The 115,041-nt window shown below is 70.3% G+C and carries 95 protein-coding genes, 2 rRNA genes and 5 pseudogenes (1 of these 102 cut by a window edge); 58 read left to right on the forward strand and 44 right to left on the reverse strand.

Features of this window, described 5'->3' with window-relative positions; genetic code table 11:
• The 10 genes and pseudogenes from MMA15_RS16195 to MMA15_RS16235 form a co-directional block, all read left to right on the forward strand.
• Positions 1–1,015: ribosomal RNA gene (locus MMA15_RS16195) — 23S ribosomal RNA — on the forward strand (it extends 2,117 nt beyond the left edge of the window).
• A gap of 144 nt (positions 1,016–1,159) precedes the next feature.
• A 5S ribosomal RNA gene (gene rrf / locus MMA15_RS16200) occupies positions 1,160–1,276 on the forward strand.
• 80 nt (positions 1,277–1,356) lie between these two features.
• Positions 1,357–2,004: an HAD family hydrolase gene (locus MMA15_RS16205; protein ID WP_241060544.1), complete on the forward strand. Its 648-nt coding sequence runs from the start codon at positions 1,357–1,359 to the stop codon at positions 2,002–2,004.
• 53 nt (positions 2,005–2,057) lie between these two features.
• A complete protein-coding gene (locus tag MMA15_RS16210; RefSeq protein WP_241060546.1) occupies positions 2,058–3,236 on the forward strand; it encodes an acetoin utilization protein AcuC in 1,179 nt (392 codons plus the stop codon).
• A 271-nt stretch (positions 3,237–3,507) separates the two neighbouring features.
• Positions 3,508–3,714 (forward strand): annotated as a pseudogene (locus tag MMA15_RS28695) (phosphatase); the annotation flags it as partial.
• On the forward strand, positions 3,693–3,974 hold the full coding sequence (locus MMA15_RS16215; protein WP_241063228.1) for a phosphatase: 282 nt from the start codon (positions 3,693–3,695) through the stop codon (positions 3,972–3,974). The pseudogene MMA15_RS28695 and the gene MMA15_RS16215, both read left to right, overlap by 22 nt.
• Positions 3,975–4,173: 199 nt before the next feature.
• On the forward strand, positions 4,174–4,383 hold the full coding sequence (locus MMA15_RS16220; protein WP_158677109.1) for a helix-turn-helix domain-containing protein: 210 nt from the start codon (positions 4,174–4,176) through the stop codon (positions 4,381–4,383).
• Positions 4,384–4,532: 149 nt separating this feature from the next.
• Entirely contained in the window at positions 4,533–4,631 is a 99-nt protein-coding gene (locus MMA15_RS16225) for a 30S ribosomal protein bS22 (RefSeq protein ID WP_003948845.1), read from the forward strand.
• 209 nt (positions 4,632–4,840) lie between these two features.
• Positions 4,841–5,935, forward strand: coding sequence for an NAD-dependent epimerase/dehydratase family protein (locus MMA15_RS16230; RefSeq protein WP_241060548.1), 1,095 nt, complete (start codon positions 4,841–4,843; stop codon positions 5,933–5,935).
• Positions 5,928–7,031: a lysophospholipid acyltransferase family protein gene (locus tag MMA15_RS16235; protein WP_241060550.1), complete on the forward strand. Its 1,104-nt coding sequence runs from the start codon at positions 5,928–5,930 to the stop codon at positions 7,029–7,031. Before MMA15_RS16230 ends, MMA15_RS16235 begins: the two co-directional genes overlap by 8 nt.
• Before the next feature lie 198 nt (positions 7,032–7,229).
• Here the strand turns inward: MMA15_RS16235 and MMA15_RS16240 are convergent, their stop codons facing one another.
• The 3 genes from MMA15_RS16240 to MMA15_RS16250 form a co-directional block, all read right to left on the reverse strand.
• Entirely contained in the window at positions 7,230–8,600 is a 1,371-nt protein-coding gene (locus tag MMA15_RS16240) for a DUF5667 domain-containing protein (RefSeq protein WP_241060551.1), read from the reverse strand.
• Between the two features lie 485 nt (positions 8,601–9,085).
• Positions 9,086–10,135: an ECF subfamily RNA polymerase sigma factor, BldN family gene (locus MMA15_RS16245; RefSeq protein WP_241060553.1), complete on the reverse strand. Its 1,050-nt coding sequence runs from the start codon at positions 10,133–10,135 to the stop codon at positions 9,086–9,088.
• A 377-nt stretch (positions 10,136–10,512) separates the two neighbouring features.
• Positions 10,513–11,523 carry an HAD family hydrolase gene (locus MMA15_RS16250; protein ID WP_241060556.1) on the reverse strand — a complete coding sequence of 337 codons (1,011 nt, stop codon included), beginning with the start codon at positions 11,521–11,523 and terminating at the stop codon, positions 10,513–10,515.
• Between the two features lie 271 nt (positions 11,524–11,794).
• Between MMA15_RS16250 and MMA15_RS16255 the strand changes: the two genes are divergently transcribed.
• The 7 genes from MMA15_RS16255 (at position 11,795) to MMA15_RS16285 (ending at position 18,953) form a co-directional block, all read left to right on the forward strand.
• Positions 11,795–12,031, forward strand: coding sequence for a glutaredoxin family protein (locus MMA15_RS16255; RefSeq protein WP_241060558.1), 237 nt, complete (start codon positions 11,795–11,797; stop codon positions 12,029–12,031).
• 353 nt (positions 12,032–12,384) lie between these two features.
• On the forward strand, positions 12,385–13,164 hold the full coding sequence (locus tag MMA15_RS16260; protein WP_241060560.1) for a redox-sensing transcriptional repressor Rex: 780 nt from the start codon (positions 12,385–12,387) through the stop codon (positions 13,162–13,164).
• The gene (locus MMA15_RS16265; protein WP_241060562.1) at positions 13,161–14,666 is read left to right on the forward strand and encodes a glutamyl-tRNA reductase; all 1,506 of its coding nucleotides are present in this window, start codon (positions 13,161–13,163) and stop codon (positions 14,664–14,666) included. The genes MMA15_RS16260 and MMA15_RS16265 overlap by 4 nt, the downstream gene beginning before the upstream one ends.
• Positions 14,663–15,661, forward strand: coding sequence for a hydroxymethylbilane synthase (hemC, locus tag MMA15_RS16270; RefSeq protein ID WP_241060564.1), 999 nt, complete (start codon positions 14,663–14,665; stop codon positions 15,659–15,661). The genes MMA15_RS16265 and hemC overlap by 4 nt, the downstream gene beginning before the upstream one ends.
• A complete protein-coding gene (locus tag MMA15_RS16275; RefSeq protein WP_241060566.1) occupies positions 15,658–17,340 on the forward strand; it encodes a bifunctional uroporphyrinogen-III C-methyltransferase/uroporphyrinogen-III synthase in 1,683 nt (560 codons plus the stop codon). Before hemC ends, MMA15_RS16275 begins: the two co-directional genes overlap by 4 nt.
• On the forward strand, positions 17,337–18,359 hold the full coding sequence (hemB, locus tag MMA15_RS16280; RefSeq protein ID WP_372498251.1) for a porphobilinogen synthase: 1,023 nt from the start codon (positions 17,337–17,339) through the stop codon (positions 18,357–18,359). Before MMA15_RS16275 ends, hemB begins: the two co-directional genes overlap by 4 nt.
• Before the next feature lie 186 nt (positions 18,360–18,545).
• A complete protein-coding gene (locus tag MMA15_RS16285; RefSeq protein ID WP_241060568.1) occupies positions 18,546–18,953 on the forward strand; it encodes a Uma2 family endonuclease in 408 nt (135 codons plus the stop codon).
• A 42-nt stretch (positions 18,954–18,995) separates the two neighbouring features.
• On the opposite strand, the gene MMA15_RS16290 is transcribed toward MMA15_RS16285, so the two are convergent.
• Positions 18,996–19,802: an SAM-dependent methyltransferase gene (locus tag MMA15_RS16290; protein ID WP_241060570.1), complete on the reverse strand. Its 807-nt coding sequence runs from the start codon at positions 19,800–19,802 to the stop codon at positions 18,996–18,998.
• Positions 19,803–20,158: 356 nt separating this feature from the next.
• On the opposite strand from MMA15_RS16290, the gene MMA15_RS16295 reads away from it, so the two are divergent.
• On the forward strand, positions 20,159–21,034 hold the full coding sequence (locus tag MMA15_RS16295) for a helix-turn-helix domain-containing protein (RefSeq protein WP_241060572.1): 876 nt from the start codon (positions 20,159–20,161) through the stop codon (positions 21,032–21,034).
• Complete coding sequence (locus MMA15_RS16300) at positions 21,031–21,234, forward strand: DUF397 domain-containing protein (protein WP_241060574.1); 204 nt, start codon at positions 21,031–21,033, stop codon at positions 21,232–21,234. Before MMA15_RS16295 ends, MMA15_RS16300 begins: the two co-directional genes overlap by 4 nt.
• 62 nt (positions 21,235–21,296) lie before the next feature.
• On the opposite strand, the gene MMA15_RS16305 is transcribed toward MMA15_RS16300, so the two are convergent.
• On the reverse strand, positions 21,297–22,790 hold the full coding sequence (locus tag MMA15_RS16305) for an FAD-binding protein (RefSeq protein ID WP_241060576.1): 1,494 nt from the start codon (positions 22,788–22,790) through the stop codon (positions 21,297–21,299).
• Between the two features lie 306 nt (positions 22,791–23,096).
• On the opposite strand from MMA15_RS16305, the gene MMA15_RS16310 reads away from it, so the two are divergent.
• Positions 23,097–24,281, forward strand: a complete 1,185-nt coding sequence (locus MMA15_RS16310; protein ID WP_241060578.1) for a methyltransferase domain-containing protein — start codon at positions 23,097–23,099, stop codon at positions 24,279–24,281.
• A gap of 68 nt (positions 24,282–24,349) precedes the next feature.
• Here MMA15_RS16310 and argS read toward each other — a convergent pair whose 3' ends face one another.
• Positions 24,350–26,125 carry an arginine--tRNA ligase gene (argS, locus tag MMA15_RS16315; protein ID WP_241060581.1) on the reverse strand — a complete coding sequence of 592 codons (1,776 nt, stop codon included), beginning with the start codon at positions 26,123–26,125 and terminating at the stop codon, positions 24,350–24,352.
• A 141-nt stretch (positions 26,126–26,266) separates the two neighbouring features.
• On the opposite strand from argS, the gene lysS reads away from it, so the two are divergent.
• Entirely contained in the window at positions 26,267–28,030 is a 1,764-nt protein-coding gene (lysS, locus tag MMA15_RS16320) for a lysine--tRNA ligase (protein ID WP_241060583.1), read from the forward strand.
• Positions 28,031–28,117: 87 nt separating this feature from the next.
• Here the strand turns inward: lysS and MMA15_RS16325 are convergent, their stop codons facing one another.
• The 3 genes from MMA15_RS16325 to MMA15_RS16335 form a co-directional block, all read right to left on the reverse strand.
• Complete coding sequence (locus MMA15_RS16325) at positions 28,118–29,767, reverse strand: DUF2637 domain-containing protein (protein WP_443732551.1); 1,650 nt, start codon at positions 29,765–29,767, stop codon at positions 28,118–28,120.
• Positions 29,768–30,067: 300 nt separating this feature from the next.
• A complete protein-coding gene (locus MMA15_RS16330; RefSeq protein ID WP_241060585.1) occupies positions 30,068–30,781 on the reverse strand; it encodes a DUF3558 family protein in 714 nt (237 codons plus the stop codon).
• A 27-nt stretch (positions 30,782–30,808) separates the two neighbouring features.
• Positions 30,809–31,813: a hypothetical protein gene (locus tag MMA15_RS16335; RefSeq protein WP_241060587.1), complete on the reverse strand. Its 1,005-nt coding sequence runs from the start codon at positions 31,811–31,813 to the stop codon at positions 30,809–30,811.
• Between the two features lie 200 nt (positions 31,814–32,013).
• Here MMA15_RS16335 and MMA15_RS16340 point away from each other — a divergent pair, with 200 nt between their 5' ends.
• Complete coding sequence (locus tag MMA15_RS16340; RefSeq protein WP_241060589.1) at positions 32,014–33,207, forward strand: RtcB family protein; 1,194 nt, start codon at positions 32,014–32,016, stop codon at positions 33,205–33,207.
• Positions 33,208–33,325: 118 nt separating this feature from the next.
• On the opposite strand, the gene MMA15_RS16345 is transcribed toward MMA15_RS16340, so the two are convergent.
• Positions 33,326–34,087 carry an SDR family NAD(P)-dependent oxidoreductase gene (locus MMA15_RS16345; RefSeq protein WP_241060591.1) on the reverse strand — a complete coding sequence of 254 codons (762 nt, stop codon included), beginning with the start codon at positions 34,085–34,087 and terminating at the stop codon, positions 33,326–33,328.
• Between the two features lie 140 nt (positions 34,088–34,227).
• Positions 34,228–34,589 (reverse strand): annotated as a pseudogene (locus MMA15_RS16350) (YnfA family protein).
• Here MMA15_RS16350 and MMA15_RS16355 point away from each other — a divergent pair.
• The gene (locus MMA15_RS16355; RefSeq protein ID WP_241060592.1) at positions 34,497–34,784 is read left to right on the forward strand and encodes a hypothetical protein; all 288 of its coding nucleotides are present in this window, start codon (positions 34,497–34,499) and stop codon (positions 34,782–34,784) included. The pseudogene MMA15_RS16350 and the gene MMA15_RS16355 overlap by 93 nt on opposite strands.
• A 44-nt stretch (positions 34,785–34,828) precedes the next feature.
• Here the strand turns inward: MMA15_RS16355 and MMA15_RS16360 are convergent, their stop codons facing one another.
• The 3 genes from MMA15_RS16360 to MMA15_RS16370 all read right to left on the reverse strand — a co-directional run bounded on the left by MMA15_RS16360 (position 34,829) and on the right by MMA15_RS16370 (position 39,316).
• Entirely contained in the window at positions 34,829–36,463 is a 1,635-nt protein-coding gene (locus tag MMA15_RS16360) for an FAD-dependent oxidoreductase (RefSeq protein ID WP_241060593.1), read from the reverse strand.
• A 337-nt stretch (positions 36,464–36,800) separates the two neighbouring features.
• The gene (locus tag MMA15_RS16365; protein WP_241060595.1) at positions 36,801–37,496 is read right to left on the reverse strand and encodes a helix-turn-helix domain-containing protein; all 696 of its coding nucleotides are present in this window, start codon (positions 37,494–37,496) and stop codon (positions 36,801–36,803) included.
• A gap of 98 nt (positions 37,497–37,594) precedes the next feature.
• Positions 37,595–39,316: an L-lactate permease gene (locus MMA15_RS16370; RefSeq protein WP_372498252.1), complete on the reverse strand. Its 1,722-nt coding sequence runs from the start codon at positions 39,314–39,316 to the stop codon at positions 37,595–37,597.
• A gap of 196 nt (positions 39,317–39,512) precedes the next feature.
• On the opposite strand from MMA15_RS16370, the gene MMA15_RS16375 reads away from it, so the two are divergent.
• Positions 39,513–40,256: a FadR/GntR family transcriptional regulator gene (locus MMA15_RS16375; protein WP_241060599.1), complete on the forward strand. Its 744-nt coding sequence runs from the start codon at positions 39,513–39,515 to the stop codon at positions 40,254–40,256.
• 177 nt (positions 40,257–40,433) lie between these two features.
• Positions 40,434–41,123, forward strand: a complete 690-nt coding sequence (locus MMA15_RS16380; protein ID WP_241060600.1) for a TetR/AcrR family transcriptional regulator — start codon at positions 40,434–40,436, stop codon at positions 41,121–41,123.
• 129 nt (positions 41,124–41,252) lie between these two features.
• Here the strand turns inward: MMA15_RS16380 and MMA15_RS16385 are convergent, their stop codons facing one another.
• Positions 41,253–41,807, reverse strand: coding sequence for a hypothetical protein (locus MMA15_RS16385; protein ID WP_241063231.1), 555 nt, complete (start codon positions 41,805–41,807; stop codon positions 41,253–41,255).
• Between the two features lie 207 nt (positions 41,808–42,014).
• Here MMA15_RS16385 and hemL point away from each other — a divergent pair, with 207 nt between their 5' ends.
• The 6 genes from hemL to ccsB all read left to right on the forward strand — a co-directional run bounded on the left by hemL (position 42,015) and on the right by ccsB (position 48,992).
• Positions 42,015–43,322, forward strand: coding sequence for a glutamate-1-semialdehyde 2,1-aminomutase (gene hemL / locus MMA15_RS16390; protein ID WP_241060602.1), 1,308 nt, complete (start codon positions 42,015–42,017; stop codon positions 43,320–43,322).
• 161 nt (positions 43,323–43,483) lie between these two features.
• Positions 43,484–44,128: a histidine phosphatase family protein gene (locus MMA15_RS16395; protein WP_241063232.1), complete on the forward strand. Its 645-nt coding sequence runs from the start codon at positions 43,484–43,486 to the stop codon at positions 44,126–44,128.
• Positions 44,129–44,400: 272 nt separating this feature from the next.
• Positions 44,401–45,006 carry a TlpA family protein disulfide reductase gene (locus tag MMA15_RS16400; protein WP_241060604.1) on the forward strand — a complete coding sequence of 202 codons (606 nt, stop codon included), beginning with the start codon at positions 44,401–44,403 and terminating at the stop codon, positions 45,004–45,006.
• Positions 45,007–45,013: 7 nt separating this feature from the next.
• Positions 45,014–45,853, forward strand: coding sequence for a cytochrome c biogenesis CcdA family protein (locus MMA15_RS16405; protein ID WP_241060606.1), 840 nt, complete (start codon positions 45,014–45,016; stop codon positions 45,851–45,853).
• Entirely contained in the window at positions 45,853–47,820 is a 1,968-nt protein-coding gene (gene resB / locus MMA15_RS16410) for a cytochrome c biogenesis protein ResB (protein WP_241060607.1), read from the forward strand. The genes MMA15_RS16405 and resB overlap by 1 nt, the downstream gene beginning before the upstream one ends.
• Positions 47,817–48,992 carry a c-type cytochrome biogenesis protein CcsB gene (ccsB, locus tag MMA15_RS16415; protein ID WP_241060609.1) on the forward strand — a complete coding sequence of 392 codons (1,176 nt, stop codon included), beginning with the start codon at positions 47,817–47,819 and terminating at the stop codon, positions 48,990–48,992. Before resB ends, ccsB begins: the two co-directional genes overlap by 4 nt.
• A gap of 100 nt (positions 48,993–49,092) precedes the next feature.
• On the opposite strand, the gene MMA15_RS28495 is transcribed toward ccsB, so the two are convergent.
• Positions 49,093–49,626 carry a PLD nuclease N-terminal domain-containing protein gene (locus MMA15_RS28495; RefSeq protein ID WP_372498253.1) on the reverse strand — a complete coding sequence of 178 codons (534 nt, stop codon included), beginning with the start codon at positions 49,624–49,626 and terminating at the stop codon, positions 49,093–49,095.
• Between the two features lie 242 nt (positions 49,627–49,868).
• On the opposite strand from MMA15_RS28495, the gene MMA15_RS16425 reads away from it, so the two are divergent.
• Complete coding sequence (locus tag MMA15_RS16425) at positions 49,869–51,320, forward strand: menaquinone biosynthesis decarboxylase (RefSeq protein ID WP_241060611.1); 1,452 nt, start codon at positions 49,869–49,871, stop codon at positions 51,318–51,320.
• Complete coding sequence (mqnP, locus tag MMA15_RS16430; RefSeq protein ID WP_241060613.1) at positions 51,317–52,243, forward strand: menaquinone biosynthesis prenyltransferase MqnP; 927 nt, start codon at positions 51,317–51,319, stop codon at positions 52,241–52,243. The genes MMA15_RS16425 and mqnP overlap by 4 nt, the downstream gene beginning before the upstream one ends.
• Before the next feature lie 86 nt (positions 52,244–52,329).
• Here mqnP and MMA15_RS16435 read toward each other — a convergent pair whose 3' ends face one another.
• From MMA15_RS16435 to MMA15_RS16445, 3 genes are all read right to left on the reverse strand, one after another.
• Positions 52,330–52,962, reverse strand: coding sequence for a rhomboid family intramembrane serine protease (locus tag MMA15_RS16435; protein WP_241060615.1), 633 nt, complete (start codon positions 52,960–52,962; stop codon positions 52,330–52,332).
• A 169-nt stretch (positions 52,963–53,131) separates the two neighbouring features.
• Positions 53,132–54,406, reverse strand: a complete 1,275-nt coding sequence (locus MMA15_RS16440; RefSeq protein WP_241060617.1) for a hypothetical protein — start codon at positions 54,404–54,406, stop codon at positions 53,132–53,134.
• A 256-nt stretch (positions 54,407–54,662) separates the two neighbouring features.
• Positions 54,663–55,358 carry a UbiX family flavin prenyltransferase gene (locus tag MMA15_RS16445; RefSeq protein ID WP_241060619.1) on the reverse strand — a complete coding sequence of 232 codons (696 nt, stop codon included), beginning with the start codon at positions 55,356–55,358 and terminating at the stop codon, positions 54,663–54,665.
• 278 nt (positions 55,359–55,636) lie between these two features.
• On the opposite strand from MMA15_RS16445, the gene MMA15_RS16450 reads away from it, so the two are divergent.
• The 3 genes from MMA15_RS16450 to MMA15_RS16460 all read left to right on the forward strand — a co-directional run bounded on the left by MMA15_RS16450 (position 55,637) and on the right by MMA15_RS16460 (position 58,148).
• Positions 55,637–56,092, forward strand: coding sequence for an Lrp/AsnC family transcriptional regulator (locus MMA15_RS16450; protein ID WP_241060621.1), 456 nt, complete (start codon positions 55,637–55,639; stop codon positions 56,090–56,092).
• 81 nt (positions 56,093–56,173) lie between these two features.
• Positions 56,174–57,340 (forward strand): aminofutalosine synthase MqnE, encoded by a 1,167-nt coding sequence (mqnE, locus tag MMA15_RS16455; RefSeq protein WP_241060623.1) that lies wholly within the window; start codon positions 56,174–56,176, stop codon positions 57,338–57,340.
• 103 nt (positions 57,341–57,443) lie between these two features.
• Entirely contained in the window at positions 57,444–58,148 is a 705-nt protein-coding gene (locus MMA15_RS16460) for a UdgX family uracil-DNA binding protein (RefSeq protein WP_241060625.1), read from the forward strand.
• 203 nt (positions 58,149–58,351) lie between these two features.
• On the opposite strand, the gene MMA15_RS16465 is transcribed toward MMA15_RS16460, so the two are convergent.
• On the reverse strand, positions 58,352–59,650 hold the full coding sequence (locus tag MMA15_RS16465; RefSeq protein ID WP_241060627.1) for an NAD(P)-binding domain-containing protein: 1,299 nt from the start codon (positions 59,648–59,650) through the stop codon (positions 58,352–58,354).
• A complete protein-coding gene (locus MMA15_RS16470; protein WP_241060629.1) occupies positions 59,635–61,101 on the reverse strand; it encodes a carboxylate--amine ligase in 1,467 nt (488 codons plus the stop codon). Before MMA15_RS16470 ends, MMA15_RS16465 begins: the two co-directional genes overlap by 16 nt.
• Positions 61,102–61,536: 435 nt before the next feature.
• Here MMA15_RS16470 and MMA15_RS16475 point away from each other — a divergent pair, with 435 nt between their 5' ends.
• On the forward strand, positions 61,537–62,583 hold the full coding sequence (locus MMA15_RS16475) for a glycoside hydrolase family 26 protein (RefSeq protein ID WP_372498254.1): 1,047 nt from the start codon (positions 61,537–61,539) through the stop codon (positions 62,581–62,583).
• A gap of 107 nt (positions 62,584–62,690) precedes the next feature.
• Here MMA15_RS16475 and MMA15_RS16480 read toward each other — a convergent pair whose 3' ends face one another.
• From MMA15_RS16480 to MMA15_RS16520, 9 genes and pseudogenes are all read right to left on the reverse strand, one after another.
• Entirely contained in the window at positions 62,691–63,926 is a 1,236-nt protein-coding gene (locus MMA15_RS16480) for a GNAT family N-acetyltransferase (protein WP_241060633.1), read from the reverse strand.
• A complete protein-coding gene (locus tag MMA15_RS16485) occupies positions 63,923–65,368 on the reverse strand; it encodes a hypothetical protein (RefSeq protein WP_241060635.1) in 1,446 nt (481 codons plus the stop codon). The genes MMA15_RS16480 and MMA15_RS16485 overlap by 4 nt, the downstream gene beginning before the upstream one ends.
• 8 nt (positions 65,369–65,376) lie before the next feature.
• The gene (locus MMA15_RS16490; RefSeq protein ID WP_241060637.1) at positions 65,377–66,570 is read right to left on the reverse strand and encodes a glycosyltransferase; all 1,194 of its coding nucleotides are present in this window, start codon (positions 66,568–66,570) and stop codon (positions 65,377–65,379) included.
• 176 nt (positions 66,571–66,746) lie between these two features.
• Positions 66,747–67,427 (reverse strand): annotated as a pseudogene (locus MMA15_RS16495) (polysaccharide deacetylase family protein); the annotation flags it as partial.
• Positions 67,428–67,638: 211 nt separating this feature from the next.
• Positions 67,639–69,612: a lipid II flippase MurJ gene (locus tag MMA15_RS16500; RefSeq protein WP_241060639.1), complete on the reverse strand. Its 1,974-nt coding sequence runs from the start codon at positions 69,610–69,612 to the stop codon at positions 67,639–67,641.
• Positions 69,609–71,009 (reverse strand): O-antigen ligase family protein, encoded by a 1,401-nt coding sequence (locus MMA15_RS16505; protein ID WP_241063233.1) that lies wholly within the window; start codon positions 71,007–71,009, stop codon positions 69,609–69,611. The genes MMA15_RS16500 and MMA15_RS16505 overlap by 4 nt, the downstream gene beginning before the upstream one ends.
• A 186-nt stretch (positions 71,010–71,195) precedes the next feature.
• Positions 71,196–72,809 (reverse strand): exopolysaccharide biosynthesis polyprenyl glycosylphosphotransferase, encoded by a 1,614-nt coding sequence (locus tag MMA15_RS16510; RefSeq protein WP_241060642.1) that lies wholly within the window; start codon positions 72,807–72,809, stop codon positions 71,196–71,198.
• Positions 72,806–73,972, reverse strand: coding sequence for a glycosyltransferase family 4 protein (locus MMA15_RS16515; RefSeq protein WP_241060644.1), 1,167 nt, complete (start codon positions 73,970–73,972; stop codon positions 72,806–72,808). Before MMA15_RS16515 ends, MMA15_RS16510 begins: the two co-directional genes overlap by 4 nt.
• An 87-nt stretch (positions 73,973–74,059) precedes the next feature.
• Positions 74,060–75,109, reverse strand: coding sequence for a DUF3344 domain-containing protein (locus tag MMA15_RS16520; RefSeq protein ID WP_241060646.1), 1,050 nt, complete (start codon positions 75,107–75,109; stop codon positions 74,060–74,062).
• 243 nt (positions 75,110–75,352) lie between these two features.
• Here MMA15_RS16520 and MMA15_RS16525 point away from each other — a divergent pair.
• The 4 genes and pseudogenes from MMA15_RS16525 to MMA15_RS16540 all read left to right on the forward strand — a co-directional run.
• A pseudogene (locus tag MMA15_RS16525) lies at positions 75,353–75,878 on the forward strand (GNAT family N-acetyltransferase).
• 254 nt (positions 75,879–76,132) lie between these two features.
• A complete protein-coding gene (locus MMA15_RS16530) occupies positions 76,133–76,423 on the forward strand; it encodes a DUF4229 domain-containing protein (protein WP_308290549.1) in 291 nt (96 codons plus the stop codon).
• A gap of 406 nt (positions 76,424–76,829) precedes the next feature.
• The gene (locus MMA15_RS16535; protein WP_241063235.1) at positions 76,830–78,107 is read left to right on the forward strand and encodes a dicarboxylate/amino acid:cation symporter; all 1,278 of its coding nucleotides are present in this window, start codon (positions 76,830–76,832) and stop codon (positions 78,105–78,107) included.
• A 7-nt stretch (positions 78,108–78,114) separates the two neighbouring features.
• Positions 78,115–78,282 (forward strand): annotated as a pseudogene (locus tag MMA15_RS16540) (IS5/IS1182 family transposase); the annotation flags it as partial.
• Between the two features lie 3 nt (positions 78,283–78,285).
• On the opposite strand, the gene MMA15_RS16545 reads toward MMA15_RS16540, so the two are convergent.
• Positions 78,286–78,969: a GntR family transcriptional regulator gene (locus MMA15_RS16545; RefSeq protein ID WP_241060648.1), complete on the reverse strand. Its 684-nt coding sequence runs from the start codon at positions 78,967–78,969 to the stop codon at positions 78,286–78,288.
• Between the two features lie 101 nt (positions 78,970–79,070).
• Here MMA15_RS16545 and MMA15_RS16550 point away from each other — a divergent pair, with 101 nt between their 5' ends.
• The 4 genes from MMA15_RS16550 to MMA15_RS16565 all read left to right on the forward strand — a co-directional run bounded on the left by MMA15_RS16550 (position 79,071) and on the right by MMA15_RS16565 (position 84,483).
• Positions 79,071–80,243, forward strand: coding sequence for a mandelate racemase/muconate lactonizing enzyme family protein (locus MMA15_RS16550; RefSeq protein WP_241060650.1), 1,173 nt, complete (start codon positions 79,071–79,073; stop codon positions 80,241–80,243).
• A gap of 160 nt (positions 80,244–80,403) precedes the next feature.
• Entirely contained in the window at positions 80,404–81,744 is a 1,341-nt protein-coding gene (locus MMA15_RS16555; protein ID WP_241060652.1) for a cation:dicarboxylate symporter family transporter, read from the forward strand.
• A 172-nt stretch (positions 81,745–81,916) separates the two neighbouring features.
• Positions 81,917–82,537, forward strand: a complete 621-nt coding sequence (locus MMA15_RS16560) for a TetR/AcrR family transcriptional regulator (protein WP_241060654.1) — start codon at positions 81,917–81,919, stop codon at positions 82,535–82,537.
• A gap of 446 nt (positions 82,538–82,983) precedes the next feature.
• The gene (locus MMA15_RS16565; protein WP_241060656.1) at positions 82,984–84,483 is read left to right on the forward strand and encodes an MFS transporter; all 1,500 of its coding nucleotides are present in this window, start codon (positions 82,984–82,986) and stop codon (positions 84,481–84,483) included.
• Positions 84,484–84,849: 366 nt separating this feature from the next.
• On the opposite strand, the gene MMA15_RS16570 is transcribed toward MMA15_RS16565, so the two are convergent.
• Both MMA15_RS16570 and MMA15_RS16575 read right to left on the reverse strand, forming a co-directional pair.
• Positions 84,850–85,683 carry an MIP/aquaporin family protein gene (locus MMA15_RS16570; protein ID WP_372498347.1) on the reverse strand — a complete coding sequence of 278 codons (834 nt, stop codon included), beginning with the start codon at positions 85,681–85,683 and terminating at the stop codon, positions 84,850–84,852.
• A 157-nt stretch (positions 85,684–85,840) separates the two neighbouring features.
• Positions 85,841–86,485, reverse strand: a complete 645-nt coding sequence (locus tag MMA15_RS16575; RefSeq protein ID WP_241060660.1) for a TMEM175 family protein — start codon at positions 86,483–86,485, stop codon at positions 85,841–85,843.
• Between the two features lie 241 nt (positions 86,486–86,726).
• Here MMA15_RS16575 and MMA15_RS16580 point away from each other — a divergent pair, with 241 nt between their 5' ends.
• The gene (locus tag MMA15_RS16580; protein ID WP_241060662.1) at positions 86,727–87,359 is read left to right on the forward strand and encodes a TetR/AcrR family transcriptional regulator; all 633 of its coding nucleotides are present in this window, start codon (positions 86,727–86,729) and stop codon (positions 87,357–87,359) included.
• Here the strand turns inward: MMA15_RS16580 and MMA15_RS16585 are convergent.
• Together MMA15_RS16585 and MMA15_RS16590 are read right to left on the reverse strand one after the other, a co-directional pair.
• Positions 87,328–88,140 carry a MaoC family dehydratase gene (locus tag MMA15_RS16585; protein WP_241060663.1) on the reverse strand — a complete coding sequence of 271 codons (813 nt, stop codon included), beginning with the start codon at positions 88,138–88,140 and terminating at the stop codon, positions 87,328–87,330. The genes MMA15_RS16580 and MMA15_RS16585 overlap by 32 nt on opposite strands.
• A 300-nt stretch (positions 88,141–88,440) precedes the next feature.
• On the reverse strand, positions 88,441–89,856 hold the full coding sequence (locus MMA15_RS16590) for a 3-oxoacyl-ACP reductase (protein WP_241060665.1): 1,416 nt from the start codon (positions 89,854–89,856) through the stop codon (positions 88,441–88,443).
• Between the two features lie 72 nt (positions 89,857–89,928).
• On the opposite strand from MMA15_RS16590, the gene MMA15_RS16595 reads away from it, so the two are divergent.
• The 4 genes from MMA15_RS16595 to MMA15_RS16610 all read left to right on the forward strand — a co-directional run bounded on the left by MMA15_RS16595 (position 89,929) and on the right by MMA15_RS16610 (position 96,032).
• Positions 89,929–91,236: an acetyl-CoA C-acetyltransferase gene (locus MMA15_RS16595; protein WP_241060667.1), complete on the forward strand. Its 1,308-nt coding sequence runs from the start codon at positions 89,929–89,931 to the stop codon at positions 91,234–91,236.
• Between the two features lie 222 nt (positions 91,237–91,458).
• Positions 91,459–93,387, forward strand: coding sequence for an AMP-dependent synthetase/ligase (locus tag MMA15_RS16600; RefSeq protein WP_372498255.1), 1,929 nt, complete (start codon positions 91,459–91,461; stop codon positions 93,385–93,387).
• A gap of 292 nt (positions 93,388–93,679) precedes the next feature.
• Positions 93,680–95,035, forward strand: coding sequence for a radical SAM protein (locus MMA15_RS16605; RefSeq protein ID WP_241060669.1), 1,356 nt, complete (start codon positions 93,680–93,682; stop codon positions 95,033–95,035).
• Entirely contained in the window at positions 95,028–96,032 is a 1,005-nt protein-coding gene (locus tag MMA15_RS16610; RefSeq protein WP_241060671.1) for a hypothetical protein, read from the forward strand. The genes MMA15_RS16605 and MMA15_RS16610 overlap by 8 nt, the downstream gene beginning before the upstream one ends.
• A gap of 347 nt (positions 96,033–96,379) precedes the next feature.
• On the opposite strand, the gene MMA15_RS16615 is transcribed toward MMA15_RS16610, so the two are convergent.
• From MMA15_RS16615 to MMA15_RS16640, 6 genes are all read right to left on the reverse strand, one after another.
• On the reverse strand, positions 96,380–97,591 hold the full coding sequence (locus MMA15_RS16615) for a lipase family protein (RefSeq protein ID WP_443732552.1): 1,212 nt from the start codon (positions 97,589–97,591) through the stop codon (positions 96,380–96,382).
• A gap of 270 nt (positions 97,592–97,861) precedes the next feature.
• A complete protein-coding gene (locus MMA15_RS16620; protein ID WP_241060675.1) occupies positions 97,862–98,800 on the reverse strand; it encodes a TauD/TfdA dioxygenase family protein in 939 nt (312 codons plus the stop codon).
• Between the two features lie 439 nt (positions 98,801–99,239).
• Positions 99,240–99,716 (reverse strand): thioesterase family protein, encoded by a 477-nt coding sequence (locus MMA15_RS16625; RefSeq protein WP_241063237.1) that lies wholly within the window; start codon positions 99,714–99,716, stop codon positions 99,240–99,242.
• Positions 99,717–99,787: 71 nt separating this feature from the next.
• On the reverse strand, positions 99,788–100,816 hold the full coding sequence (locus tag MMA15_RS16630) for a 3-hydroxyacyl-CoA dehydrogenase NAD-binding domain-containing protein (protein WP_241060677.1): 1,029 nt from the start codon (positions 100,814–100,816) through the stop codon (positions 99,788–99,790).
• A gap of 96 nt (positions 100,817–100,912) precedes the next feature.
• Positions 100,913–101,800: a beta-keto acid cleavage family enzyme gene (locus tag MMA15_RS16635; RefSeq protein ID WP_241063238.1), complete on the reverse strand. Its 888-nt coding sequence runs from the start codon at positions 101,798–101,800 to the stop codon at positions 100,913–100,915.
• 176 nt (positions 101,801–101,976) lie between these two features.
• The gene (locus MMA15_RS16640; RefSeq protein ID WP_241060679.1) at positions 101,977–102,975 is read right to left on the reverse strand and encodes a TetR/AcrR family transcriptional regulator; all 999 of its coding nucleotides are present in this window, start codon (positions 102,973–102,975) and stop codon (positions 101,977–101,979) included.
• A 316-nt stretch (positions 102,976–103,291) separates the two neighbouring features.
• On the opposite strand from MMA15_RS16640, the gene MMA15_RS16645 reads away from it, so the two are divergent.
• Positions 103,292–103,774 (forward strand): spore-associated protein A, encoded by a 483-nt coding sequence (locus MMA15_RS16645; RefSeq protein WP_241060681.1) that lies wholly within the window; start codon positions 103,292–103,294, stop codon positions 103,772–103,774.
• Between the two features lie 171 nt (positions 103,775–103,945).
• Here the strand turns inward: MMA15_RS16645 and MMA15_RS16650 are convergent, their stop codons facing one another.
• Positions 103,946–104,830 (reverse strand): serine/threonine kinase C-terminal domain-containing protein, encoded by an 885-nt coding sequence (locus MMA15_RS16650; RefSeq protein WP_241060683.1) that lies wholly within the window; start codon positions 104,828–104,830, stop codon positions 103,946–103,948.
• A 611-nt stretch (positions 104,831–105,441) separates the two neighbouring features.
• Complete coding sequence (locus MMA15_RS16655; RefSeq protein ID WP_241060685.1) at positions 105,442–105,645, reverse strand: cold-shock protein; 204 nt, start codon at positions 105,643–105,645, stop codon at positions 105,442–105,444.
• Between the two features lie 345 nt (positions 105,646–105,990).
• Between MMA15_RS16655 and MMA15_RS16660 the strand changes: the two genes are divergently transcribed.
• The 5 genes from MMA15_RS16660 (at position 105,991) to MMA15_RS16680 (ending at position 111,835) form a co-directional block, all read left to right on the forward strand.
• Positions 105,991–106,962 (forward strand): menaquinone biosynthetic enzyme MqnA/MqnD family protein, encoded by a 972-nt coding sequence (locus tag MMA15_RS16660; protein WP_372498256.1) that lies wholly within the window; start codon positions 105,991–105,993, stop codon positions 106,960–106,962.
• A gap of 164 nt (positions 106,963–107,126) precedes the next feature.
• The gene (mqnC, locus tag MMA15_RS16665) at positions 107,127–108,323 is read left to right on the forward strand and encodes a cyclic dehypoxanthinyl futalosine synthase (protein WP_241060689.1); all 1,197 of its coding nucleotides are present in this window, start codon (positions 107,127–107,129) and stop codon (positions 108,321–108,323) included.
• Between the two features lie 161 nt (positions 108,324–108,484).
• On the forward strand, positions 108,485–109,585 hold the full coding sequence (locus MMA15_RS16670; protein ID WP_241060691.1) for a hypothetical protein: 1,101 nt from the start codon (positions 108,485–108,487) through the stop codon (positions 109,583–109,585).
• Positions 109,586–109,691: 106 nt separating this feature from the next.
• Complete coding sequence (locus MMA15_RS16675; RefSeq protein WP_241060693.1) at positions 109,692–110,384, forward strand: demethylmenaquinone methyltransferase; 693 nt, start codon at positions 109,692–109,694, stop codon at positions 110,382–110,384.
• A gap of 167 nt (positions 110,385–110,551) precedes the next feature.
• A complete protein-coding gene (locus tag MMA15_RS16680; RefSeq protein WP_241060695.1) occupies positions 110,552–111,835 on the forward strand; it encodes a geranylgeranyl reductase family protein in 1,284 nt (427 codons plus the stop codon).
• Positions 111,836–111,985: 150 nt separating this feature from the next.
• On the opposite strand, the gene MMA15_RS16685 is transcribed toward MMA15_RS16680, so the two are convergent.
• A complete protein-coding gene (locus MMA15_RS16685) occupies positions 111,986–112,993 on the reverse strand; it encodes an ArsR/SmtB family transcription factor (protein WP_241060697.1) in 1,008 nt (335 codons plus the stop codon).
• Positions 112,994–113,272: 279 nt separating this feature from the next.
• Between MMA15_RS16685 and MMA15_RS16690 the strand changes: the two genes are divergently transcribed.
• Both MMA15_RS16690 and MMA15_RS16695 read left to right on the forward strand, forming a co-directional pair.
• The gene (locus MMA15_RS16690; protein ID WP_241060699.1) at positions 113,273–114,115 is read left to right on the forward strand and encodes a peptidoglycan recognition protein family protein; all 843 of its coding nucleotides are present in this window, start codon (positions 113,273–113,275) and stop codon (positions 114,113–114,115) included.
• Positions 114,116–114,147: 32 nt separating this feature from the next.
• Complete coding sequence (locus MMA15_RS16695) at positions 114,148–114,993, forward strand: hypothetical protein (RefSeq protein WP_241060701.1); 846 nt, start codon at positions 114,148–114,150, stop codon at positions 114,991–114,993.
• The last annotated feature ends 48 nt before the right edge of the window (positions 114,994–115,041 follow it).

Below are 115,041 nucleotides of genomic sequence, written 5' to 3' on the forward strand. Positions count from 1 at the left end.
CTTAAGCGCCAGTAAACGGCGGTGGTAACTATAACCATCCTAAGGTAGCGAAATTCCTTGTCGGGTAAGTTCCGACCTGCACGAATGGCGTAACGACTTCTTGACTGTCTCAACCATAGGCCCGGTGAAATTGCAGTACGAGTAAAGATGCTCGTTTCGCGCAGCAGGACGGAAAGACCCCGGGACCTTTACTATAGCTTGATATTGGTGTTCGGTTCGGTTTGTGTAGGATAGGTGGGAGACTGTGAAGCATTCGCGCCAGCGGGTGTGGAGTCGTTGTTGAAATACCACTCTGATCGTGCTGGATGTCTAACCCGGGTCCGTGATCCGGATCGGGGACAGTGTCTGGTGGGTAGTTTAACTGGGGCGGTTGCCTCCTAAAGGGTAACGGAGGCGCCCAAAGGTTCCCTCAGCCTGGTTGGTCATCAGGTGGTGAGTGTAAGTGCACAAGGGAGCTTGACTGTGAGACTGACGGGTCGAGCAGGGACGAAAGTCGGGACTAGTGATCCGGCGGTGGCTTGTGGAAGCGCCGTCGCTCAACGGATAAAAGGTACCCCGGGGATAACAGGCTGATCTTCCCCAAGAGTCCATATCGACGGGATGGTTTGGCACCTCGATGTCGGCTCGTCGCATCCTGGGGCTGGAGTCGGTCCCAAGGGTTGGGCTGTTCGCCCATTAAAGCGGTACGCGAGCTGGGTTTAGAACGTCGTGAGACAGTTCGGTCCCTATCCGCTGCGCGCGTAGGAGTCTTGAGAAGGGCTGTCCCTAGTACGAGAGGACCGGGACGGACGGACCTCTGGTGTGCCAGTTGTCCTGCCAAGGGCATGGCTGGTTGGCTACGTTCGGGAGGGATAACCGCTGAAAGCATCTAAGCGGGAAGCCTGCTTCGAGATGAGGACTCCCACCCCCGTTGTGGGGTTAAGGCTCCCGGGAGATGACCGGGTTGATAGGCCAGATATGGAAGACCCGTGAGGGTTGGAGTTGACTGGTACTAATAAGCCGAGGGCTTGACCATAGCTGCTACGCGTCCACTGTCCGGTATCTGAAACAACAACCCCGGCAAACCGTGCTGGCTGGTTGGTTGATATGTGAAGAGTGCGCTGAACACACACGACACAAGGTTTCCCCCTTGTTGCGTTGAGCAATGTGGGGGTTGTGTTTCGGTGGTCATAGCGTGAGGGAAACGCCCGGTGACATTCCGAACCCGGAAGCTAAGCCTTACTGCGCCGATGGTACTGCATGCGGGAGCGTGTGGGAGAGTAGGACACCGCCGAACTCCACGTGAAACAGGCCCCGTTGGACTGGAAACAACCCAGACCAACGGGGCCTTTTTCGTGTTCTCGTAGAGTAGGGCGTATGGGCAGTTACGACGTGGTCGTCTTCGACAATGACGGTGTGCTGGTGGACAGCGAGCCCATCTCGAATCGTGTACTGGCCGCGTATCTCACCGAGTTGGGGCATCCGACCACGTATGAGGAGTCGATCCGCGACTACATGGGCGCGGCAGTGCATCGCGTACACGATCTGGTGCTGGAGAGGTCGGGGCGGCGGCTCCCGGAGGGTTTTGACGAGACGTTCCATGAGCGGGTGTTCGCCGCGTTCCGCAGCGAGTTGAGGGCCGTCGAGGGTGTGCGCGATGTGCTGGCGAGGCTGGACGCGGACGGGGTGCCGTACTGTGTCGCGTCCTCGGGGAGTCATGAGCGAATCCGGGTCGCGCTGCGTAAGACAGGGCTGTACGAACACTTCGGTGAGGAACGGATCTTCAGCGCGCAGGACGTCGGCAGGGGGAAGCCGGCACCGGATCTCTTTCTGCTGGCGGCGGAGAAGATGGGTGCTCGGCCGGGGCGGTGCGCCGTCGTGGAGGACAGTCCGTTGGGTGTGGAGGCCGCCGTCGCCGCCGGGATGGACGTGTATGCGTTTGCGGCCATGACGCCCCGTGAGCGGCTTGCCGGGGCCACCGCCTGTTTCTCGCGTATCGAGGAGCTGCACGCGCTGCTCTCGTAGTGCAGGAGCAGCCGCGGTGATCGGGCCTGGGGGCGGGCCGGTACGGTGGCGGGATGAGTGGCGGCGCACAGTTGATGTGGGACGAGGCAGTCACCGGATATGACTTCGGGCCGGGGCATCCGATGGATCCGGTTCGGCTGGCGTTGACGATGCGGCTGGTCGAGGCGCTGGGGCTGGACGGCCAGGACGGTCTGAAGGTGACCGCGGCGAAGGCCGCCGGGGACTCGACATTGCGGCTCGTGCACCGTCAGGACTACATCGAGGCCGTACGGCGGATCTCGGCGGACCCCGGGTCGGCGACCGGCGAATATGGGCTCGGTACGCCGGACGATCCCGCGTTCGCCGGGATGCATGAGGCGTCCGCGCTGATCGCGGGACAGTCGGTGGCCGCGGCGGACGCGGTGTGGCGCGGGGATGTGAAGCACGGGGTCAACTTCGCGGGCGGGCTGCACCATGCGATGCATGCGTCCGCGTCCGGTTTCTGCATCTACAACGACGCGGCCCTGGCCGTGGCCCGGCTGCTGGAGCAGGGGGCGGAGCGCGTCGCGTACGTCGACGTGGACGTGCACCACGGGGACGGCGTGCAGGACGCGTTCTGGAACGACCCGCGTGTGCTGACGATCTCGCTTCATGAGCATCCGCACATGCTGTTCCCCGGCACCGGCTGGGCCGAGGAGAACGGCGGCCCCGAGGCCGAGGGCAGCGCGGCGAACGTAGCCCTTCCCGCCGGCACCGGCGACGAGGGCTGGCTCCGCGCGCTTCATGCGATCGTGCCCGAACTCCTCGCCGAATTCCGGCCACAAGCGCTTGTCACACAGCACGGCGCCGACACGCACTTCGAGGACCCGCTGGCGCACCTGGCCGTGAGCGTGGACGCGCAGCGCGCGGCGGCGGAGGCCCTGCACGGCTGGGCGCACGAGTACGCCGACGGGCGCTGGGTGGCGCTCGGCGGCGGTGGATACGCCGTCTTCGACGTCGTACCGAGGACGTGGACGCATCTGGTCGGGATCGCCGCCGGTGCGCCCGTGCCGCCGGACACGGAAGTCCCGGACTCCTGGCGGGAGTTGGTGTACGCGCGCACGGGGAGTCCGGTGGCGCCGCAGCGGATGACCGACGGGCGTGAGCCGGTGTGCCGCATGTGGTCGGACGGATACGACCCGGCCGATCCGCTGGACAGGGCGGTGCAGGCCACCAGGAAGGCGGTCTTCCCCGCACACGGGTTGCTGCCGTAGCTGCGGGCGCCGCCGCTCGTCTCGTCGCACCCGTACCGGCTCCTGGGCCGTGAGGTCTCCGTGCCCAGGCCGGGTCGCCAACGTCAGTGCCCCGTAGCGAAGTTGATGGCACTTTTGGCCGAAACCTGCGGGGTGCGGGGTGGTCCGGCTACTGTCTCGTGACGCGGCACCGGCCCTTACGAGCCACCGCCGTCGTATCGGTGCGAGGGCCGGGGCGTGGCCTCGGTACCGGTCTCGGTACCGGTCCGGCGCCGGTGAGCGGCGGGTTCGAGTGCCGGCCAGGGGCGTCCGCCGGATGACTTCCGGGGCCTCGTCGCCGACGCGGCTTCCGGGTGTCTACGCAACATGGGCCTCAGCTCTATCGTCAGGGGGATGTCCTCTCCTCACATCACCGGAGGGGAGACCTGTCGACATAACGACCCGGTTCGCCGTACGTACGCCAAACCCCCGCCGCGTATGGGGAGTTGCACTGAAACACGGACCGGCGTGCGCTTCGGATTCCATGCGCCCGCAGTGCACACGGTGTCGCCCCCGTTGCTTCGAGCCGTGCGGGCAGACGTCACGGTGGGCCGCGTACCGCAGCCGGGTCCCGGGGGTCCCTGTGTCATCGGGAGGCACGAACGGGTCTGCACAGCAGGTCAGTTGGGTAGTGAGGCCATCGGGCCGGCGGATGCGGACGATCCGGTGCCGTTCGTGTGCGAGGCCGAGTGGAGGGTTTCGGCAGGCCGTCGGCGATGACGCTGTGCGCTCCTGCGGCTACCGTCCGCTGGCGAACTATGTACTCAATCGAGGGTGTCTGTCACAGTAGGAGACCGATCGCTACTCCTCTTCCCCACTTGCATCACCCGCCCCTAATCTGGGGAGGAGCGCGCATGCGAGCGGGAGTCGCCGGAAGGGGAAGCCGGTGACCGACATGTGCGGAAGGTTCAGGTGTGACATGGCTGCTGGCAAGGGACCTCTCAACGAGGTCAACTTTCTGACCGTGGCGGAAGTCGCCTCGGTGATGCGAGTGTCCAAGATGACCGTGTACCGGCTGGTGCACAGCGGGCATCTGCCGGCGATCCGGGTGGGCAGGTCCTTCCGGGTCCCAGAGCAAGCCGTCCATGAATACCTCCAGGAATCCTATGTGGGGGTGGAAACGGCCTGACGGCGCTGCGCGGCGACCCTCGGATTACGAGCCGGGCCCGGCGACGGGTAGGCTGAACCTCATGTAGGTCGTGTGGGCTCGGACGCCCCGCGCCGAGTGAAGACAGTTCTCTCCGCATCGGCGGAGATGATTTGTGAGCGAGGGTTGTCGTGGGCTCAGTAATCAAGAAGCGGCGTAAGCGGATGGCCAAGAAGAAGCACCGCAAGCTCCTCAAGCGCACGCGGGTTCAGCGTCGCAACAAGAAGTGAGCGAGCGCCGGGTTCGTCCTTGACCGCCGTTCTGCTGCCCGCACCAGGTGTGCGGTGCGGTGGGGCGGCGGTTTTCGTTACCTGCGTACGCGTTTCGGGGGCGAGCGTGCGGACAGGCGAGAACCGGAATCCGCAGAGACGGACCTGCGGAGCCCGTGGAAGCTCGCATTCTGCGGCACAGGCCGCAAATCGGCGCCTGGGGAGGGAACTTGGGCAGGGTCGTGCTCGTCACCGGGGTCGCCAGGCCGCTGGCCGGGCGCTTCGTGCGCCGTGTCCAGCGTGAGTCCGACGTGGACCGGGTGATCGGAGTCGACACCGCCGAGCCTGCGCATCGTCTCGGCGGCGCCGCCGAGTTCGTACCGGCCGACATCCGGCAGCCGGACATCACGGGTGTGCTGGCCCGGTACGGCGTGGACACCGTCGTACACATGGATGTGAACGCCTCGCCGCCCCCGGTGCCCGGAAGCGGCGGCCGTGGTTCCGTCAAGGAAGTCAACGTCATAGGCACGATGCAGCTTCTCGGCGCCTGCCAGAAGGCCCCGGGGGTGCGGCGGCTGGTCGTGAAGTCGACGACGAGCGTCTATGGAGGCACGTCGCGCGACCCGGCCGTCTTCGACGAGTCGACATCCGCGAAGTCGCTGCCCGGCGGCGGCTTCGCGAAGGACGCGGTGGAGGTCGAGGGCTATGTGCGGGGCTTCGCCCGGCGCCGTCCCGACGTCTCCGTCACGGTGCTCCGGTTCGCGCATGTGCTGGGGGCGTCGATGGACTCGCCGCTCGCGTCGTATTTCGCGCTGCCCGTACTGCCCACGGTGCTCGGCTACGATCCGCGGCTTCAGTTCGTGCACGAGGACGACGCCGTGGAGGTCCTGCGCCTGGCGGCGCACGAGCCGCGGCGCGGGACGCTCAGCGCGGGCACGTTCAACATCGCGGGCGACGGCACCCTGCTGCTCTCCCAGTGCGCGCGGAGGCTCGGCCGGCCGACGGTGCCGATGCCGCTGCCCGCGATCCGATGGGGCAGGTCGCTGCTTCAGTCGGTGGGGGTCGCGGACTTCTCGCCGGAGCAGGTGCGGCTGCTGACACACGGACGAGTGGTGCGTACGACTCAGATGCGTGAAGTCCTCGGATTCGAGCCGCGGTTCACGACCGGAGGGGCGCTGGCGGCCTTCGCTCGCGGCCGGGGGCCGGGGCTGCTGCCGCCGGAGAAGCTCGCTCATGCGGTGGACAGAGTGGCCGCGGTGGTGGGTCCGCCCGGAGAGGCTCCGGGGCGAGGACCGCGGGACGAGGAGGCCGGTCGGCATGGGTGATGCGAAGGTCATACCGTTCGGGTCTCCCGATGACGGGCATGAGCGGCGCGGGGCGTACGCGCGAAGCGAGAGCAACGAGCGCAATGACCGCAACGGGCAGCCGGGGCAGCGGGGTTACGGACCGCGACCGCGGGGGCAGCGGCGCCACGGAGAGGACGGCCCCGGAGAGCAGGGCCACGGAGAGGCCCCGAGGCCCGGAGAGCAGGGCTACGGAGAGCAGGTCCGCGAGGGCGTACCCGGAGACGCCGGCCCCGGTACCGGCTGGGAGCGCAGGGCCGCCAAGGCGCTGGCATTTCTGCGCAGGCGGGTCACGGGCGAGTACGAGGTCGACGACTTCGGCTACGACGCCGAGTTGACCGACGAGGTGCTGATGTCGCTGCTGCGCCCCCTGTACGAGAAGTACTTCCGGGTCGAGGTGCGCGGCGTCGAGAACATACCGGCGGACGGCTCGGCCCTCGTCGTCGCCAACCACTCCGGCACCCTGCCGCTCGACGGCCTGATGATGCAGGTGGCCGTGCACGACAACCATCCGGCGGGGCGCCATCTGCGGCTGCTCGCGGCCGATCTGGTGTTCATGCTGCCGGTGGTCAACGCACTCGCGCGCAAGGCCGGGCACACGCTTGCCTGTTCGGAGGACGCTTCGGCGCTGCTGGCCGCGGGCGAGGTCGTCGGTGTGATGCCCGAGGGGTTCAAGGGCCTGGGCAAGCCCTTCTCGGAGCGCTACAAGCTTCAGCGGTTCGGGCGCGGTGGTTTCGTGTCGACGGCGCTGCGGGCCGGGGCGCCGATCGTGCCGTGCTCGATAGTCGGCGCCGAGGAGATCTACCCGATGGTGGGGAACGCCAAGACGCTCGCGCGGCTGCTGGGTTTCCCCTACTTCCCGGTGACGCCCACGTTCCCCCTGCTGGGGCCGCTCGGTGCCGTACCGCTGCCGACGAAGTGGACGATCCAGTTCGGGGAGCCGATACCGACGGACGGTTATCCGGCCGGGTCGGCCGACGATCCGATGCTGATGTTCGACCTCACCGACCAGATCCGGGAGACCATCCAGCACACCCTCTACAAGCTGCTTGTGCGGCGGCGGTCGGTCTTCTTCTGACTCCCGGTGGTCCCGCGTCGGGCCTTGCCATACGGGCCCGGCGACTCACCCGCAGCCCGTAGGCGCATGCCCCCGTGCCCGTAGGCCCATACGCGCAGGCCGTCAGCGCAGGCTCTTACGACCGCCGACGCCCTCCCGGCGGCGGTGCCGGGAGGGCGTCGCGTAAGGCGCGGCCAGGACGGGCGCCAGGGGGGCGGGCTACTCGTAGTCCTCCGAGAGCCTCTTCAGCCCCGGCAGGGTGTCCGGGACGATGGGCGGAAGCGTGACCTCCGTCTTGCCTCCCGTATCGCCGCTCCGGTCCGAGCCTGGACGGGACCGATCGCCCTGCGGGCCTCCCGGCGTGCCCAACAGGCCCTCGCCGCCGATGAGTCCACCGGCACGCGCGTCCGTACCGGACGGCGAGGGCTCGTCGCTCGTGCCCGCCGAGCCGTCGCGGGGGTCGCTGGAATCGGACGGGGACGAGGGGCGGGGCGCCTCGCCCCGGTGCTCGTGACCGCTCGCGCCGCCGTGGCCCTGCCCTTGAGGGTGTGTGTCGTCGTGTTCGGAGATCAGGCCGGCGATCGGGGTGATGTCGCTGTCCATCTCGTCGAACACGGAGCTGACTTCGTCCCGTACGTCGTAGAGCTGCTCGGGAAGGTGCTCCCGCAGCTTCGTCCAGTTCTCGCGCTGCCCCGAGTTGAAGGTGGACAGCGTGCGCATCGGGGCGATGCTGCCGTCCCGCTCGTAGGCGGCGCTGAGCAGATGGTGGCCCTCGGTGGCGTCGTAGCGCACCCCGGCGAGTGCCCTGCGGACCTCGGCCAGCGACTCGTCGTCCAACTCGGCGCCGCCACGGGCCCGTTCCATGAGGCGGCGGGCCTCGCGCAGCCTCGTCGCCGCGCGGTCCAGATGCAGCCGGCCGCGGGCCCTGTCGTCGTCCGCGAAGTCGAGGCGCAGATCCTCCATGCCCCGCTTGACGCCGTACAGCGAGTCTCCGGGGAGCGCTTCGCTGCTCGCCGCTGCCACGCCCCCGAGCGCGGAGGCGGCCACGCCGACGCCCAGTCCTCCGGCCGCGAGCCCTTTGCCCAGGCGGGAGTTGGGACGGAGTCTGCTCAACGGGCCGAGGGCGGGAGCACGATGGGCTCCTCTCCTCGTACCTCTGCCGTCACGCTGGGCGGGAACCTGACGTGCGCGGACCTCCGGCGAGGCGAACTCCGCTTCCATGGCGGCCACGAGCTGTGCCCGCTGAACGATCTTGACATCCGGTGGCACCGCCGGCCTGGGGACGGAGCGCAGCCTCCTCGCCACGCCGAGCAGCAGCTCGGGATCGGAGTCACCGGCGCAGTCCCCGGCGTCGCAGGCGTCACCGGGCGGGTGCTCCGCGGCGTCGGCGTCAGCGGGTGCCGCCGGCGCGAGGGCGTCACCGGACGATTCGCTCGGCGCGGAACGTACGGGGGCGGGGGAAGGCAGGGAGACGTCTGGGCGCTGGTCTTCCGCCGTCCGGTCGGCCGCCCTGGCCTCGTCGAGCTCGTGCTCGTCCAGGGCTCGGGCGAAGGCGGCAGCCCGCTTGCTCGCGGCTACGGACCCGATCACGGGCGGCACCTCCTCTCGTCAGCACGGTCCACTCCCCGTCGCGTACGGAAGGTTGTGCGGCATATCGCCGACGTTCACTCGTAAGTGGGAGTGCAACCTTGCGCGTTAACGGGTGCGGGGAGACAACACCCCCACAACGAGCGGCAAGCCACTCGGGTTACGGACTCACGATGATGTGACCGCATGCATGCGAGACGTCACACTGCGGTGAAGTGATGGGCGCCGCGCGCCTCTTGGCCTCGGGGGCGCTTGGCCGTACGGACGTCTCGGTCGTACGGACGGCGTGATCGTACGGACTTCTCGGTCGCGTGACGTCTCGGTCGTACGGACGTCTCGGTCGTACGGGCCTCTTCGCCCTACGGGGTGTCGTTGCCGTACGGGTCTCTTCGTACGGACCGCTTCGCCGCACGGCCCCCGTCCTGCTGGTCAATTCGCCCCGCACGCCTGCCCGTTCAGCACGCCCCTCCCGGCGCCGACTCGCGGGTTCAGCGCGCGTCCTGGGGCAGCAGCCGGGCCAGGGTGCGCACAGCGCGGTACTGAAGGGTCTTGATCGCGCCCTCGTTCTTCCCCATGGCGCGTGCCGTCTCGGCGACGGACAGGCCATGGAGGAAGCGGAGCGTGACGCACTCCTGCTGCTGAGGGTTGAGCCTTCGTACGGCGTCGAGGAGTGCCGCGTTGGAGAGGGACTCCAGCACCGACTCCTCGGGGCTGCGCTCGACTTCGTTGGCGTCGAGCATCTCCCCGGTGGTCACCTCCAGCCGGAAACGGCTCGACTTGAAGTGGTCGGCGACCAGGTTGCGCGCGATGGTGACCAGCCATGCGCCGAAGTCGCGGCCCTGCCAGGTGAAGGTGCCGATGCGGCGCAGTGCCCGGAGGAACGTCTCGCTTGTGAGGTCCTCGGCGGTCGCCTTCCCGCCCACCCGGTAGTAGATGTAGCGGTACACCGTGTCGCTGTACTGGTCGTAGAGGCGGCCGAAGGCGTCGGCCTCGCCCGACTGGGCACGCTCCACGAGATCCATCATGCGGCGGCTGTCGGTGTCCGTGGCGACGGGACGTGCGCGCCGTGCGGTGGAGGTGCCCGAACTGCCCGACGCGGAGCTGCGGATGCGCCGCCCGATCCCGCCTGAGGACGTCGTGCTCCCGACCGCGGAAGCGGCAGCGGACGCCACGGAGGGCGACCCGGGCGCGAACGGCGAGGACGAAGAGGACGGCGAGGACGGGAGAGCCGCAGAGGGCGAGGGGGACGGCGTATACGGAGAAGAGGGGGACGTGGGGTTGGGGGACGTAGTGGGGACGGGGGCGTTGACAGGGACAGCAGGGGCAGGGACGGGCGCGGCGGGGACCGCGCGGCCCACGGCGCCGGTCGCGGCGCGGTGGGCGAGTGCGTAGCGGGCGCCGGCGGGGACGGGCACGGCTGAGGCGAGGGCGGGGGCGTACGCGTGGGGGACAACAGCGCGCAGCCGACCGAGTGCCGCAACGACCGTGCTGCGCAGCGTAGCCAGGCCCGAGGCGTCAACCCCGACGTGTGGGTACACGGGACTCCCAGAGGCAGAGCTTCCATCACGTGCAGTACGGGACCGTTCGACCCGGAAGGGACGTGTGGGTACCGATTGCGTCTGAGGAGAATAACGCTTCGTAAAGGCCGTGCTACGCGTAGTTGCTGAAATCGCCGGTTGCGTCTGATCTGTTACGGATTGCTGGCTGCTATTGCACCGACTGTGATCGGGGCAACGACCGTTTGCTGGTCACAACTTGTCGTTGGAGTTACGACTTGTGCCCAGGTGTCCGAAGCGTCACTGGCGGGAGCGAGATCGCCCGACAGGCCGGAAATCGACAGCGTTCAACTACCGCGCTGTGTGCGGTGCCACGGCGTGTCGGCGCGTATCCGCCGGGGATGGCAAGCCCTTCCGTCCTAGCGGCGGCGGCGCTGAATGGCCACCGCGGCGGCGGCTCCACCGGCCACGGCGCCCACTCCCGCCGCGGCCGGGATGCCCACCTTCGCCGCCTTCCGTCCGGTCCGGTAGTCCCGTAGCCGCCAGCCCATTTCGCGTGCGTGGCCGCGAAGCCTGCTGTCAGGATTGATCGCATACGGATATCCGACGAGCGAGAGCATCGGAATGTCGTTCGCGGAGTCGCTGTAGGCGGCGCAGCGTTCCAGCTCCAGGTCCTCCGCCGCGGCCAGCGCCCGTACGGCCTCCGCCTTGGCCGGGCCGTGCAGCGGCTCTCCCACCAACCGGCCCGTGTAGACGCCGTCGACGGACTCCGCGACGGTGCCGAGCGCGCCGGTCAGGCCGAGCCGTCTGGCGATGATCGTCGCCGTCTCCACGGGCGCGGCCGTCACCAGCCACACCTTCTGGCCCGCGTCGAGGTGGGCCTGTGCGAGTGCGCGGGTGCCGGGCCAGATCCGTCCGGCCATGTACTCGTCGTAGATCTCCTCGCCGATCGCGGTGAGTTCGGAGACCCGGTGCCCCTGGACGATGGACAGGGCGCTGGAGCGTACGTCCGCCATGTGACCGGCGTTCTCGTTGCCCGCGAGGCGGAACCAGGTCTGCTGCCAGGCGAACCGGGCCAGTTCGCGCTTGTCGAAGAAGTCCCGCTTGTACAGGCCGCGGCCGAAGTGGAAGAGCGCGGCGCCCTGCATGACGGTGTTGTCGAGGTCGAAGAAGGCCGCCGCGCGGGTGTCGCCCGCGACCGGGAACGCGGCCTCCTCGTCCGGGAGTTCCTCCACTTCCTGCGCGGCCGCGAACACGCCCTGCTGAAGCTCCTCCGCCTGCCGCAGCTGAAGTTCCCGCTTGCGCGCCGCGTCGGCCGACGCCTCGCCCGCGAGCACGCTGCGCGCGGTCGCGGAACGGCCGCGGCGCGCGATCCAGGACCACGCGTGACGGGGAGAGGTGCGGAACGACCGGGAGGACCGGGTGGACATGGCATCGAGGATAGCCACTGCGCACGGCATGCCTGTTACGTCCGGATGTCCAACTGTGGGCCGTACGGGACGGATTCGGGACGGGACCGATGCGTACGGCTGCTACGGGTACGGGCGGGCCCGGTGCGTCCGCCACGGGGCCCGCGACGCGTCCGCTACGGGTCCGCTGCCGGTCCCGGTGCCGGGTCCGCGGGAAGCGGCGCCGCTCATCCCGGATGTGAAGCGTCGCGGAGGTGACGTGTGGTGCCGGAGAAGCGTGACAATGGCCGGCATGAGGACTGTCACCCTGATCGGGAAGCCCGGATGCCATCTCTGTGACGTCGCCCGCGATGTGATCGTGCGGGTCTGCGCCGAGACGGGAGCCTCCTGGGAGGAGAAATGCATCGAGGACGACCAGGAGTTGTACCGCAAGTACTGGGAGCAGATCCCGGTCGTCCTGGTCGACGGTGCGCAGCACGACTTCTGGCGGGTGGACCCCCAGCGGCTGCGCAGAGCACTGGAGAGCTAGGGCGCTGAGGAGCCAGGCCTCCTGCCGGGCACGCCCGCCGTCGGTCGCGTACGACGCCGTGTGCGGGGCCGCGTACGGGCCGGGAACGGGCTGCGTACGGGGTGTGCGGGCGCCGTTCGCCGTGTCCCGTACGGCAGTTGGGGCGAGGGGGGAAGAGCCGCCGCCGTCGGGCGGTATGTGAGGAGTGACGTGTGTCGCGTCTGTCGCATGTGGCACCGGTCACGTTGACCGGGCAAATCGGACTCCATCTTTGTGCACGCGTTCACAAAGGCATAGCCTTGTCGCGATGGAGCGTTCGGGACGCGCGGTTCGCGCGGGAGCGCTCACCGCTTCGCGCAACCGGCAGGAGCACCGTGGCAACTGGCCGAAACCACCGACCGGCGACGACCCGGAGCCGAGGGATCCCCGAGGCCACCGTCGCCCGGCTACCGCTGTATCTGCGGGCCCTGACCGCGCTCTCCGAGCGCTCGGTGCCCACGGTCTCCTCGGAGGAACTGGCCGCGGCGGCGGGGGTGAACTCGGCCAAGCTGCGCAAGGACTTCTCCTACCTCGGCTCCTACGGCACCCGCGGCGTCGGCTACGACGTCGAATACCTCGTCTACCAGATCTCGCGTGAGCTGGGCCTCACACAGGACTGGCCAGTCGTGATCGTCGGTATCGGAAACCTCGGTGCCGCCCTCGCCAACTACGGGGGCTTCGCCTCACGCGGGTTCCGGGTGGCCGCCCTCATCGACGCCGACCCCTCGCTCACCGGAAGGCTCGTGGCGGGCATCGAGGTCCAGCACACGGACGGGCTGGAGCAGATCATCGACGAGAGCGGCGTCTCCATCGGCGTCATCGCCACCCCCGCGGGCTCCGCGCAGCAGGTGTGCGACAGGCTCGTCGCCGCCGGAATCACCTCCATCCTCAACTTCGCGCCGACCGTGCTGTCCGTGCCCGACGGCGTGGACGTGAGGAAGGTCGACCTCTCCATCGAGTTGCAGATCCTCGCCTTCCACGAGCAGCGCAAGGCCGGCGAGGAGGCCCCCGAGGAGGAGGAGACCGCGCCTCCCGCGGCGCCTCCCGCGGCCGCGGTCAGCAAGCGTCCCGAGCCGGGATCTGACGGGGACCGCCCCGCCGTGATGCCCGCATGAGCCTGCTGGTCGTCGGTCTGAGCCACCGCAGCGCGCCCGTGAGCGTGCTGGAGCGTGCGGTGCTCGCACCCCGCGTACGCGAGAAGCTGCTTCAGGACGCCGTGAGCGCCGAGCCCGCGGCGGAGGCCGCCGTGCTCTCCACCTGCAACCGCATCGAGCTGTACGCCGACGTCGACAAGTTCCACGCCGGTGTCGGCGAGTTGTCGACGCTGCTCGCCAGGCACAGCGGCGTCGGCCTCGACGAACTCACGCCGCATCTGTACGTCCACTACGAGGACCGGGCGGTGCACCACCTGTTCTCGGTGGCCTGCGGCCTGGACTCGATGGTCGTCGGCGAGGGCCAGATCCTCGGACAGATCAAGGACGCGCTCGCCGCCGCCCAGGACCAGCACACCGCCGGGCGGCTGCTGAACGACCTCTTCCAGCAGGCGCTGCGCACCGGCAAGCGCGCGCACAGCGAGACCGGCATCGACAAGGCCGGGCAGTCGCTGGTGACGTTCGGGCTTCAGCAGCTCGCCCGGCCCGAGCCGGTCGAAGAGTGGGTGCGCGGCAAGCGTGCGCTGGTCATCGGCGCGGGTTCGATGTCGTCGCTGGCCGCTACGACTCTCGCGCGGGCCGGTGTGGCCGAACTGGTGATCGCCAACAGGACCCTGGACCGCGCCGAGCGGCTGGCCTCCGGGCTGGCCCCCGGGCTCGCCGCGGGCGCCGCACCCGCCGCGGCGCTGACCGCCGGGCACGGCCCCCGTGCGCACGCCCTCCCGATCGACGGGCTCGCCGCCGAGCTGCCCCGCGCCGACATCGTCGTCTCCTGCACCGGCGCGACGGGTCTCGTACTCACCGAGGAGGCCGTGCGGGAGGCGCTGAAGGACCGGTCGGCCTCGGGAGGCGGCGAGACGGCGCTGCTCGACCTGGCCATGCCCCGCGACATCGACGCGGCCGTCCACGGCACCGAGGGCGCACGCCTCGTCGACATCGAACTGCTCGCGGAGGTCTCCGCGGACGCGCCGCTGGCTGCGGACGTCGACGCCGTGCGGACCATCGTGCGCGAGGAGGTCGCCGCGTTCGGCGCCGCGCAGCGGGCCGCGACGATCACACCGACCGTCGTCGCCCTGCGCACCATGGCCGCCGACGTCGTCGCGTCCGAGATGGCACGCCTGGAAGGCCGCCTCCAGGACCTCGACGACAAGCAACGCGCGGAGATCACCCAGACCGTGCGACGCGTCGTGGACAAGCTGCTCCACGCGCCGACCGTACGGGCCAAGCAGCTCGCAGGTGAGCCCGGCGGCGCCGGATACGCCGACGCCCTGCGCGAGTTGTTCGACCTCGACCCGCAGACGGTCGCCGCCGTCAGCAGCCCCGTGTCGCCCGGCGTACCGGAGCCCACTCAGTCCCCGGAACGCCGCGGCGACGGCCCCCAGGGCGAGCAGAACGAGAAAGCAGGCGCCCCCGAGCCGCAAGCCCACGAGCGGTACGCGGCCGGGCGCGACGAGGTGAGCACATGAGCAACATCCCAGCGAACGCCCTCCGGTTGGGCACCCGGCGCAGCAAGCTCGCCATGGCCCAGTCGGGCCTCGTGGCGGAGCAGGCGCGCCGGGTCACCGGCCGGCCCGTGGAGCTGGTCGAGATCACGACGTACGGCGACACCAGCAGGGAACACCTCGCGCAGATCGGCGGCACCGGCGTCTTCGTCACGGCGCTGCGCGACGCGCTGCTCGGCGGCCGTATCGACTTCGCGGTGCACTCGCTGAAGGACCTCCCCACCGCGCAGCCCCCGGAGCTGACACTGGCCGCGGTGCCCCGCCGGGCCGACCCGCGGGACGTGCTGATCGCCCGCGACGGGCTCCGCTTCGAGGAGCTCGCCGCGAGCGTGCGCACCACCGGCAGGCCCGCCCGTATCGGCACGGGCTCGCCCCGGCGCATGTCGCAGCTCGCCGCCTGGGCCCGCAGCCTCTCCGTGAAGGTCGACACGGTGCCGATCCGCGGGAATATCGACACGCGCATCGGGTATGTGCGCTCAGGCGAACTCGACGCCGTGGTGCTCGCAGCAGCCGGGATGGAACGCACCGGACGCCTCGACGAGGTCACCGAACTGCTCAGCCCCGACGCCCTGCTGCCGGCCCCCGGCCAGGGGGCACTCGCCGTCGAGTGCGCATCGGCCGACGTACATCTGGCCACCCAGCTCGCCGAGCTCGACGACCCGCACACGCGGGCCGCCGTGACCGCCGAGCGAACCCTGCTCGCCGCCTTGGAAGCCGGTTGCAGCGCCCCCGTGGGCGCGCTCGCCGACCTGCTTGGCGACGGGCAGGCTGTCACCGAAATGCGCCTGCGCGGCGTCGTCGGAACCATCGACGGCGAGACGCTGGTGCAGCTGTCCACCACCGGTCCCGTACCGGCGTCCGCGGAGGGCGCAGCGACCCCGGAGAAGATGGGGCGCGAGCTCGCCGACGAGATGCTCGCCAAAGGCGCGGCCGGTCTGATGGGGGAGCGAGCACTTTGAGCCCCACCACTGCCCACAACTCGACAACTCAGCACCTCTACGGCGCACATGGACACGTCACCTTCCTCGGCGCCGGTCCCGGCGACCCGGGTCTGCTGACGCTGCGCGCCGTCGAGGCGCTGGCACAGGCAGACGTGCTTGTCGCCGACCCGCAGGTGTACGACGTCGTCCGCAGCCATGCGCGGGCAGGGGTGGACACTCCGCTCCGGTTGGAAGACGGGGCGAAGCAGGACCCGAAAGCCGACGGGACGCCGGCGGGCACCGCGAACGGTGCAGCAGATCTTGCCATGGCCGCCGCACGGTCCGGCAAGCGGGTCGTGAGGGCGGTCACGGGCGATCCCGGCCTGGACGCCGACGCGGCACGCGAGATGCTGGCGTGCGCCGGAGAGGGCATCCCGTTCGAGGTGGTGCCCGGCATCGCGACGGCGGTGGGCGTGCCCGCGTACGCGGGCATCCCGCTGCGCGACGGCCACGGCACCGACGTCCGCTTCATCGACGCCGCCACGGCCGACGACAGATGCTGGACGGAGGTCGGCGCGAGCGACGCGACCGTCGTCGTCTCCACGACGCTGGACTCCGTCGTCTCCGTCGCCGGTGAACTCGTCGCGGGGGGCCGCAAGCCCGAGACGCCGCTCACCGTCACCGTCGCCGGCACCACCACCCGGCAGCGCACCTGGAGCGCCACGCTCGGCACCATGGGCCAGGTCCTGAAGTCCGCGAAGGTGCTGCCGTCCTCGGACGGCGGGCAGCCCGTGATAGCCGTGGTCGGGGAGCGCGGTGCGGCGGCGGAGCGTCAGCGCCTGGCGTGGTTCGAGTCCAAGCCGCTGTTCGGCTGGCAGGTGCTGGTGCCGCGTACGAAGGAGCAGGCGGAGTCGCTCTCCGACCAGTTGCGCAGCTACGGCGCGGTGCCCGCGGAGGTCCCGACCATCGCCGTCGAACCGCCGCGTACGCCGCAGCAGATGGAGCGAGCGGTCAAGGGCCTTGTCACGGGCCGGTACGAGTGGATCGCCTTCACGTCGGTCAACGCGGTCAAGGCGGTGCGGGAGAAGTTCGAGGAGTACGGGCTGGACGCTCGCGCCTTCGCGGGGATCAAGGTCGCCGCGGTCGGCGAGCAGACGGCGAAGGCCCTCGTGGAGTTCGGTGTGAAGCCGGATCTGGTGCCCAGCGGCGAGCAGTCCGCGGCGGGCCTGCTGGAGGACTGGCCGCCCTACGACCCGGTGTTCGACCCCATCGACCGCGTCTTCCTGCCGCGTGCCGACATCGCCACCGAGACCCTGGTGGCCGGGCTGATCGAGCTGGGCTGGGAGGTCGACGACGTCACCGCGTACCGGACGGTGCGGGCCTCGCCGCCCCCGGCCGAGACGCGGGAGGCCATCAAGGGCGGCGGCTTCGACGCGGTGCTGTTCACCTCGTCGTCCACGGTGCGCAATCTCGTCGGCATCGCGGGCAAGCCGCACAACGTGACCGTCATCGCCTGCATCGGGCTTACCACCGCGAAGACCGCGGAGGAGCACGGGCTGCGTGTGGACGTGATGTCGCCGGAGCCTTCGGTGCACAAACTGGCCGAGGCGCTCGCGGACTTCGGAGCGGAGCGCCGGGCGGAGGCCCTGGCGGCAGGCGATGTGGTGAAGCGGCCGAGCGAGAAGCGCCCGGCCAGGAGGAGGGCACGTTCGTCGTGACTACGCAGTTCCCCGGAGGTCCCGCTTACGCGACGGGCGTGGGCGGCTTTCCCGCCGCGCGGCCGCGCCGCCTCCGTACGACGCCGGCGATGCGCCGCATGGTCGCCGAACACCGGCTGCACCCGGCGCAGTTGATCCTTCCCGTCTTCGTCCGTGACGGCATCGGCGAGCCGGTGCCCGTCTCGTCCATGCCGGGCGTCGTGCAGCACACCAGGGAGACGCTGAAGAAGGCGGCGCACGAGGCGGTACGCGCGGGCGTCGGCGGATTCATGATCTACGGCGTCCCGAAGGAGGAGGACAAGGACGCGGTCGGCAGCGCGGGCACCGACCCCGACGGCATCCTCCAGGTCGCGCTGCGGGACGTGAGGGCCGAGGTCGGCGACGACATCGTGATCATGTCGGATCTGTGCCTGGACGAGACGACGGACCACGGCCACTGCGGAGTGCTGGACGCCGAGGGCCGCGTCGACAACGACGCGACGCTGGAGCGCTACGCCGAGATGGCGTGCGTACAGGCCGAGGCGGGCGCCCATGTGCTGGGCCCCAGCGGCATGATGGACGGCCAGATCGGCTTCGTGCGCCGCGCGCTCGACGAGGCGGGCCACCGGGACGTGTCCTTGTTCGCCTACACCGCGAAGTACGCCTCCGCCTTCTACGGTCCGTTCCGCGAGGCCGTGGGCTCCTCGCTCAAGGGCGACCGCAAGACCTATCAGCAGGACCCGGCCAACGCCCGCGAGGCGCTGCGCGAGCTGTCCCTGGACGCCGCCGAGGGCGCCGACATGGTGATGGTCAAGCCGGGCCTGCCGTATCTGGACGTGCTGCGCGACTTCGCCGAGCGTGCCGAAGTCCCCGTCGGCGTCTATCAGATCTCCGGTGAGTACGCGATGGTCGAGGCCGCCGCGCAGAACGGCTGGATCGACCGCGACCGCGCGATCATGGAGACCCTTACGAGCTTCAAGCGCGCGGGCGCGAACCTGATCCTCACCTACTGGGCGACGGAGGCCGCGGGGCGGCTGTAGGGCGGCGCCTGCTCTTCATGGCTTCTACCGCTCGCAACCACGGCATCAGCCCCATGCGGCAGGCCGCTGAGGCGGCCGAGGAGGCCACCGGGCTGCGCGCAGAGATCATCTGGGGAGTGCTGATGATGTCGCGCGCCCCCGCGCTTCAAACATGCGCGGGTCATCAACGTGGTCAACGAGCAGTTGATGTCCGCCCTGCCGGAGGGGCTTGAGGCGTTCCAAGTCGCTTCTGTCGCCCTCCCGAACGACCCGGACGACTACGCGACCCCGGACCTCCTCGTCGGTGATGCCGCTCTCGGGGAGTCGGACGACTGGCTCGCGGAGCCGGGCAGCGTCGCCTTCGTCCTCGAAGTCGTCTCCAAGAGCAACAGCACGAAGGACACCCGGGAGATGGTCCGCTGGTACGCCGAGGCAGGCATCCCGTCGTACCTGGTGATCGATCCCCGTGACGGCACCTGGACGCTGTACACCGAGCCCCGCCAGGGCGAATACCAAGGGTCGCTGCACAAGCGTTACGGGGACGACGTCGTGTTGAGCGACCTCGGGGTCAAGCTGTCGACTGACTCTCTTCCCAGGTACGCCGAAGACTCCTGACGGCCCGCGACTTGGCGACCGCCGAGCGGAACGGGCCGCCGGTCAGGGCTTGCGGCCGATGCCCGCGTAGAAGAAGGCGTCCTCGTCGGTGATGCCGGAGGGGCCGTCGGGGCGCCAGCGGTGGGTCGTAGTGAGGCCCGGCTCGATCAGTTCCGTGCCCTCGAAGAAGCGGAGCACCTCCGACTTGGTGCGTATCTGGGCCGGGGTGCCGCTCTGCCGGTAGACGTCGACGGCCTTCTGGGCGGCGGGGTTGAAGTCGGGGGTGGCGTGGGAGAGGACCAGGAAGCTGCCCGGGGCGAGGCGTTCGACCATGCGGTGCACGATCTCCACGGGCTTGTGCTCGTCGGGGAGGAAGTGCGTGACGGCGAGCATCGACAGCGCCAACGGACGCTCCAGGTCGATGACTTCGCGAAGGCCCGGGGAGTCGAGGATGTCGTCGTGCCGCAGATCGGCGTGGACGTAGGCGGTGCGGCCCTCGGGGCTGCTGAGCGTGAGCGCGTCGGTGTACTCCAGCACCGTCGGGTCGTTGTCCGCGTAGACGACGTGTGACTCCGGAGCGACCTCCTGGGCCACCTGGTGCAGATTGGGCTCGGTCGGGATGCCCGTGCCCACGTCGACGAACTGCCGTATGCCGTACTCGCTCGCGAGCGTGCGGGTGGCGCGGTGCATGAAGTCCCGGTTGGCTCGGGCCCCGAGGACGATGAACGGGAAGACCTTCTTGACCTTCTCGGCAGCCTCCTGGTCGACCGGATACCAGTCCTTGCCGCCCAGGTAGTAGTCGTACATACGGGCCGAGTGGGCCTTGCTGGTGTCTATGGGGGCGGGCGGCTCTGCGCCGGGACCGGTCATCGTCGTGCTTCCTCTTCTGCCGCTGCGTGTGCGTATGCGGATACGTATGCGGATGCGCGGGCCGGTCGTACGGTCGCGCTCTCGCCGCGTCCGGCCGTCAACAGCCCTCCTGTGCAGGGAAGTTGAAGTTATCAGAGCGTTGGTTGCGTATTGAAGGTCCTGAGCTGCGCCGATCCCGTGCAGGTCTCCTGCCGTATTTGCTCACCCTGTGTTTCCGCGTACGCATAGCGTGATGTGTAACGGGACCAGTACGCGGCGTCATTGTCCGGAACGGCCCCGCGTACTGTCCGGGCTGCGACGCGTGACGCCGTACATGGAGCCGGAGTTGGATGAGAGGCACGCACCGGAGGTGGGGAATGGACGAAGCGGAGCGCTCGCCGGAGGGCGCGGAACAGGCCGAGTGGGACGGCGAAGAGCCGGAGTGGGACGAGGACGAGAGTGCGGCCGTGGTGCGGACGGTGGGCAAACTCATCAAACTCTGGCGCAAGCGCGCGGACTTGACTCAGTTGCAGCTCGGCTCCGCGATCGGTTACAGCGTCGAACAGGTCTCGTCGGTGGAGCGCGGACGGCGCGTTCCGCAGCCGGAGTTCCTTGTGAACTCGGACGAGGTGCTGGGCGCGGACGGAATCATCGCGGCGATGCAGCAGGACGTGGCCGAGGCGCGGTGTCCCAAGAAGGTTCGGGATCTGGCCAAGTTGGAGGCGCAGGCCGTTGAGTTGGGCGCGTACAGCAACCATGTCCTTCACGGACTGCTTCAGACCGAGGAGTACGCACGTGCGCTGTACCGCATGCGAAGGCCCGCCTTCTCCGAGGATCGAATCGACCGATACGTGGCAGGTCGAATGTCGCGGCAGCAGATCCTCGAACACGGGCGGGCTTCCGCCATCACCTTCGTACTGGAGGAGGTGACGCTGCACCGGCCCATCGGAGGCCGGGAAGTGCTCCGACGCCAGCTCGAACGTCTGCTGGAAATCGGCAAGTTGCGCCATGTCGAGATTCAGGTCATGCCGACCGACCGCGAGGAGCACGCGGGGATGGGCGGTGGAATCCGACTGCTCAAGCTCAAGGACGGGACGACGCTGGGGTACACGGAGGACCAGGTCGACAGCCGGGTGTTTTCCGACGCCCGAGAGGTGCATAGCATGGAGATGCGTTACGGAATCATCCGTTCGCAGGCCCTCACTCCGCGGGAGTCGCTGGCCCTCATCGACAAGGTTCTGGGAGAGACATGACGATCAGGCCCATAGCCGGGGACGATTCGACGCTGGAGTGGTTCAAGAGCAGCTACAGCAGCAATGAAGGCCCGGACTGTGTCGAGGTGGCCGTCTCCACCGGCGCTGTTCATGTGCGGGACTCGAAGGACATAACCGGCCCCAACCTCTCGTTCAACGCGGCAAGTTGGGCCGCATTCGCGGCGTTCGCCGCCGAGTAGACGGCCGGTGGCGCCAGATCCGCTGATCCGGCGCCACCTCCCTTGGGTTCACGGAACCCTCGTCAGAAGATCCCCTGGCCCGGCGTGAGGATGCCGTCCGGGTCGTAGCGGTGGCGGGCGGCCTCCAGCGCCGCCCACGCGTCCCCGAAGTGGTCCCGCCAGTCCGGGCGTTGGAACGGGACGGACCCCACCGGGTACTGCTTGCCGCCCGTGTCGCGCACCTTCTCGTAGGCCGTGCGGTTGGCCGCGAGCAGGCGGTCGACGGTGGCCTGGTCGTCCGGCGGGCCGGTGCGCAGGACCGCCAGCAGATACGGCACCGGGTCGTCCGGCATCCGCAGCAGGGGCGCGTGCAGCGCCTCGCGGGTCAGCGGATAGAGCAGCACGACTCCGCTCGTACCGACGTCCTCGGGCCGCAGCGCGTCGAGGATGCCGGAGGCCGACTCCTCGGCGGAGCGCGACGGGAGGAGCAGGTTGAGCCAGGGGTGCGGGTCGTCCCACAGGCCCTGTTCCTTCTGCTCGGCGACGGAGGGCGCGAGCCGGTCGAGGAACGTGTAGTAGTCCAGGGTCTCCGCCGTCGTGCCCTCGCTCTCGTGGCGCAGACCGGCAAGCAGCTTCCCGTCGTCGGGCTCGGGCCCCGCCGGGGGTCCGTAGGCCACCGCCTCCAGCACATGGGTGCGGAAGGCGCCGGAGTCGTCGGGAAGGACCAGGCCCTCCACATAGTCGAAGCGGCGCTCGGCCGTCAGCCGACGCTGGTCCTCCATGAAGACGCCCAACTCCCGGTAGGGGAGCTGGAAATGGCGCACGGTCTCCGGGGCGCGTACCAGGCGGATCGTGGCGCCCACGACGACGGCGCACTGGCCGAGGCCCGCCCTTACGGCGTCGAAGAGGTCCTGGTGCCGTGTCGCGGAGCAGCGGACCGACTCGCCCGCGCCGGTGACCACGTGGAGTTCGGTGACGGTGTCGACCTGGGCGCCGTGGCGGTGCGACTGGCCGCCGAGGCCGCCCACGGAGAGCGTGCCGCCGACGGAGAGTTCGAGATAGTCGGTGAAGACGGGAGGCGTCAGCCCTTGCCGCAGCGTGGACTTGGCGACCTCGCTCCAGCGGGCGCCCGCGCCGACGGTCACCTTGCCGTCCTCGACCGGTCCGACATGGTTCAGCGGAGCGGTCTCGATCACGAGGCCGCCGTCGGTCTGCGCCTGCCCGTTCGTCGTGTGCCCCTGGCCGCGCGGCGCCACCGGGATGCGGTGCTTGCGGCAGAAGCGGACCATCACCACGACGTCGTCGACGGAACCGGGCCGCAGCACGGCCGCCGGACGCCGGTGGACGATGTGCCCGAAGTCCACGGCGGCGGCCTGGCGTGAGGCGTCGTCGGTAAGCAACTCGCCGTCCAGCGGCGGCACTTCGTCGAAGGCGCCGCCGTCCGCCTGATGTGTCGCGGCGGGGCGCTCGGTGGCCCAGGCGCGGGCCGAAGGGTCGAAACCGACCACGGCCGCGGCTGTCGCCAGGCCGTAGAGGGCCGCGGTCCGTCTGGTCGGCTCCGATCGGCGAGTGCTCATGCGTCGTCCTCCTGATGCGGCGTCAGCGGGGGTCTCCCGGCGATGGATGGTACTTGCACGGTGCAGGAGGCCGGGGGCACTGCCCTGCTGGCTCGATCCTTCGTGCCCGGATGATGGGCGTCGTACCGTCGAGGTAGGAGGCGAGCAAGAGGCACAACAGCGGAGGTATTTCGCGGTGGAGTTCGTTTTACGCAATGCCGGTGGAGACGGAGACGATGACGACAAGTTGCCCGGCCAGCCGTGGCATCCGACGGAAGAGCCGAAGCCTGACGGGGGAAGCCCCGAAGGAGACGGGAAGCACCGCAAGTGACGAGCGCACTTGAGCAGGAAGGGCGGCCCACCCGTGCGGAGTTGGGCCGCTCGCTCCTCGACATGAACGCCCTCAGCTCCGACTGGCTGCCGTCTTTCGAAGCAGTGCCTCGCTCCGCGTTCCTGCCGGACGTGATGTGGCCCTACGACATGGAAACCGGCCGAACCGTCACCGTGGACAAGGCAGTTGACCCGGACTCGTGGGAGCGCTTCGTCAACTCCAACGTGCCCGTCGTGACGCAGTGGGACGACGGCAGACACACGGGCCGCGAGCCAGGACGGAGATCGACCAGCTCGGCGAGCATGCCGAGCGTCGTGTTCTCCATGCTCCGCGACCTCGACGTCCAGCCGGGACAGCGGGTGCTGGAGATCGGCACGGGCACGGGCTACAGCGCCGCACTGCTCGCACACCGGCTCGGTGCCGGGAACGTCGTCACGATGGACGTGGACCACGCCGTGGCGAAAGCCGCCCGCGCGGCCCTGGAGCAGGCGGGGCTCCCGGTTCAGGTCGTCGCGGGGGACGGCTACGCGGGCCATCCGGAGGGCGCGCCGTACGACCGGGTCATCGCGACGTGCGGGCTCCGGCACATCCCCGCCTCATGGGCGGCGCAGACCCGGCCCGGCGGTGTGATCGTGGCTCCGTGGGGGACGCACTACACGCACGGAGACGCCGTGGCCAAGCTGACCGTTGCGGGTGACGGCACCGCGTCGGGCCACTTCACGCGAGGAGTGGAGTTCATGAAGTTGCGCGCCCAGCGGCTTCCGTTCGCCGGGCACGACGCGTACGTGCCCAAGGATGTGACGGACAACGGAGACGAATCCAAGACCACCCTCACTGAATCGTCATTCGCGGTCGAGCCGTACCACCCTGCCCCGTTCGCACTCGGGCTCCGCGTACCCGACTGCTGGCACGGGGCCGCCGAGAAGCGCGACGGGATGCGCCCCGTCTGGTTCTACGGGCTGGCCGACTCGTCCTGGGCCGTTGTGATCTTCCGCGACGGGCGCTCGGAGTCGAAGGTTTACCAGGCCGGGCCGCGTCGCCTGTGGGACGAGGTCGAGGCGGCCTACCGGTGGTGGCGGGAGCAGGGGGAGCCGGGCTACGAGCGGTTCGGGCTGACGGTGACGCAGGGCGAACAGCATGTGTGGCTGGACACGCCTGATCACGAGGTGGCCTCCGGGTAGCCGCCCGGGATCGCCAGCGCCGCCGCCGCCCGAACCGCCGGGCCCGCGCCGTGCGTTACAGCCGTGGACTACAGCCGTTCCGGCGTGCGGATGCCGAGCAGCGCCATGCCCTGCCGCAGCGTGCGGGCCGTCAGATCGCACAGGAAGAGCCGGTTCTGCACCAGCTTCGGCGTCTCCGCCTTCAGCACCGGGCAGTTCTCGTAGAACGGGCTGTAGAGCGTGGCCAGTTCATAGAGATACGCGGCCAGCTTGTGCGGCTCGTAGTTCTGCGCCACGGCGGCGAGCGTGTCGCCGAACTCGTCCAGGTGGAGCGCCAACGCCCTCTCCGCGGGCTCCAGTTGGAGCATCGGATGAACCTGCGGCCGCTCGCCTCCCGCCTTGCGGAAGATCGACTGGATGCGGGCGTAGGCGTACTGGAGGTAGACGCTGGTGTCGCCCTGGAGGGAGACCATCCGGTCCAGGTCGAAGACGTAGTCGCGGGTCATGGAGTTCGACAGGTCCGCGTACTTCACCGCGCCGATGCCGACCTGGGCCGCGCGCTCCCGGATCTCCTCCTCCGTGAGGTCCTGCGCCTTCTCCCGTACGACCTGGGCCGCGCGCTGCTTCGCCTCCTCCAGCAGGTCGACCAGCCGCACCGACTCGCCCGCCCTGGTCTTGAACGGCTTGCCGTCCTTGCCCAGGACCGTGCCGAACGCGAGCTGCCGGGCGGCGCCTTCGGGAAGCCAGCCCGCCCGCCGCGCCGTCTCGAAGACCATGCGGAAGTGCAGCGCCTGCCGGGCGTCGACCACGTAGAGGATGGTGTCGGCGTGCAGCTCGCCGATGCGGTCGCGGATGGCGGCGAGATCCGTGGCGGCGTAGCCGAAGCCGCCGTTGGACTTCTGCACGATCAGCGGCGTCGGGGTCCCGTCGGGGCCCTTGACGTCGTCGAAGAAGACGCACAGAGCGCCCTCGGAACGCACCGCGACGCCCGAGGACTCCAGGTCCCTCACCACCGCCTGAAGGCCGTCGTTGTAGGCGCTCTCGCCGACGATGTCCGCGTCGCGGATCTCGACGTCGAGCGTCTCGTACACGCCCTGGAAGTACGTCTTCGACTCGTCGACGATCTTGTGCCAGAGGGCGAGGGACTCCTTGTCGCCGCCCTGGAGCGCCACGACCCGGTCACGGGCGCGCGCCTTGAACTCCTCGTCGGAGTCGAAGAGCGAATAGGCCGACTTGTAGAGGCGGTTGAGGCGCGCCATGGCGGCCTCGCCGGCGTCCTTGGCGTCCGCGGCGTCCGACTCGTGGTCCAGCTCGTGCGGATGCTCGACCAGATACTGGATGAGCATGCCGAACTGCGTGCCCCAGTCGCCGATGTGGTGGCGCCGGATCACCTTCTCACCGCGGTGTTCGAGGATGTTCATGATCGCGTCGCCGATGACCGTCGAGCGCAGATGGCCGACGTGCATCTCCTTCGCCACGTTCGGCTGCGAGTAGTCGATCACCGTGGTGCCGGGCTGCTCCGCGTACGGCACGCCCAGCCGCTCGTCGTCGGAGCGCGCGGCGAGATTGCGCAGCACCGCGGCGTCGGAGACGTCGATGTTGAGGAAGCCGGGACCCGAGACCTCCACGGAGCCGATCTCCTCGTTCGGCGGCAGGCTCTCGACGACCTGCCCGGCCAGCTCACGAGGGTTGGCCTTGAGACGCTTGGCGATCGCCAGAACGCCGTTGGCCTGGAAGTCGGCCCGGTCGCTGCGTCGAAGCATGGGGTCCAGAAGATCCGCCGGGGTGTCCTCCGGCAGTGCGGCCGAGAGGGCTTCCGCGAGGCGCTTGTGGAGCGTAGCGGCGAGCGAGGGGACCGAGGGCATGGTGCGGCCGTTCCGTAGGTTGGAGTCGGTTCGGCCGACCAGTATCCCACGGGAAAACGGGGTGCGGCGCAGTGGGAGAATGGACCGCGGACCGACGACTCACCGAGAGACCGAGAGAGCAGAGAGAAGGAAGTGCCCGACGTGGAGCGGACCACCCCCGAGACCGACTGGGTCTCCCGTATCGCGGACGACGTCATCGCCGAGGCGGAGCGTCGCGCGCCGGGTAAACCAGTGGTCTGCGCGTCCGGGCTCTCGCCCTCCGGGCCGATCCACCTCGGCAATCTGCGCGAGGTGATGACTCCGCACCTGGTCGCCGACGAGATCAAGCGGCGCGGTGTGCCGTGCGAGCACATCATCTCCTGGGACGACTTCGACCGGTTCCGCAAGGTCCCGGCCGGGGTCGAGGGCGTCGACTCCTCCTGGGACGAGCACATCGGCAGGCCCCTGACGTCCGTGCCCGCGCCTCCCGGCAGTCCGTACGGAAGCTGGGGCGAGCACTTCAGGGCGGCGATGGAGGAGTCGCTCGCGGAGCTGGGCGTCGAGTACCGGGGCATCAGCCAGACGCAGATGTACACCTCGGGCGCCTACCGCGAGCAGATCCTTTTCGCGATGCGCGAACGCGAGCACATCGACGCCGTGCTGGAGCGGTACCGGACGCTGGACAAGGCTGCCTCCGGCGGCGGCACCGGCGGCAAGCAGCAGAAGAAGAAGCAGAAGCAGGGCGAGCCCGACGCCGCGGAGATCGAGGCCGCCGAGGGCTCCGGAGCGGCATCCGAGGACGACGGCTCGGGCGCGGGCGGCGGCGCGTACTACCCGTACAAGCCCTACTGCACTGCCTGCGGACGCGACACCACCACGGTGACGGCGTACGACGACGAGACCACCGAGCTGACCTACCGCTGCGAGAGCTGCGGCCACACCGAGAGCGTGCTGCTGCGCGAGTTCAGCAACGGCAAGCTCGTGTGGAAGGTCGACTGGCCGATGCGCTGGGCGTACGAGGGCGTGATCTTCGAGCCGAGCGGCGTCGACCACCAGTCGCCCGGGTCGTCCTTCGTCGTCGGCGGACAGCTCGTGAAGGAGATCTTCGGAGCCGAGCAGCCCATCGGGCCCATGTACGCCTTCGTCGGCATCAGCGGCATGGCGAAGATGTCGTCGTCGAAGGGCGGAGTGCCCACTCCGGCCGACGCGTTGCAGATCATGGAGGCGCCGCTGCTGCGCTGGCTCTACGCCCGCCGCCGCCCGAACCAGTCCTTCAAGGTCGCCTTCGACCAGGAGATCCAGCGCACCTACGACGAGTGGGACGCGCTGGAGCGCAAGCTCGCCGCCGGCAGTGCCCAGCCGGCGGACGCCGCCGCGCACTTGCGTGCCTCCACGACGGCGGCCGGGCCGCTTCCGGCGACGCCGCGCCCGCTGCCGTACCGCACGCTCGCTTCGGTGGCCGACGTGACCGCGGGCAACGACGAGCAGACGCTGCGGATTCTCAGCGAACTCGACCCGGAGCGCCCGGTGCGTTCCCTGGACGAGGTGCGCCCGCGACTCGACCGCGCGCAGCGCTGGATCACCACCCAGGTACCGGCGGAACAGCGCACCCGCGTACGGGACGAGCCGGACACGGCGCTGCTGGAGTCGCTGGACGACGAGCAGCGAGAGTCGCTGCGGCTGCTGCTCGAAGGGCTCGACGACCACTGGTCGCTGGAGGGGCTGACCGGGCTCGTCTACGGGGTGCCGAAGATCCAGGCGGGCATCGATCCGGACGCGAAGCCCACGCCCGAACTGAAGGTGGCGCAGCGGTCGTTCTTCGCGCTGGTCTACAAGCTGCTTGTGGGCAGCGAGACCGGGCCGAGGCTGCCGACGCTGCTGCTGGCGGTCGGGGCGGACCGGGCGCGCAAGCTGCTGGGGGCGTGAGCGCTCGCGGCGTGCGGGCCGTGCGGGGCGTCTGCGCTTCGCGGTCCGTGCGGTTCGTCCGGTCCGGCCCGCGAGGCCGTCCCGGTGTCAGCCCGCGAGGCCCATCTCCGTGTTGTAGCGCTCCTTGAACTCCCGCATGTACGTGCGCAGATACGCCTCGCTGAGCAGCGAACCGTCCGCGTTGGTCACACCGTGCCGCTCGTGCAGGGCGCGGGAGAGCTGGCGCGCGTTCGGGAAGTCGGCGTTCGAGGCGGCGAACTCGCGGTAGGCGGAGAAGTAGAACTCCTCGCGGGGGACGCCGTCGGGTATGCCCACGGGTTCCGCCTCGTCCGAAGCGGACGGCACGGGCGGAGCGTCGTCGTCCGGCAGGGCGCGCGGGGCCGGTTCGGGCTCCATGAAGAGCTGCTGTTCATGGGCGCGTTGGGGCGGCAGATAGGCGGGGCCGCTGCCGCTCCCCGGCGCGTTGGAGTTGCCGAGAGCGCGGCGCCGTCCGGGGCCCACGGGGACGGTGACCTGCGGCCCGGAAGCCGTGGTCTCGGCCGCGTAGGTGTACTCGGGGGCTTGCCCGTCCTGCGCGGTGCCCTCCGCGTCGGGCACCCGGCCCTGTGCCTGTGACTGCGGCTGTGACCGGGCCTGCGTCTGGGACTGCGCGCGGTCGCGACGGCGCGGCTCGGCGGGCGGACGGTCCTCGGGCATGGCGGGGGCGGCGCCTTCGTAAGGCTGGGTCTGCTGGTCGTAGGACTGGTCGTATAGCTGCTGCTCGTAGTGCGCCTGGGGCTGGGCCTGCTGCTCGAAACGCCGGTGGCCGTTGTGCTGCTGCCGGTGATACGCGTCGTCCGTAGGCGCGCCTGAATCGCCCGCGCCGCCCGCGTTGCCGCTGCTCGCCGCGGTGCCCAACTGCCTGTACTGCGGCTGCTGTTCGTCCCGCCCGCCGCCCAGGTCGACCGTCCCGTTCTCCTCGCCCGCCGTGAGCGCCGCGCGCTGCCTGCCGCCGGAGGCGGAGGCCGGTGACAGCTCCGTGCCCTGGCCGTCCGCGGCTCCCGGGGCGGCGCCCGTGGCCGTGCCCGTGCGTGCACGAGTCAGCGTCGCCGGTGCCTCTATGCCCGCCGCCGCCAGCCCGGACGGCCCCGTCTCCGCGAGCGGTACGCCGTAGCGCGCGAGCTTCAGCGGCATCAGCGACTCCACGGGGGCCTTGCGCCGCCAGCCCCGTCCGTAGTGGGCCTGGAGCCGCGCCTCGTAGACGAGCCGCTCCTGTTCCATGCGGATGACCTCGTCGTAGGAACGCAGTTCCCACAGCTTCATGCGGCGCCACAGCTTGAACGTGGAGGGGAAGGCGAGCAGCCAGCGCGAGACCCGTACGCCCTCCATGTGCTTGTCGGCGGTGATGTCCGCGATCCGGCCGATCGCGTGCCGCGCGGCCTCCACCGAGACGACGAAGAGGACCGGGATCACCGCGTGCATGCCGACGCCGAGCGCGTCGGGCCAGGCGGCGGCGCCGTTGAAGGCGATGGTGGCCGCCGTCAGCAGCCAGGCCGTCTGCCGCAGCAGCGGGAACGGTATGCGGATCCACGTCAGCAGCAGGTCGAGCGCCAGCAGTACGACGATGCCCGCGTCGATGCCGATGGGGAAGAAGGGCGCGAAGGCGCCGAAGCCCTTGCGTGCGGCGAGATCGCGCACGGCGGCGAAGGACCCGGCGAATCCGATCGCGGCGATCGTCACGGCACCGATGACGACCACCGCGACCAATATGCGGTGTGTACGAGTCAGTTGTACGGCCTGCACTGGAGTTGTCCCCCACCCTTGGAAACCGACGCGGCGCACCAGACTGGCACATGCGTCAAGTTCTCGCCGCACGGGTGTGCGAGTCGCCGATGCGCTACGGGCGACCGGCGGGGCGGGCCCAACGGGCGCCCGTAGCACGACGGTTCGTCACATCACGTCACGTCGGCCGTCATGTCGCCAGTCACTTCGCCAGTCACTTCGCAGCCCAAGCCGGCCCCGTGACCTGGCACTTGGAAGACCCAGGCCGCGGCCGGATCACTTCAGCGCGGCCGAGGCCTCCGAGGCGGCCCTCTCGGCGTTCTTCTTCAACTCGTCCGCGCTGGGCAGCTTTCCGCTCTCGAAACCGGCGCCGGCGTAGTCGACCGTCAGCACGACGTTGGCGCTCCGCGCGACCACGCGGTGCTCACGGAAGTCCTCGGACTTCTTGCCGTCCTTCTTCTCGACCTCGTAGGCGATGGACGTCGCGCTGTCGCCGATCCCGCCGGCCGGGGAGGACTTGACGCCCTTGTTGGCCTTGTCCTCCTTGAGCGCGGCGGCCTGCTGCGAAAGGAAGGCGCTCGCCAGCTCGTTGCCCGAACCGCGTGAGGGGTCGGACTCGAAGCGCTTGAGGGAGACGGTCAGTTGACGGTAGTCGAACTTGTCCAGGCCGCTCCACAGGCAGCTTCCCGAGTCCTGGGTGTTGCCGGAGCCGATCCGCTTGCCGGACGCGTTCTCCGTCTTCGGCGTGAGCTTCTTGACGGTGTCTCTGGAGAGGGTCTTGCAGGCGTCCGGCAGTTCCTTGAACCTCACCGGGGCAGCGCTCTCGGAGCTTCCGCCGTCGTCCGGGGCGGCCGAACCGCCGCCCTCGCCACCGGAGTCGGAGGAGCAGCCCGCCAACAGCAGTGCGGGGACTGCGACTGCCGCGCAGGCGAGCGTCCGTACCGGACGCCCTGAGCGTCGCTGAGAGGTTCGCTGAGCTTTACGGGGCATGATTCCTTCGCTTCCAGTCGGTCTGCGTCAGTCGTCCTCGAAGTCCGCAGCGAGTTCCTCGGCGACGCTACGGGCGTTCTCCTGCAACTCGGCGCTGTCCGGGGTGCGCCGCTTGTCGGTGAGCCACTGGTCGTACTTGACGGTGGCGATCACGTTCGCGCTGCGGAAGACGAGCGTGATGTCACGGTGGACTCCCGAGTCGGAGGTGTCCAGTTGGTCGTCGATGTAAGCGTTGTCGCCGATGTCGTCGAGAATACGGGGGGAGAGGTCCTCGTCCGGAGACTGGGACGCCTCTGGGCCGGTTCCGGATTCGTCCGCGGCGGCGGAACCGCTGTCGGATTTCTCACTTCCGTCGTCGCCGCCGTCGCTTCCGCTGCCGCCCTTGACGGAGTCGCCGCTCTTGCCGCTCTTGTCGCCGCTCTTGCCGTCGCCGTCGGCGTCCCTGTCGTTCGAGCCGTCGTCGCCGCCGTCTCCGCCGTCGCCCGCGTCCCCACCGTCGTCCGGCGGGGTGCTGCTGTCGTCGTCGGTGGGGATCTCGGCCTGCCCCGCGCGTTCGTCGTAGAGCAACTGCGCCTGCTCGTCGTCGCTGACGGCCGGGTCGTAGGAGACGACTCGCTCCAGGTCGACGGAGAGATGGCGGGTGGCGAGGGTGGTGGCGCTCTTCCAGCGGCAGCCCACGCGGCGGTCGGTGTCGTAAGTCGCGATCGCCTGGCCCTTGTACGGGGAGGCGTCCGGGTCGGCCTCGTCGCCCTTGCCGGAGGGGTCGCTGCTGCCGCCCGCGCTCTCGGCGGCCTCGGCCCCCGGCAGCAGCTTCTTCAGGGTGCCGATGCCGACGGCGCCGCAGGGCTCCGGGAGCGTGCGGTACTTGCCGGGCTCGGCCGGCGGCCCGGCTGAGGAGGAATTGCCGGGTTTGGTGTCCGGCCCGCCCCCGTCGTCGGACGAGCCGGTGCAGGCGCTGAGACACCCGGAGAGCACGGCGACCAGCGCGACACCGGTGACGCCGGTTGCGTACGTCCTAGCCCTCCGCTGCACTGTGCTGCCTCCTGCTCGGCGCTGCTGCCGTCCGGTCGAAAACGTGTTGCCGCGGCGGCGGTGCCACGGAAGACAATGTCTACCGCACGCGCGCCGGAAGCGTCCGGCCGTGCGGTGCTTATGTTGCGCGAAGCCCGGATTTTCCGTTTCGTGGATTCAGTGCGGCTTTTTCTGTTCCGGTCATGGGGGAGTTGAGTGAGATGCCTTACACGGAGGTGCCCGGCGCAAGGGTTCCCATCCGGATGTGGGCCGACCCGGCGTCGGTCGAGGACGCCGCCATGCGGCAGCTCCGCAACGTCTCGGCCCTTCCGTGGACCGAGGGCCTGGCCGTCATGCCCGACGTGCATTACGGCAAGGGCGCCACGGTCGGCTCGGTGATCGCGATGAGGGGCGCAGTCTCCCCGGCGGCCGTCGGCGTCGACATCGGCTGCGGCATGTCCGCCGTGAAGACCTCGCTCACCGCGAGCGACCTCCCCGGCGATCTCTCCAGGCTCCGCTCGAAGATCGAGCAGGCCATTCCCGTCGGACGCGGAATGCACGACGAGCCGGTCGACCCGGGCAGCCTGCACGGCTATCCCACGGCGGGCTGGTCCGACTTCTGGGCGCGGTTCGACGGTGTGGCCGAAACGGTCAGATTCCGTCAGGAGCGTGCCAGAAAGCAGATGGGCACGCTCGGAGGTGGAAACCACTTCGTCGAAGTGTGTACGGATACCGAAGGCTCGGTGTGGCTGATGCTGCACTCCGGTTCGCGCAACATCGGCAAGGAACTGGCCGACCACCACATCGGCGTGGCGCAGAAGCTGCCGCACAACCAGGACCTCGACGACCGCGATCTGGCCGTCTTCGTAGCTGACACCCCGCAGATGGCCGCCTACCGGCACGACCTCTTCTGGGCGCAGGAGTACGCGAAGCACAACCGCGCCGTGATGATGGGGCTGTTGACGGACGTCGTGCGCAAGGAGTTCAAGAAGGCCAAGCCGCGCTTCGAACCGGTCATCTCGTGCCACCACAACTATGTGGCGGAGGAGCAGTACGAGGGCGTCGAGTTGCTGGTGACGCGGAAGGGCGCGATCCGCGCGGGTGCGGGCGACTACGGGATCATCCCCGGCTCCATGGGCACGGGTTCGTACATCGTGCGGGGGCTGGGCAACCGGGCGTCCTTCCACTCGGCCTCGCACGGCGCGGGCCGGAGGATGAGCCGGAACGCCGCGCGCAAGCGGTTCTCCGCGAGGGACCTGGAGGAGCAGACGCGGGGCGTGGAGTGCCGTAAGGACTCGGGGGTCGTGGACGAGATCCCCGGGGCCTACAAGCCGATCGAGCAGGTCATCGACCAGCAGCGGGACCTCGTCGAGGTCGTGGCGAAGCTGAAGCAGGTCGTCTGCGTGAAGGGCTGACGGCGGCCGCCGCAGACCGGGGCAGGGGGTGTGCCCCGCCCGGTGTGCGGCGGCCGACTGCCGTGGTGGGGTGCGGTGACGCGTACGCCCGGCGCCCCGGCGCCCCGGCACCCGGTGGTCAACGCTCGCGGTGGATCTTGGTGTTGGACGCTTGTGCGCGCGGGCGTACGACGAGCAGGTCCACGTTGACATGCGGGGGCCGGGTCGCGGCCCAGGTGACGGTGTCCGCGACGTCCTCGGCCGTCAGCGGCTCGGCGACGCCCTCGTAGACCTTCGCGGCACGCTCGGCGTCGCCACGGAAGCGCGTGAGCGCGAACTCGTCGGTCTTCACCAGGCCGGGCGCGATCTCGACGACGCGTACGGGCTCCCCGCACAGCTCCAGCCGCAGCGTCTCGGCGAGCACATGGGCGCCGTGCTTGGCGGCGACATAGCCGCCTCCGCCCTCGTAGGTGGCGTGCCCCGCGGTGGAGGAGACGACGAGGACCGTGCCCTCGCCGGAGGGGGAGCGGGTGAGCTTCGGCAGCAGGGCCTGGGTGAGATGCAGAACGCCGAGGACGTTGGTCTCGTACATGCGGCGCCAGTCGGCGGGGTCCGCGGTGGCGACCGGATCGGCGCCGAGGGCGCCTCCCGCGTTGTTGACGAGGAGGTCGCAGCGGTCCAGGCCCGCCGCGAAGGCGTCGACGGCGGCGCGGTCCGTGACGTCGAGGGTGTGGGCGACCGCGCGACGGCCCTCGGCGGCCAACTCCCCGGCCAGAGCGTGGATACGGTCCCGTCGGCGCGCGGCGAGCACGACGTCGTATCCGGCCGCGGCGAGCCGGCGGGCGGTGGCGGCGCCGATGCCGCTGCTGGCGCCGCTGATGACTGCGGTGCGGTTGCTCATGGCCGAAAGGCTACGTCGTGGGACGGAGCGGTGCCTCCGCCCCCGTCGCGGGGAGGCGACTGCGAACTCCGCACCCGCTGCTTGGGACTTGGGACCTCGGGGCTTGTGGTGGTGAACGCCGGTCGTGGCAGAGGCCGTGGTCAGTGGCCGCGCGGCGCGTAGATCAGGACGGCGACCCCGGCGAGGCAGATCGGGGCGCCGGTCACGTCCCAGCGGTCGGGTCGGAAGCCGTCCACCGCCATTCCCCTGGGGGCACCTCCCGGCCGAAGGTCGGGGAGAGGGAGCCCGCTACGGAGACGCCTCCGTACGCGGCCAGTACGCGGCCGAAGTGGGCGTCGGGCTGGAGCGTGGCGACGAAGCCGTAGACGCCCAGGGCGATCACGCCCGCACCGATCCGGACCCAGCCGCGATGCTCGCGTACTCCCTGCCAGACGAGCCACGCGCCGCCGATCTCCAGCAGCGCCGCGAGGGCGAACAGGGCGACGGAGCGGGCGACGAGCAGGGCGGCAGACTACGGGAGGACGAGTACGGCACGGCGGTGTGTGCGAGCGCGGCGGCGGAGCGAGCGCGGCGGCGGAACGGCCCGGCGGCGTGCGGACGTCCGCGCGCCTGCCTCAGGGGGCGGGGGGACCCGGCGGAGGCGCCCCCGCGTCAACGGGGCACGTCCTCCGGCCAGTTCACCCCCGCCCGTTCATAGGCGCCGATCACCCCGCCTGTTCATCCCGCCGGTTCACTCCGGCCTCAGCGCGTCGCCCTCAGCGCGTCCGCCGTCTCCCGCACGGCCGGAGAGCCCGTCCACTGTGCCAGCGCCTGCCGCATTCCCTGTGGATCGGGCCTGTCGCTCGCCCAGGCGATATAGCCGTCGGGCCGCACCAGCAGGGTCCTTCGGCCCGTCGCCGACGAACGGACGTGAACCGTACGGTCGTCGGCCTCCACGCCCGTGTTCGGCGGCGGTGCGTCCGGCGGCGAGACGAGCACGAACGAGCCCGTGCGCAGCGCCTCGTAGAGACGGCCGCCGGAGGCGAGCGGCAGATCGGGCGCCCGCCTTGCGGTGAGCGGATGGGAGCCACGCGGCGCTCGGTAGGAGATGCCGACTCCGGAGACCATCCGTACCGCCCGGCGGGCCAACGGACTCACGCGGCCGAGGAGTTGGGCACCGGTCGAACGCAGCGTGCGGCCCGCGGCGGAACGGGTGAGCGCGAGCCGGATGATCGCGCCGCTGGCACGCAGCACGAGGGTGCCCACCGGGTGCCGCTCGCCTTCGTACGTATCCAGCAGGGCGGCGGGCGAGTGGCCGCGCAGCACGGCCGAGAGCTTCCAGGAGAGGTTCGCCGCGTCCTGGAGGCCGGTGTTCATGCCCATTCCGCCCGCGGGGGAGTGGACGTGTGCGGCGTCGCCCGCGAGGAAGACCCGGTCGACACGGTAGTGCGGCGCCTGGCGTTCGTCGCTGTGGAAGCGGGAGATCCAGCGGGGGTCGTGCATTCCGTAGTCGTAGCCGAGCGCCGACACGGCCAGCTCCCTGACCTCCTCGAGGCCGGGGGTCTCGCTGTCGGGGAGCTGGCGGTGGCGGTTCCAGCCCGCCACCCGGTAAAAGCCGTCCCCGAAGCCCGCGATGAGGGCGAACCCGTCCTCCGACGCGTCGATGAGGAATGGGTTGGACGGCGGATCGGTCAGCCGGACGTCGGCCAGCACGATCGAACGGATCACGGACTTGCCGGGGAAGGGCAGGCCGAGCAGTTCGCGCACGGTGCTGTGCACGCCGTCCGCGCCGACGACATACGAGGCGCGAAGTGAACGGACGGGCGCGGACGGGGACTTGGTCCCGGCCCCGGTCCCGGCCCCGGACTCGGGCGCCCCGGACTCGGACCCCGCTGCGGCATCCGCTGCGGCGTCCGCTGCGGCGTCCGCCCGCGCCGCCGCGAGTTCCACGACGACTTCCGTGTCGTCCTGGTGCAGTCCGACGACCTCCGTGCCGTGGTGGAAGACCACCCCTGCCTTGCGGGCGCGCCGCTCCAGCAGCCGTTCCACCTCGAACTGGCCGGTGACCAGTACGTACGGGAAGCGGCTCGGCAGCAGTGACGGCTTGAGGACGCCGACTCCGAAGAGGCTGAGCGACTCCATCCGCGAGCCGGTGCCGATCAGTTCGTCGGCGAGTCCGCGGGCGTCGAGCTGTTCCAGCGTGCGTGCGTGGACGACGAGGGCACGCGTCAGATTGCTGATCCCCTCCTCGCGCCGCTCGACGAGGGTGACCCGATGCCCGGCCTCGGCGAGGTCGCCGGCGGCCATCAGCCCCGTGGGCCCGGCACCCACGACGATCACGTCCGCGGCCTCCTCGGCCTGCGGGGTCCCCTTATGCGGACTGTCGCTGCGTGCCATGAGTCCTCCCCGATCGTGTGGGTGCCCGGCGGTTCGTTCGCGGGCGTCGGCCTGCGTTCGTCAACAACCGTTGGCACAACGGTAGATGGGGCTCTACGGCGATGTCAACGAGCGTTGGCCTACGGGTGTTGACCAATGCGAGCCGATCAACGAACGCCGATCAGCCGCGAAGAGCCGCCATGAGACACGAAGAGACGCCATGAGACACGACGTGAAGCGAAGAGACGCGATGCGAAACGAAGACGCGCGATGCGGCTCGATCAGGCCGTACCGCCGTAGAGCCTCAACGCCCCACGGAGGCACAGTCGTCGGAAGTGCGGGTGAGAGCCGGTCGCGCTCAGTCGTCCAGGCGGGCGCAGAACAGGTCCACCAGGCGGGCCTGGAACGCGCGCCCCTCCTCGCCGGGCTCCATGGAGATCGTCCCGCCGCCCCAGTCGACCGTGCCGACCATGTCCTGGTACTCGGAGTGCAGATGGTGAAGGATGCCGCTGACCCGCGCCCTCGGCAGGTCCAGCAGCTTGCACACGGGCTGCACATAGGGCTGCCAGCGGTTCGTGACCGCGCGGGACAGCAGGTCGCTCAGCTCGGCGCCGAGTCCCGTGACGTCCAGATAGGCGCGCAGCGGCAACGCCAGTGCCTCGGCGAGGAGTTCGGCCTGGCGCTCGGTGAGGCGCCAGTGTCCGCCCCGCTCCATCTCCTCGTACTCGGCCGGGGAGAGGCCCAGTCGCAGTGCCATGTCGAACGTCGAGACGCCACGGGCGAGGCGGTGCTGGTGCACGGTGCTTAGCGCCCCCATGAGGTCGCCGACGGAGCACCACAGCACACCGGCCAGCGCGGTCAACTCCCGCTCGCCGGGGCTCTGGTCGCCGGACTCCCAGCTCAGCACCGTGAGCGGGGTGACCTGCACGCCGTACGCGCTGAGCATCGTGGACGCGACGTCCTCTGCCCGCATGCCGAGGGCCTGGCGCGTGCTGCGCGCGGCCTCACGGTTGAACGCGGGCCTGCTGGGGTCGGATGACGTGTGCTGGGACAAACGGTCCACTTCTTCAGTCGTCTTCCTCACGGCGCGGCCACGGGCCCGGAGTCCGGAAGTCCTGCCAGGAGTCCGGAAGTTCAAAGGATGTCAAAGCGCTACGGCAGCGTCCAGGCCAGGATTCCCGACTGTGCATAGATCAACACGGAGAGGATCAGCAGCAGACCGAGGCTCCACTTGAGCGTGGCACGCAGCAGCTCCGACTCCTGACCTGCGCATCCGACGGCGGTGGCGGCGATGGTGAGGTTCTGAGGACTGATCATCTTGCCGACGACTCCTCCCGAGGTGTTACCGGCGACCAGCAGCGACGGATCGAGGCCGGCCCCCTGTGCGGCGGTGTGCTGGAGGCTGGCGAACAGTGCGTTGGACGAGGTGTCCGAGCCGGTCACCGCGGTGCCGAACCAGCCGAGCACCGGCGAGAGCAGCGCGAGCGCGCTCCCGCTCCCGGCTATCCAGGTGCCGATGGTGATGGTCTGCCCGGAGAGGTTCATGACGTAGGCGAGCGCGAGCACGGCCGCCACGGTCAGCAGCGCCGTACGCAGTTTCACCAGGGTGGCGCCCAACTCCCGGAAGGCGGACTGCGGTTCGATGCGCAGCACGAGAGCGGTGATCACGCCGGAGAGCAGCAGCAGCGTCCCGGGAGACGACAGCCAGGCGAGCTTGTAGACGGTGGAGTCCACCTGGTCGCCGGTGACCGTCAGCAGCTTCCCGTCCAGGCCCGGCCAGGGGATGGCGATGTCCGTACCGCCGAGGAACTCCTTCACCGGCGTCCACAGTTGGGCGGCGGAGAAGACCGCGATGACGATGATGTACGGGGCGAAGGCCGTCGTCAGGCGCCTGCCGTCGGTCGTGGGCCGTACGGGACCGGTCTCGGTGCCGCGCGGGCCGTGTGATCCGCGCGTCGGCCCGCCGCCTGATCCGCGTGCGGCCGGCGTGCGCTGTCCGCCCGTGCCCGATCCCCCGTCCTCGCCGAGGAGTTCGGCCCTCGCCTCCTCGCTGCCGCGTGGCCGCCAGAACCGCATGAAGACCACGGCCGCGACCAGGCTCGCCAGCGAGGTGATGATGTCGGTCAGCTCCACGGAGATGTAGTTGGAGCTGACGAACTGCACGACCGCGAAGGACACTCCGCACACCACCGCTACCGGCCATATCTGGCGCAGCCCGCGGAAGCCGTCGACCAGCAGCGTCAGCAGCAGCGGCACCACGAGGGCGAGCAGCGGCACCTGACGGCCCACATAGGCGCCGATCTCGGTGTACGGGATCTTGGTCAGCCCGCCCGCGGTGATGACGGGTATGCCCATGGCGCCGAAGGCGACGGGCGCGGTGTTGGCGACGAGCACCGTGACGGCCGCGCGGAACGGCGGGAAGCCCAGCGCGATGAGCATGATGCCGGTGATGGCGACGGGCGCCCCGAAGCCGGCGAGGGCCTCCAGCAGAGCGCCGAAGCAGAACGCCAGGACCACCGCCAGTACGCGCGGGTCGTCGCTGATGAGGCTCAGAGAGCGGCGCAGATCCTCGAACGTCCCGCTGACGACGGTCAGTTGGTACAGCCAGATGGCCGTCACCAGGATCCAGCCGATCGGGAAGAGGCCGAAGACGGCGCCCTCGCTCGCCGCGAGGGACGCCAGCTTCAGCGGCATCCCGTACACGTAGACGGCGATTCCCACCGCGACGGCGAGCGCGGTCAGTCCGGCCCAGTGGGCCTTGACCCGGGCCGCGCCCAGCAGCAGGAACAGGGTGAGCAGCGGCACCGTGGCCACGAGCGCCGACAGCGCGAGGCCGCCGGAGAGCGGAGAGAGTGCGGGCTGGTACAAGGGCATCCCCGGACGGATTTGGTCAGACCATGCACAGAAGCTGCCACACACTATGAAGAGCCCAACTCCCTGTCCAGAGAACGCACATGATGTGGTCAGACCAAAGCATGGGTGATTGGGTTACGCTCGCGTTCATCCGTGTCGTCCCGCGTCGGCACCACCTCGGACGAGCGGAACGACATCGGGGACTTGGGAGGGCTTCATGGCCGGGCCGGAGGACTGGGAACCCGTAGCCCGTTCACGTACATACGAGTTGGTGCTCACCCGGATCGAGCAGCTCATCCACGACGGCAGGCTCCGGGTGGGCGACCGGCTGCCGCCCGAACGGGAGTTGAGCGAACTGCTCGGTGTGAGCAGGGCGGCAGTCCGTGAGGCGCTTCGCGTGCTGGAGGCACAGGGGGCCCTGCGGCCACGGGTCGGCACGGGCCCGGACTCCGGGAACGTGATCGCGGCCATGCCCGGAGCGGGGCTCACCCAGTTCCTCCGGCTGCACATAGCGCTGGCGCACTTTCCGCTCGACGACGTGGTCGAGGCACGTGCCGTACTGGAACGTTCCAGCGCCCGGCTCGCTGCCGAGAGGGCGCGCAGCGAGGATCTCGCGCGTATGCGGGAGCAGTTGGACCGGATGGACGCCGAGAGCCTTCCCCGCGAGGTGTTCAACGACTGCGACACCGACTTCCACGTCGCGATCGCGGAGGCGGCGGGCAACCGCCTGGTGGCCGATCTGACCGTGTCCGTACGCAACGCGGTGCGGAAGACCCTGCTCACGGTCTTCAACCGCGTCGACGACTGGGAGCTGCTGGCGGCCCGGCTGCGTGCGGAGCACCACGAGATCTACGACGCCGTGGCGGCGGGGGAGGTCGACAGGGCGGGGGATGCCGTGGAGGCGCATATCCGTTCCGTGCACCGTGAGATCGTGCTGCCGTCGCTGTCGCCGGTGCCCTGACCCGGGCGGACTCGGGTCAAATGGGGGCGAGATCGGGGAAGTCGGGGGAGTCGGGGTGCGTTTGCGCCCTATGGGACCCGGGGTCGCGGCTGGTCGTTCGTTGGGCCCACCGCGGTCCGATGCCCCCGTGATCTGGAACCCTGGTCCGCCAACGAGTGTTGGCCTACAGTCGTTGGCATGAACGACGAAGTGAAGGCACGTACGGCTGCCCCCTCCGGCGCCGTGGCCGCTGACGCCCCGGCTGCTGAAGCGTCGGCCGGGCTCGCGGCCACGGGGGGCGCGGGGCGCGCGGGGGCCGCGGGGCGCGAACGTGCCCCGCGCCGCTCGGACTCGACGCGTGCCGCGATCCTGCGCGCCGCACGCGAACGCTTCGCCGCAGACGGATACGAGCGGGCGACGATCCGGGCGATAGCGCGCGACGCCGCCATCGACCCGTCGATGGTGATGCGTTACTACGGCAACAAGGAGGGGCTCTTCGCCGCCGCCTCCGAAATCGACCTGCGCCTCCCGGACTTGACCGGCGTCCCCGCCGAAGAGACCGGCACCCGGCTCGTACGGCACTTCCTGCACCGCTGGGAGGGCGACGAGACGCTGAACGCCATGCTGCGCGTCGGCGTCACGAATCCCGCCGGCGCGGAGCGCGTTCACTCCGTCTTCCGCGACCAGGTGGCCCCGGCCGTCGCCGCCGTGTGCCCGGACCCCGCACAAGTGCCTCAGCGCGCGGCCCTGTTGGCGTCGCAGATCCTCGGCATGGCCGTCAGCCGGTACGTACTGAAGCTGCCGCCCTCGGTCGCGCTGACGCACGAGGAGATCGTGAGCTGGCTGGGACCGACGGTGCAGCGCTACCTCACGGCGGAGGGCCCGTAGCCGGGGAAGCCGAGAAGACGGCGGGGACTCGGAGTACGGCGAAGACCGGCAGATCCGGGGAAACTTACGAAGCCGGCGCAACCGCGGCAGAGCGGGCCATCGGGGAACCACCCGACGGGAAGCGGACCGTCAGGGCCACACCAGGCAGTACGGCTGGTGGCCCGCCATGTGCAGACGGTCGGAGAAGTCCTGCCATTCGTGGAGGAGTTGGTACACGTTGAACGCGTCCTGCGGGCCCGCACGGTCGGGCACCGTGGACCAGATGAAGGCCGCAGCGCCGACCGACTCCTCGCCGATGCCTCGCAGCGGGTCGACGACCGTCATCGGCAGCTTGACGACCGCGTAGTCCGGGTGCAGCACCACGAGTTCGAGCGGCGGGACCCGGTGCAGAGGTATGCCCTCGATGCCCGTGAGGACCATCGCAGCCATCGTCTCCGGCTTGATCTTGGTGAACATGCCGTGGCCCAGCTCGTCGCCGCCGAGCTCCTCGGGGCGCATCGAGACCGGGACCCGCGCCGCCGTCGCGCCGTCCGGTGCGCCGAAGTACTTGTAGGTCACCCCCACTCGGCCGCCACCCCTGCTGCTCCCTGTGTCTCTCTCCGCCGCGTTTCTGCGATGACGGCCCCGTGCGCGCTCCGGACCGAGGTCCCCGGTACCCTCTCCCAGTCCACCACCGCGCTGCATGTCACCACCCGACCACTCGCGGCCACCGCCGCGCAACCCGATCATCGTGTCAGAGACCTCCCCGTCCTGCGGTCCGTGAAACGCCCCGCAGCGCGCGGGTAATCCCCGTGTTACCGCGCCGGTACCTCACCGGTCCCCTGCGTCTCGCATACCCACCTGTGGGAAGACGACGCAGGGCTCCCGGCGACGCTCTGACACCATGGCCCTGTGACTTACTCGTACGAGGCCCCAGTATCGCAGTCGCTCTTCGACCGTGCCGCCGCCGTGACACCTGGAGGCGTGAATTCTCCGGTCCGGGCGTTCCAAGCAGTGGGCGGTACGCCCCGGTTCATGGTGTCCGGTGCCGGTCCGTACCTCATGGACGCCGACGGACGTGAGTACGTGGACCTCGTCTGCTCATGGGGGCCGATGATCCTGGGCCACTCCCACCCCGAGGTGATCGCGGCCGTACAGGCGGCGGTCAGTCGCGGCACGTCCTTCGGTACGCCCGGCGAGGACGAAGTCGCCCTCGCCGAGGAGATCGTGGACCGTATCGCCCCGGTCGAGCGGGTACGTCTGGTCTCCTCCGGCACGGAGGCGACGATGTCCGCGATCCGGCTGGCGCGGGGATTCACCGGGCGCGCCAAGGTCGTGAAGTTCGCGGGGTGTTACCACGGTCACGTGGACTCGCTGCTGGCGTCGGCGGGTTCGGGCGTCGCCACCTTCGGGCTGCCGGGCACCCCCGGGGTCACCGAGTCGCAGGCGGCGGAGACGATCGTGCTGCCGTACAACGATCTCGACGCGGTGCGCGCCGCGTTCGCCGCGCACCCGGACGAGATCGCCTGCCTGATCACCGAGGCGTCCCCCGGCAACATGGGCATCGTCCCGCCGCAGCCGGGATTCAACGAGCAGTTGAAGGAGATCTGCCGTTCGCACGGTGCGCTGTTCGTCTCGGACGAGGTGATGACCGGCTTCCGCGTCAGCAGGCAGGGGTGGTACGGGATCGATCAAGTCGTCCCTGATCTGATGACGTTCGGCAAGGTGATGGGCGGCGGCTTCCCCGCGGCGGCCTTCGGCGGACGAGCCGACGTGATGGCGCGGCTCGCCCCCGAGGGGCCCGTCTACCAGGCCGGGACCCTCTCCGGGAATCCCGTCGCCACGGCCGCCGGCCTCGCCCAGTTGAGGCTGCTGGACGATGCGGCGTACGCGGCGGTCGACTCGGCGTCCGTGCAGTTGCGCGGCGCCGTCACGGAGGCGCTGAGCAAGGCAGGCGTGGCTCATCGGCTCCAGGCCGCGGGCAACATGTTCTCCGTGTTCTTCACCGACGAGCCCGTGACCGACTACGAGGGCGCCAAGGCACAGGAGACGTTCCGCTTCACGGCGTTCTTCCACTCGATGCTGGAGCAGGGCGTCTATCTGCCGCCGTCCGCCTTCGAGTCGTGGTTCGTATCCACCGCGCACGACGACGGTGCGCTGGACCGGGTCGTGGAGGCGCTGCCCGCCGCGGCCAGGGCCGCCGCGGAGGCGACGGCATGAGCGCCGAAGACCGAAGTGACCGCAGAGGCACGGGCCGTGGCGCCGCGGATCGCGCGAGTACGGGCCGCGGGGGCGGAGGCGGCGCTCACGGCCGTGAGCGCCGGGACAGCTTGGAGATCCCGGCCGACGGCGAGAGCCGTACCGTCACCGTCGTACATGTGATGCGTCACGGCGAGGTCGAGAACCCCGGCGGCGTGCTGTACGGGCGGCTGCCCGGATACCACCTCTCCGAGCTGGGGCGCCGCATGGCCGACCGGGTCGCCGAGCATCTCGCCGAGCGTGACATCGCCCACGTCGTGGCCTCGCCGCTGGAGCGTGCGCAGGAGACGGCCGCGCCCATCGCCAAGTCGCACGGCCTGGACGTCGCCTGTGACGAGGGCCTGATCGAGGCCGACAACGTATTCCAGGGCAAAACGGTCGGCGTGGGGGACGGCGCCCTGCGCAGACCCGCGAACTGGCGCCACCTCTTCAACCCCTTCCGGCCCTCCTGGGGCGAGTCGTACATGCACCAGGTGCTGCGGATGCGGGCCGCGCTCGACGCGGCCAGGGACGCGGCACGGGGGCGCGAGGCGGTCTGCGTCTCGCACCAGCTTCCGATCTGGACGCTGCGCAGCTTCGTCGAGCGCCGCCGCCTGTGGCACGACCCGAGGCGCCGGCAGTGCACGCTCGCATCGCTGACGACCTTCACCTTCCACGGGGACAAGATCGTCTCCGTCGGCTATACGGAACCCGCTCGCGATCTCGTGCCCCCGCATCTGCGCGCGGGCGCCAGGCGCACCAAGGGCGGCGGCGGGCGCGGGGCTTGAGCCCCGGGGGCCGGAGTCCGGCGGAGGGTGAGCCCGTGCGGCGCCGTTCGGAAGCGGCGCGTCCACCGGGTTCGCAAGCCCTGCCCCCACCGGGTTCGCGAGCCCAGCGCCCTCCGGCTCCCCGTCGCTGCGGGCCTCGCGAGGGGCCCGGCCCCCGTAGAACCGGCGGCGGGCGCAAGTACGGACGGCCCGTACGACCTCGGACGGCCCGTGCGCAAGGGGCACAAGGGGGGCGTGGAAGATCGGCCACGGGTTCATGCGAAACTTTTCACATGAGTCAGACCCGCCCCCTCCGATACCGCCCCGCACTGCTGCTCGCGATGCTCGCGGCCGGTGCGTCGGTGCTGACCGGGTGCGGCGGCGAGGGTGACGCCGGATCGTCGTCGGGGGACACGAAGTTCGTCGAGGGCACCGGGAAGATCACCGAGGTGAAGCGCGGCGAGCGGCAGCAGGCTCCGGACATTTCGGGCAAAGGCGTCGACGGCAAGCGGCTTGAACTCTCCGACTACAAGGGCAAGATCGTCGTCCTGAACGTCTGGGGCTCGTGGTGCGCGCCCTGCCGCGCCGAGGCACCGAATCTCGCCGAGGTCGCCAAGGACACCGAGGACGAGGGCGTCCGATTCGTCGGGATCAACACCCGTGATCTCGACCGTGCCAACGCCAAGGCGTTCGAGCGCAACTTCGGCATCGAGTACCCGAGCTTCTACGACCCCAGCGGGAAGCTCATCCTCCGCTTCCCGAAGGGCAGCCTGTCCCCGCAGGCCATCCCCTCCACGCTCATCCTCGACCGCGACGGGAAGATCGCCGTACGGGCGCTGAAGGAACTCGGCGAGAAGGAACTGCGCCATGCGCTGGACCCGTTGACGGCGGAGAAGTGACCACGGCATGAGCGTGCTCGCCGGCGTCACCGCCACCGCCACCGCTGTCACCGCAGCGGCCTCCGCGTCAGGTCCCGCCCTCGCGGCGGCCCCCTCGGAGGTCAACCACACGGTCCTCAGCGGCGCCCTGCTGCTGGCCGTGCCCGTGGCCGTGCTCGGCGGCCTCGTCTCCTTCTTCTCCCCCTGCGTACTGCCCCTGGTGCCCGGCTATCTCAGCTATGTCACCGGCGTCAGCGGTACGGATCTCGCACAGGCCAGGCGCGGCCGGATGTTCCTGGGCGCGGGCCTGTTCGTGCTGGGCTTCACCGCGGTGTTCGTCTCCGGCGGCGCCCTCTTCGGGGGCTTCGGCGCGACGCTCCAGGAGCACCGGGCGATCATCTCCAAGGTGCTGGGCGCGCTGACGATCCTGCTGGGGCTGGCGTTCATGGGCGCGCTCGGGCCGCTGTCCCGTCTCACCTCCCGCGAACTGCGCATCCAGCGGCGGCCGTCGGTGGGGCTGGCGGGAGCGCCCATGCTGGGCGTGCTGTTCGGCATCGGCTGGACACCGTGCATCGGGCCGACCCTGGCGGCAGTGCAGACCCTGGCGTTCAGCGAGGCCAGCGCCGGGCGCGGTGCGCTGCTGACCGTGGCGTACTGCCTCGGGCTCGGTGTCCCGTTCGTCGTCGCCGCCGTGGCCTTCCGGCGCACGCTGGGCGCCTTCGGCTGGGTGAAGCGGCACTATGCGTGGGTGATGCGGATCGGCGGCCTGATGCTCGTCGCCGTCGGCGTCCTCCTCGTCACCGGAGTCTGGGACCGGATCGTCTACGACCTCCAAGTCTGGTCGTCCGACTACACCGTGGGAATCTGATGCGTACGACGGACACCGAGACCGGCGCGGGTACGGGCGCGGACCCGAAAGCGGCGGACCCGAAAGCGGATGCCGCCGCCCCGGACAACGCCGCCGACAGTGCGTCCCCCGACAGCGCCCCGGCCGACGCCGCTTCGGACGAGGCGCGGCTGACGCGCGAGGCCGAGTCGCAGCTCTCGTCGCTCTCCACCGCACCCGGCGAGGAGAGGCTCAACGTCCCCTCCATCGGCCTCGTCGGCTGGCTCCGCTGGTTCTGGCGCCAGCTCACGTCGATGCGCGTCGCGCTGATCCTGCTCTTCCTGCTCTCCCTCGCGGCGATCCCCGGCTCGGTCGTCCCGCAGAAGGCCGTCGACAGCGTCAAGGTCGAGGAGTTCCAGAAGAAGCACGACGTACTCTCGCCCGTCTACGAGAAGTTGCAGCTCTTCGACGTCTACACGTCGGTGTGGTTCTCGGCGATCTACATCCTGCTCTTCGTCTCGCTGGCGGGTTGCATCGTGCCGCGCACCTGGCAGTTCGTCGGCCAGTTGCGCAGCAGGCCGCCCCGTGCGCCGCGACGCCTGGAGCGTATGCCCGCGTATACGACCTGGCGTACCGAGACGGACCCGGACGAGGTGCTCGGCCGCGCGGGACGACTGCTGGGCAGGCGCCGCTTCCGCGTCGACCGCGAGGGCGACGCGGTGGCCTCCGAGAAGGGCTATCTGCGCGAGGCGGGCAATCTGCTCTTCCACATCGCGCTGATCGTGCTGCTGCTGGCCTTCGCCGCCGGGCAGTTGTGGAAGTCCGACGGCGGCAAGCTGATCATCAAGGGCGACGGCTTCTCCAACACCCTCACCCAGTACGACGACTTCAAGTCCGGTTCGCTCTTCGACCCGGACGACCTGGACTCCTTCGGCTTCAGCCTCCGGGACTTCCACGCCAGCTACGAGGAGTCCGGACCGCAGAAGGGCACCGCACGCGACTTCCGCGCCGGCGTCTCGTACTGGCAGGGCCCGGGAGGCAAGGAGAAGCAGGGGTCGATCGAGGTCAACCACCCGCTGGAGGTGGGCGATTCCAAGGTCTTCCTCAACGGCAACGGCTATGCGCCCGTCATCTCCGTCAAGGACGGCAAGGGCCGCACCGCCTATCGGGGCCCCGTCGCCTTCCTCCCGCAGGACGGCAACCTCACCTCGTCCGGCGTGCTGAAGGTCACCGACTACCGCGACGCGAAGGGCCGCAAGGACCAACTGGGCTTCCAGGGCTTCTTCGTGCCGACCTTCGGCGGCTCGGGCGCGGGCACGATGTTCTCGCAGTCCCCCTCCCTGAAGTACCCGGTCCTCTTCCTCACCGCCTACCACGGCGACCTCGGCCTCGACTACGGCGCCGCGCAGAGCGTGTACCAGCTCGACACCAAGCGCATGAAGCAGTTCAAGAAGGACGACGGAAGCCCGCTGGCGAAGAAGATCCTTCCCGGCGAGACGATGGAACTGCCGGACGGCGGCGGTGAGTTGAAGTTCGAGGGCGTACGGCAGTGGGCGCAGTTCCAGATCGTGCACCAGGTCGGGGAGGGCTGGGCTCTCGGCGGCGCGCTGGCGGCGATCGGCGGGCTCGCCGGGTCGCTGTTCATCCAGCGGCGCCGCGTGTGGGTGCGCGCGGTCGCCGGGCCCGACGGGCTGACCGTCGTGGAGATGGCCGGGCTGGGGCGCAGCGAGTCGGCCAGACTCCCCGAGGAACTGGGCGACTTGGCGTATGCGCTCCAGGACGGGGCACCGCCCGCGGAGGACGCCGACCAGCAGGACGCTCACCAGGACGACGCCGATCGACCGCCGCCCGCCGACGCCGCAGACGCGGACTCAAAGGCCGACGCCGCAGACGCGGACGCAAAGGCCGACGCCGCAGACGCGGACGCACACTCCGACGCACACGCCGACGAGCCAGCCGACAACGACGAGGAGAGCGCCGAGACCTCGCCGCGAGGAGAACGCCAGTGAACATCGCCGCCGCCGGAACGAACGAGAATCTCGCCGAGATCAGCAACTATCTGATCTATTCGGCCATGGCCGTCTACACCCTGGCCTTCTTCGCGCACGTCGCCGAGTGGGTCTTCGGCAGCCGCAGCAAGGTCGCCCGCACGGCCGCCGCGCTGAGCCCGAAGGGCGAGCGGGACGAGCAGCCCGCCGCCTCCGCGCAGACCGAGTCGGTGAAGACGTCGTCCGCGAAGACGTCGTCCGCCGAGGCCGCGAACGCCAAGTCCGGCGCCGGGGCCGCCACTTCGGGCGGGGCCACGTCCGTACTGGAACGCCCCCGCCCCCGCGTCGTCGTCCGCTCCTCGGCAGGGCGCCGCGGCGAACTGCCCGACGGGCCCGGCGCCGCCGCCGGTGACGAACAGGGCGACCTCTACGGCCGGATCGCGGTCTCCCTCACCACGCTCGCGTTCCTGCTGCACGTCGCCGGGGTGCTCGCACGCTCGCTGTCGGTGCAGCGCGCCCCCTGGGGCAACATGTACGAGTTCTCGACGGCGCTCTCGATGGTCGCCGTCGGCGCATACCTCGGGTTCCTCGTCGCGAAGAAGAACGTCCGCTGGATCGGACTGCCGCTGGTCACATCGGTGCTGCTCGACCTCGGCCTCGCGGTGACGGTGCTCTACACCGAGAGCGACCAGCTCGTGCCCGCCCTGCACTCGTACTGGCTCTGGATCCACGTCTCGCTGGCGATCACCTGCGGCGCGCTGTTCTATCTGGGCTTCGTCTCGACGGCGCTCTACCTCTTCCGCGACCGCTACGAGACCAAGCTGCTGGCCGGCGGCACACCCGGCGGCTTCGCCACCTCGGTGCTGGAGCGTCTGCCGTCGTCCGCGTCGCTGGACAAGTTCGCGTACCGCATCAACGCGGCCGTGTTCCCCTTCTGGACCTTCACCATCGTCGCGGGCGCCATCTGGGCCGGTGACGCCTGGGGCCGCTACTGGGGCTGGGACCCCAAGGAGGTCTGGTCGTTCATCACCTGGGTCGCCTACGCCTGCTATCTGCACGCACGCGCGACCGCCGGCTGGAAGGGCCGCAAGGCCGCCTATCTGGCGCTGCTCGCCTTCGCGTGCTTCCTGTTCAACTACTACGGGGTCAACATCTTCTTCAACGGCAAGCACTCGTACGCGGGCGTCGGCTGAGGCCCGAGCAACGGCACGGGCCCGGGTATCGGCACGGGCCCGAGTATCGGCACGCCACGCGGTGAGGCCTCCGCTTCGGGCCGCGCTGAGCCGTCAGCGCTCAGCCCTTCGGGGGCTTCTCGTCCGAGCCGCCCCCGCCGTCGTCCCGCCGCCTCGACTCCTCCTCGCGGCGGCGCAGTTCGGCCTCCTGCGGCTCGGCACCGGGACGCGGCGGTTCCTTCCCGTCCTTGTCGGCCTGAGGCTCGCCGCCCCTCTCGCCGCCGTCCGAAAGGGGGGCGTCAGCGGCGCGCGGTCCGCTGCCGCGCGGCCCCTGCTCGTCGACCGTGTCCTCGTCGACCGCTGAATCGCGGGGCGGCACACCGTCCTTGAGGGACTTCAGAAACTCCGGGTTGTCGTCCGGCGCGACCCAGCGGCGCTCGTCGGGACGCGTCGCACCGTAAGGCGCGTTCCTGCGCGGCCGTCCGACGGCGAACCAGGCGACGGGCCCCAGCAGCACCTGCCCGAAGAGCAGGATGATGATGACCCAGACCACCTTGGGAAGCTTCCGCACTTCCTGCTCGGGGGTGTTGAGGCAGTCGATGAAGGCGTAGATCCACACCGCCAGGACGAGAAGGAACGGCAGATACCTGAGCATGTGGGACGCCCCCTAGGCGAGCTGGCTCGGCACGGCGGGCCGGAAGTGCGGTTGGTGCGGTTCGTGTTGCCGGTGGTGTTGCTGGTGCTGCTCTTGCAGGTGTCGCGCGTGTCGTGCTTGCGCTGTCACGGCCGTACGTACCGCGGTCTCCCGCCGTACGTACGTATGCCAGCGTAACGGTGCGCGGAAGGCCCCGGGGGCGGCCCGGCAACTGCGGAAGCCCATGCCGGATACTGGGGCGCATGGCATACGACGATCTCCGCTCGCTGCTGCGGGCGCTGGAGCGCGACCGGGACCTGAAGCGGATCAAGGCGGAGGTGGATCCGTATCTGGAGGTCGGGGAGATCGTCGACCGGGTGCAGAAGTCCGGCGGCCCCGCGCTGCTGTTCGAGAACGTGAAGGGCTCGGACCTGCCCCTCGCGATGAACGTCTTCGGCACCGACCGGCGTCTGCTGAAGGCACTCGGCCTGGAGTCGTACGACGAGATCAGCGAGAAGATCGGCGGTCTGCTGAAGCCCGAACTGCCGCAGGGCTTCGTGGGGATGAGGGAGGCGTTCGGCAAGCTCGGCGCGATGACGCACGTGCCGCCGAAGAAGGTGAAGGACGCCCCCGTGCAGGAAGTCGTGCTGCACGGCGACGACGTCGATCTGGAGAGCCTGCCCGCGCTGTTCACCTGGCCCGAGGACGGCGGCTCCTTCTTCAACCTCGGCCTGACGCATACGAAGCACCCCGAGACCGGCGTACGCAACCTCGGCCTCTACCGGCTCCAGCGGCACGACCGGCGCACCATCGGCATGCACTGGCAGATCCACAAGGACAGCCGCAACCACTACCAGGTCGCCGCAAGGCGCGGGGAGAAGCTGCCCGTCGCCATCGCCTTCGGCTGCCCGCCCGCTGTGACATACGCCTCGACGGCGCCGCTGCCCGGCGACATCGACGAATATCTCTTCGCGGGCTTCACCCAGGGCAAGCGCGTGGAGATGACCGACTGCAAGACCGTGCCGCTCCAGGTGCCCGCGAACGCCGAGGTGGTCCTGGAGGGCTGGCTGGAGCCCGGAAAGACGCTGCCCGAGGGCCCGTTCGGCGACCACACCGGCTTCTACACGCCGCAGGAGGACTTCCCGGCGCTGACGATCGACTGCGTGACGATGCGCAGGCGCCCCGTCTTCCAGTCGATCGTGGTGGGCAGGCCGCCCACGGAGGACGGGCCGCTGGGCCGGGCCACCGAGCGCTTCTTCCTGCCGCTGCTGAAGATCATCGTCCCGGACATCGTGGACTACCACCTCCCGGAGGCGGGCGGCTTCCACAACTGCATGATCGTCTCGATCGAGAAGAAGTACCCCAAGCACGCACAGAAGGTCATGCACGCCATCTGGGGCGCGCACATGCTCTCGCTGGAGAAGCTGATCGTCGTCGTCGACGCCGAGTGCGACGTACGCGATCTGCACGAGGTGGCGTGGCGTGCCCTCGGCAACGTCGACTACTCACGCGATCTGACCGTCGTCGAAGGCCCCGTCGACCATCTCGACCACGCCTCGTACCAGCAGTTCTGGGGAGGCAAGGCCGGAGTCGACGCCACCGCGAAACTGCCCGAGGAGGGCTATACCCGCGACGCCGGCTGGCCCGCCACGATCGAGTCCGACCCCGATGTCGCACGACTGGTCACGGAGCGGTGGAAGGAGTACGGGCTGTGAGCGGGGACGCGGCGACCGGCGAGGGCGCGCAGACCGGACTGCCCGGAAGTCCGGGCGCGGTACGGGCGTTCCTGCGCGTGGTGATGATCGAACACTCCGTCTTCGCGCTGCCGTTCGCCTACATCGCGGCGCTCACCGCGATGTTCCTCGGCTCAGGCGCCGTCCAGTGGCGTGAGCTGCTGCTCGTCACCGTCGCCATGGTCGGGATGCGTACCTTCGCGATGGCCGCGAACCGGGTCATCGACCGCGAGATCGACGCCCGCAATCCGCGCACCGCCGGGCGCGAACTCGTCACCGGCGCGCTCTCCGTGCGGTCCGCCTGGACGGGCGCGCTGATCTCCGTCGCCGTCTTCCTCGGCGCCTGCGCGCTGCTCAACCCCCTGTGCCTGGCGCTCGCGCCAGTCGCCGCCGTGCCGATGGTGGTCTATCCGTACGGCAAACGCTTCACGGACTTCCCGCACGCCATCCTCGGTCTCGCGCAGGCCATCGGCCCGGTCGGCGCCTGGATCGCGGTGACGGGCGAGTGGTCGTGGGAGGCGGTGGTGCTGGGGCTCGCGGTGGGCGTGTGGATCGGGGGCTTCGACCTGATCTACGCGTGCCAGGACGTCGCGGCGGACCGTGCGCACGGGGTGCGTTCCGTACCGGCGCGCTTCGGCATCGCGCGGTCCCTGCACGGAGCGCGCGGAAGCCACGTCGTGACGGTGGCGCTGCTGCTGTGGTTCGGGCTGCTCACCGGTGCCGGGGTCTTCTACTGGCTGGGCCTGCTGATCGTCGCGGGCGCCTTCGTCTACGAGCACTCGATCGTGAAACCGGGGGACCTTTCGCGGCTCGACCGGGCCTTCTTCAAGGTCAACGGGTTCATCGGGATCGCGCTGTTCGTATGTGCGCTGCTGGACCTCGGGGTGCGGGGGCTGAGCGTCTAGCAGTACGGGCGGGACATCCGCGCGTCCGCAGCGGGCGGGACCGGGACGGCCGGGCCCCGGCGCTCGGTGTCGGACTCCGGACCCGTTCAGTGCCAGGCCGGTTTGGCGCCTCCGGCGCCGCGGGTCGTGGACGTCATGAACGCCGCCACGACGCCGCCGACCAGCCCGAACAGATGCCCCTGCCAGGACACCCCGCTCTCGGTGGGCAGCACGCCCCACAGGATCGATCCGTAGAGCACCGCGACGACGCCGCCGAGCGCCACGTCCGTGATGCGACGGTCGACGAAGCCGCGCACCAGCAGATAGCCGAAGAGCCCGAAGATCAGCCCGGACGCCCCCGCGGTGTTGCTGCCGTCGGGCGCGATCAGCCATACGCCCAGGCCGCTGACCACGATGATCGTGAAGGCGACGGCCAGAAAGCGCCCGGTGCCGCGCAGCGCCGCCAGGAAGCCGAGGACGAGCAGCGGCACGGTGTTCGCGATCAGATGGCCGAAGCCGAAGTGCATGAACGCCGCCGGGACCACGTCGACCAGCTCGTCCTGCCGGCGCGGGACGATGCCGAACGTGTCCAGCGAGTTGCCCGTCGCCTGGTCGATGCCCTCGAGCAGCCACAGCAGTGCCACCCAGAGCAGGATCAGCTTGGCCGCGGGCCAGGCGGTGCGCCGCGGAGCGCTGTCGCTGCTGGTGCTGTTGATACCGGACCCTGATCCGTACGCCATCGAGTCTCCCCCTGAGAGACAGTGAGCGGAGCCGATGTGACCTCGTTGACCTCGTTGACCTCGACCTGGTGAACCTCGTGATCTCGCCGAAGCTCGTGAACACCCTGAAAACGTGGCAGACCGCGTGTGGAGTTCCGCGTCAGGGAACTCCACACGTCCAAGGATGGCGTCAGAACTTCTCCGTGCCCAGAGCGCCGTACATCATCGCGGCCACCAGGTCCTGCGGCTGAAGCTGCTCCGTACCGCCGGGCGCGGTCACCGCTACCGCGTCGCCGCCGCTGAACTCCAGGGTCAGCGGGAGATGGGCCTCGCCGCCCCGCGTGAACTGGCCGAGGTCGAGCGTCAGCGACGTGAGCTGGCCCCGCCTGATCGACAGGTCGGCAGCGATGTCGCCGCCGGGCACCCGCTTCGGGTCGATCTCCGCGCCCAGCGAGTGCAACGCGCCCACCAGGTCCTTCGCCGCCTTGCGGCCGGGCAGGGTCATGCGTACGTGCTCCGCGCCGCCGCGCTCGCCCTTGGCGGCGAACTCCGCGTGCTCGCGCAGCAGTTGCTGCACACGGTTGACGAACTCGCGCTGCGACTGCCCGTCGAGCGCCGACCCGATGGTGATCGCGTCCCTGATCTCGCGTGCGCGCTCGGCCTGTTCGCTGCGCTCGCGCCTGTCGTCGTCGCGTTCCGAGTGCTCGCCCTTGCCGTCGCTCTTCTCTTCGCCCTTGTCCTTGCCCTGGTCCTTGCCCTTGTCCTCGTCCTTGTCCTCGTCCTTGTCCTGCTCGGCGTCGTGCTCGGCGTCGTGCTCGGCGTCCTGCTCGGCCCGCCGGCGCTCCGCGAGGGCCTCCGCCGCCCGTGCGAAGTCGTCGAACGCCTCCGGGTCCGCGCGCACCCACTCGCCCTTGAGCGCGTCCTCGGCCGCGCGGAGCGTGGCGGGAAGGTCGTCGGCCAGGTCCACGATCTCCTGCGCCTTGTCGCGGGCCCTCTTCGAGCCCTCCGTCTGCGACACCAGCTCGGGCAGGTCTGCCTTCAAATACAGCTTGTCGTCAACGGACTTGACACCCGCGACGTCCTCGCCGCCGAAGTTCAGCGCCGCCGCCACGTTCGCCGCCTCGGACCGCGGCATCTCCTTCAGCGGCGTCTCCTCCTCCTCGTCCCCCGTACCGGCCGACAGCGTCAGCTCGGCGCGTGCCAGCCTCATCGCCGCCTTCTCGGAGGTGCCGGGCCTGTCGTCGCCTCCGCGTGCCTGCTTCAGGAACTCCCGGGCCTGGCGCGGCGATCCGTCCACCGAGACCACGACGGTGGCGGCGGACTGGTCGCCCAGCTTCACCACCGCGTTCCGTACCTTCATGCCGGTCGTCAGGCGCTCCGCCGTGCTGCACGCCGCTGCGCTGACGGCGAGCAGCGCCGCACATCCGGCGGCGAGCACGGCACGGCTCTTCGTACGCGAAGTCATGTGTGACAGGGGCCCGGAGCGCGGATACGGCGGACGGAAGAACTGCATGCGCAGACCCAATCGCACAACCGGCCCGCCACGCCAGTCGATCCGGGGACCCGAGGCCACGGGACCGCCTTACGAACCGGCCCAAGGACCGTGCTGCGAAGGCGAGTTAAGCGTGCGGGGCCCCGGAGGTGAGTCACGGACGCGGCTTACGAAGGGGCTTGCGAAGCGACTTGCGGAAGCGGCCCACGGAAGCGGCTTACGGGACGGGCTAGGCCACGCCGCCCCGGCCGCCCCCCAACTCGCCCTCCCAGCGCCGGTAGAGCTTGTGCGGCACACCCGCCGCGTCCAGTGCGCGCCCCGCGACGAAGTCGACGAGCTGCTGGGCCGTACTGCCGCCCGCGTAGAAGCCCGGAGACGCCGGAAGCACCACCGCTCCCGCGTCGTCGAGCGAGACGAGATGCCGGAGGGTCTGCCCGTGCAGCGGCGTCTCCCGCACCGCCACGACGAGCGGTCGCCGCTCCTTCAGCGTCACCGACGCGGCCCGCTGGAGAAGGTCCTTCGACAGGCCGAGCGCCACCCCGGCCACGCATGCGGTGCTCGCGGGCACGACGATCATGCCCCGCGCCGGATACGAGCCGGAGGACGGCCCCGCGGCGAGATCACCGGCGGGCCAGTGCCGTACGGACGCCACGTCCGGGTCGTAGGCGTCGGGGGTGCCGTCGGCGCCGTGCGAGAGCCAGCGGCGCAGATCCTCCTGGGCGTGGGCGTCGCGGAAGGGATGCCCCGTCTCGTCGAGGATCGTCAGCCGGGCGGCACGGCTCACGACGAGGTCGACGTCCTCACCGGCGTGCAGCAGCGCACGCAGCACGGCCGCGGCGTAGGGCGTGCCCGAGGCGCCGGAGACCCCGACGATCCAGGGCCTGCGCGGCGGGCGGGCTGCGCTCGTATCGGTCACGTCGGTCACGCCGACGAGCCTACGCGTGGGCGGAGAGCGTCGCGGAACCCACGGGTCGCACCCGGTGCCGCAGGGCCGTCGCGGCTGGAGGCACCCGCTTGAGGCAGGGTCTCTGAGGGCGAGCGCTCCCCATGCCTTAGATTCGTTACCGGAGATTTCGCGGAGCCCACGGTTCCCTGCCACCGGCGAAGAAGCCGGGTCTCCCCGCCCACGGCGGGCAGACCCCGGAGACTAGCCCGGCCACGGCGGGGCGACCTTCAGATTCGGCAACGGAGGCACCAGGACCCATGGACGCGGTGGACAGGCAGCTCATCCAGGCGCTGCGGGAGAACGGCAGGGCTTCCTACGCCGAACTGGGCCGGCTCGTCGGCCTCTCCGGGCCCAGCGTCACCGACCGCATCAACCGCCTGGAGACCGCAGGTGTGATCACCGGCTATCGCGCGACCGTCGACGCCAAGTCGCTCGGCCTCGACGTCACCGCCCTCGTCGGCATCCAGCTCACCGACGCCACCGACCACGAGGACGTCGCCGCGCGGCTGCGCGAGCTGAACGAGGTCGAGGACTGCTGGTTCATCGCGGGCGACGACTCGTTCATGCTCAAGGCGCGCGCCTCCGACGTGGACGCGCTGGAGTCCCTCATCCGCAGGCTGTCGGGCACCAAGGGCGTGTCCCGTACGCGTACGACGGTCGTGCTGTCGACCAAGTGGGAGAACCGGGTAACCGATCTGCCGAAGGAAGCCTGACGCACGGCCGGTCAAGTGGTCCCCGGGGCCGGGGAGTAGGCTCAAAAAGGCGCTCGAAGCAATTTCCTAGGAGGGCGACGCATGGACTCTGGGCTCAAGCGCGAGCTGGAGGAGAAGGTCAGCGCGGGCGAGCGGCTGACGCGTGAGGACGGCATCGCCCTTTACGACTGCGACGACCTGGCCTGGCTCGGCGGCCTCGCCCACGAGGTGCGGACGCGTAAGAACGGCGACGTCGTCCACTTCAACATCAACCGTCACCTCAACATGACGAACGTGTGCACGGCCTCCTGTGCGTACTGCTCCTTCCAGCGCAAGCCGGGCGAGAAGGACGCGTACACCATGCGCATCGAGGAGGCGGTGAAGCTCGCCAAGGCGATGGAGGGCGAGAACCTCACCGAGCTGCACATCGTCAACGGCCTCCACCCGACGCTGCCTTGGCGCTACTACCCGCGTTCGCTCAGCGCCCTGAAGGAGGCGCTGCCGGAGACGGTCTCGCTGAAGGCGTTCACCGCCACGGAGATCCATCACTTCGAGAAGATCTCCGGGATGGACGCGAGCGAGATCCTCGACGTCCTCATCGACTCCGGCCTGGAATCGCTCACGGGCGGCGGCGCCGAGATCTTCGACTGGGACGTAAGGCAGCACATCGTCGACCACGACACCCACTGGGAGGACTGGTCGCGCATCCACCGCCTCGCCCACCAGAAGGGCCTCAAGACCCCGTGCACGATGCTGTACGGGCACATCGAGGAGCGCCGCCACCGCGTCGACCACGTGCTGCGGCTGCGTGAACTCCAGGACGAGACCGGCGGGTTCCAGGTCTTCATCCCGCTGCGCTACCAGCACGACTTCGTGGACATGCAGGACGGGAAGGTGCGCAACACCCTCCAGGCGCGCACCACCATGGCCTCGGGAGCCGAGGCGCTGAAGACGTTCGCCGTCTCGCGGCTGCTGTTCGACAACGTGCCGCACGTGAAGGTCTTCTGGGTCATGCACGGTGTGCAGACCGCCCAGCTCGCGCTTCAGCACGGCGCGGACGACATGGACGGCTCCGTCGTCGAGTACAAGATCACTCACGACGCGGACAACTACGGCACCCCCGACAAGCTCACCCGCGAGGACCTCCTCGACCTGATCCGCGACGCCGGCTTCAGGCCCGTCGAGCGCAACACCCGCTACGAGGTCATCCGCGAGTACGACGGGCCGGACCCGGAGCGGCGCGAGTCGCCGCAGCCGATGCGCGTCTGAGGTTCCGTGGGCCGCGGACTCCGTCCGCAGCGGGCCTGACCGGAGCGGCTTCTTTCGTATCGGGCGCCGCCTGGAACGTGCCCGTCGGGGTACCCGGCGGCGCATGCCCGCATCCCGTAAGAACACCGCGATCGCCGCGAACCCCGAGGACGACTACACCGCCGAGCCCTTCCTGCCCGCCAAGGTGGGCCGGGGCAAGGCGGGTCTGCGTGCACTGCGCGAGGCGGCAGAGGAGTGCCGCGGCTGCCCGCTGCACCGCAACACCACCGGTACCGTCTTCGGGGACGGCGACCCGCACGCCCGGGTGCTGATCATCGGCGAACAGCCCGGCGACCAGGAGGACAGGCGCGGCGAACCCTTCGTGGGACCCGCGGGCCGGGTACTCGACCGCGCGCTGGAGGAGGCCGGAATCGACCCGGCACGCTCCTACGTCACCAACGCGGTCAAGCACTTCAAGTTCGAGTACGCCTCGGGCGGGCGCGGCAAGCGCCGCATCCACAAGGCGCCCAGCCTCCGGGAGATGACGGCCTGCGGCCCATGGCTCGCCGCCGAACTCGCCCTGCTGGCACCGGAGGTGATCGTGGTGCTGGGGGCCACGGCGGGCAAGGCGCTGTTCGGCTCGTCGTTCCGTGTGACCAGAGAGCGCGGCGAACTGATCGAGCGCGAGGTGCACGGCCGCAGCGAACGCCTCGTGGCGACGATCCATCCGTCCGCGGTGCTGCGCGCCGACGACGAGGACCGGGACGACGTACGCGAGGGCCTGGTGTCCGATCTGCGAGTGGCCGCGGCGGCACTGCGCTCCGGCTGAGCGCCGCCGTCTCGGCCGCTGCTCCCCGTCCGAGCGCTTCCCCGCCACGTACGAAGGGCCCCCGTCCTGCGAAGCACGCGGACGCAGGGCAGCGGGCCCGCTACCGCGGACCCGCTGCCATCGCTTCCGTTCTCTGCCCGGCGTTCGTCTCAGCCCGGTCTTCGTCCGGTCTCCGTCCGGCGCCCCCGGTGTTCCGTCTGCGCTCAGTGACGTGCGGCCGTGGGCGAAGGCGCCGTCAACTGCCCGTCCGTGCGGTGCTGTTCCTCCGTACGGGCACGGGCCGCGTGCGGCACGGTCGCCAGCCGCGGCTCCGCCAGCCGCCGCTGGACGCCCTGCACCACCCGGTTCGCCGCGAAGCCCGCCCCGTAGACGAAGCGCATGGACGGCCCGAACGACGGCGTGGCCAGCAGCCCCGCGAAGAACAGCCCCGGGTGCGACGACTCGAACCGTGCGTTGAGTTCGGGTGCGTCGCTGGAGCCGACGCGGTGCAGGATGCCGCGCACCGATGTGTCGAGCATCGACAGGCGTGCCAGTCGCGGGGTGAAGCCGGTGGCCGCGACCACGTGGTCGGTCTGGACGGTGCGTACGACGCCGTCGGCCGACTCCAGCCGCAGCCGCACCTGTTCGCCCACCTGCTCCGCGGCGCTGAGCCTGCTGCTGAGCAGCACCGGTACCGCGAACTCGAAGCGGTCCCGCAGCCACCACGCCCCGGCCGGGCCCAGTGCGTTACGTGCGATGTGCTGCCGCAGCGCCGGGGGGAGCTTGCGTACCGCCCAGGGCATCTCGGAGAAGACCCAGCTCGGCCAGCCCGTGCCGAGCCCGCAGTGCGGGTCGCGGATCGCCTTGAGAATGGAGCGCTGAAGCGGCTGTGGGGGCGAGTTCCAGTTGATGCGGTCGGCGCGGGCGACGACCCGCACGTGCGCGCCTTCCTCGGCGAGCAGCGCCGCGGTCTCCAGCGCGGCCTGTCCCGCGCCCACCACCGTGACGTCCCTGTCCTTGAAGCGCCGCAGGTCGCGGTGGTGGCTGCTGTGCGACACGAGCGACGGTGGAAGCTTCCGCAGCGGTCCCGGCTTGTGCACGAACGGCATGACGCCGACGGCGAGGACCACTGTACGGGTCACCAGCACCTCGCCCTCGGCCGTCTCCACACGGAAGCCCCGTGCGCAGGGCACCACGGAAGTCACCTTCTGCTCGTCCGCCTTGGGCGCCGCCCGCTCGCCGAACCACTGCCCGTACTCGGTGAAGGTGCCCAGCGGCAGCGGCCGTCCGTGTTCCACCGTGATGCCGCGTGCGGAGCAGTAGGCGGCGAGCGTGTGCGTACCGGCCGGGTCCGAGAGATTGGAGGACCACGGCTCGGACTTCAGGTACATGCCCCGGGGCATGTGGTCGCGCCACGAGGCCATCGGACGGCCCAGGACACGCAGGTTGAGTCCGGCGGCCGCGGCGTGCGATGCGATGGAGAGGCCGTAAGGGCCTGCGCCCACCACTACGAGGTCGTACATGCGTTTCCTTCTCTCTGATCTTGCACTGATCGCTCATCACGAGTGGTGCGGAGGTGCGATGCGGTCGGGGCGGGCAGCGCCGGTACCGCCGTCGGCAGCGCCGCCCTTCGGGACCTGACGACGTGCCAGGCCTTGAGCGCGCCGCGTACGAACCAGGCGGCGGCCATCGCGAAGAACGGGCGCGGGTCGTCCGGCGCGAACCAGGCACGTTCGACGGAGCGCCCGAGTCGACGGCCGGGCGATGGGAGGCGGAGTGCGAGCCGCAGCCGAGACCGTCGCCCGCGGGCCTCGCCCGTGTGGTCGCCGCTCGCGCCGCTCCGCTGCCGTGTGCCGAGGTCCCGGCGGTACCAGCGCGGCCGTAGCGCCCCCCTCAGCAGCGAGGCGCCCGACACCAGCGCCGACAGCAGCGCGTAGTTCTCCGCGACGAAGACCCGGCCCTCCCCGTCGCCCTGCGCGGGTACCGGACGCCCCGTCAGATGCAGGTGCTGCGCCCGTACGACGTCCAGCCCGTTCCCGTCGGTGAACAGCCGGAACTGCGCGCCGGGCCGGGGGTTGAAGTCGAGCAGGTGGTACGAGCCCGTGTCCGGGTCGAGCCGGAAGTCGAGGTCGAGGATGCCCCGGTAGCCGATGTGCGCGGCAAGCCGCGTCGCCGCCTCCTCCACGTCCGGATTCGCGAGCCAGGTGCCCACCGCCGTCAGGCCCGTACGGGGCGGCCACGAGCGCTCCTTGCGCCCGGCACCGCCGACGAGGAAGCCCGCGTCGGCGTCGGCGTAGCCGTGGAAGAACCAGTCCGTCCCGTGCCCCTCTGTCAGCCGCTGCTGCAACAGCAGCCTGCTCCCGGCGTGTGCGCTGTGCTCGTACAACTCGTAGGCGTCGGCGGGCGTCCGTACGAGAGTCGTGCTGCGCATGCCCTTCGGCAGCAGCCAAGGGCGGCTCCACTTGGCGATCACGGGCAGCCCCAGCAGCGCCGCCTCGCGTGCGGCCTCCTCGGCGCTGCCCGGCGAGACGGTGACGGGATGTGAGATCCCGGCGGCGGCGCAGAGCCCGGCGAGTTCGGCCTTGTCGGCGACGCGGGCGGGCAGCCCGGGAGCCGTGGGCGGCAGCAGGAACCGGCCGCGCAGGCGCTCCGAGAGCGCGGACACCGCGATCGCACCGCGGTCGTCGAGCGCGATGAGGACCGCCGGCGTGCCGATGGCGTCGGACACCCGCTCCAGTGCGCGGCCCAGTTCCACGTCCGAAGCGCCACCCGGCGGGCCCGGTGGTGCCGGAGGCAGCGAGTGCGCGCGGTGGACGTACCGGGAGCGGGTCACCGGTCCCGGTGCCGCCTCGGCCAGGTGCACCTCGATTCCCGTACGCCCAAGTGACCGGACGGCGCCCAGCGTTCCGTGGTGGAACGGATTGGGATCGAGCCGGAGCAGCAGAACGGGGACTTCCGTGTCGAACGGCGGCATGGGTATGTCCTTGCATCACGAATAGGGCGAACAGGGAGAAAATATCCCCATTGGCCTATCAGACCGCACCGCGCCGTTCCGAGCACTGAGGTCTGAAATGCGTGTTTCGCGGCCGAGGACATCGCCCACAGACCTGGAGGAGCCATGGGAAGTCCCGAACGCCGCGTCTACAAAGGGGTTTGCGGTGTCGTCGTGGCTGCCGGGCTCCTTGCCTCATGTAGCGTCCTGCCGGTGAATTTGCCCGAATTCGAACCGGAATCCTTCGTCCGGAGTGTCGCGTCCACCGTCGGCGGCCCCGGCGAGACGACCCCCTCGCCCTCCCCCACGCCCGCCTCCGGAGGCGCCTCGACAGATGGCTCAGCCTTGCGTTCCGCGGCCGCCCCGCTGGCTCCACTCGGCGCGTTCCTGCGCTCCGGTGCCGACGGCGTGCAACGCATGACGCAGCTTCAGAACTGGCTCGGCGGGACGGAACTGAAGGTCGCCCACACCTATCTGCCCGGCGACCGGTGGTCCAACATCGAGGGCCGTCCGGAGTTCCTGAAGCCGTGGACCCAGTGGCGCCAGGCCCGCAAGGACCGGCTCTTCGTGCTCAACGTGCCGATGCTGGAACGCAACGAGGAGAGCCTGCCCGACGACGAGGTGCGCGGGCTGCTGCGTGAGGGAGCGTCCGGCCGTTTCGACGCCCACTTCCGCACCCTCGCCCAGCGCCTCGTGCAACAGAAGGCGCCCGACACCGTGATCGTGCTCGGCTGGGAGATGAACGGCCTTACGTACTCCCACCGTTGCGGACCCGACCCCGCGGCGTGGATGAAGTACTGGCGGCGCATCGTCACGGCGATGCGCTCCGTGGACGGGCAGAAGTTCCGTTTCGACTTCGCACCGAGCCGCGGGCAGGACGCCTATCCGTGGACGAAGTGCTATCCCGGCGACGACGTCGTCGACGTCATCGGGATGGACACCTACGACCAGCCCGAAGGCCGGTCGTTCGCGCAGCAGGTGAACGAACCGCTGGGCCTCCAGGCGCAGGTCGACTTCGCCAGGGAGCACGGCAAGGCCGTCTCGTATCCGGAGTGGGGACTCTTCCGCAACGGCGACAACCCCGAGTACGTGCGGCGGATGCTCGACTGGTTCGACCGGCACAAGCCGCTGTACCAGACGATCACGGACTACTGCCCGCACGGCGTCTGGCAGTGCTCGCACAACCCGGCCTCCGCCGAGACTTTTCGTGCCTCGCTCTACGCACGGTCGGGCGGCGGTGCCACGCCCTCGCCGGGCGCCCCGTCGCCGGGCGGAACGCCGTCAGCGCCGCCCACCGGCTCCACCGCTCCCGCCCCGCCCACGCCTTCGCCCGGGGTCACGGCCGTGCCCGTGCCGACGGAACCGGGGTCGCGCATTCCGTGGTACGAGCACTGCTTCGTCTCCGGCAAGTACTGCGTGCGGTTCGACAAGGTGCTGCCGGAACGCTGGGGCTTCCGCGACTAGGACCCCGGAGTTCCCTTCCGGAGAATCCGGCGGCGGTTCGCCGATATGGTTCGCGGGCGCCTCCTCGACGGGGGCGCCCGCGTGGAACTGCGGGGCGTGGGCGAAGACTAGGCCCCGTCCCGGCCCCCGTCCCTGTCCCTGTCTCGGTCCCGGTCTCGGTCCCGGTCGCGCTTCGGACCGCGCTCTCCGCCAGGCGCAGTCGCCGCGTCCGTTGCCTTGACCGGGCGGCTGCCCCGGGACCCGCCCGGCCGTACGCGGCGCAGCCATTCCACGTCACGTCCCCTGCGTACCGCGCCCGCCGCGAACTCACGTCCCGCGATACGTCCCAGATGCATCGCCATCGCGGGCGCCATCTCCACGCGGGCCATCAACAACCGCTGGTTGGCGACCGCTTCGGCCTGCCATCTGAGCTTGTGGGGCTCCGCGCCCCGCAGCAGATTGAGCGTGCCGCACCCCTTGGCGGCGGCGTGCCCCGCGGCGTGCCTCAGCAGCATCGTGGTGATGTCGACGTGCTGCGAACGCAGCCGTGGGTCGGCGCCGTAGAGATAGCCGCAGACCATGCCGCCGCCGACGAGCGTGATGTCCGCGGCGACGGCCTCGTCGTCGATCCGGTAGACGGTGATCGTGGCGTCGCCGCTCTCCGCCAACTGCTCGACCGTGCGTTCAAGGTGCGCGCGGAAGCGCGGGCGCAGATGCTCCCGCGTCACACCGCGACCCTGCCACTGCATCTCGTGCAGGCGCAGCAGGGTTCGTACGGCCTCCCCGGCCTCCGTCGGCAGGACGTCGTGCTCCTTGATCCCCAACTTGTCGATCTTGCGCAGCTTCTGGCGGGTGCGTTTGGCGCCGGCCACCGGAAGCCGCTCCAGCAGCCCCTCCATGGGAACGCCGGGCAGCTCCAGGCATACGGAGTCCTTCAGCCGCCGGCGGACGCCGGGCCACGCGGCGTATACCTGCTCGGCCGCCGCGCCGGGGCGCACCTCGCGCAGATCGATCAGCGCCCCGCGGGACGCCCGGTGCAGTGCGGCCGACAGACACTCGGCGGCGTCGGGGAACTCGCCGTCGAGCAGCACGTCGGAGAAGTCGGTGATGCCGCCGCCGAGCGGCACCAGCGTGGGCAGCGGCCGGTGAACGAGCATCAGCGGCGCGGCAGCGACGAGCCTGCCGCCGCCGCGTACGACCACCACCCGCAGCCATCCCGCCCTTCCGTACGACTGCCACCAGGAGTGCAGCCAGGCATGCGACTGGAAGGTGGTGGCGCCGGGGCTGCGGCGTCTCAACTCCTCCCATTCGCGGGCCAGTTCGGCGAACTGCGCCGGGTCGCGGCAGACGGTCGCCGACGTCATCGCGTCTGCTCCGTTCCGTGACCGGCGCCCACGGGCTCACCCGACGCGGGTGCCGCGTCGTTCGCTGCCGGACCGGTGCCGGGCGCCGCCTGCGCGACGCCGCCGGTCGCCGGGACCGTCGCCGCGTCCGGGCGGCGGCGCGACTGCGGACGTACCAGCAGTACGAGCCCGCCGAGCAGCCCGCCCGCGCAGGCGCCGACGGCGACCGCGACCGCCGGGGACGGCGACACCGGCGTCGCCGGAGCCATGGCTTCGGAGAGCACAGTCAGCCGGGCACCGGTCCGCTTCACCGACGTCTTGGCCGTATGAGTGAGCGCCTTCGCCACGGAGTCGGCGTTCCTGGCCGCCTGTGACGCGCTGGAGGAGGTCGCGGTGATCTGCACCATGGGAGCGTCGGGGGAGGTGCTGGCCTGGATGCCGTCGCGGATCGTGCCCGGACGCAGATGGGCCCGCTTCTCCGCGTCGGCGAGGATCACCGGGTCCGTGGCGATCTTGCCGTAGGCCTGCGCGTAGCCGAGTGCCCCGGCCGCCTCCGAGCCGCCCGAGGGGGAGACGACCACATAGCTGACGGCGGAGTACTGCGCGGGCGTCATCGCCGAGTACACCCCGCCCCCACCCGCTCCGAGCACGAGGCAGAGCGGCAGCGGCCACCAGCTCATGCGGCGCAGCCCCGCCTTGAGGCGGTCGGACACCCGTCGTGCCGGGGTCGGCGTGGGCTCCGTGACGCGCGGACGGTTGCCGGGACGCGTGTGCGGCTTCGCGCTCGTGTCCGTGCCTGTACGTGTGGACGTGCTCGTGCCCATGTCTGTGCCTGTGCTTCGGCTTGGGCTTGGGCGGGCGCTCGTGTCCGCCCCCGCCCCCGCCCCCGCGCTCGTGCGTGGGCGTGCGGTCTTGCTTGCGGGTGTGCTCGCGGGTGTGCTGGTCCGCGTGGGCGTCTGTCCCCGACTGCCGTTTCCCGTAAGGGAGTTGGTGCGCAGGGGAGCCGTCCTGGTGAAGGCCGCCGTCTTGCTGCTGGTGCCGATACGGGTGCCGTGGTCGCCGGGGTCCGTGGTCGGTACCGGGCTCCGGGGCGTGCTTGTGCTCGCCGGGGACTCGGCCGTGGCGTCGGTGTCCTTCCCCGCACCACCGGTGTCCTTCCCCGCACCAGCGGCGTCCGGCTTCGGCTCCGGTGCCTTCTCAGCCGGCGCTGCCTTCTCGTCCGGGGCCGCCGTCTTGTCAGGCACCGGTGCCGGTGCGGTGGCCGTGCCCGTGGCCGACGACGGTGGCGGTTCGGCCTGTTCGCCTCCCTTCGTGGCCTCCGTCGTCTTCGCGGTCTCGCTCTCCTCGGGGACCGCGGAGCCGCCGTCGGACTTCGACGAGCGGGCTTCGCGCCTGGACTGCTTCGTACGCGCCGAGCCGCCCTCGGCGGGGGACTTGGCCGATCCCTGTGCGGCTTTGGGCATGGCAGGACTCACCTCGATGTCAGGGGTAGGGACGCCGGCGCCGGTACGGAGGTCGCCGTGTGCGGCGCCGGTGCGGGCAGTTGCGGAGCACCCGTGGCGGCGCGGTAGACGGCCATCAGCCGTTCCGCGCTGCGGGCGATGTCGTAGTGGTCGACGACGGGCGGTACGGGCAGCCGTACGGGCCCGGCCTTCTGGAACTCGCAGAGACGCGCGGTGAGTTCGGGCACGCCGGTGCCGATGCGGCGCGCACCGGGCGCCTCCGCCGAGGGCAGATCGTCGATCGCCGGGCAAGTGACGTGCAGCGTCGGCAGACCGGCCGCGAGGGCCTCCAGCACGGCCAGCCCGAACGACTCCTCGGACGACGGCGAGACGAACACGTCCATCGCGGACAGCAGTTCGGGGATCTCGACCGCGCCTGCCGTCCCCGAGGCGACCGTCCCGTCGCACTCGCCGAGCATGTGCACCCGGTCGAGCGCGCCGAGCGACGAGGCGATGGCGTGGAGCGTCTCTCGCTCGGGGCCGTCGCCCGCCAGCAGCAGCCGCGCGTCGGGCAGTACGGCCACGGCCCGTACGAGCGTCTCGAAGTGCTTGCCCGGCACCAGCCGCCCCACCCCGCCCACGACGAACGTGTCGGCCGGGATGCCGAGCCGGGCACGCGTGGCCGCACGGGCGACGGGGTCGAAGCGGAAGCGGCGGGCGTCGATGCCGTTGGGCACGGTGTGCACCCGCGACGCGGGCACGCCCCACTTCCGCAGCCGCTGCGCAACCGTGTCCGAGACGGCGATGGTCGCGCACCCGAGGCGTTCGGAGGCGAGATACATCGCGCGGACGCCGACGCTGAGGGGTCTGCCCTCGATCGAGTCGTCACCGAGTGAGTGCTCGGTGGCGACCACCGCGCGTACCCCGGCGAGGCGTGCGGCCAGCCGCCCGTAGAGGCAGGCGCGGTAGAGGTGGGTGTGTACGAGGTCGTAGCGGCCCTCGCGCAGGAGGTGGACCAGCAGCGGCATGACCGTCGCGTCGAGGTTGCCGGTCATGCCGAGATGAGTGACGCGGTGGCCGTCGGCGAGGATTCCATGGGCCACCGACCCGGGTGCGGTCAGGGTGAACACGTCGCAGCGCGCCGGGAGATGGCGGAGCATCAGCCGTAGCTGCTGCTCGGCACCTCCGACGCCGAGCCCTGTGATGATGTGCGCGACTTTCATCGACGGCCGCCGCCCGTCTCGCTGCCGACGGCGTCAGGGCCCTCCCCGGCTGCGGGACGTGCGTCCCGCGCACGTGTCGGTTTGCGCGTCCCGGACTTCCGATCTCCGGGCTGCTGAGTCTCCGGCTTCTGCGTTCCCGGCCGCTGGGGCGTTCGCTGCTGAGTCGTCGGTTCTGCCGGGAGGGGCCTGCGGCGCAGTGGGTTCAGCATCCGCTTCAGCAGCAGCCGCACGGAGGTGTCCGAGGCGTCGATGTGCACCCTCGGCAGCGCGAGCATGCAGGTCAGCGCGCCCGGATCGATGGCGCACGCATAGTCGTAGCCCGCGGTGCGTACGGCCTCGATCGCGCGGGAGTCGACCGTTCCGTACGGATAGCAGAAGCCCTGAGGGGCGGTGCCGGTGATGTCGGCGAGCAGGGTGCGGCTGTGCCTGGTCTCGCGTTCCAGGGTGGAGTCGTCGGCGGTCGTCAGATCGGTGTGCGTCAGACCGTGCGAGCCGATCTCCATGCCCTCGGCGGCTGCCGTGCGGATGCCGTCGGCCGTCAACAGAGGCTTGCGCGGGCCGAGTTCGTCCCAGGCGTTGTCGCCGCCGAGGCGGCCCGGCAGTACGAACACGGTCGCCGTGCATCCGTGGCGCCGCAGCAGCGGCAGCGCGCTGTCGACGAAGTCCGCGTAACCGTCGTCGAAGGTCAGCCCCACCAGTCCGGCGCCTCGTCCGGCGGCCCGTGCCCGCATCAGCTCGCCGACGCTCACGCCCGTAAGGCCCCGGTCGCGCAGCCAGCGAAGCTGCCGGTCGAGGCGGTGCGGGGAGACGGTGATCCGGTACGGGTCGTCGGTGCACCCGGAGACCGAGTGGTACATCAGCACCCAGGGGGGCCGTCGGCGCCGAGTGCCCACACGGGCCGTGGCGGTCGCGGTCAACGGCCCGCGTGCGGAGGCCGGAACGGGCAAGCGGAGCTGGGGAGCCGGCAGCGGCGGAGCCGGGACGCGCGCATCGAACTCGGCGGAGGCGGCGGCCGCGGCAGACGGAGCGGGCGCGACGGTTACGGCAGAGGGAGTGGACTCGGCGGACTCAGCGGACATGAGCGAACCTTCGTTTGACGGTGGCGACTAGCTGAGGCATCTCGGGGGCGCGTACGAGGTGAGCCACGGACGCGAAGACGACGAGCACGGCCACGCCGCCCGCCATGGCACCGGTCAGCGGATGCGCGACGAGCCGGGCGGCGCCCCAGCCCGCGGCGGCGGCGACGACGGCGGCCAGCAGCAGCCGCGCCAGCCCGGCCGCCACGCGGCGCACATCGATGGCGACGACGCGGGCACCGAGGCCGTGCAGCAGGAGCAGCGCGGTGGTGAGGATTCCGGCGGCGTTGGCCGCGGCGATCCCATGGACGCCCCAGGGGCGCACCGCGACGGCGCCCGCCGCCACGGTCACGAGGAGGCCCACGCCCATCGCCGCCGCCGGGTACCAGGGGGGCCGGTTACCGGAGAAGAACGGGCGCACCAGCGCACCCACCAGGCTGTGACCCAGCAGGCCGCAGCAGTAGACACGCATCACGGACGCCGTGTCGGCGGTGTCGCCGGCATCGAACTCGCCGCGCTGGAAGAGCAGTTGGATGAGCTGGGGCGCGCAGGCCGTGACGTATGCGGCGCCGAGCAGCACGACGATGCCGACCAGAGCCAGATCGCGTTCGACGCGCAGCCGGGCACGCTCACGGTCGCCGTCGGCCATGGCACGCGCGACGACGGGAAAGGTCACCGTGCACACCATGAGCGAGAGAACCATCGGCATCTGCGCGACCTTCTGTGCGTAGTTGAGGTGCGAGATGGCTCCGGCGGGCAGCGGTGAGGCCAGATAGCGCTCGAAGAGCACCTGCGCCTGGCGGCTGACGGCGAAGGTGACGACCGGTGCGAGCACGCCCATGCCGAGCAGCGCGATGCGGCCGCTGTGGGGGCCGGGGGCGGCGGCCGCGCCGGGGCCCTGGGAGGGGGCGAGACCGGACGCGTCGGCGGGGGCGGGGAGTTCGGCGGTCGTGCCGGACGGTGAGTGCGCGGGGGGCACTGCCGACGTGGAGGCCGTGGTGGGCGTGGTGGGCGCGGCGGGTGCCGGGCTCGGTGCCGTCTCCACCGCCGTCTCCGCCGCCGCTTCCGCGGGCGCGCTCACGGAGACCTTCGCGGGCACCTTCGAGGTCACGTTCGCGTGGACCTTGGCGCCTGCGGCGGGCGCCCGGCGCGTACGTGACGGCAACTGCCGGATGAACGACGGGAGTTGAACGACGACCATCAAGCCGCCGCCCACCGCGACCCCTACGGCGGCAGCACGTACGCCCCACAGCGTGTGCCCCGCGAACATCACCGCGATGATCGCCGCGTTGTAGGCGACATAGATCGCCGCGGGCGCCACGAAGCGCCGGTGCGCGCGGAGCGCTGCGCTGAAGTAGCCAGCCACCCCGAACGTCACCACGGTCAGCGACGTAAGACGCATGCAGTCGACGGCCGTTCCGGAGTCCGGCAGCCCCGGCGCCAGCACCCGTACGAGAAGCGGCGCCGCGAGCAGCATCAGGGCGGCGATGCAGGTGAGGCCCAGCAGCAGCCTCGGCAGGGTCCGCCGCACCACGTCCCTGACCGGGTCGAAGGGCCGGGCGTCCACGCCGTCCGCTGCCCTGCCGTCCGTGCCGACCGCGCCGTTCTCCGTAGGGGACGGCCCTGCCGCGCGCCGCGCCAGCGCCAGGCTGAACGCGGGGACGAGGATCAGCGCCATCGCGTCCTCGATGAGCAGCGTGGCCGCCAGTTCGGGCACGGTCCACGCGACGAGGAAGGCGTCGGTGTCGGCGTCGGCGCCGAAGAGGCTGGCGATCGTCTGGTCGCGCAGCAGGCCGAAGAACGCCCCTGCGGCGGTCAGCGCGGCGGTGATCACGGCCGCCCGCGCGAGGAACCTGCCAAGCAGCGGCGGCGAAGCGCCCTCGCCGCCGCGTACTTCGCCCGTCGCTTGCGCGGGCGGCGGCAATGCGTCCCGGGTGGTGCTGCGGGAGGCGTGCGTGTCCGTCATCGAGCCGATGCCTCTGCCTTGTCGTCGACGGCGGCGTACACGTAGGAGGAGGACCGCGCATAGCGGGAGGAGGACCGGTCGGCCGAAGGGGAAGCCAGCGCCCACCAGGTGACCGCGCCGAGCACGACCGCGGTCAGCACGGTCGACGGCCCGCCGATGTCGGCGTAGAGGAAGTCGACGGCCTGCCAGACCAGCAGCCCGGCCGCGACCAGCCCGCAGTCATGGGAGCCGGGGGCCTCGCGGTCGCCCGCGGCCCGGCCGCCGTACTCGCGGTGCCGCTGCTCCTGGCGTGCCCGGTGCGCCGAGTGGAGCCTCCGCAGCCCGCTCACCAGCAGCACGCTTCCGCCGCCCACCAGCGCCACGATCCCCACGAGGCCCTGCTCGCTGAGGACGAGCAGATACATGTTGTGCGGCGAGAGCAGCGGCTCCTTCTGGAACTCCAGGCCCGCGCCCGCCGTGTCGCTCCCCGAGGAGAGCCCGAGCGAGGCGTGGCCGTCGCGGTGCGCGGCGAAGTTCTTCGGGCCGACGCCCGAGACCGGAGAGTCCTGCCAGATGCCGGTCGCCGCCGACCAGAGCGCGTAGCGGTCGGTCACCGAGCGGTCCGGGGCGGAGTTGACGTCGACGATGCTGGTCAGTCGCTCCTCGACCATCTTCGAGCCGATCCCGAACCCGCCGACGGCCACCACCGAGGCGGCGGCCAGCGCCAGCAGCACGGCGACGCCCCGGCGCACCCCGGCCAGCAGCAGCACCGTCGTACAGGCGACCGCCGTGGCGATCCAAGCGCCACGGCTGTACGAGAGGACCAGCGGAGGCACGAGCGCCCCGGCGCAGCACATCGCGGTGACGCGCTGTCGCCGCGAGCTGTCGGCCGGGTCCGCGAGGCAGAGCGCGAAGGCCGCCACGAGACCGAGGGAGACGACCGTCGACATGCCCATCACGTCCAGCGGCCCGAAGGTGCCGACGGCGCGTACGTTCTTCCCCATGTACGAGGCGCCCGTGCCCGTCAGGTTCTGTACGACGCCGACGGTCCCCTGCACCAGCGCCAGCAGGATCACCGACCAGCACAGCACCCTGAAGTCCCTTGTGCCGCGCAGCAGAAGCAGCACCGCAGCCGGGATCAGCACGAAGATCTGAAGACAGCGGACGAAGCCCGGCAGGCTCGTCCAGGGGTCGGCGGACGCGGCGGTCGCCACCGCGAAGGCGGCAGTCGGCGCCCCGAGCACCACTGCCGCCTTTGGTGTCAACCGACCGCCGCGTCCGCGCAGCAGCCTCACCAGGCACCACACCACCAGCACCATGGAGGCCGCGTCTGCGGCAGTGATCTTTCCCGAGGTGGTCACATCGCCGGTGCGCACCGGCGCACAGAGGACGAGCACGGTGGCCACCGCCGGTGCCATGGGCGCCCAGCGCCGCCAGTACGGCAGCAGGCCGGCCGCTCCCTTCGTGCCGAGGGCGAACTCCCGCCGGCCCGGGGCGGGTCCGCCTTCCGTACCGGCCGTACCCGGACCGGCGCCCGTGCCGCCCGCGGGGGCGTCCCCGCGCGGCGGCCGGCGGCTCTCCGGAAGTGCGACCGTCACTGGAGATCACCGTCCTTCGAGGCGGAAGAAGGAGGTCACCGTGCGGAACATGATCCGTACGTCCTGCCACAGCGACCACGTCTCGATGTAGTGGTTGTCGAAGCGCGCCCGGTCCTCGATCGAGGTGTTGCCGCGCAGCCCGTGCACCTGCGCGAGGCCGGTGATGCCGACGGGGGAGCGGTGCCGCTCGGCGTAGCCGGGCAGCTCCTCGCTGAACTGCTGCACGAAGTACGGGCGTTCGGGACGCGGTCCCACGAGGCTCATGTCGCCGCGCAGCACGTTCCACAGCTGCGGCAGCTCGTCCAGCGACGTGCGGCGCAGCAGCCTGCCCACCGCGCTCATGCGCTCGTCGCCCGCGACGCTCCACAGCGTCGCCGATTCCTTCTCGTCCGCGGGCCGCAGCGTGCGGAACTTCAGCAAGGTGAACGGGCCGCCGCCCAGGCCCACCCGTTCCTGACGGAAGATCACCCCCGGCCCGTCCGAGAGCCGTACGGCCAGCGCGCACAGCGCCAGCAGCGGCGCCGCGACGACGAGCGCCGGTACGACCAGCGCCAGATCCAGCAGACGCTTGCGCCAGCTCCAGCCGGTGCCGGGGCACTCCAGGGACAGCCGCCTGCATGAGAAGCCCCACACATGGGACGGGCCGCCCTCGTGCGTTCCGTGTACGCCCACCGCGCAGCCGGGCCTCACGAGCCAGCCGGTCACGCCGCGTTCGCCCAACGCCCTTGCCAGCAGGGCGTTCTGGGGTTCCTCCCAGGGGGAGCGCAGGAAGACCGCGTCCCGGACGGTGTTCTGGATGACGGCCCTGGTCACGTCCTCCAGCACTACGACCACGGGCAGCGGGGCGTCGTCGCGCTTGTCGTCGCCGGTGTCCGCGTCGGCGGAGGGGCCGCCGTCGAGGCCGTCGTCCGTGTCAGTCGAGCCGACGAGATCGACGTAGCCCACGGGACGCAGTCCGTAGCGGGGGTGTTCGGAGAAGACACCGGCGACGGTACGGGCCAGCCGTCCGTTGCCGACGACGAGCGCGGGGCGTGGTCTCCGCCGCGCCCTCGCCCGCCGCAGGCCGTGCACGAGGGAGCGGGCCACGCCTGTGAGCGCCGAGTTCGCGGCGATCGCCGCGAGCAGGACGATCCACGTCAGTGCCGACGGCCGGTCGAGGGCCGCGAGGAGAGCGGCGCCCACGCACCAGACCACGGCGGCACGTGCGGCGACGGCCGGGAGTTCGTCGAGCGCGTAGGTCCGAAGGCCCGGACGGTACAACCCGGCCTGGGCGTTGAGCGCGAGGGCGCCGCCCACGACGGGCCCCAGCAGCAGCGCGTCGGCGTGTGCGCCGCCGGCGCCCGCGACTACGGCTGCCACGACGGCCGCGCCCGATGCCGCATCGGCGACGGCGAGCGCCGCCGCACCACGGTGGCGCAGACGGAGCAGATTGCGGCGCCTGCGCAGCGTGCCCACGGGCGCAGGTACGTTCCGGTCGGCTGCCTGCGGAGACCGCAGGGCGACACCGCCCTCGGCCGTCCCGGAGGCCGGGCCGACCACAGGCGCGGGCCCCGATTCCGTGTCCGGCCGGGTCGCCACGCGTGCGCCACGGGCTCCTTCTTCTCTGCTGTCCGTCGTCATCGCGCCGCCCGCCCTGTGCCGAACCGGACGCGGGTGTCGAGCAGTTCGCGGTAGAGCCGAGTGACGGACGCCGCCGTCCGCCGTACGTCGAAGTCGGCACGTACGTGCTTGCGCGCGGCCTCGCCCAGGAAGTCCCTCAGCTCCGGCTCACGCAGCAGATGTGTGACCGCTCCGGCGAGGGCGCGTGGATCTTCGGGCGGCACCAGGGACGTCTCCTGCTGTCCGGGCGGCAGGCACTCGCGAGCCCCGCCCACATCGGTGACGACTACCGGCCGGCCGCAGGCCATCGCTTCGAGCGGCGTGAGCGCCATCCCCTCCCAGCGGGACGGCAGTACGACCAGATCGGCCGCCGCGTACCAGCGGCCGACCTCGTCGCTCGCACCGGCGAACAGCACCCGCCGGGGGGCCGACCCGCTCAGCTCCCGCCGGTCGGGCCCGTCTCCCACGAGCACCAGCCAGGCCCCCGGCACCTCCTCCGCGATGTGCCGCCAGGCGTCCAGCAGGACCCGCTGGCCCTTCTGCCTGCACAGCCGCCCTACGCACACCACGAGCGCCGCGTCCGAGGGGACTCCGCTCAGCAGGGTCAACTCCCGCCGCGCGGCTGCCCGTTCGCATGGCTCGGCCTCCGGTACGCCGTTGTGGATCACGGACCACCTCGCCGCGATCCCGGCGCCCTCTCCCGTGCGGCGCTCCGCCTCGCTCACGCACAGGACCCGGTCCGTCCAGCGCGCCGCCCGGCGCTCCCATGCGCGGGCGAGGCGTGCGGTGGCGCCTTCGACGGCCTCGAAGGACCAGGCGTGCGGCTGGTACACGGTGGGCACCGCGCCGCGCAGTGCCAGCCTCGCGGCGAGCCCCGCCTTGGCGCTGTGCGCGTGTACGACATCGGGGCGTACGCGCCGGACCAGCCGCCCGGCACGCAGGGTCTCGGCCGCGATGTGCGGGCCCAACTCCCTTACGGCGGGCCATCGTTCCACCTGGGCGCCCGCCGCCGCGGCCTGCCGCGGGAGGCTTCCGCCCTCCGGGCAGGCCACTACGGCACGGGTGCTCTCCCGCATCTGGGCCCCGGCCAGTTCGGCAACGACCCTCGCCACCCCGCCCTCGACCGGTTGTGCCAGATGCAGGACCGTGAGCCGGCCTGTCTCTTCTCTACGCTGCGAATGCACCCGGACGTCTCCTCAACGTCGCTGCCGTACAGGCTTGTCGGCGGAAGGGAATGCTGGGGGATCTGGGTATCTGGGAACTGCCGGGAATCAGCGGCGGGCGTCGACCTCCGCGTGTAGCGCACCGAGCAGATAGTCGTCGCCGCCGGAGGCGAAGCGGAATTGGAGGCGGTTGCCTCCGGAACGGAGCGCTTCCCGTGCGTCGAATACGTCGGAGTCGTATCCGAGCGTGTTCCGGTGCGCGGGAACGCGCCCGGCGACCTCACGTCCGAGGTCGGTGATCGTCGAATTGAACAAGTCGTCACGGGAGTTCGCCGAATTCGAGATCCGGGTGCCCGCACGCTTGTCGGCGGACAGCGTGAGCGATTCGCCTCCCACGCCCCGGTCGCCGTCGTATCCGACGACACCCACCGAACCCCCGGCGCCCGAGGGGAAGTTCATCGCACGCGACGCCACGGGCATTCCGCCGGAATGCCGCTCCGACGCCGCGAGCCCGTCCCAGACGCTCAGATGACGCAGCGGCGCCTTCTTGTCCTCGTAGGCCACGACCAGCGTCCAGCCGCCCCACGCGCCGGCCTTGGAACGGCCCATCGCCACATTGAGCTGCGCCACCGTGTACACGCCGGGGCCGCTTCTGCGCACCAGCGGCGTCACGTTCGCCGAGGCCTGGTAGGCGTCCGCCCCGTCGTCGCGGCGGTGGGTGCGTACCGTGTCCGCTTTGACCGCGCGGTACGAGCCGCGCGGCTCGGACATCAGCACCCTGCCGTTGTCCTTGGCCGGTTTCACCTCGCCCACGCGGAGGTTGCCGCCCCAGTAGAGCCGCGCGTAGGAGACCTCGGAGTTCTTCGGCAGGCGCAGTCTCGCGCGGGTCGAGTTGTAGGTGTCCGGGTCGCGGTCGACGTCGGAGTAGAACATGTCGTAGCCGTCGTTGCGGCCCGCACCGCCGCTCTGGGCCGAGCCGCACGAGGCGGCGTCAGCGCCCGTCTTCCGGCAGGTGATCGAGGCGTTCGCGGCCGTCGCGATCCCCCCGTGACGCGTCGAGTGATAGCGCTCCTGGAGCGCCTGGCCCGTCTTCTGCGGCGCGGGGTCCGGCGCCGACGAGGGGTTCGGCGCCGGCGTCGCCTGCGGGGAAAGCGACACTGTCGCTGCCGCGCATAGCACCGCGCAGCTCAGGCCGCGTGCCGCTGATTTCCTGATGCCCACCATTGATGACTCCGTCTCCCGTCACGAAACAGAGCGACCTTTACAAAGGCGGTCGTTGAAGTTCCGGTGGCGCGCCGGTCATCTTTACCTTTTCACTGACTAGCGGGCACTCAATGGAGCGCATGCAGCCGAACAGGCCACCGAGCCGGCCCGGACGAATGCTCGGTTAAGGTCGGCCGTATGTCGCTCACATTCGAGACGGACCCGTCCATCACTGCTCAACTACGCGACGGGCTGTGCGCGTTGTGGGCGGCCGTGACCAATGCGGACGGTGCCGTCGGCTTCGTGCCGCCTATCACAGAGGAGGAGATACGGCCCGACCTGCTCGCACATCTGGCCTCCGTCGACGCGGGCCGTACGCGCATGCTCATCGGCCGCGACGGGGACGGCACGATCGTCGCGGGCGCCTTTCTCGCCCTCAACGCACACCGGCTCAAGCGCCACTGGTGCTCGGTCTACACGGTGATGGTGCACCCCCTCGCTCCAGGGCAACGGCCACGGAAGGGAACTGATGGCCGAGGTCGAGAAGGTGGCGAGAGGCATGGAGGGCATCACGGCGCTGCGGCTCACCTGCCGGGGCGGGCTCGGTCTGGAGCGGTTCTACGCCGGCTGCGGATACCGCGAGGTCGGGCGGCTGCCGGGGGCGATCAAGGTGGCCGACGGCGATCTACGGGACGACGTCACGCTGTGGCTTCAGCTCACGTAGGGCGCCGGCGGTCGCGGCCGGGGCTCCTCCCGCTCCTCCCGTACGGTCCGCTTCTCCCGTACGGTCCGCTCCTCCCGTACGGCCCGGCCGAAGCGCGGCACGGGCATGGGCGAAGGGGCCGGGAAGATCGCCCGCGGCGCTGTGTTTGACTTGACGGAGCGCGACGCGCAGTCCGCGCACGCCGCGCGTCAGGGCCCGGAGCCGCACCGCGGCCCGCTGCCCCCGAATCACCGAGAAGTCCGGAGAAGACCCCCGTGAGCAGCAAGTCGCACGCAACGCTCCGCTACACCGCCATGCGCGCCGGCGTCTTCGCCGGCTGCCTCGTCGTCGTCGCGGTCCTCGCGTACACCGGGATCATCCCCGAGGGCATCGGCAGCTCCAACCCGCTGTGGGTCGTGCTGCTGGCGCTCGTGGTCTCGGCGCCGATCAGCTTCGTGCTGCTGCGCAAGCAGCGCGACGCGATGTCCGAGCAGATCGCGGACGGAGTCGGCCGCGCGAAGGAGCGGTTGACGGCGAATCAGAGCCAGGAGGACGGCGTCGCGTAGCGCCGGATCGGCAGACGGCCGAAGCCATACGCGAACACTGCGGCCCTGTGTCCGTTCTGTTGATGTATGCGAATCCTGTACGGATTCGGGGCGGCACGTAAGGCTCGTCACATTCTCCTGACACTCCGCCGGGAATGAGCGGTGCCCGGCGGCACGTTGTCGGTGCTCGTAAGCCCGTGGCGGAAACTCCTTTCCGGGAAGCGAATGCCACTGCCGAGCCATCGAGCGGGAGTTTGACGTGCCGTCGTCCGCAGAAACCCCGGAGCCCTCCGGAAACTCCGAGTCCCCCAGAAGCCCGAAGTCCTCCGTGGCGCCGAAGGCCCCCGATGCCACTGAGCCGCCCGGCACGGCCTCGACGCCGTCCGGCACGGCGGAACGTACGACGAAGCCTCAAGGCCGAGGCCGCATACCGAAGGTCCCCTTCTGGGCGCAGATCCTGGCGGGACTAGTCCTCGGCGTACTGCTGGGCCGGCTCGTCCGCGACGGCGACGTCGCATGGCTCGGGGCCGCGCTCACCAAGACCGGCGAGATCTTCGTGCAGTTGCTCAAGCTCGCCGTCGGGCCGCTCGTCTTCTTCGCGATCATGGTCTCGATCACGAACCTGCGGAACGTGCACAACGCGGCCCGCCTCGCGACGCGCACCCTGCTGTGGTTCATGGCCACCTCGCTGATCGCCGTGGCCATCGGGCTCCTCATCGGGCTCGTCACCGACCCCGGTTCGGGCACGGGACTCTCGGGCGACGACGCGGCCAAGCCCGAGGAGTCCGGCTCCTGGCTGGACTTCCTCACCGGGATCATCCCGACCGACGTCATCACGCCCTTCACCGAACTCCAGGTGCTCCAGATCGTCTTCATGGCGGCCGTCGCCGGAGTCGCCGCCCTCAAGCTCGGCGAGAAGGCGGCGCCGCTGCTCTCCGTCGGCGAGGCCGTGCTCGCCCTGCTCCAGAAGGCGCTGTGGTGGATCATCCGCCTCGCGCCGATCGGCACGGTGGGCCTCATCGGCACCGCGATCAAGGACTACGGCTGGGACCTCGTCGGCAAGTACGCCACGTTCACCGCCGACGTCTACATCGGCTGCGCTCTCGTACTCTTCGGCGTCTATCCGCTGCTGCTGGCCACCGTCGCGAAGGTCGACCCGCTCCAGTTCTTCCGCGGCGCCTGGCCCGCGATCCAACTGGCCTTCGTCTCCCGCTCGTCCGTGGGCACCATGCCCCTCACCCAGAAGGTCACCGAACGGCTCGGGGTGCCGCGTGAGTACGCCTCGTTCGCCGTGCCGTTCGGCTCGACGACGAAGATGGACGGCTGCGCCTCGATCTACCCGGCGATCGCCGCCGTCTTCATCGGCGAGTTCTACGGCGTCGATCTGGGCCTGCGCGAGTACCTGCTGATCGTCTTCGTCTCCGTCATCGGCTCCGCCGCCACCGCGGGCCTCACGGGCGCCACGGTCATGCTCACGCTCACCCTCTCCACGCTGGGGCTGCCGCTGGCGGGCGTCGGCCTGCTGCTGGCGATCGACCCGATCCTGGACATGATCCGTACGGCCACGAACGTCGCCGGGCAGTCGGTGATCCCCGTACTGGTCTCGGCGCGGGAGCGGATTCTCGACCGCGACATGTACGCGAGCGCCCGTGGGGCAGAGTTGGACGCTTTCGAGCCTGAGGTGCGGCCAGCCGCGGCGGCGTAGCCAACCTGAGGCATCGGCGGCTGCCCGGCTCGACCGATCGCGAGCCGTGGTCGGCTCCGGTCACGAGGGGCCGAACCCGGCCGTCATCGGTCGACCGGGGCCGCGCCGGCCCAAGCGCCGCATGATCACCGACGGACACGGAACCCCGCTGTCGCTGCGGCTGCTCACCCATGGCGGCTCAGTCGGCCTGCGTACCTTCGCGGTCTTCGAGCGCGGTGATGGCGGAGGCGGTCAGGCTGTGGATGATGTGGCCGCGCATGAGCTGGGCTGCCTCGGCAGCCTGGCCGGCCTTGATGAGTTCAACGAGGTCGTGATGCTCCTGGAGGTCCCGCGTACGCGGTTCGTCGCCGGGCGGAAGTTCGAGGCCGAGGCGGCGGTAGCGGTCGGACTTGTCCCACAGGTCGTCCAGGAGGCGGATGAGAACGTCGTTGTGGGAGGCACGGTACAGCGCCTGATGAAAAGCGCGATGGGCGGTGAGCGCATCCTCGCCCCACTGGCGCGTGACGGGGAGCAGGTTGTCGACCGCGGCTTGCATAGCGGAGATGTCCTCGGGAGTGCGCCGTGTCGCGGCGAGTTCGGCTGCTGTGGGATCCAGCGAGAGTCGTACCTCGAACAGTTGCCGCGCCTCCTCGGAGTTCATCGATGAGACCCGGACGTCGCGGTGGGTCTCGACGTCGACCAGCCCCTCGCTGCTGAGCCGCCTGATGGCCTCGCGTAGGGGCGTGATGCTCATGTTGAGAGAGCCGGCTAGTTCGTACTGGGCCAACCGTGAACCGGCCGGGATGGCGCCGGAGAGGATCTGGCGACGGAGCTCCGTGTAGGCAAGATCGCTCTTGCTGAGGAAAAGGTTCGTGCCTTCCATCGCCCCTGCGAATCCTTCCCGACGTCGTAGCCCTTGACAGCGCCTCTCGGCCGTCTCACCCTAACATTCTCGCAACTTATAAGATATGAGAAAGGCCCCACGTGAAGATCACTGCTGTCTACGAAGGCACCGTCCCGATCAGCTCCTCAATCCGGAACGCCTGGATCGACTTCAGCGCGATGGACTGCTCGATAGTGGCGATCGTCAGCGACGTCATCCGTGACGGAAGGCCCGTCGTGGGTTACGGCTTCAACTCCAACGGCCGCTACAGCGCGGGGGAGATCCTGCGCCGGCGCATCCTGCCGCGGCTGATGGACGCCGAGCCCCGCAGCCTGCTGGACGAGCAGGGCGGACTCGATCCCGCCAGGGCATGGGAGATCATGCTGCGCAACGAGAAGCCCGGCGGACACGGGGAACGTTCGGTCGCGGTCGGTGTGGTGGACATGGCGCTGTTCGACCTCGCTTCCAAGATCGCGGACAAGCCGCTGTACCGGTGGCTGTCGGACCGCTACGGCGACGGCGAGCCCGACGACTCGGTCTTCGTCTACGCCGCTGGTGGCTACTACGCCCCGGGCAAGTCCCTGCGTGATCTGCAAGACGAGATCCGCGGCTTCCTCGACCTGGGCTACGACGTGGTCAAGATGAAGATCGGCGGAGCCGACCTGGCGGAGGACCTGCGGCGCATCGAGGCCGTCATCGACGTCCTGGACGGGGACGGGTCCCGCCTCGCCGTCGATGTCAACGGCCGCTTCGACCTGGCCACCGCGCTGGAATACGGACGGGCGATCGAGCCCTACGGCCTCTTCTGGTACGAGGAGATCGGCGACCCACTGGACTACCGCCTCAACGCCGTGGTCGCCGAGAACTACTCCGGCCGGATCGCCACCGGCGAGAACCTCTTCTCCCTCCAGGACGCCCGCAACCTCATCCGTTACGGCGGCCTCCGCCCTGACCGGGACGTCATCCAGGTCGATCCCGCGCTGAGCTACGGCCTGGTGGAATACCTGCGCATCCAGGACATGCTGCGTCAGCACGGTTGGTCCTCACGCCGGTGCATCCCGCACGGCGGACACCAGTTCTCTCTGCACATCGCCGCCGCCCTCAAGCTCGGCGGCAACGAGTCCTATCCGGGCGAGTTCCAGCCCACCGGCGGCTTCGCCGACGACGCAGTCGTCGAGAAGAGCCAGAGCCAGGTCGGGCTCACCGACATCCCGGGGGTCGGCTTCGAAGGCAAGGCCGCCTTCTACAGGGTGCTGCGCGAGCTGCACACCTGACCGAATCGAGCCCAAGCCGCCCGAACCACCCAGGAGTTCAGGCCACCAGCGCACAACTGCATCCGCGCTCCGCACACATCACCCGAGACGGGGACTGCCTCTCGTCCCCTGCACTTCACAGGACAGGGATCTTCAGCGTCATCGCAAGGGAGCACAAACCATGACCTCCACCACCGTCTCCGACCGCCCGCAGCGGTCGCGGCTGAACCGACTCATCCGTGAGCTGTGGTTCCAGGTGGTGCTGGCAGCAGTCCTCGGGATCGCCGTCGGCATCGCAGCACCCGGCTTCGGAGAAGCCCTCAGCCCGCTCAACGACTGGTTCATCGCGCTGGTCAAGATGATCGTGATACCCGTCGTCTTCTGCGTGGTGACCACCGGCATCGCCTCCATGGACAACCTGCGCAAGGCGGGCCGGATCGGCGTGAAGGCGATCGGCTACTTCCTCGTGCTGTCGCTGGCATCGATGCTCATCGGCCTGGTCGTCGCGAACGTCTTCCAACCCGGGGCCGGGCTCAACGTCGACCCCTCGACGCTGAACACTGACGACGTCCCCAAGACCAGCCAACAACACGCCAGCTTCACCGGGTTCATCTCTTCCCTGATCCCCACCTCACTGTTCGGCGCGATCACGGGGGACGCGATCCTGGCCGCCCTTCTGGTCTCGATCGTCTTCGGCATAGCGCTGAACATGGCCGGGGAGGAGGCGGCCCCACTGACCAACGGCATCCGCGCCCTCTCGGACGTGGTGTTCCGGATCGTCGGCTGGGTGATGCGGCTGGCTCCTGTGGGCACCTTCGGTGCCCTGGCCATGGTGGTCTCCACCTACGGTGCCGAGAGCCTGAAGCAACTCGCCTATCTCATCATCCTGTTCACCGCGACCTGCATCGTCTACGTCCTGGTGCTGCTGGGCGCCATCATGCGGGTCTGCGGTCTCGGACTGTTCGCTCTCATACGGTTCCTCAAGGCCGAACTGCTCGTAGCGCTCAGCACCTGCTCCAGCGAGGCCGTCCTGCCGCAGCTCGTACGCAAACTGGAGACCCTCGGCATCGGTCGGCCGGTGGTCGGCATCGTCATCCCCTCCGGCTTCTCCTTCAACCTTGACGGCTCAGCGGTCTACCTGACGATGGCCTCGATGTTCATGGCCCAGGCCGTCGGCATCGATCTGTCCTGGCAACAACAGCTGGTCATGGTGGGGGTCATGATGCTCACCAGCAAGGGCACTGCCGGCATCGCCGGCGGCGCGTTCATCGTTCTCGCCAGCACCGTCACCGCAGTCGGCCACATCCCCCTGGCCGCCCTGTCACTGATCGTCGGGATCGATCGCATCCTCAACGAGGGCCGGGTCTTCATCAACGTCCTCGGCAACGCCATCGCCACCATCGTGATCGGCAAGTGGGAGAACGACTTCGACAGCACCAAAGCCCGCTCCATGCTCTATCCCAAGAAGACGCCCGCGTCGTCGGAAACAGCCGATGGAACCAAGGTCGCCGCCGGCGCCTGACCGAACCGGCTCTCCAACGACTTCGGAGACCCTGCGCGGTCTCTGAGGATCACCACGGGCGCCGCACTTCTCCGCTCTACAGCGCGCGAAGCGGCCTCGTTCCGCACAAGAGAACGGAGTGAGTACTCACTCGGCCTTGACGGAGTGAGTACTCACTCCGTACTTTCGGGGTATGACCGAGACGCGATCCACCCGGCGCCGGGCGCCGGGGATGAGCCCTGAGCAGCGGCGGGAGACGATCATCAAGGCGGCGATCCCGCTGATCGCCGAGTACGGCGCCGCCGTGACGACCAGCAAGATCGCACGTGCCGCGGGAATCGGCGAGGCCACGATCTTCCGTGTCTTCGCGGACAAGGAGGAACTCTTGAACGCCTGCGTGGCCGAGGCCGTACACCCCGATCATGCGATACGCGAGCTGATGTCCATCCCGCTCGACCAGCCTCTCGCCGAGCGCTTGTCCGAGGCGGCCCAAGCGCTACAGGCTCATCTGGCACGGATGGGCGCGGTGGCCGGAGCGCTCTACGCCTCCGGGCACTTCCGCCGGGACCGGGGCGGTGAGCCTCCTCGCGGTGCGAGCCGGGAGGAGTCCATGGCCCGTACTCGTAGCGCCGTGGCCGAACTTCTGGAGCCCGACAAGGACAACCTGCGGCTGCCCGCCGAGCAGATCGCGGCGATCTTCCTCGGGCTGCTGTTCACGCAGCCCCGAGGGGAGGAGGAACCGCAGCTCTCCGCACAGGAGTTGGTGGAGGTCTTCCTGAACGGCGCGCTCTCCACCCCGGCGGGAACCGCCTGACGGCCGCGTCCCCGCCCCGAACGAATGACAGCAAGTCCGGTGCCCCGGCGGCGCTTTGTGCCGCCGGGGCACCGGTGCGTCGGCGTACCGTCCCGCCCCCGATCCTCAACCCGCCGCCGGACAGGCGTAGTCGGGGGCGCGCGGCGCTGCTCACGGGCCGGACCGTACGGGACCGACACCGGGCCCGGACCGGGACCTGGACCCGGTCCTGATTCGGAGAGAATGCGAGGTTCATTACCCGCCCGGGATGTTCCGCATTGGGTGAAGTGCGCGGTGGGGCCGGTGAGTCGGCCGAAATTAGACCGCCCTATGAATCGATAACGCCCTTCCGCAGGTGGAAGTGCGTGTTAACTGTGCCGCCGGGTCTGCGAGTTGCGCTCCCGTCCCGACCTGGGACGACGAGTGGTATGGCCTGAAAACAGTGAACAATTCAGACGGAGTATGCAATGGCAGTTCAAGATGGAAGCAGCGGGACGCTTTCATCCGGCACAGTCAGAACCGCGGTGCCGGCACGCCTGGACAGGCTGCCTTGGTCGCGCTGGCACTGGATGATCGTGATCGGACTCGGCACGGTCTGGATCCTCGACGGAATGGAGGTCACCCTCGTCGGCAACATCGCCGGCCGCCTGTCCGAGTCCGGGAGCGGGCTCGACATCACCTCGGCGCAGGTCACGGGGCTGGGCGCCGCGCTGTACGTGGCGGGGGCGTGTCTCGGCGCGCTGTATTTCGGCTGGCTGACCGACCGTTACGGACGGAAGAAGCTCTTTCTCATCACGCTCGCCGTGTATCTCGCGGCGACCGCGCTGACGGCTCTGTCGTTCGACAGCTGGTGGTTCTTCCTCTGCCGCTTCGTCACGGGCTTCGGCATCGGCGGCGAGTACGCGGCCATCAACTCCGCGATCGACGAGCTGATTCCCTCGAAGTACCGGGGCCGCGTCGACCTCATGATCAACGGAAGCTTCTGGCTGGGAGCCGCGGCGGGCGCCATGCTCTCGATCCCGTTCCTCGACACCGGCATCTTCGCGAAGGACGTCGGCTGGCGTCTGACCTTCGCCTTCGGCGTCTTCCTCGGCCTGGTGATCCTGCTGGTGCGCCGGAACGTGCCGGAGAGTCCGCGATGGTTGTTCATCCACGGAAGGGGTGACGAGGCCGAAGCCATCGTCAAGGACGCGGAGGCGCGCTGCGTCGCTCAGCACGGGGAGGGCTGCCTGCCCGAGCCGTCCGGTGAGATCGTCATCAATCAGCGGCAGTCGATCGGTTTCGGGATGATCGCGAAGACGGTCTTCTCCAAGTACCGCTCCCGCGCATTCCTCGGGCTTTCCCTCTTCGTCGGCCAGGCGTTTCTGTACAACGCCGTGACCTTCGGATTCGGGGCGATTCTCGCGGCGTTCTACGACGTGCCCGCCGGATCGACGGGTTATTACTTCGTGGCCATCGCGATCGGAAATCTCCTCGGGCCCATTCTCCTCGGGCCGCTCTTCGACACCGTGGGCCGCAAGATAATGATCGCCGGCACCTACATCGGGTCCGGCGCCCTGCTGTTCGGCACCGCCGCGCTCTTCTCCAGCGGCGTCCTCTCGGCGACGACGCTGACGGTGTGCTGGAGCGTGGTGCTCTTCTTCGCCTCCGCCGGTGCCAGCTCGGCCTACCTCACGGTCAGCGAGATCTTCCCGATGGAGACCCGTGCCATGGCCATCGCGTTCTTCTACGCGCTGGGCACGGCCGTCGGCGGTATCAGCGGCCCGCTGATCTTCGCCGAGCTGACGGAGAACGGCGTACTCGCCGACACGACGCTCGCGTTCAACATCGGCGCCGGGCTGATGTGCGCCGCCGGTGTGGTCGCGGCGTTCCTGGCGGTCCCGGCCGAGGGCCGCTCGCTGGAGGACATCGCCGCACCGCTCTCCGCGCAGGAGACGTCGGCTCCGCCGGCTCAGCCGGCGAACTGATACGGCGGTCGGGCTCGTCGGCACGTGCCGGCCGGGACATGCTCAGGTGCCCTGGCCGGGATGCGGCGGCGAGTCCGGCGGTCGAGGCGGGCGTGCGGCCGGGAGCCGCATACGAATCGACCGGGGGCGCGTCTCGCCCCCGGCCACCCTCACTTCGCACGCTTCTGGCTCCCCGGCCTGCTGCCGCCCGCCGCTCATGACGATCGTTCATGACGAAGACCCCCGATATCCGGTGCCGTGCGGGGCTGCCGGATATCGGGGGTCTTCGCGTCCTCTGGCCTTGGGAGCCTTCGCGTCTTCGGGCTTCGCGTCTTCGGGCTTCGCGTCTTCGGGCTTCGCGTCTTGGGACCTCGCGGTCGGCGGGGGCTACTCCGCCTCGCCCGCCTCTCCCTCCGGGTGGACCTGGCCGCGGGCCGAGATGACGCGGCTGATGAGGTGCTCGTAGACCATCGCGCCGATGACGCCGCCGATGAGCGGGCCGATGATGGGGATCCACCAGTAGCTGCTGAACCAGTCGAAGTTGCCTGGGAAGGCGATGGCCCCCCATCCCTCGAAGAAGGTGAAGAGGCGGGGGCCGAGGTCGCGGGCCGGGTTGATGGCGTACCCGGCGTTCGTGCCGTAGGTGAGGCCGATCGCGACGACGACGAGGCCGATGAGGAAGGGCCCCATGTTCGACATCGGCGCCTTGTTGCTCATGTCGATCAGCGCGCAGACGAGCAGCAGCAGGAAGGCGGTGCCGACGATCTGGTCGAGGAAGGGGCCCCACCAGGAGTCCCCGAAGTACTCGGCGGGGAACGTCGCGAAGATGGAGAAGGTCGGCAGGGACTTCTCGCGTCCCGTGCCCTCCTTGGCGTTGAAGGCGTCGATCGCCCAGTGGTACGTGGCGTAGACGAGGGCGGCGGCGATGAAGGCGCCGACGAGCTGTGCCGCCCAGTACGGGAGCACCTTGCGCCAGGGGAAGTGACCGCGTACCGCGAAGCCGAGCGTCACAGCCGGGTTGATGTGGGCGCCGCTGATGCCTCCCGCGACGTACACGCCGAACACGACCGCGAGTCCCCATCCCCAGGAGATGATCAGCCAGTTCGCGGGCCCGAAGTCGCCGGTCTGGCGTCCCGAGCCGGAGAGTCCGACGACGGCCACGGCCACCGAGCCGCAGCCGATCAGAATGAGGACGAAGGTGCCCAGGAATTCGGCGATCAGCTCGCCGCCGATTCCAGTCCTGTAACCGAGTCGGCGTGGACTGCTCTTCGTGTGTTGCTCAGCCATCGGCTCTCCTTGGTCGATCGGAACAGCCCTCCCTCCCCCTCTCCGAAACCGTAAGCAGGGCCGCGGAGACCGCAGCGGGCCTGCGGGCGCGTCACTGTGTTTGTCCACCCGATGGCGTACGGGCGTGCCGTTGCAGGCGTCCGATCAGGAATTTGGCCGGGAAGAGGGCGAGCCAGAACCATTTCGCGGCCGTCGGGGAGGCGAATGCGAGAGGGACCGTGGCGCCGAACACGAACACCGTGGACGCCAGGTCGACGGCGTCGAGCCGGCGGAGGCGGAGGGCGTCGCCCGAGGCGGTTCCGAGGCGCCGGTGCGAGGTGAGCAGCAGCGCCAGATGTACGCCGTTGAGCGCGGAGACGTTGAGGCCGTAGACGGCGACGGCCTGGGGCTGGTCGCTGTACTCGGCGAGCAGGGCGGTGGGGAAGGGAAGCAGTGCCGTGAAGCCGAGGCCGAGCAGTGTGAGGGCGGTGACCCTGCCGTCGATCGAGGGGAAGGCCGCCAGGATGCGACGGTGGTCGAGCCAGAACTCAGAGATGACCGCGAAGCTCAGCGCATAGGCGGCGATATGGGGGAGCGTCAGATGGAGTGACTCGCGGAAAGCCTCGGTGCTCAGGCCGCGTCTGACGGTGATGTCGAGCACCAGCAGCGTCATGGCGATGGAGAAGACGTTGTCGGAGAGGCTCTCCAGGCGTTCGGGCCCGCCGCCGGTACGGGGAGGGGCCGTTGTGTGGTCCACGTGCCGGATGGTAGAGGTGCGCCGGTACGGCCGGATTCATCCCGCGCCCGGGACCCGCGGAATCCGTACGGCGGGGCGGCGGCGGGCGCGGGGCTGAGCGTCTGTCACCCCGCTCGCCAGGTGCGTTGACGGAGGGTCCGCGTACGCTTACATCCGAGCATTCCGTGGGGAGACGGGGGAGATGACGCGGAGGGGCGTTCAGGTGGGGACCAAGGGGACGAGAAGCGGGGGGCGCCGGCGGATGCCGCGGGAGGTGCGCGAGCGGCAGATGCTGGACGCCGCCGTGGCGGGCTTCGCACGGCACGGCTATCAGGCGGCGTCGATGGACGACATAGCGGAGGAGGCGGGGGTCTCCAAGCCGCTGGTGTATCTGTATCTGAAGTCGAAGGAAGACCTGTTCACGGCGTGCATACGCAGGGAGCGGGCCGCGCTGGTCGCTGCCGTACGCGGCGGTGCGGGGGGGGGGGAGCCCCAGCCCGCCGACGCCGAGCAGCAGCTATGGCGGGGGCTGTGTGCCTTCTTCGCGCATACGGCGGCCAGGCCCGACGGGTGGTCGGTGCTGCACCGTGCCGATACGCAGGGCGAGCCCTTCGCCCGTGAGATCGCCGGAATGCGGGCGGAGATCACGGAGTTGGTGACGCTGCTGCTGGGCCGGGCGGCGGTCGACGCGGGCTGCGACGAGAAGTTCGCCGAGCGCGAGGTCTCCGGGCTGGCGCACGCCATGGTGGGGGCGGCCGAGTCGCTGGCGGTGTGGGCCAACTCCCGTACGGACGCGGTGCCTTCGCCCAAGGAGACCGCGGCGACGCTGATGAACTTCTGCTGGACGGGCATGGGGCAGATGATCAAGGGCGCTCGCTGGTCACCTCACCGGTGAGGTGCAGCCGCGGGCGGCCGGCCGTGGTCGCGCCGCCCGCGCCGCCGGCGCTGCCTCGGCTCGCGCTTCCGTCCGTGTCGCCGCCGCGGTCGTCACGACCGCGCAGCTCGAAGCGGTGTACGCGTACGGGGGCGCGGTAGCCGCCGGCGGAGGCCGTCGGCTCGTCCACGCAGAAGGCGACGGTCGACGGCAGCAGCACAGGAGCCTTGAACTCCGCGCGGGCGGTGAGCTGTTCGCTGCCCGCGGTGGCACCCGTACCGGCGAGGGCGCGGGCGAAGGTCCACATGCCGTGGGCGATATGGCGGGGGAAGCCGAAGAGCTTGGCGGTCAGCGGGTGCAGATGGATGGGGTTGCCGTCGCCGGAGGCGCGGGCGTAGCGGCGTCCGAGACCGGACGGCAGGTCCCAGTGCTCGCGGAGCGGCAGCGGTGGCGCGGGGTCTTCCGGAGGCCGGGTGCCGGGTTGTGCGTGCGTGTGGCTGTCCGTGTCCGCGTCCGCGTTCTTGGGGCGGTGGCGGCAGAGATAGTTGCTTCGCGAGTGCCAGACGAGCGCTCCTGCCAGCCGGACCTCGGTCACCACGTCGAAGCTGCTGCCGCGCCGGTGGGGCGTCGGGCCCTCCGCGTGTACGGAGATCTCCGGCCGGTCGCCCGGCCGCAGCGCCCGGTACTGGGTGAGTTCGATGCCGGTGTGTACGAGGCCGAGCACCGGGAACGGGAAGTCGGGCCTCGCCATCAGCTCCATCGCGAGCGGGAAGCCGAGGATGTGCGGATAGGTGGGCGGCACGGGGGAGCCGGCATCGCGGTTCGGTCCCGGTCCCGGTTCCGGGCCAGCTCTCGGCTCCGGTCCGATCCCCGGCCCTGGCCGCGCCCGCGTCGCCCGTCGCGCTCCCGTCGGCGAAGCCGCAGACACGCGCGTACGCACGCAGCCGCCTGGCGTCGATGCGTGCTTCGGGAAGCAGCAGCCGCTCCTCCGGCAGCCGCGCCCCGTCGTAGGGGCCGCGCTTGGAACGTGCGGAGAGCGCGCCGCGCGCCAGCACGACGGACAGCCGGGGCGGCGCGCTGAGACGGCGAACGGTCATCGCGATCACGCTCCCAGCAGGCTCTGGCCGCAGACGCGTACGACCTGGCCGTTGACGGCGGCGGAGCCGGGCGCCGCGAGCCAGGCGACGGTCTCGGCGACGTCGACCGGAAGGCCGCCCTGGGACTGGGAGTTCATGCGCCTGCCCGCCTCGCGGATGAAGAAGGGGACCGCGGCCGTCATCTTCGTCTCGATGAAGCCGGGGGCCACGGCGTTGACGGTCACTCCGTGCTCCGCGGCGGCACGTGGCGCGAGGGAGCGCACGAGGCCGATGATCCCGGCCTTGCTCGCCGCGTAGTTGGTCTGGCCGACGTTGCCCGCGATGCCCGAGATGGAGGCGGTGGCGACGACCCGGCCGGTGCCGCGCCGCAGCGCGCCCGCCGCCAGCAGGCGGTCCGTCGTGCGCAGGACCGAGGCGAGATTGACCTCCAGCACCTGGTCCCAGCGCTCGGGCTTCATGTTGGCGAGCCTGCGGTCCCTCGTGATGCCCGCGTTGTGTACGAGCACGTCGAGACCACCCTCGGGCAGGGCCTGGGCGATGCGGTCTCCCGCGTCGTCCGAGGTGATGTCCAGCGGCAGCGCGGTGCCGCCCAACGACTCGGCGACACGCGTCAGTTCGGCCTCGGCCTGCGGTACGTCGAGGCAGACGACGTGGGCGCCGTCGCGTGCCAGCGTCGCCGCGACGGCCTCGCCGATGCCGCGTGCGGAACCGGTGACCAGCGCCGTACGGCCCTGGAGCGGGCCCTGTCGTGAAGCAGTGCCGGACCCGGCGGACGCCTCGCCGGATGTGCCGCCGGACGCATCGGCCGGCGCGGGAGCGGCGATCCCGTCGCCGATCTCGATGACTTGCCCGCTGACGTACGCCGACCTCGGCGAGAGCAGGAAACGGAGGGTGGACTCGGCGTCCGCCGGGCCCGCTTCGGGCGCCAGGCGCACGAGTTGCACCGTACGGCCGCCGCCGGTCTCCTTCGCGAGCGAGCGCACGAAGCCCTCCAGCGCCTGCTGTGCGGCGGCCTGATGGTGGTCTTCGGGGTCGGGACGTGCGGCGAGTACCACGATGCGTCCGCACTCGGCGACCGAACGGACCACCGGGCGAAGGCAGTCGTACACATGGTGCAGTCGCGGTACGTCGCGGACTCCCGTGGCGTCGACGACGACGGCGGCGGAGCGCGCACGGGGTTCCGCGCCGGTCGTGTCCGTGACGACGGGCAACCCGTTGCCTTCGAGCACGGCGGCGAGTTCCTCGGCGTAACCGGCGCCGTCGCGCGGCGGGACCGGCGTCAGGTGGAGGATGGGGCCTCCTTCCAGTGCCGGCCGCTCGGCCGTCCAGCGGTGCAGCGGTACGGGACGGGGAAGGCCGAGACGGCGGGTGAGGAGGCGGCCGGGACGTGTGTTGGTCCAATGCAGATATCGGTCAGCCATTCCCTGATTCCTCCGGCTCGCGTAAATTTACTTCCGAGTAAGGTTACTTTCAGGTCAGGAGTCTGGTCGAGGATGAGTTCCAGCGACCTCACAAGTTCCCGCACCACGCGCCGCGTTGCCGTCATCGGCGGCAGCCGCATCCCCTTCGCACGCTCCGACGGACCGTACGCGACCTGCTCGAACCAGGAGATGCTCTCGGCCGCGCTCGACGGGCTGGTGGAGCGGTTCGAGCTGACGGGCGAACGGGGGCGCGGCGTCGGCGAGTTCGTGGCCGGTGCCGTGCTCAAGCACAGCCGGGACTTCAACCTCGCGCGGGAGACCGTGCTCGGCTCCCGGCTCGATCCGCGTACACCCGCCTACGACGTACAGCAGGCCTGCGGCACCGGACTTCAGGCGGTCATCGCCGTCGCCAACAAGATCGCGCTCGGAATGCTCGACGCGGGCATCGCGGGCGGCGCCGACACCGCCAGCGACGCGCCCCTCGGCGTCAACGACGAGCTGCGGCGCATCCTCCTCGCGGCACGCAGGGCCAAGACGCTGAAGGAGCGTGCCAAGGAGATCGCGCGGGTGCGCCCACGCCACCTCGTGCCCGAGATCCCGCGCAACGCCGAGCCCCGCACCGGTCTTTCGATGGGCGAGCACGCCGCCCGCACGGCACGCGAGTGGAACATCGGCAGGCACGAGCAGGACGTCCTCGCCGCCGCCAGCCACCGCAACCTCGCCACCGCCTACGACAGCGGCTTCCTGCACGACCTCGTCGTACCGTTCCGCGGCCTGGCCCGCGACCAGAACCTGCGGCCCGGCACCTCCGTGCAGAAACTCGGCGAACTCAAGCCGGTCTTCGGCACGGACCAGCCCGACGCGACGATGACGCCCGGCAACTCCACGCCGCTCACCGACGGCGCCGCGACCGTGCTGCTCGCGAGCGAGGAGTGGGCCGAGCGGCACGGGCTGGAGCCGCTGGCCTATCTGTCCACGTACGAGACGGGCGCGGTGAGCTTCTACGAGGAGGACGGGCGGCCGGGGGAGGACGGGCTGCTGATGGCGCCCGCCTACGCCGTGCCGCGGATGCTGGAGCGGGCCGGGCTCGGCATCGAGGACTTCGAACTCTTCGAGATCCACGAGGCGTTCGCCTCCCAGGTGCTGGCGACCCTCGCAGCGTGGGAGAAGCGGGGGCTCGCGCCCGTGGACCGCGAACGTCTCAACGTCGCCGGGTCGTCGCTGGCGACCGGCCATCCCTTCGCCGCCACCGGGGCGCGGATCGTCGCCACCCTCGCCAAGCTCCTCGCCCAGCGCGACGCACAGGCCGGAGCGAAGGGGCTGATCTCCATCTGCGCGGCGGGGGGCCAGGGGGTGACCGCCGTACTGGAGAGGGCCTGACGGACGCGGGCACCCGGCTCCGGCACCCCGAGTGCGGCATCCGGTGCCCGCCACCCGTAGCCCTGGCCGAGCTGCTCCGCCGGGCCCGGCTCTGCTCTTCCCGCCCGAACCGACACCGTCCGAACCGACACCGTTCGAACCCACGCCGACTGATACGACCACGACTCATACGACCACCCGCCACGCCGAACACAAGAGGTACCTCACGAACAGGAGCCGCTCGTGACGACCCAGCCAGCGAACCAAGCCCCGGCGCCCGGCGGCATCAGTCCGGGCCCCACGCTCGTAGAGCCGGAGAAGGAGGTGGTGGACGGCGTCGTCAGGGAGGTGTCCACGCGGCCGTTCGCACCGGCGGTCACGAGCGGTTCCCTCGGGGACATCCCGTTCACCAACGCGGAGGAGGCGCCGTTCGAGGCGGTGCTCAGCCGTAAGCGGCCGGACGGTACCTGGCGAGACGTGTCGGCGGCCGACTTCGCACAGGAGGTCCTCAACACCGCGAAGGGCCTCATCGCTCTCGGCCTCCGCGCGGGCGACCGTATCGCGATCATGGCCCGTACGACGTACGAGTGGACGCTGCTCGACTTCGCGGGCTGGGCCGCGGGCCTCGTCACCGTGCCGATCTATCCGACGTCCTCCAGCGCGCAGGCCCGCTACATCCTTCAGCACTCGGGGGCGCGCGGCTGCGCCGTCGAGAACGTCGAGCAGTCGCGGATGCTCTCCGCCGAGCGCGGAGCCATGCCCGAGCTGGAACACCTCTGGCAGCTCGACGCGGGCGGGCTCTCCCAAGTCGCCGCCGCGGGAAGGCAGCTCGAGGACGACGTAGTCGCCGAGCGCCGCCGCGCGGTGGGCCCGGAAGACGTCGCGACCCTCATCTACACCTCCGGCACCACGGGGCAGCCGAAGGGCTGCGTGCTCACCCACGGCAACTTCTTCGCCGAGGTGGACAACGACATCGAACTGCTCCACCCCGTCTTCAAGTCCGTCAGCAAGGACCCCGCCTCGACGCTGCTGTTCCTTCCGCTCTCGCACGTCTTCGGGCGCATGGTGGCGGTCGCGTGCATGAGGGCCCGGGTACGGCTGGGGCACGCGCCCAGCATCCAGACGGAGGATCTGCTCGCCGATCTCGCGGGCTTCAGGCCGACGTTCCTGCTCGGCATCCCGTACGTGCTGGAGAAGGTCTACAACACCGGCCGTGCCACGGCCGAGAAGATGGGCCGCGCCTCGTCCTTCGACCGTGCCGCGCGCATCGCCCGCCGCTACGGACAGGCCGTCGAGGAGCAGGAGCACGGGCGCGGCAACGGGCCGGGTGCCGGGCTGAGGACCGCCCGCGGCCTGTACGACCTGCTGGTCTACCGGCGCATCCGGGCCGCGCTCGGCGGTCGCTGCCGCTACGTCATCAGCGGCGGATCGCCGCTCGGTTCGCGTCTCGCCGCGTTCTACGAGGGCGCGGGGATCTCGGTGTTCGAGGGCTACGGGCTCACCGAGACCACGGGGGCCTCGACCTGTACGCCGCCGCTGAAGCCCAGGCTGGGCACGGTCGGCTGGCCGGTGCCGGGCACCGCGGTGCGCATCGCGGACGACGGCGAGGTGCTGCTGAAGGGCGCCCATGTCTTCGCCGGCTACTGGGACTCGCAGCGGCAGACCGCCGTGCCGGAGGTCGGCGGCGACGGATGGTTCGCGACGGGCGACATCGGCGCCCTCGACGACGAGGGCTATCTGACGATCACCGGGCGCAAGAAGGACCTGATCATCACCTCCGGCGGCAAGAACATCGCGCCCGCGCCGCTGGAGGACTGGCTGCGCGCACATCCGCTGGTCAGCCAGTGCCTCGTCGTGGGCGACGACCGGCCGTACATCACCGCGCTCATCACCCTGGAACCGGACGGTCTGGCGCACTGGCAGCAGATGCACAAGAAGCAGGAGCTGTCCCGCGAACAGCTCGCCGAGGACCCGGAGTTGCTCGCCAACCTCCAGCAGGCCGTCGACGAGGCCAATCGCATGGTCTCCCGCGCCGAGTCCATCCGGCGCTTCGCCGTGCTCCCCGAGGACTTCACCGAGGAGGGCGGTCATCTCACGCCGTCGCTGAAGCTGAAGCGGGCCGCGATCGTGAGGGACTACGAGAGGGAGATCGCGAAGCTGTACGAGCGGTAGGGCGCTCGGGGCGCGGGAAGCGGGGCGGCGCGGGCGCGGGTGCGTACCGGTGCCTGCGTCGGGCCGCCGCCGCTCCGGTGCTCGGTGCTCCCGTGCTTGGTGGCCGTGGCTTGTCCGTGGGCCCGTGGCCGTGGGCCCCGTGCCCGTGGCCTGGGGCGGGGCGCCGAGTACCGGCAAGTTCCCGTCCAGTTGGGGAGATATTGCCAAGGCGCCTTCGTATGCGCTCAGTTGTGGTCCGATGCCGTTGCGCGACGACAGGGTTCGTGCGGGAAGCAGCGGCGGGAGCAAGAATTTGAACAAGACCGGGGACGTGTTCGCCATCCCCCTGGAGGACGAGGCGTACCTGGTGTACGCACCGCTGCACGGAACGGCCTTCGCCGCCAGCAAGGGCATGGCGGCGCAGCTTCCGGGCGTGCTGGCGGGCGGGGGCGGCGACGAGAGCGTGGTCGCGTTCGCACGCGAGGCGGGGCTGCTGGGCGAGCCCCCGTCGCCGGTCACACGCCGGGAGGGCGAGCCGTCGCCGACCGAGGTGACGCTCTTCCTCACGACGGCGTGCAATCTGCGCTGCACCTACTGCTACGCCTCCGCCGGTGACGCCCCCGCCACGTATATGACGATGGAAGTGGCCAAGCAGGGCATCGACTTCGTCATCGACAACGCCAGGCGGCAGGGCGCCCCGTTCGCCGGGGTCAACTACCACGGCGGCGGCGAGCCCAGCGTCCACTGGAACCTCATGACGGAGTCGCTGGCCTACGCACGTGAGCAGGCGGGCGATCTGGAGGTCATCGCGGCGTCTGCGGGCAACGGCGTCTTCAGCGACCGGCAGATCGACTGGATGATCGGCAACCTCAACGGCGGGATGAGCCTGTCCTTCGACGGGCTGCCCGAGGCGCACGACAAGCACAGGCCGACGGTGCGGGGCACGGGCTCCAGCTCACGCGTGATGCACACGATGCGGCGCTTCACCGAGGCCGGATATCCGTACGCGGTGCGGCTGACCGTCACCGCCGAGCAGATCCCGCTGCTGCCGGACTCCATCGAGTTCGTACTGTCGAACTTCACGCCGAAGCGCGTACAGGTCGAGCCCGCCTACCAGTTGGGGCGGCACGAGGGCGAACCGGACGCCGAGACAGAGGACTTCATCGCCGCCTACCGCGAGGCACAGGCCCGTGCCGCCCGCTTCGGGCACGAACTGGTCTACAGCGCGGCCCGGGTGGGGACGCTCACCAACCACTTCTGCGGCGTCACCCAGGACAACTTCTGCCTCAGCCCCTCGGGAGGGGTGTCGGCCTGCTTCGAGGCGTTCTCCGAGGACAACGAGTTCGCGGACGTCTTCTTCTACGGATCGTCCGGGCCGGACGGCTACACCTTCGACATGGACGCGCTGGAGCGGCTGCGCGGGCTCGGCGTCGAGCAGCGGTCCTTCTGCGACGGGTGCTTCGCCAAGTGGAACTGCGCGGGCGACTGCTACCACAAGTCGCTGGCGGCCAACGGGCGTGGCGAGTTCGCCGGTTCGCAGCGCTGCCACATCACCCGTGAGCTGGTGAAAGACCAGCTCCTCACCCGTATCGCCGGGTCGGGCGGCCTCATCTGGCGCGACCGCCGGAGCGGCGACGACTGCTCAGTCCACGGAGGCCGCGGTGAATGACGTCATGCTGCCCTGGCCGGAGCCGAGGCGCCCCCGTGAGGACGGGGAGTCCCGTACGGACGGGGAGTCCCGTAAGGACGGGTCCGGGCGGGGCGGGTCCGGTCGTGACCGGTCCGGGAAGGCGCAGGCCGCTCCGCGCTACGAGATCCAGCGGGTGAACGCCGACGGTTCCACCGGTCCCGTCGAGGTGCTGCCCATCACCAGTCCGCCGTGGGCGGCGAAGTCCGGGCGGCGCGGCTTCCTCGGCGCCGGCATCGCCTCGTCGGTCGCGGCTGCGCTGCTGCTCAGCGGATGTGACGACGACGATCCCGAGTCCCCGCTGTCCCCGTCTCCCAGCGGCTACGGGACCGAGTCGCCCACCCCCTCGGACACGCCCTCCTACCCCACTCCCAGCGACCCGTACCCGTCGAGCAGCTACCCGGAGGCGCCCACGGACCTGCCGACGTATCCGACGGAGACCGAGTCGCCCGGCGGCAGTTACCCCGACCCGGCCGACCCGACCTACGGCAGTACGAGCGGCAGCACCTACGGCGGCACCAGTTCGGGCTCGTACGGCGGCAGCACGGGAGGCACGATCTGCACCTGCAACAAGGTGTGCACATGCATCCCCGTCTGCCAGGCGCACGAGCTGCTGAACCCGGACCCGGTCGTGCGGAGGATGGCCGAGACGGTCCTCGTCGCCATGGGCACGTGCCAGCTCCCGTATATGCGCTGGGCGGCAGGCGAGGCACGTCCCCCGCTGCGCAGGCGGATAGAAGGGCTCATCGCCGAGTTGTGCGCCGGGCGCAGGCTGGAGTCCCGCGATCTGGACGATCCGGGCTGCGAGCGCTACGTGACCTCCGGCGATCCCGTCGTCGCGCTGATGGCGGCGCAGTTCCTTTCGCTGCGTGCGCTGCGCGGTGCGGGGCTCAGCGGGGAGCCGGCCCGGCGGGCGGCCAAGGCGCTGAACGCGGGGTGTGCCCTTCATCTGGAACGTGCGCCTGCCTGGAGCCGCTGAACGGGCCCGGCGGTCAAGTCCCGTTCGGGCGGCCGAAGTCCGCGGTGTTTCCTGCGTGTGCCACCACCACCACGCTGCCCGGCTCCGCCCGGACTCCGACGACGCGCGATGGTCCATGCGGTCGTCGGAGTCGGCGGCGGGGCCGGATCACCGGTGCGGCTGAGGCCGTCGGAGGTCGGGCGCTCGGTCGCTGCGCTCAACCACGTTCTCAGCCTCGTGCTCGATCACGGTGCTCAACCACCGTGCTGAATCACGGTGTTCGGTTGTTCAGTCGCCGTTGCTCGCTCGCCGTTGCTCGCTCGCCGTGCTCGATCACGGTGCTCGATCACCGTGCTCGATCACCGTGCTCAGCCACCGCAGTCGCCCTGCGTCGGCTCACCCTTGAAGCGGTCGGAGAGCCAGTTCATCGCGGGGATCGAGGCGAGGATCGCAGTGCCCGCGTGCGGTGCGAGCGGGAAGCTCGTCCACTCGACGGTGTTGCCTTTCGCGCACCAGTCGGCGCGTAGCTGCTTCCCTACGTCGTACGGAATGATCTCGTCGGCCTCACCGTGGTACAGGTACACGGGCGCACCCGGTGCCTTGGTGCCGAGCTTGTCCTCGGCGAGGCGCTGCTGCCAGTCGGGCTGGTCGTTGGGGTCCTTGGTCGTGACGTCCTCGACGGACTTGTTCGCGCCCGCCTCCGACGCCTCGGCGAGACAGCCGTCCTTCATGATCTGCGTGATGCGCTTGCCCTCGTCGTTGAGGTAGCCGTCCAGGCCGAGTTCGGGGAACGCGGCGTCGTGGCCGATCGCGGACATCAGCACCAGGCCCGCCTCCTCGTCGCCGTCGTTGTACTCTGCGACCTTCGGCAGATCGGCCGGGACACCGCCGCTCGCCGTGCCCTTGACCTGGAGTTCCGGCGCGTAGGTTCCGGCGAGTTCGGCCGCCCAGCCGCTGGCCTGGCCGCCCTGCGAGTAGCCCATGATGCCGACGGGGGAGTCCTCGGTGACGCCCTTCTCCTGTGCGCCGGGCAGTCGTTGGGCGGCGCGTGCCGCGTCGAGCACGGCGGTGCCGGCGGCACGTCCGACGGTGTAGGTGTGCGTGCCCGGCGTGCCCAGCCCCTCGTAGTCGGTGACGGCGACGGCCCAGCCGCGCAGCAGCGCACCCTCGATCAGCGGCGCCTCCTTGGTCTTGCCCACGGGGAAGTTCGCCGACGGCGCGCACTTGTCGGCGATGCCGACGGTGCCGACCGCGTACGTCAGCAGTGGCCTCGGCCCTTCGCGGTCGTCCTTGGGCACGAGGACCGTGCCCGAGACGGTGTTGGACTTCCCTTTCGCATCCGTCGAGTTGTACTGGATCTTCCAGGCGTGGGTGGGGAGGGATACGCCGGGGAACACCTGGAAGTCGGTCGGTTCGGCGCTGACGACGTCACCGGGCTGCGCGGCCTTGGGGGTGCCCGCGTTCGCGGGGGAGGCCAGCGCTGCGGAAAAGCACAAGGCGGTCACCGCGATTGTTGCGGTGACCGCCTTGCTACGGACTTTTCCAGTACGGGGGCGTCTTCTTCGAATGGGGATGCGCATGGGGGGTCTCCCAACGATTCGGAATGCTGGGCTCGTTGGGTGGAACGTACTGACGCGTCAGTACCCCGTGAAGGGGTCGCGCCGTAAGTGTGCATGCACGGCACAACAACGGCGGCCGACCTGCCCCTCGGCGGCCTTCCCCGGGCGCGGGCATGGGCGCACACGCACAGGCGTACGCGTGCAGGCGTACATGCCCCGGGAGCCGTACGGGGACGGCAGCGAAACCCGGTGCCGCTGCCGGGAGTCCGTCCCCGTAGGGCTCGTGACGGCTCAGAAGGGCCGGTCGCCCGCGATCGCGACGCGTTCCGCCACGCGGCGGTGCGGGGCGTAGTCGTCGACCGCGTAGTGCTGGGTGGCGCGGTTGTCCCAGAAGGCGATGTCGCCGGGCTGCCAGCGGAAGCGGACCTGGTACTCCGGCACGTGGGCCTGCCGGACCAGGTAGCTCAGCAGGCGGTCGCTCTCGTCGCGGTCCATGCCCGTGATGTGCGTGGTGAAGGACGTGTTGACGAAGAGCATCCGGCGGCCCGTCTCGGGATGCGTCCGTACCACGGGGTGCTCGACCGGCGGGAACTCCTCCTGCAACGGGATCAGCTTCTCCGGGCCGTAGAAGCGCGCGAAGCCGGGGATGAAGTCGTGCACGGCGGTCGCGCCGTCGATGCGCGCCTTCACCGTGTCGGGGAGGTTGTCGTAGGCGGCGGCCATGTCCGCCCACATCGTGTCGCCGCCGACGGGCGGCACCTCGCGGAGCTGGAGTACGGCGCCGAGCGCGGGCCGTTCACGGAAGGTGACGTCCGCGTGCCACACGTTCTCGAAAGTGGGGGCCGCGTCGCCGCCCTTCTCGAAACGTACGACCTCGGCGGACGAGCCGCGGGCGAGCAGCGGATTGGTCTCCAACTCGCCCCAGTTCGCGGCGAAGTCGCGCTGCTGCCCGGAGGTGAGGCCCTGGCCGCGGAAGAAGAGCACCTTCCACTCCAGCAGCGCACGGTTCAGCTCGTCCCGCAGCTCCCGGTCCAGGGGCCGGGAGAGGTCGACGCCGCGGATCTCGGCGCCGATGACACGGCCCTGCGGCACGACCTCGAAGCGCTCGTAGGGCGGTTCGGGCGCGCCCTCGGGCAGCCGGCGCAGGGTACGGCGGCCCTCGTACATCCCGTCGGCGGGGACGCGGGCGTCGCGCAGGACAGGGGCAGGGGAGGCGGGGGTGAGGGTCATGAGTGACGATCCTTCGAAGTCAGCGGTCGAAAGGGAGAGTTGCGTCCGGGAGCGCATGGCGCCCGAGCGGACGTGACGCGTACGGGAACGCGCGGCGCGTGACGCGTACGAGAACGCGCGGCAGGGCTCTGCGCAGGCCCTATCGACCGGACCGCTCACACCCGCGACGCCACGGCACGCTGAGGCGTCCACAGGCAGAAGAGGTGTGCTGGATCATGGGCACATTCTGAGCGGGGGGCTACGGGATCGTCAACGGCGCGACCGGCATGTGGACGGGCCACGGAAGTCCCGTCGGTGGCGCCCGCCGACTGCCTCCACGACTCCTGGCCGACTCTCCGACTGCCTTACCGGCCCCGGCTGCGTCTCTCTCCGGCTGCGTCTTTCCCCGGCTGCGTCTCTCTCCGGGGCGAGTCCGGGCCCGTCCGGCCCGGACCCCGCCCTATGCCTTCGGTACCGGGCCGATCGAACTGCCCGCCCACTGCGGTGCCTTCTCCGTCAGCGCGGCGAAGCGCTCACGTACGGCGTCGGGGAACGGCGCGGCCCGTCCCGCCCTCTGGTCGACATGGATCATGAGCAGCTCCGAGGTGGCCACCGGTTCCTTGCGGCCCTTCGCCCGCATCTCCAGCACCAGGCGGACCTTCTTCGCGTCGACGCCCAGAATCCGTGTACGGACGGTCAGTTCGGCACCCTCGGAGACCTCGCGGAGATAGCGCACATGGGCCTCGGCCGTGTAGAGGGAGCAGCCGCTCTCCTCGCGGTACTTCTGGCCCATGCCGGTCTCGATCATCATGGCGTCGGTCGCGTGGCCGAAGACGAGAACGTAGAACGCCTCGTTCATATGGCCGTTGTAGTCGATCCACTCGGGGCGCACGGTCGCCGTGTGGTCTGTGATCGGCTCGTCGGCGCCTGCGGGCAGGGCGCCCCGCCCGGCCGCTTCGGTCTCTTCGGTGCCGGTGCCGGTGCCGGTCGCTTCCGTCTCTTCGGTGCTCACCTTGTCTCTCCCTCGACGGTGGCGTCTCCTCGGTCCGTGTGCCGTCCACCGCCGTGCGGCAGGCGGCCCGTAGCGCGTAGTACGTCGATGACGCCCTGGTCGCGTTCGGCCACGAGCTGTGCGATGGAACGGCCCCCGGCTGCCTCGTCGCAGCCGTCCACCATCGCATCACGCAGCGCCGAGTCGAGTTCGGGCGCCTCCAGCCTCGTCCACGGAGACTTGAGCGAAGGGCCGAAGTGGTCGAGCATGTGGGCCATTCCGCCCTCACCGCCCGCGAGGGCGAAGGTCAGGCAAGGGCCCATGAACGCCCAGCGCAGGCCGGGCCCTTCGGTGATCGAGTCGTCGATGTCGCGTACGGACGCCTCGCCGTTGGCGACCATGTGCAGCGCCTCCCGCCACAGCGCCTCCTGGAGGCGGTTGGCGATGAAGCCGGGCAGTTCGCGGTCCATCGTGATCACGGACTTGCCCGCCACCTCGTAGAAGCGCGACGCCCACGCGACCGCCTCCGGATCAGTCGACCTCCCGCCCACGACCTCCACGAGCGGGATCAGATACGGCGGGTTGAAGGGGTGGCCGACCAGCAGCCGCCCGGGGTCCGCCGCCTCGCCCTGCATGTCGGACATCGGATAGCCGGAAGTGGAGGAGGCGATGACGACACCGGGCGGCGCGGCGGCGTCCAGCTCCGCCAGCAGCGAGCGCTTCAGCTCCAGCTTCTCCGGAGCGCTCTCCTGTACGAACTCGGCCCCGGCGACGGCGTCTTGAAGGGTGGGGGCGACCGTGAGACGGGTGGGCGAGGCCCCCTCGGCGAGACCGAGCTGTTCCAGGGCGGGCCATGCGGCGTCCACGAGGCGGCGCAGCTTCTCCTCGGCGTCGGGCGCCGGGTCCCATGCGGTGACGTCGTAGCCACGGGCGAGGAAGTGCGCCACCCAGCCGCCGCCGATCACGCCTGCTCCGACGCAGGCGACACGGCGTACGGCCTCGGGCGGGCGAGGAGCGGGGGAGGAGGCGGAGGGCGGTGCGGTCATGCTGGTGGTGTCCTTTAGCGGTCGCTGCTGCGGAGATTCCGGCGGTGCGGCGGCGGACCGCCGCCGTCCGGTTCGGGCCAGGGCTCATGCCCGGCTTCAGGCCCGGGGCTTGAGTCCCAGCCGTTCGCGGGCCTGGTCCGGTGTGGCCACCTGTGCGCCCAGCAGCTCGGTGATCTGCACGGCGCGCTCTACGAGTTGGGCGTTGGTCGCCTTGACTCCCTTGCTGAGGTAGAGGTTGTCCTCCAGCCCCACCCGTACGTTTCCGCCGAGCAGGATCGACTGCGCGACCCACGGCATCTGCATTCGCCCCAGCGCGAAGCTCGCCCACTGCGCACCCGGCGGAAGGATGTCGACCATCGACTTCAGCACGCCCGGCTCGGCCGGAGCGCCCCAGGGGATGCCCATGCAGAGCTGGAAGACGGTCGGGTCGTCCAGCAGGCCCTCTTCGAGTAGCTGCTTGGCGAACCAGAGCTGGCCCGTGTCGAAGATCTCCAACTCCGGCCGTACGCCGAGCTCCTGGATCCGCTTGGCGCCCGAGCGCAGCATGTCGGGCGTGGAGATGTAGAGGTTGCTGCCCTCGCCGAAGTTGAGGGAACCGCAGTCGAGGGTGCAGATGTCGGGCAGCAACTCCTCGACGTGGGGGAGGCGTTCGACTCCGCCGACCAGGTCGGTGCCGGGCAGATGCGTCAGCGGGTCCTCGGGGTCGATGACGAGGTCGCCTCCCATGCCCGCGGTGAGATTGATGACGACGTCGGTTCCGGTCTCCTTGATCGCCTCCACGACCTCCCGGTAGAGGCGCGGGTCGCGTGCGGGTGCGCCCGTCTCGGGGTCCCGTACGTGGATGTGCACCACGGCGGCGCCCGCACCGGCGGCCTCGACCGCGGAACGGGCGATCTGCTCGGGCGTGACCGGGACGTGCGGACTCCGGCCGACGGTGTCTCCGGCGCCGGTGAGCGCACAAGTGATGATGACGGAGCTGTTCATGGGCATGGGCTTTCTCCTCCGCTCGTACGGATCGGGTCGGGGTGCGTCGGGTGCGTCGGGTGGGGCCGGTCGGGTCGGGGCGGGGTGGAGGGAACGGATCGATCGGGTCGTGCCGGTGCTGGTGCCGGTGCGGTGCCGGTGCGCGCCGACGGTCGCGGCGACGTCGTACGTATGGATCAGCGGGCCGGTCTGGCGGACAACTCGGTGTCGATATGGGCGAGGAGGACCCTCCGCATGGCCTCGCCGCCCTCCCCGGCCTCCGGCGCGGTGGCGAGCGCCTGAGCGGCGAGGCCGTCGATGAGGGCGGTGAGGCGCAGGGCGGCGAACTCCGGGTCCACGGCACGGAATAGGCCCTGCTCGATCCCGCGCCGGATCACGTCCGCGACAGTCGTACGCCACTGCCGGTAGTAGTCGGCGTGAAGCTGTCCCACGGCCGTGGAACGTGCGGCCTCTGCCCACAGATCGAGCCAGACCAGCCACTGACGGCGCTGCTGTGCGTCGCGCGGGATCTGGAGTTCGACCAGGCGGCGAAGCTCGTCGGCCGCGTCGTCGCCCGCCTGGGCCGCACGGGCCGCGCGGCGCGCGGTGTCCTCGTCCATGCACCAGCGGACCGCCGCCTCCAGCAGCTCGGCACGGCCGGGGAAGTGGTAGTGGATGGCGGCCGTGCTCGTCGAGCATGCCTCGGCGATGTCCGAGACGCGTACGGAGTGGAAGCCGTGCTCGGCGATGAGGCGGACCGTCTCGCGGACGATCTGCAACGGGCGGCCGCCCTCGGGCGAGGCGGCGGCGACTGCGTCTCCGTGACGGGCCTCGGTACGCGATCCGTTGCGCGATCCGTTGCGCGACCCGGTGCCGGCCGCGGTTCCGGCCGCGGTTCCGGCTCGGGCCGCGGCCCTTGTCACGGACGGCACCCCGGGCGCGGCAGCGTTCCCGCCCGTACCGGAAGCGCCCAGCAGCCATGCCGCGTCGACGCCGCCCGCGTCCGCGATCCGCGCGAGCTCGGCCACGGTGAAGCGGCGGCTCCCGCTCAGCGAACGGGACAGCTTCGACGGGTCCATCACGATCCGCCGGGCGAACTCCCGCTGGCTGCAACCGGTTTCGCCGATCACCTGCCGCACTCGTACGGAGACGTCGCCACCCGCGTCGGGGACTCGGCTTCCGGGCTCCTGCTGCATGCGGAACACCGTAGGAGCACATTGAGAAAATCGCAATACCGAAGGCGGGCACATTCGCAATATCCAGAGGCAGACGGGGTGTTGCGGTGCTGACTGATGCATCAGTCAGTGATGTTGCTCGGCTACGGTCCGCCCCGCACGTCCGCGATCCGCCACCGCTGACTGCCCGTCAGCCGAATCCGGATCGGCGTACAACCCCCGCAGGGGTTCGCAGGTCTCTTCTTGTGGATCAGCGGCCTGAAGACCACGGGCCGCAGGTCCGGTTCGACCGACCATCGACCGGGCAAGACCACTGACCATGACTGGGGGAACAGTTATGCGTTCGAAGAGTGCCGCTCTGGCAGCCGCCGTGTTCATCGCGGGTACGGGCCTGATCGCGACCGCGGGCACCGCCTCGGCCGCCACCGCCGGACCCAGGAACACCGCCGCCACCGCGGCGACCACGGAGGGCGCCCACAAGGCGGCGTACAACGGGGCCTGCGGCTCCGGATACTCGGTGGTCAACTCCGCCGGTATCGCCGGCCTGGGCACCGTCTACCTCACGTACAACTCCTCGACGGGCAAGAACTGCGTCGTCACCATCCGCAATGAGAAGGGCGACCCGGTGCACATGTCCGCGGCCGTCCGCGTGCTCAAGGACGACGAGGAGACCCAGCCGGTCGTGGAGGAGGGCGAGTTCACCGAGTACGCGGGCCCGGTCTACGTGGACGAGGGCTCGGGCCACTGCATCGAGTGGAGCGGCGTCATCGGTGACGAGGAGTACTTCAACAGCGGCTCCAACTGCGGCACCCTGAAGTAGCCTCGCGCTTCGGCTTCGGCTCCGGACCGGCGGCCGGCAGCCACGCCGACGAGTACGTCAGGGGCGGTTGACCAGGGGGAACGGTCAACCGCCCCTGACCGTGAGGGACCTGAACCTTTCAGCCGGCAGTCGTGCCCCTCACTCGTCTCTTCCCGAATCCGGGCCCTGCCGTCAGGGCTGCTTCCAGGTGTCGAGCGCGGTGCGGAAGATCAGGTCCTCCTGCGAGTCCCACACTCGCTGGGCGGCCTCGAAGTAGATCGTGTACTCGGTGCCCGCGTCGTCGATGTACGCCTGCTGCACGACGTGCATCTGCTCGCCCGACTCCGGTACGTAAGTGAACTCCCAGCGTGCTCCGTTGTGCCCCTGGAAGGTGTTGTGCGCCAGGCGGATGCGCGAATAGCCGTTCCCTGACTCCTGCATCGCCTGTTCCGTCTCCAGGAACCTGATGAAGCTGGCCTTCGGCGCGCTCGCGATCTCGCTGATGTGCAGATACTCGTCGCCGGCCGGTGCCATGTAGCCGATCTGCGTCGGGCTCAGCTCCTGGCGCTGCCACCCCTTCATCACGGCGAGCGAGAAGCCGTGGTCGTCGACCACCTTGCGGAATCCCGCGGGCAGTTGAGGGGCGGGAGGCTTGGTCGGCTCGGGCGCGGGCGGCTTGCTCGAAGTCTTGCTGGGGGAGGGCGTCGGGGACGCCGACTCCTCCTCCTTCTTCTTCTCCTTTTTCTTCTTCTCCTTCGGCGACGCCGACGCCGTGGTGGGCGACGGGTCGGGCGACGCACCGGTGTCGACCATCTTGTACCGCGAGATCCGGCTGTCGGCTCGGTCGTCCGCGGCGTCGTCCCGGTTCATCAGCATCCCGGAGGACGTTCCCGCGCCCACGAGCAGGGTGATGACGCCGAGCGTGATCCCCAGCCGTACGTAGTTGGTCCTGGTGCGGAACTTGAACGGGGGCGGCGGTGGCGGCGCCGTCAGCGGATACAGGGCGCGTCCGCACCCCGCGCAGGCGTCCGACGATGCCGGTGATCTGGTGCCGCAGTGCGGGCATGTGGTCAACATGAGCAGCTCCCGTGCTCCCCCGAGCGATCCCGATGGCTCCCAATAAACGGGCAGTGCACCGACAGACGGTACTTGCGGGGCCACACTTTGCTCCCACTGCGGATGCACTTTTAGCAGAGACGGACAGTCCCTGAGCTGGGAACTTTCCCGAAATGCCGGAAGATTTACGGTCAATCGCCACGGGGCGGGGACCGGGCCGCCGAGGGGGCGCCGACGAGCTACTGACGGGCTGCTGACGGGTCTCACCGCGCCCACGCACCCTTCGCGCCCCGATGCCGTACGGAGCGCCGGGCCGTACGACATCACACGGCGCGTCCGGCCGTAAACAGGAAGCGGAGACGTAAGCGCATACGAAGAGGAACTTCGAAGCGCGGGGTGGATTCGGGCCCGGATTCAGCCCCGGGGAGCCCCGGGAACGGTCCCGGCACGACTCCGGACGAGCACCCGGCGGCCCCGCCGGACCGCGACTCGCGGGGTGCGAGACGTGGACGCGAGGGGGGACGCGAGGCGGGACGCGAGGCGGGACGCGAGGCGTGGGCGCGAGCCGGAGCCGGAACGGCAGGAGCCCCCGCCGGTTTCCCGGCGGGGGCTCCTTGGGTGGTGCGATCAGGTCACTGTGCCGTGACGTTCTCCGCCTGCGGCCCCTTCGGACCCTGGGTCACGTCGAAGCTCACGACCTGGTTCTCCTCGAGGGAGCGGAAGCCAGTCGCGTTGATCGCGGAGTAGTGGACGAAGACATCGGGACCGCCGCCGTCCTGGGCGATGAAGCCAAAGCCCTTTTCAGCGTTGAACCACTTGACGGTTCCGGTAGCCATAAGCCCTCCTTGGGCCTATAAGGGTCGCCCTGCTCCCAGAACCCCGCTACGAAGTCTCTGAAAACGACGAGAGCCCGCGGTCACATGCTCCGCAGGCTCTGTACTGCAAGGAAACCAAACTGCAACTTGTCGGCGAGCCTAGCACGCTGCCTTGCGGTGTGGAAGGGCCGCGATCTCCGGCGTGCGCTGGCGGGTTTCCCTCCGCGCCGCTCACAGGGCGCCTCTGCCGCCGCCTCTCCTTCCGTTTGTCGCCCCCTCCCGGGTGTTCCTCTCGACTCCTCCGGGCGTTCCCCTCTCGATCCGCCTCGACGGTCCCGATCCGCCGCCGTCCCCTTACGTTCCGTTATGGGAAATCGCCTCCCGGCCGACGACGGGCCTGTGGCGGACGGCCCGCGGGCGCGGCGTACGCTCCGGGGTGTGACTGAGTTTCCGCAGGCTCCAAGGTCCCGTCCTCGTGTGGGGCACATCCAGTTCCTCAACTGCCTTCCGCTCTACTGGGGCCTTGTTCACACCGGCTCCCTGCTCGATCTGGAGCTGACGAGGGACACTCCGGAAAAGCTGAGCGACCAGTTGGTGAACGGGGAACTGGATATCGGGCCGGTCACACTCGTCGAATTCCTCAAGAATGCCGACCGGCTCGTCGCGCTTCCGGATATCGCCGTCGGATGCGACGGGCCGGTGATGTCCTGCGAGATCGTCACACGCAGGCCGCTCGACCAACTCAACGGCGTGAAGGTCGCGTTGGGCTCGACCTCGCGCACGTCCGTACGGCTGGCGCGGCTGCTGCTGGCCGAGCGGTTCGGCGTACGGCCCGACTACTTCACCTGCGAGCCCGACCTCGAACGGATGATGAACGAGGCCGACGCTGCCGTCGTGATCGGCGACGTCGGGCTGCGCGCCTATCTGCGGAACCTGCCCGAGCCCGGCCTGGAGGTCCACGACCTGGGCGAGCTGTGGAAGGAGTGGACGGGGCTGCCGTTCGTCATGGCGGTGTGGGCCGTGCGCCGCGACTATCTGGCGGACCACCCGGAGACGGTGCACGAGGTGCACCGCGCCTTCCTCTCCTCACGGGACCTCGCACTGGAGGAGGTCGCGAAGGTCGCCGAGCACGCCGCTCGCTGGGAGGTCTTCGAACCCCCGGTGCTGGAGCGGTACTTCACGACGCTCGACTTCCGGCTGGGCAGCAGGCAGTTGCAGGGGGTCGCCGAGTTCGTACGGCGCACCGCGGCGGGAGGCGACTATCCCGCGGACGTACGCGTCGACTTGCTGCCGGTCGCGGACGGCGACGGAGACGACCGGGCCGCGGACGGCGACTGAGACGACCGGGCCGCGGACCGCGGCTGAACGACCGGGCCGCGGACGGCGACCGAGGCGCCGGGGGCCGGACGTCACGTCCCGGTGCCCCGAGGCCGCCCTCGCCCCCTGGCGTACGCTGGCCTGGCACAGCAACTGCCGCCAGCCACCTCCGGAGGGACGCCCCGGTGCCCGAAACCGCCGACCGTCAGGCCGTTCTCGACCGCGCTGCCGAGGGCGCCCGCATCACCCCCGAGGAAGCGCTCGACCTGTACCGCTCAGCGCCCCTGCACGCTCTGGGCGCCGCGGCCGACGCCGCCCGCCGCAAGCGCTACGCGGGCACCGAGCACATCGCGACGTACATCATCGAGCGGAACATCAACTACACCAACTCCTGCGTCACCGCCTGCAAGTTCTGCGCCTTCTACGCCTCGCCGAAGAGCGAGGACGTATGGACGCGCGACCTCGACGACATCCTGCGCCGATGCGAGGAGACGGTCGAACTGGGCGGCACGCAGATCATGTTCCAGGGCGGCCACCACCCGGACTACGGCGTGGAGTACTACGAGGAGCACTTCGCCGCGATCAAGGAGCGCTTCCCGGAGCTGGTGATCCATTCGCTGGGCGCCTCCGAGGTCGAGCACATGGCGAAGATCTCCGGTGTGACCCCCGAGGAGGCGATCCGGCGCATCCACGCCGCCGGCCTCGACTCCTTCGCGGGTGCGGGTGCCGAGCTGCTGCCCGCCCGGGCCCGCAAGGCCATCGCCCCGCTCAAGGAGTCGGGCGAGCGCTGGCTGGAGATCATGGAGACGGCGCACGGCCTGGGCGTCGAGTCCACGTCGACGATGCTGATGGGCACCGGCGAGACCAACGCCGAGCGGATCGAGCATCTGCGGATGATCCGTGACGTGCAGGACCGCACGGGAGGCTTCCGCGCCTTCATCCCGTACACGTACCAGCCGGAGAACAACCATCTGAAGGGCCAGACGCAGGCCACCCTCTTCGAGTACCTGCGGATGATCGCCGTCGCGCGGCTGTTCTTCGACAACGTGGCGCACATCCAGGGCTCCTGGCTCACCACCGGCAAGGAGGTCGGCCAGCTCTCCCTCCACTACGGTGCCGACGACCTCGGCTCCGTGATGCTGGAGGAGAACGTGGTCTCGTCGGCGGGCGCGAAGCACCGCTCGAACCGTACGGAGCTGCTGGAGCTGATCCGCTCCGCGGACCGGGTACCGGCGCAGCGGAGCACGACGTACGAGCACCTCGTCGTCCACGAGGACCCGGCCGACGACCCGTCGGACGACCGCGTCGTCTCGCACTTCTCGTCCACCGCGATCGAGGGCGGCAGTGCGCACCCCGAACTCAATCTGATCGAGGCGAAGTAGCCCGGCGGACGGCGAAGCCAGCCCGAGGAAGCCCGTCGGCCTGTCCGCCTCAAGTCCCGTGCGTGTGGGGGTCGTTGCGGGGGTAGGTCCGCTGGTGCACCGCATGTCCGACTCCGGTCGCCGTGGCCGGGACGCCGGTGCACCGGCTTGGGGTGGGGCACTTGGACGACGAGGACGCCAGGGAAGCGGTACGGCGTCATCTCGAACGGCGTGGGGAACTGGCGCAGGCGGGTCCGCCGCCCACCTGGTCGCTCACCCGGCACACCCTGGTGACGGGCCGGGTCGTACGCAGCATCGAGAGCCGTATGGAGAGGCCGGAGAAGGAGCCCGGCGACTTCGGCCTTTCGGACCGTCCGGTCTACGACGTCCTCGCCGACTACCGCCTCGATCCGCCGCGGGACCCTTCGCAGCCGACGATGCTGCGGCTGGTCAAGCGCGGATCGGAGGCGGTGGAGCCCTGCCGGCGCTGCGACGGCGGCAAGGTCGGATGCCCGGAGTGCTCGGGCCGTAAGACGGTGCGCTGCGACCGCCGTATCGAGTGCGAGGTGTGCGGCGGGGTCGACTCCTGCCTCAACTGCCGGTCGGGCGACAGCGATAAGGACTCCGAGGCGGGCTCCGAGGCGGCGCGGCCCGCGCCCGTACGTACGGAGAAGCGCCTCACCTGCGCCGAGTGCGGAGAGCGGGGCGCCGCCTGCCGCTCGTGCCTGGGCAGAGGCGAGGTCGACTGCCTCGAGTGTGAGGGCACGGGCCGCCGGGACTGTCCCCGATGCGACCGCGCCGGCACGGTGGCCCACGACGACTGCGAGGGCACCGGAATCTTCACCACCTGGATCGGGGGCACCATCGGCCGGAGCCCCGATACGAAGCCCCTGCGGTGGCCGGAGCACGGCCTGTCCTGGTGGGCCCGGAACCGCGCGCGCCGCAACGGCAGTTGGCGTACGGCGGTGCTCGACGGCCGCGCCGGGGTCGCGTCCGTCGGCGAGCTGGACGACGAGGCGGTCAAGGGGCTGGAACCGCGAATGGCGAAGGCGGACGGCGAAGTCGCCCTCAGGGCCACCCTCGATGTGCTTCCGCTTGTCCGGGTCGACGTGCCGCTGCTGCCGCACCGTGTGCTCTACGCCCATCCCGCGCCGGCGGCGCACCCCGGGGCCACCGTGTACGGGGTGTTCGCCGTGCCGTCCCGGCAGCGGACCGTGCAGATCGCCGCCGCGGCCCTGGGAGCGCTGGCGGTACTCGCGTCGCTCTGGTGGTTCCTGTCGTAGCCGCGCTGCCGCGTCTGCCGCGCATGTGCGATCCGCTGTGCCGTCCGCTGTGCAGTCCGTGGACCCCGCCGCCGCGCCTCGCCGGGCGTGCCGACACAATGGCCGTGTGACCCGCGCATCACTGGAAAAGCAGCCGCAGGCAGTCGCCGCGATGTTCGACGACGTCGCCGCGCGGTACGACCTCACCAACGACGTGCTCTCCCTCGGGCAGACGCGGCTGTGGCGTCGGGCCGTCGCCCGCGCCGTGGACGCGCGGCCCGGTGAGCGCGTCCTCGATCTCGCCGCGGGCACGGGCACCTCGTCGCAGCCGTTCGCCGCGGCGGGCGCCTACACCGTGCCGTGCGACTTCAGCCTCGGAATGCTGGCGGAGGGCAAGAAGCGCCATCCGTGGATGCCGTTCACCGCCGGGGACGCGACCCGACTGCCGTTCGGCGACGGGGTGTTCGACGCCGTGACGATCTCGTTCGGGCTGCGCAACGTGCAGGACGTCGACGGTGCGCTGCGCGAGATGCACCGGGTGACCGCGCCCGGCGGCCGGGTCGTCATCTGCGAGTTCAGCCACCCGACGTGGGCGCCGTTCCGCACCGTCTACACCGAGTATCTGATGCGGGCGCTGCCTCCGGTCGCCAGGGCCGTCTCCTCCAGCCCCGACGCATACGTCTATCTCGCGGAGTCGATCCGTGCCTGGCCCGACCAGCCCGCGCTCGCCCGCCGCCTCCAGGACGCGGGCTGGGCGAAGGCCGCCTGGCGGAATCTGACGGGCGGCGTCGTGGCACTGCACCGCGGTGTACGCCCCTAGGACACCGGGGCGTGACCGCCGCCGACGCCAAGGCGTACGCCCGTGACCCGTGACCCTCAACCCGTAGCCGTCAGGGGCCCGAGGCAAGCCCGGCGCCCCTGGACCGACGGTCCCGGCCGTCCTCATAGACTGCAACTGCCCAGTACCCAGCCTTTGCGGGAGTCCTCGTGACCGACACCGTCACCTCCGAGCGGACCGCTGATGTGATCGTCGTAGGTGCCGGCCCCGCCGGGGCCACCACCGCCTACCACCTCGCCCGCAGCGGCCTGGACGTGCTCCTGCTGGAGAAGACCGCGTTCCCGCGCGAGAAGGTGTGCGGCGACGGCCTTACGCCGCGCGCCGCCAAGCAGTTGACCGCGATGGGCATCGACATCTCCGAGGAGGCGGGCTGGCTGCGCAACAAGGGCCTGCGCATCATCGGCGGCGGTCAGCGCCTGGAGCTGGACTGGCCGGAGCTGGCCAGCTACCCCGACTACGGACTCGTGCGCAAGCGCGACGACTTCGACGAGCAGCTCGCCCGGCAGGCCGAGAAGGCCGGTGCCCGGATGTACGAGCGCTGCAATGTCGGCGAGCCGATCCTCGACGCCGCGGGCCGCATCACCGGCGTACACGCCAAGCTCGGCGAGGAGAAGACGCCGGTCACCTTCCACGCGCCGCTCGTCGTCGCCGCGGACGGCAACTCCACGCGCCTGTCCGTGAAGATGGGCCTGCACAGGCGCGAGGACCGGCCCATGGGCGTGGCCGTGCGCACGTACTTCACCTCGCCCCGCCACGACGACGACTATCTGGAGTCCTGGCTGGAGCTGTGGGACAGGCGCGGCGGTCAGGACCGTCTGCTGCCCGGCTACGGCTGGGTGTTCGGCATGGGCGACGGCACCAGCAACGTCGGCCTCGGCGTCCTCAACACCTCGGAGGACTTCAAGGAGCTGGACTGGCGGGAGATCCTCAAGGCGTGGACGGCGTCCATGCCCGAGGAGTGGGGCTACACCCCGGAGAACATGACGGGCCCCATCCGCGGTGCCGCGCTCCCGATGGCCTTCAACCGGCAGCCGCACTACACGCGTGGGCTGTTGCTCGTCGGCGATGCGGGCGGCCTGGTGAACCCGTTCAACGGCGAAGGCATCGCATACGCCATGGAGTCGGCTGTCATCGCCGCGGAGACCATCGTCCAGGCGCAGGCACGCGCCACTCCCGCACAGCGCGAACTGGCCCTGCGCCGCTACCCGAAGATCCTCAAGGAGACCTACGGGGGCTACTACACGCTGGGCCGCGCCTTCGTGAAGCTCATCGGCAATCCGAAGGTGATGAAGGTGGCGACGGAGCGCGGTCTGTCCCACCCGCTGCTGATGCGCTTCGCGTTGAAGATGCTCGCCAATCTGACGGACCCGTCGGGCGGCGACGCGATGGACCGCGTCATCAACGGGCTCAGCAAGGTCGCGCCGCGAGCGTAGCGACTCCCCCCGGGCGCGCCGGCCCGAGGAAGCCGAACCCGTCGGCGGTACCGGCCAGTTCGCGGAGACCGTCGGCTCCCGCCTCGCGCGGGGTGCCGAGCGGGAGGCGGCCCTCCGCGACCGCCGCGCCCGGCCGGGCGCCGCCCCGCATCACGCGGTCGGCAGCGCCTCGCCCGTGGGTGACGCCTGCTCCAGCAGCGCAGAGCCCAGAGTGCCCAGCGTATGGCGGACGTTGCCGCCCGCACGATGCGAGGTGATCAGGCCCGCGTCCCGGAGGACCGCCGTATGGTGCGAGGCCGTGGCCGGTGAGACGTCGAGGTGGCGGGCCAGCTCCGATGTGGTGCATCCCGAGGCGACCATTTCCAGGGCCGCGGCGCGGGTCCGGCCGAGCAGTGCCGCACAGGGGTTCTGCCGGCTCTCCGGGCGCCGTCGCCGCTCGGCGTCCGCCCACCCCGACTCGTGCTGGACCGGGTAGACGAGCACCGGCTGGAGGGCCGGATCGCGCAGCGTCACGGGATTGCGCCGGCAGAAGAACGACGGGACGAGGCGCAGGCCGCGCCCGTGCAGACACATGTCGCGGTCCACGCGGGTACCCCGCAGCTCCAGTACGGGGGGCTCCCAGCTCAGATTCGGATGGAGACCGTCGAGCAGTCCCGCGACGCCGCCGTTCAGCATGCGCTGGGCGCGCTCCGCACGGTCCGCCTCCAAGTGGCCCCGGATCTGCGACTGGTACGGGGCGAGGGCCAGCTCGTGGTAGCTGCCGACCGCGTCGGCCAGACGCTCCAGGCCGCGAGGACCCACGTCCCTCGCCCACACCGGTACGTGGCGGCTCGCGGCGAGCCTGCGCATATCGGTGCGCAGCCGCTCGCGCGACGTGCGGCGGAGGGCTTCGAGGCCCGCCTCCAGCCCGTCGGCGGACTCGGAAGGAGTGAGGAAGTCCGGCGAATAGCCGCGGGGCGGCGCGAGCGGGAAGAGGAGGTTCCGCACGGATACCGGCAGCCGTGAGCGCGTGCGTTCCCGCCATCTTCCGAAGACCGTCTCTCCGTGGCGCTCCTGAAGCAGGTGCAGGCTGAGCAGCGTCTCCCACAACGGATCGAGTGCGCTCGCGACTTGAGTCCTCGCCAGGTCGTCGGCTCCGAAGTGGATGCGGATCGGCATGGCCGGTACCTCTTTCTCTCCCCCGTGGCCCGAGGAGGACAAAGCTCCCCGGGATTCGTGCTTCCTCAGGATGCAGCGCCCGTGCGTTTCGCTGTCAACCTGTTCGTTCGCCGGACCCGTCGCCGCCTGCGCTTTTTGAGTCAGGTCGAACGGGTTTGGTGCGCGGGCGCACGCCGTGGAGTGTGGGACGTACGCACGGACACAGGGCCGGTCAGGGGCCCGACTGCCCCGCACCGTAAGGCTCTTGGTATCGCCACTAGGGAAACGGGGGGACACCTCATGCCGAACATGACGTGGTTGGCCGATGTGCTCAGGCAGGGCGGCCTGAAGGTCCAGGAAGAGAACGGCTGGCAGACCCGCGGTCACGGCGAGATGGGTGACGTACGGGGAATCATGCTGCACCACACCGCGGGCCCGGCGGAGGGCAACTACCCGAGCCTGAACATCGTCAGGGACGGCGACTCGTCGCTGCCGGGGCCCCGTGCCCAGTTGGGGCTGGGCCGGGACGGCACCTGGATCGTCATCGCCGCCGGCATCGCGTACCACGCTGGCACGGGCGGCCCGTGGGAGAGCGTGCCGAAGAACGAGGGCAACGAGTACATGATCGGCGTGGAAGCGGAGTCGGTGGGCACCCGCCCGGACTGGACGCCCGAGCAGCTCGACGCGTACCCGCGCGGGGTCGCCGCCCTGCTCAAGCACGTGCACCAGCCTGCGTCGCGGGCCATCGGGCACAAGGAGTGGGCGCCCGAGCGGAAGAGCGATCCGGCGTTCTGGCCGGGCGACATGGACGGTTTCCGCACGGAGGTGGAGAAGCACCTCAACGGGCAGGGCGGTCCGGCGCCCGCGCCCTCTCCCGGCCAACCGCAGCCGGGAGGCCGGGAGTTCGGGACCTGGGGGACCGGGGTCAAGGTGCACAGCGAGCCCAAGCTGGACTCGCCCGTGGTGCACACCCTCAACGGGCCGACGAAGGTCACCGTCGACTTCCAGCGCCGCGGCGACCTCGTCGTCGCCGACGGCTTCAGCAATCCGTGGTGGGCGCACGTCCCGCAGTTCAACGGCTTCATGACGAACATCTACATCGATCACCCGGACTCCCTGCTGCCCGGAGTCCCCCAGAACTGAGCCCGGCCGGAAGGACGACGCAAGGGAGCACCATGGCCCTCGAAGAGATCCGTGACTGGGGCAAGCGGCAACTGGCCCGCCTCGGCGACACGGAAGAGAAGGACACCGGGGACGCGCAGAGCGCGCAGAGTCCGCAGCAGTCCGCTCCCGCCGGAGCGGCGTCTACGAACCAGAGCAGTCCGCAGCAGACCAGGGGGAAGTCCATGGCCTACGACCTCGAAGCAGCAAAGACGGTCTACCGGGTCGGCCGGGAGATGAACGTCAACGACAAGGTGATGCTGTCCGCGTTCGAGACCGGAATCGTGGAATCGGGGATGCGCAACCTCAACCACGGCGACAGCGACTCGCTCGGCGTCTTCCAGCAGCGGCCGTCGCAGGGCTGGGGCACTCCCGAGCAGATCCTGGACGTGAGTCATGCGTCGCGCTCGTACTTCGAGCGGGCCGTCGCGTCCGACGCGAAGGACAAGAACCAGTCCACCGGGCACCTCGCGCAGAGCGTGCAGCGCTCCGCCTACCCCGAGAGGTACGACCAGGCCGAGGGAGAGGCACGCCGGTTGCTCCAGCAGACGGCGGCGGCAGTGGACGGCGGCGCGCCGCCGCAGCCCGGTCCGGGCCAACCGCAGCCGGGGGGCCGGGAGTTCGGGACCTGGGGGACCGGGGTCAAGGTGCACAGCGAGCCCAAGCTGGACTCGCCCGTGGTGCACACCCTCAACGGGCCGACGAAGGTCACCGTCGACTTCCAGCAGCGCGGCGACCTCGTCAACACCGAAGGTTTCAGCAATCCGTGGTGGGCGCACGTCCCGCAGTTCAACGGCTTCATGACGAACATCTTCATCGACCACCCGGACGCCCTGCTCCCGGATGTGCCGCAGCGCTGACGGAGGTTGCGGCCGACTGCCGCCGACGCGGCGGCACGACAGGCCGGG

This window comes from Streptomyces marispadix (genome assembly GCF_022524345.1).
Lineage (GTDB): Bacteria > Actinomycetota > Actinomycetes > Streptomycetales > Streptomycetaceae > Streptomyces > Streptomyces marispadix.

Bases quoted from the DNA above. Each gene is read 5' to 3' on its own strand.
- MMA15_RS16250 (WP_241060556.1), bottom strand. From the start codon at position 11,523: ATGTCCACCCGGTCCTCCCGGTCGTTCCGCACCTCTCCCCGTCACGCG.
- MMA15_RS16220 (WP_158677109.1), top strand. From the start codon at position 4,174: ATGGCTGCTGGCAAGGGACCTCTCAACGAGGTCAACTTTCTGACCGTG.
- MMA15_RS16205 (WP_241060544.1), top strand. From the start codon at position 1,357: ATGGGCAGTTACGACGTGGTCGTCTTCGACAATGACGGTGTGCTGGTG.
- MMA15_RS16580 (WP_241060662.1), top strand. From the start codon at position 86,727: ATGCCGCGGGAGGTGCGCGAGCGGCAGATGCTGGACGCCGCCGTGGCG.
- MMA15_RS16655 (WP_241060685.1), bottom strand. From the start codon at position 105,645: ATGGCTACCGGAACCGTCAAGTGGTTCAACGCTGAAAAGGGCTTTGGC.
- MMA15_RS16660 (WP_372498256.1), top strand. From the start codon at position 105,991: ATGGGAAATCGCCTCCCGGCCGACGACGGGCCTGTGGCGGACGGCCCG.
- MMA15_RS16460 (WP_241060625.1), top strand. From the start codon at position 57,444: ATGCCCGCATCCCGTAAGAACACCGCGATCGCCGCGAACCCCGAGGAC.
- MMA15_RS16545 (WP_241060648.1), bottom strand. From the start codon at position 78,969: ATGGAAGGCACGAACCTTTTCCTCAGCAAGAGCGATCTTGCCTACACG.
- MMA15_RS16615 (WP_443732552.1), bottom strand. From the start codon at position 97,591: ATGCGCATCCCCATTCGAAGAAGACGCCCCCGTACTGGAAAAGTCCGT.
- hemC (WP_241060564.1), top strand. From the start codon at position 14,663: ATGAGCAACATCCCAGCGAACGCCCTCCGGTTGGGCACCCGGCGCAGC.
- MMA15_RS16360 (WP_241060593.1), bottom strand. From the start codon at position 36,463: ATGGCACGCAGCGACAGTCCGCATAAGGGGACCCCGCAGGCCGAGGAG.
- MMA15_RS16235 (WP_241060550.1), top strand. From the start codon at position 5,928: ATGGGTGATGCGAAGGTCATACCGTTCGGGTCTCCCGATGACGGGCAT.
- MMA15_RS16480 (WP_241060633.1), bottom strand. From the start codon at position 63,926: ATGACGTCGGCGACCGTCTGCCGCGACCCGGCGCAGTTCGCCGAACTG.
- MMA15_RS28495 (WP_372498253.1), bottom strand. From the start codon at position 49,626: ATGCTCAGGTATCTGCCGTTCCTTCTCGTCCTGGCGGTGTGGATCTAC.
- MMA15_RS16555 (WP_241060652.1), top strand. From the start codon at position 80,404: ATGACCTCCACCACCGTCTCCGACCGCCCGCAGCGGTCGCGGCTGAAC.
- MMA15_RS16400 (WP_241060604.1), top strand. From the start codon at position 44,401: ATGAGTCAGACCCGCCCCCTCCGATACCGCCCCGCACTGCTGCTCGCG.
- MMA15_RS16340 (WP_241060589.1), top strand. From the start codon at position 32,014: ATGCCTTACACGGAGGTGCCCGGCGCAAGGGTTCCCATCCGGATGTGG.
- MMA15_RS16440 (WP_241060617.1), bottom strand. From the start codon at position 54,406: ATGACTTCGCGTACGAAGAGCCGTGCCGTGCTCGCCGCCGGATGTGCG.
- MMA15_RS16560 (WP_241060654.1), top strand. From the start codon at position 81,917: ATGACCGAGACGCGATCCACCCGGCGCCGGGCGCCGGGGATGAGCCCT.
- MMA15_RS16355 (WP_241060592.1), top strand. From the start codon at position 34,497: ATGCTCGCGTACTCCCTGCCAGACGAGCCACGCGCCGCCGATCTCCAG.
- MMA15_RS16215 (WP_241063228.1), top strand. From the start codon at position 3,693: ATGGGGAGTTGCACTGAAACACGGACCGGCGTGCGCTTCGGATTCCAT.
- MMA15_RS16210 (WP_241060546.1), top strand. From the start codon at position 2,058: ATGAGTGGCGGCGCACAGTTGATGTGGGACGAGGCAGTCACCGGATAT.
- MMA15_RS16395 (WP_241063232.1), top strand. From the start codon at position 43,484: ATGCGTCACGGCGAGGTCGAGAACCCCGGCGGCGTGCTGTACGGGCGG.
- MMA15_RS16285 (WP_241060568.1), top strand. From the start codon at position 18,546: ATGTCCGCCCTGCCGGAGGGGCTTGAGGCGTTCCAAGTCGCTTCTGTC.
- MMA15_RS16505 (WP_241063233.1), bottom strand. From the start codon at position 71,009: ATGGCACCGGCGGTGGCCACCGTGCTCGTCCTCTGTGCGCCGGTGCGC.
- argS (WP_241060581.1), bottom strand. From the start codon at position 26,125: ATGCCCTCGGTCCCCTCGCTCGCCGCTACGCTCCACAAGCGCCTCGCG.
- MMA15_RS16630 (WP_241060677.1), bottom strand. From the start codon at position 100,816: ATGACCGCACCGCCCTCCGCCTCCTCCCCCGCTCCTCGCCCGCCCGAG.
- MMA15_RS16345 (WP_241060591.1), bottom strand. From the start codon at position 34,087: ATGAGCAACCGCACCGCAGTCATCAGCGGCGCCAGCAGCGGCATCGGC.
- MMA15_RS16450 (WP_241060621.1), top strand. From the start codon at position 55,637: ATGGACGCGGTGGACAGGCAGCTCATCCAGGCGCTGCGGGAGAACGGC.
- MMA15_RS16490 (WP_241060637.1), bottom strand. From the start codon at position 66,570: ATGAAAGTCGCGCACATCATCACAGGGCTCGGCGTCGGAGGTGCCGAG.
- MMA15_RS16475 (WP_372498254.1), top strand. From the start codon at position 61,537: ATGACGCAGCTTCAGAACTGGCTCGGCGGGACGGAACTGAAGGTCGCC.
- MMA15_RS16435 (WP_241060615.1), bottom strand. From the start codon at position 52,962: ATGGCGTACGGATCAGGGTCCGGTATCAACAGCACCAGCAGCGACAGC.
- MMA15_RS16565 (WP_241060656.1), top strand. From the start codon at position 82,984: ATGGCAGTTCAAGATGGAAGCAGCGGGACGCTTTCATCCGGCACAGTC.
- MMA15_RS16370 (WP_372498252.1), bottom strand. From the start codon at position 39,316: ATGCCCTTGTACCAGCCCGCACTCTCTCCGCTCTCCGGCGGCCTCGCG.
- MMA15_RS16385 (WP_241063231.1), bottom strand. From the start codon at position 41,807: ATGCAGCGCGGTGGTGGACTGGGAGAGGGTACCGGGGACCTCGGTCCG.
- MMA15_RS16500 (WP_241060639.1), bottom strand. From the start codon at position 69,612: ATGACGGACACGCACGCCTCCCGCAGCACCACCCGGGACGCATTGCCG.
- MMA15_RS16620 (WP_241060675.1), bottom strand. From the start codon at position 98,800: ATGACCCTCACCCCCGCCTCCCCTGCCCCTGTCCTGCGCGACGCCCGC.
- MMA15_RS16265 (WP_241060562.1), top strand. From the start codon at position 13,161: ATGAGCCTGCTGGTCGTCGGTCTGAGCCACCGCAGCGCGCCCGTGAGC.
- MMA15_RS16380 (WP_241060600.1), top strand. From the start codon at position 40,434: ATGAACGACGAAGTGAAGGCACGTACGGCTGCCCCCTCCGGCGCCGTG.
- MMA15_RS16300 (WP_241060574.1), top strand. From the start codon at position 21,031: ATGACGATCAGGCCCATAGCCGGGGACGATTCGACGCTGGAGTGGTTC.
- MMA15_RS16295 (WP_241060572.1), top strand. From the start codon at position 20,159: ATGGACGAAGCGGAGCGCTCGCCGGAGGGCGCGGAACAGGCCGAGTGG.
- MMA15_RS16425 (WP_241060611.1), top strand. From the start codon at position 49,869: ATGGCATACGACGATCTCCGCTCGCTGCTGCGGGCGCTGGAGCGCGAC.
- MMA15_RS16305 (WP_241060576.1), bottom strand. From the start codon at position 22,790: ATGAGCACTCGCCGATCGGAGCCGACCAGACGGACCGCGGCCCTCTAC.
- MMA15_RS16645 (WP_241060681.1), top strand. From the start codon at position 103,292: ATGCGTTCGAAGAGTGCCGCTCTGGCAGCCGCCGTGTTCATCGCGGGT.
- MMA15_RS16595 (WP_241060667.1), top strand. From the start codon at position 89,929: ATGAGTTCCAGCGACCTCACAAGTTCCCGCACCACGCGCCGCGTTGCC.
- MMA15_RS16330 (WP_241060585.1), bottom strand. From the start codon at position 30,781: ATGCCCCGTAAAGCTCAGCGAACCTCTCAGCGACGCTCAGGGCGTCCG.
- MMA15_RS16375 (WP_241060599.1), top strand. From the start codon at position 39,513: ATGGCCGGGCCGGAGGACTGGGAACCCGTAGCCCGTTCACGTACATAC.
- MMA15_RS16255 (WP_241060558.1), top strand. From the start codon at position 11,795: ATGAGGACTGTCACCCTGATCGGGAAGCCCGGATGCCATCTCTGTGAC.
- MMA15_RS16485 (WP_241060635.1), bottom strand. From the start codon at position 65,368: ATGCCCAAAGCCGCACAGGGATCGGCCAAGTCCCCCGCCGAGGGCGGC.
- MMA15_RS16290 (WP_241060570.1), bottom strand. From the start codon at position 19,802: ATGACCGGTCCCGGCGCAGAGCCGCCCGCCCCCATAGACACCAGCAAG.
- MMA15_RS16465 (WP_241060627.1), bottom strand. From the start codon at position 59,650: ATGTACGACCTCGTAGTGGTGGGCGCAGGCCCTTACGGCCTCTCCATC.
- MMA15_RS16510 (WP_241060642.1), bottom strand. From the start codon at position 72,809: ATGACGACGGACAGCAGAGAAGAAGGAGCCCGTGGCGCACGCGTGGCG.
- MMA15_RS16640 (WP_241060679.1), bottom strand. From the start codon at position 102,975: ATGCAGCAGGAGCCCGGAAGCCGAGTCCCCGACGCGGGTGGCGACGTC.
- MMA15_RS16650 (WP_241060683.1), bottom strand. From the start codon at position 104,830: ATGTTGACCACATGCCCGCACTGCGGCACCAGATCACCGGCATCGTCG.
- MMA15_RS16405 (WP_241060606.1), top strand. From the start codon at position 45,014: ATGAGCGTGCTCGCCGGCGTCACCGCCACCGCCACCGCTGTCACCGCA.
- MMA15_RS16635 (WP_241063238.1), bottom strand. From the start codon at position 101,800: ATGAACAGCTCCGTCATCATCACTTGTGCGCTCACCGGCGCCGGAGAC.
- MMA15_RS16590 (WP_241060665.1), bottom strand. From the start codon at position 89,856: ATGGCTGACCGATATCTGCATTGGACCAACACACGTCCCGGCCGCCTC.
- MMA15_RS16690 (WP_241060699.1), top strand. From the start codon at position 113,273: ATGCCGAACATGACGTGGTTGGCCGATGTGCTCAGGCAGGGCGGCCTG.
- resB (WP_241060607.1), top strand. From the start codon at position 45,853: ATGCGTACGACGGACACCGAGACCGGCGCGGGTACGGGCGCGGACCCG.
- MMA15_RS16470 (WP_241060629.1), bottom strand. From the start codon at position 61,101: ATGCCGCCGTTCGACACGGAAGTCCCCGTTCTGCTGCTCCGGCTCGAT.
- MMA15_RS16695 (WP_241060701.1), top strand. From the start codon at position 114,148: ATGGCCCTCGAAGAGATCCGTGACTGGGGCAAGCGGCAACTGGCCCGC.
- MMA15_RS16685 (WP_241060697.1), bottom strand. From the start codon at position 112,993: ATGCCGATCCGCATCCACTTCGGAGCCGACGACCTGGCGAGGACTCAA.
- mqnE (WP_241060623.1), top strand. From the start codon at position 56,174: ATGGACTCTGGGCTCAAGCGCGAGCTGGAGGAGAAGGTCAGCGCGGGC.